Genomic DNA, 115,067 nt, shown 5'->3' on the forward strand with positions numbered 1-115,067 from the left:
CTCGCTGTGGTGCTCGACGGCGCCGATGCCGCCGCCGAACGGGATGCGGATGACCATGGGCAGCTTGACGGCGCCCTCGGTGCGGTTGTGCACCTTGGAGACCTGGCTGACGATCTGGTCGAACGCCGGGTACACGAACCCGTCGAACTGGATCTCGACGATCGGGCGGTACCCGCGCATCGCGAGGCCGACGGCCGAACCGACGATGCCGGATTCGGCCAGCGGCGGGTCGATGACGCGCTCGCCGAACTCCTTCTTCAACCCGTCGGTCAGGCGGAAGACGCCGCCGAGCTCGCCGACGTCCTCACCGATGACGACGACCTTGTCGTCGGCCGCCATCGCGTCGTGCATCGCCGCGTTGAGCGCCTTGGCAAGGGAGAGCTTCGGGGCCTTCTTGGGTTTCGCGGCCTTCTCGGCGCCGGGGGCCGTGCTCGTGGTAGCGCCGCTCATGCTGCATCGTCCTCGAAGGAGGCGAGGTAGGCCGCGAACTCGTCGCGCTGAGCGGTGAGCTGGTCGTCCATGACCGTGTAGGCGTGGTCGAACATCGCCGTCATCTCCGGGTCGGGCATCTCGAGGCACGAGCGGCGCCACTCGGCGGCGAGCTCCTTCGCCTCGGCGTCGACGTCGTCGAAGAACGCCGCGTCGGCGTGGTTCTCGAGCTCGAGCAGCGAACGCAGGCGCGCGATCGGATCCTTTGCCTTCCACGCCTCGACGTGCGCCGAGTCGCGGTAGCGCGACGGGTCGTCGGACGTCGTGTGCGCGCCCATGCGGTAGGTGAACGCCTCGACGAGCGTCGGGCCGAGCCCGCTGCGCGCGTTGTCGAGGCTGCGACGGGTGACGGCGTACGTCGCGAGGACGTCGTTGCCGTCGGTGCGCACGCCGGGGAAGCCGAAGCCGTCAGCGCGCTTGTAGGGCGGGATGATGAACTGACGCGTGTTCGGCTCGCTGATCGCCCAGCCGTTGTTCTGGATGAAGAAGACCATCGGCGAGTGGTTGACGGCCGCGTAGACCATCGCCTCGTTGAAGTCGCCCTGGCTCGTGCCGCCGTCGCCGGTGAATGCCATGACGGCCGCGTCGACGTTCACGTCCCCCGTGCCGACGACACCGTCGAGGCGCAGGCCCATGGCATAGCCGACGGCGTTGAGCATCTGGTTGCCGATGACGATCGTCGAGGTGTTGAAGTTGTGCTTGCGCGGGTCGTGGCCGCCGTGCGTGACGCCGCGGTAGAGCGCGAAGACCTGGCTCGGCTGGATGCCGCGGCAGAACGCGACGCCGTGCTCGCGGTAGCCGGGGAAGCCGTAGTCCTGCTCGCGCAGCGCGTGGCCGGCGGCGACCTGGGCGGCCTCCTGGCCGAGCAGCTGCGGCCACAGGCCGAGCTCGCCCTGGCGCTGCAGGCTGTAGCCCTCGATGTCGAATCGGCGCACCAGCACCATGTCGCGGTACATCGCGCGCACCTCTTCGGCCGTGATGGCCTTGAGCGCTTCCATGTAGGGCTCATTGACGCTCGTCATCGGCGAGCGGGTGCCGTTGGGTGCGATGAGCTGCACCATGTCGGGGCCGCCGTCGGTGATGTCCGGCTTGCCGTCGAGGGCATGACCGGCCACGTGCGTCACCCCATCGAGGTGCGCTGCGTGATTGGTGCGCGAAGCGTCGGGAATCGTCATCGTTTCCTCCTTGCGCGACGTCGCCCTGAGTGCGGGGCGCGAGGCGTTCGGGGGTGACGTCACGGAGTGCGGGACGCCACCACAGGGCTTGTGACGCAGGTCACGCCACCTAGGAGACGCTACCTGGCTACCGACGAGTAATTCGCATCCGAACGACGGTTTCTTCGGCCAGGTTCACAGTCGTATCGAGGCGCGAAACCCCCGTCTCACGATGTGATCGGCATCACTCGAATCTAGCCCGAAGAGACGACTCACCCCGCGTAGAAGCGCGTCACGACGTCGATGAGACGGTCGTTGGCCTCGACCTCGGCGATCGTGCAGCGCACGCCGTCACCGTCGAACGGGCGCACGACGAGACCGTTCTCGTCCGCGAAGGCGGCGAACTCGAGTGCCCGCTCGCCGAGCGGCAGCCACACGAAGTTGGCCTGCGTGTCGGGGATGTCGACGCCCGCCTCGCCCAGGGCGTCGACGACGCGTCGGCGCTCAGCGACGAGGGCGACGACGCGCTCCTGCAGTTCGTCGAACGCTGCGATGCTGGCGATGGCGGCCTTCTGCGCCATGTCACTCACGCCGAACGGGGTGGCCGCCTTGCGCAGCGCCGTCGTGATGCGCGGGCGCGCCAACGCGTAACCGACGCGCAGCCCCGCGAGGCCGTAGGCCTTCGAGAAGGTCCGCAGGACGACGACGTTGGGAAACTCGCGGTAGATGGCGAGCGCGTCCGGCGCATCGTCCGCGACGACGAACTCGAGGTAGGCCTCGTCGAGCACGACGAGCAGATCCTCCGGCAGCGACCGCAGGAACGCGCGCAACTCGTCAGCACGCACGCTCGGGCCCGTCGGATTGTTGGGTGTGCAGACGATGAGCAGCCGCGTGCGATCGGTGACGGCAGCCGCCATCGCATCGAGGTCGTGCCGCGCGTCGGCGTCGAGCGGCACCTGCACCGAGCGCGCCCCCGCGAGCGCGACGACGATCGGGTACGCCTCGAACGAGCGCCACGCGTAGACGACCTCGTCGCCCGGCTCGCACGTGATCTGGATGAGGGAGGCGAGGACGCCCACCGAGCCCGTGCCGAAGCTCACCTCGTCGGCGCTCACACCCACCCGCTGCGCCAGGGCGTGCGTCAACTCCGACGACGCCATGTCCGGGTAACGGTTCATCGTCGACGCGGCCTCGCGCACGATGTCGAGCACGGACGGCAGCGGCGGGTACGGGTTCTCGTTGCTGGAGATCTTGAACACGCTCGTGACGCCGCGCTCCGAATCCTCCGCGGCCGTGGCCGCCGGCCTGCCCGGCTTGTAACCCGGCACGGAATCGAGGGTGGTGCGCAGACGGACGGGGGTCTCCAGCGATTCGCTCATGCTCCCAGCCTAGGCCGCGCGAGGTTTCCAGATGTTCTTCATCGTTCCCCCAGCAAGGGCACCTTTAATGACGCCGAGAATCAGATCAGGGGAGGCCACCTTGTCCATCACCAGCCCGACGCTGCTCACCCTCGTGGTGATCGGTGCCGTCATCGTGCCACTGGCGCTCGTCCTGGTGCGCCAGCGCACGAAGGCGACGTGGCAGCGCGCCGTCGGCAGTTGGGTGGCGGTCGTCGTCGCCCAGGTGCTCGCCGTCGCCTCCCTCGGGCTGTACGTCAACCGTCAGTACGGTTTCTACTCGAGCTGGGACGACGCGCTCGGCAAGACGGACAACGGCGCGGCCGCCATCGCCGCCGGTGGTGTCGACGCCAGCTCCGCCGGCAGCGGCAGCTTCGAGTCGTTCCCCATCACCACGCCGGGCGGTGGCACCGCGCAGAGCGTCGCGTGGTTGCCGCCGGGCTACCACGACAAGGCGAACGCCAACAAGCGTTACCCCGTCCTCGTCGTGCTGCCTGGCTACGCCAACACGGTCGGCTCCACCGTCGAGAACCTCAACTTCGGTCAGACGGCGAGCGCTCTGGTCGAGAAGGGGACGACCGCCCCGTTCGTCGCCGTGTTCGCGCCCTACCAGACGGTGCAGGGACGCGACACCGAGTGCACCAACATCACGCACGGCCCCCAGGAACTGACGTTCCTGACGCGGACGGTGCCCAACGCCATCCGTTCGCACCTGCGAGTCGCCAAGGAGTCGAAGCAGTGGTCGGCGCTGGGCTGGAGCACCGGCGGGTACTGCGCGGCAAAGGCGCTCTACACCCGTTCCGGTTCACCATGGGGCTCGGCAGTCTCGATGGGTGGGTACTTCGAATCGATGACGGACGGAACGACGGGCGACCTCTACCGCTCGAAGAGTGAGCGCGACCTCAACTCCCCGTCCCACCTCTACCGCCTCTACCAGATGCCCACGACGCGCATGCTCGTCGTCGCGAGCCGTGAGGACAAGGCGACCTGGACCACCTCGAAGCGCATGGCCGACCTGGCCAAGGCCGATCCGCACGTGTCGGCGATGTGGATCGCGCACGGCGGGCACAACTACAACACGTACGTCCCCCACCTGGGCGAGATGATCCAGTGGGCGTTCACCCAACCGCAGACCTGAGGCCGGCCGTCAGCGAGCGCGCCGCTCAGATCGAGGAAACATTCAGCCCTACGGGGCAGAGTGGGTTCATGCGCACACTCGTCAAGGTCGCCATCAACGCGGCCGCCATCTGGGTGGCCGCCGCCCTGCTCGAGGGCATGACGCTCGCGGACGGGTTCACGACGAACTCGACGAAGCTGGTCACGGCACTCGTCGTCGGCGCACTCTTCGGCGTCGTCAACGCGCTCGCGCGGCCCCTCGCGAAGCTGCTCGGGCTGCCGTTCCTCATCCTGACGCTCGGGTTGTTCATCTTCGTCATCAACGCGGCGATGCTCATGCTGACGTCGTGGCTGGCGGGTCAGCTCGGCTTCGCGTTCCACATCGACCGCTTCTGGCCGACCGCTGTCGTCGGCGCCGCCATCGTGTCGGTCGTGTCATGGGTCCTCGGGCTCATCATCGACCCGGACGACGAGCGCAGCGACTACCGCGTCTGAGGCTCAGGCCCAGCCCGGCTCGTCACCGTTCTCGAGGTAGACACCGCTCTCGCCGTTCTCGATCGCCGTGACGGCGCGCCGGATCACCTTGGCGGTGTAGGCCGCGACGCGGTCGTCGAGTTCGTCGAGGCCGACGAAGTGGATGCCGGCGATCTCCTTGCGCTGCAGCGCGAATTCGCCTGCCGGACGGTCGAGTTCGACGTCGAACAGGTAGAGCATCGCGTCGTCCCAGCCGCGCCACGGCGGCAGCCACGACACGACACGCAGACCTGTGATCGTCGCCGTCGCGCCGAGTTCCTCCGCGATCTCCCGCACGAGGGCGTGCGCCGGTGACTCGTGCGGGTCGACGACACCGCCGGGCAGATCCCAGAACTTCTTGTACGACAACTGACACAGCATGACCCGACCCTCGGCGTCACGCACGAGCCCCTGTGTGATGGTGCGCGTGCGCGGCAGCTTGCGGTTGAGGTAGACCGCCGCCTTCGAGACAGTGTTCTCGTCGGGCAGGCCCTCGGCGTCGACCTCGGCGCGCGTCGCACGACGCAACTCGTCGGCCCCTGCAGGTGTGCCGCTCTGCGCGGCGTCGTCGACCGGCGAGCTCGTCGCGGGGGCTGACTTCTCATCGCCTGAGTTCTCGAGGGCGCGGTTCTCGGGAGCCTGGTTCTCAGGGGCCCGGCTGTCGTGGGCGGGCTTGTCGGGATCGGTCATCGCTCGTCATCCCTCCGGTCGCAGGTGGGCGATCTCGTCGAGGAAGTCGTCGACTTCCTTCGGGTCGTAGCCGCGCCGCAAGCCCGACGACGCGAAACGCGCCTGCGCCGGGTCGGGCAGCTCGACGCCGCGGCGCATCGCGACGACGACGGAGTCGAGGTAGTCGTCGACGTCGCTCTCGTCGTAGCTCGTCGCCGTGCGCCGCAGCAACGTGAAGTGCTTGTCGCGCACGCGATCCATCTGCTGCGAACTCCAGCGCGGCGCGCCGTCACGCACCCCCGCGAAGGCCGCCAGTTCGGCTTCCTGAGCGCGACGTGCCACGTCCTGCGGATCCTCGATCGGCGTGGTGCGTCGCCACACCGACAGCACGGTGCGCAGACCGTCGACCTGCCCGAGGTTCAGCCCGCCGCGCGCGGTGCGCCGCATTACCATCGCATCGAGGTCGGGCAGCGGCTTGCCGGCTCTCATCGCGATGACGGCGCGACGGCGCAGGCGCTCGACGTCCTCACGTTCGTACCCGATGGTGCTCGGCGCGAAACGCGCTCCTTCGACGCAGGCGATCTGCTCGGAACTCCACGACATGCCCCCACCTTTTCACGTCCTCGCAAACCCCGCCCGCCGACGATCCGTGCTTCGCTGAGCCAAGAGCGTGAGTCGCACCCTAAGCGCGATCGGCGCAGGCGACGCGGCTGCTGAGGGGGAGGCCATTTGCCGACGAGCGAGTACGTCACGACCCACGCAGGTTCCGGTGTCATCAACGCCGTCCTGGCCGGAATGCTGGGGCTGCTCGCCGTGACGGTGTTCGTCGTCGGCGCCCTCATCGGCGCCACCGGCCTGCTCGTGCGCCGGGCCTGCAGAGCGGATCCCGAGCAGAACGAGGCGAGTGCGCCCGGCTCGGCACCGGGCGGCACCCGAACCGTCACAGCGTGAGGACGAGCTTGCCCGTCGCGCGGCGCTCCTCCATCTCGGCGATGGCCTCGCCGGCACGCTCGAGGGGGCGCACCTCGCCGAGTACGGGTGAGAGTTGACCGGAGGCGACGAGCGGCTCGATCGCCTTCCACTGCGCGGGGACGGTCTCGGGGCGCGGCATCCAGAACGCGCCCCACCCGACGCCGACGACATCGACGTTGTTGAGCAGTAGCCGGTTGACCTTCACCTCGGGAATCGCGCCGCCGGTGAACCCGATGACGAGCAAGCGGCCTTCGACTGCGAGGCTGCGCAGCGAGTCGGTGAAGCGGTCGCCGCCGACCGGGTCGACGACGATGTCGACGCCGCGGCCGTCCGTCAGCTCCATGACGGCGTCCTTGAACCCGTCGGGCGCGATGACGTCGTCCGCGCCGGCCTGGGTGGCGATCGCGCGCTTGTCGTCGCTCGAGGCAACGGCGATCACGCGCGCACCACGCGCCTTGGCGTGCTGGATCGCGGCGATGCCGATGCCGCCGGCCGCACCATGCACGAGCACCGTCTCCCCCTCGGCCAGGCGCCCACGTCGGTCGAGGGCGAACTGCACGGTGAGGTAGTTCATGGGCAGCGCCGCACCCGTCTCGAAGCTGACGTCGTCCGGCAGGTGGAAGACGAACGGCGCTGCGACGCACACCTGCTCGGCCATCCCCCCGAAGCCGGGGAAGGCGACGACACGGTCGCCCACGCTGAACCCCGACCCCTCGGGCGCCTGGGCGACGACGCCCGCCACCTCGGCCCCGAGCGTGAACGGCGGCTCGGGCTTCATCTGGTACAGCCCACGGGTCAGCAACGCGTCGGGGTAACACAACCCGGCGGCGCGCACGTCGATGAGCACCTCGTGCGGCTTCGGCGTGGGGGCGTCGACGTCGTTGATACGGACGGCACCGGGCCCGTCGAGGGTGACGACCTGAACTGCGCGCATGGCTACTCCTTGGTGGGGGTCTGGGAGGTGTGATCGTGAGGGGTGACAGGCTTGGGCACGTCAGGCCCGCAGTCGTGGCGGGGCGCGCCGTCGTCCTGGGGGGAGAAGTGCGACGGCGTGATCGCCACGCCGCTCAACGCGTCGAGCGCCGCCAGCGCATGACGGACGGTGGCGCCGGCGTCGAACTGCTCGCGCACGGCGGGGCGTGTGCCCTGGACGGCAAGATCCTCGACGTACGCGAGCCAGGCGTGGACGACGGCGGGGTGCGGCGTCGTCGAATCGGGTTCTGTGGCAAGCGAATCGAGGACGATGCCGGTGAGGCGCTCCCGCAGCGTGACAGCGACCTCGGCTCCCCCGACGTCGGCGAGGCTGCCCTCGACGAGGGCGCGATAGAGCTCGTGTCGGCGTTCGATCTGAGCGACGAACGCCTCGACCATGGCGGCGAGCGCCGCGCGGCCCGTCACGTCGTCGGGCGGGGTGACGTTGCGCAGGATGCGGCGACCCGCGGCTGCGACGACAGCCTCGTAGTACGCGGTCTTCGACGGGAAATAATGGAAGAGCAACCCGCGCGAGATGCCGGCCTCCTCGGCGACGGCGTCGAGCGCGACGTCCTGGATGGGTCGCTCGGTGAGCATCTTCAGCCCGATGCCGAGCAGCTGACGGCGGCGCTCGTCCTGTGTCAGGCGCTGACGGGGTCTGGAATCTTTCTCGCTCACCCTATTGAGCATTGCTCAACAAAGGGGTTACGGTCAAGACATGGACCTCACCGTTTCGCCCCGCGCGGCCGAGATCGCCGCAGACGTCGACACCTTCGTGCGCGAGAGGATCGAGCCCGCCGAGGCCGAGATCACGCGCGACTACGCCTCGATGCGCGCTCGCGGCGAGAACTCGTTCGTCGTGCACCCGAAGATCGACGAGCTCAAGGCGCAGGCGCGCGAAGCGGGGCTGTGGAACCTGTTCCTGCCCGCCGGCGAGCACGGCGACGAGTGGGCCGCACGCTTCGGCACGCGTGGCGGCAAGGGTTTCTCCAACGTCGATTATGCCGCCATCGCGGAGAAGACGGGCCGCACGGCGCTCGCGCCGCTCATCTTCAACTGCAACGCCCCCGACACCGGCAACATGGAGGTGTTGCTCAAGTACGGCACGCGCGAGCAGCAGGAGGAGTGGCTCGTGCCGCTGCTCGAGGGAAAGATTCGTTCGGCGTTCCTCATGACGGAGCCCGCGGTCGCGAGTTCGGACGCGACGAACATGGCGGCGCGCGCCGAGGTCGACGGCGACGAGATCGTCATCAACGGCCGCAAGTGGTGGAGTTCCGGTGCAGCGCACCCCGACTGCAAGGTATTCGTCTTCATGGGTCTGACCGACCCGGACGCACCGCGTCACGCCCAGCACTCGATGGTTCTCGTGCCGGCCGACGCGCCCGGTGTGACGATCGAGCGTGCGCTGCCCGTCATGGGTCAGCTCGACGAGCCGCTCGGGCACTGCGAGGTGTCGCTCGAGAACGTCCGCGTGCCGGCGTCCAACGTGCTGTCGGGGCCGGGTCAGGCGTTCGCCATCGCGCAGGGACGCCTCGGCCCGGGCCGCATCCATCACTGCATGCGCCTCATCGGGCTCGCCGAGATGGCGCTCGAGCGCGCCTGCCGTCGTGGCACCGAGCGCGTCGCGTTCGGCAAGCCCCTCGTGCAGCTCGGCGGCAACCGCGAACGCATCGCGAAGGCCCGCATCGACATCGACATGGCGCGTCTGCTCGTGCAGAACGCGGCAGCGAAGCTGGACGCCTACGGCACCGAAGGCGCGCGCGTCGACGTCAGCGCCATCAAGGCCGTCGTGCCGCAGATCGCCTGCGACGTCATCGACTTCGCCATCCAGATGCACGGCGGCGGCGGCATGAGCGACGACTTCCCCCTGACGTCCGCTTATGCGACGGCGCGTTCGCTGCGTCTCGCCGACGGCCCCGACGAGGTGCACCTCGGCATGGTCGCGCGCGCCGAGCTCAAGCCCTACCTGGCCGCCGCGAAGGGTGAGGCCAAGTGAGCCCGGCCCCGGACACTCCTGGCGCTCCCGCGGCCCCCACGGCGGCGCCCGTCGACGACGTCGCGACGAACGCCTCCGACGTGCGCGGCGAGGATGCGTTCGACGTCGAACGCGTCGCCGCATGGCTGCGTGAGCACGCGCACCCCGACGCAGACACGAGCGGACTCGACGCGGCGCCGGAGGTCAAGCAGTTCACCGGCGGCGCGAGCAATCTGACGTATCTGCTGCGTTACCCGACCCGTGACCTCATCCTGCGTCGTCCGCCGGCGGGCACGAAGGCGAAGGGCGCGCACGACATGCGCCGTGAGCACGACATCCAACGCGCGCTGGCGCCCGTGTTCCCCGCCGTCGCGCCGATGATCGCGTTCTGCGACGACGCCGGCGTCATCGGCAGCGACTTCTACGTCATGGAGCGCCTCGACGGCATCATCCTGCGCAAGAACATTCCCGCTGAGCTGGGTCTCGGCGAGGCCGAGGTGCGGGCACTGTGCACCGCCGCGATCGACCAGCTCGTCGCGTTGCACTCGATCGACGTCGCCGGCACCGAGCTTGAGCGCTTCGGCAAGGGGGAGGGGTACGTCAAGCGGCAGGTCGACGGATGGTCGGCGCGCTACCGCAAGGCACGTACGCACGGTGTGCGTCACGGCACCGGATCGTTCGAGAAGGTGATGGCCTGGCTCGACGAGCACCAGCCACACGACGTCGGAAACTGCCTGATTCACAACGATTTCCGCTTCGACAACCTCGTCCTCGCGCACGACGACCCGACGCGCGTCATCGGTGTCCTCGACTGGGAGATGGCGACGCTCGGCGACCCGCTCATGGATCTCGGCGGCGCCCTCGCCTACTGGGTGCAGGCCGACGATGACCGCATCATGCGCGGCTCACGCCGTCAGCCCACGCACGCGCCCGGCATGCTCACGCGCGACGAGGTGTGGCAGTACTACGCGCACGCGTCAGGGCGTGCGATCAGCCCCAAGGATCAGCTGTTCTACGAGATCTTCGGCCTGTTCCGACTCGCCGTCATCGCCCAGCAGATCTACTACCGGTATGCGAACGGTCAGACGAGCAACCCCGCGTTCAAGCAGTTTCGCGGCTTGGTGATCTACCTCGAATGGCGCTGCCGGCGCCTCATGCGACGCGCGGGACGGCTGTCGTGAGCGTCATCCACCTCGTGCGGCACGGGCAGGCCGGGCCGTCGCGCGCGGCATACGACCAGCTGTCGGAGCTCGGCGAACGTCAGGCACGCCTCGCCGGCGAGGGGTTGGCGGCGCGCGGCGTGACGCCCGACGTCCTCGTCACGGGCACGATGCGGCGTCAGCAACTCACCGGGTCGCGGCTGTGGGAAGCCGCCGGGTGGGAGTCGGACGTCAGCACGGATGCGGGGTGGAACGAGTACGACCACGACGCGATCATCGAGGCGTACAAGCCCGCGTACCGCAACCACGCCGTCATGCGCGCCGACCTCGCGCGTCACCGTCACCCGCGCAAGGCGTTTCAGGAGATGTTCGTCGCGGCCGCATCGCGTTGGGCGAGTGGCGACTTCGACGACGACTATCCCGAGACGTTCTCGCAGTTCCGCGACCGCGTCGCGCTCGCGCTCGGGCGCGTGACCTCGCGCCTCGAGTCGGGGCGCAGCGCCGTCGTCGTCAGCTCCGGCGGGCCGATCGCGTGGGTCGCCGCGGGGCTGCTGACGGCGCCGTCACCGGCATCGACGCTGCCCGCGGCGTTGCCTGACGGTGCGGTGACGGTGTGGCGGCGCCTCAACGAGGTGACCGTCAACACGGGCGTGACGACGGTGCTTGCCGGGTCGGCGCTCACCGCAGTGAGCCTCAACGACCACGCTCATCTCGGCGGGGATCGTTCGCTCATCACGTATCGGTGAGCCCTCGCCGCGGGGCGCTGGGGATGTCGGCTACGGCCGCGGCGCCCTTGATGCCCGAGATGCCCTGGGCCGGCGCACAGCCGCGTCTCATCGTTCTCGGCGGGTGGGGCGCCTAGGCTGAGGTCATGCGCGTACTCGTTGCCGGTGGTGCCGGCTACATCGGATCCCACACCGTCCTTGCCCTGATCGAGGCGGGGCACGAACCCGTCATCGCCGACAACTTCTCGAACTCGAGCCCGGCCGTGCTGCCGCGCCTGGAGAAGATCGCCGGCCGCTCGATCGACTTGCACGAGATCGACCTGACGGACGCTGCCGCGACGAGTGCCCTCGTCGCCTCGGTGAAGCCGGACGCCGTCATCCACTTCGCGGGGTACAAGGCCGTCGGTGAGAGCGTGGAGAAGCCGCTCATGTACTACACGAACAACCTCGACTCGACGTTCTCGCTGCTGTCGGCGATGACGGCGCACGGCGTCGAGAAGTTCGTGTTCTCGTCGTCGGCGACGGTGTACGGGCCCGACGCGCCGCTGCCGTACAGCGAGACGTACGAGCCGCTGCGCGCCACGAACCCGTACGGCTGGACGAAGGCGATGATCGAGCAGATCGTCACCGACGTCGCCGCTGCGTCGCCCGGTTTCAAGGCCGCGCTGCTGCGTTATTTCAACCCGATCGGCGCGCACTCGTCGGGGCTGATCGGTGAGGATCCGAGCGGCATCCCGAACAACCTCATGCCGTACATCGCGCAGGTCGCCGTCGGGCGCCGCGAGAAGCTCGGGGTCTTCGGCGACGACTACGACACGAAGGACGGCACCGGCGAGCGCGACTACATCCACGTCGTCGATCTCGCGGCAGGGCACGTCGCGGCGCTGGATCATCTTGACGCCATGGACGATTCGGCGCGCGCGTTCAACCTCGGCACGGGTGAGGGCACGAGCGTGTTCGAGTTGCTGCACGCGTTCGAGCGGGCGTGCGGCCGCGAACTGCCCTACGAGGTCGGGCCGCGACGTGCGGGCGACCTGCCGACGACGTTCGCCGACCCCACGCGCGCTCGCGAAGAACTCGGTTGGAAGGCCCAGAAGACCATCGACGACATGTGCACCGACACGTGGCGCTGGCAGTCGGCCAACCCGAACGGCTTCGGGGGCTGAGCCGACGCCGTTCGGAAACCGCATGGCACGGTCTCTCGAGTCCGTGCCCCGCATGTTCAGGCTTCGGCGAGGCGCCGAACCACGCCCCGTCCTATGCCCCCGGCCCCGGCCCCGGCCCCGGCCCCGGCCCCGATGATGGAAGCAGACGTGCGACCCACGACGAGGAGACTGGCATGACCGAGCCGACGCGCGAGTCGCGACGCGAGAACCCGAGCTGGGCGGAGTGGGTGAGCGAGGATCCGACGCGTTCGCAGTGGTACGTCGACCGCATCCGCGCCATGGCGGCGCGCGGCGACGACCTCGGTGGCGAGGCGCGGCTCGTCAACGCGCTCGTCACGCCCGGCTCACGCATCCTCGACGCGGGTTGCGGGCCGGGACGTGTGGCCGCCGCGTTGAGTGCCCTCGGGCATGACGTCGTCGGCGTCGACCTCGACCCCGTCCTCATCGCCGCCGCACGCGAGGACCACCCGTCGCTGCGTTTCGAGGTGGTCGATCTCGCACGGCTGTCCCTCGACGATCTCGACGTCACGCCGTTGGACGCGATCGTCTGTGCGGGCAACGTCATGCCGTTCATGCCGGACGACGCACGCCGCGACGGCCTGGCCGCGATGCGTCAGTGCGTGCGTGACGGCGGGCGCCTCGCCGTCGGCTTCGGCGCGGGCCGCGGCTACACGTTCGAGCAGTTCTTCGACGACGCCGACGCCGCCTGCTGGCGCCTCGACGCGCGCTTCTCGACGTGGGAGATGCACTCCCCCGCGCATGACGACGGCTTCGTCGTCGCGGTCTTCACCGCTGTCGCGCCGAGGTGAGGTTACGCGCCTCGTGATGCCCCACCCATGCGTGGGATCGCTCGAGTGAGGAAGGGCGACGTCGGGGATGCCCCACTCGTGCGTCGTGCCGCATCATGGGGCGGGCACCTGCCAAGGAAGGGGCGGCATGGGCGAGGCACCGATCGAGCTGCGCGCGACGTATCTGTCGACGGAGGAGGCGGACCACCTCATGTCGCACCTCGTCGGCGCGACACCCTGGCGGACGTCGTCGCTCACCATGTACGGCCGCACGATCGCGATGCCACGCCTCATCGCCTGGTACGCCGACGCGCCGTACACCTTCTCCGGCTCGACACAGCCGCCGAACGCGTGGACGCCCAAGCTCGCCGCGCTGCGGGAGCGTCTGGCCGCCGACACCGGAGCGCCCTACAACTCGGTGCTGCTCAACCTCTACCGCGACGGCCGGGACTCCATCTCCTGGCACAGCGATGACGAAGCCGAGTTGGGCCATGCGCCCACCATCGCAAGTGTCTCGCTCGGCGCCACGCGCGACTTCGTCATGCGCCGCAAGGACGATCACACCGTGAAGGAGACGCTCGCACTCACGCACGGGAGCCTCGTCGTCATGCGCGAGGACTCGCAGAGCGCCTGGCAGCACGCCGTTCCGAAACGCACGCGAGTGACCGAACCCCGCATCAACCTGACGTTCCGTTGGTTCGAGCCCCGCCCGGAACATCCCTGACGCTCCTGCAGGATCGAGCGAATGTGGAGGTAAATCGCCGATGGGGCAGGTCCGGGAGGGCCCCGAGCGTCACATCTTCTCGGGCGTCTCGATGCCCAGCAGCGACAATCCGTCGACGAGGACGCCCAGCGTCAGTTCGCACAACGCCAGACGCGACGCACGGACGTCGTCGTCATCAGCCTTGAGCACCGGGCACTTCTCGTAGAACGCCGTGAACGTCGTCGCCAGTTCGAACAGGTAACCGGCGAGGCGATGCGGCTCCAACGACTCGCCGACGGCAGCCACGACGGCGCCGTAGTCGAGCAGTTTCAACGCGAGGGCGCGTTCGGCGTCCTCGCCCAGCGTGATCTCCGCCGCCGGCGAGTACCCCGCCTCGGCGGCACGCGCGAGGATCGAGCGAATGCGCGTCGCCGCGTACTGGAGGTAGGGGCCGGTGTTGCCCGTCAACGCCAGCATGCGGTCGAAGTCGAAGATGTACTCCGAGTCGTGCGAGACCGACAGGTCGGCGTACTTCACCGCGCCGATGCCGACCTGACGCGCGACGACGGCGCGCTCCTCGTCGCTCATCTCCGCCTTCGACTCGCTGACGACGCCCGCGGCGCGATCGACGGCCTCGCCGAGCAGGTCCATGAGCAGCACCGAGTCACCCGAGCGCGTCTTGAACATCTTGCCGTCCTTGCCGAGCACCGACCCGATCTGCACGTGGATCGGCGTCGACTCGGGGCGGATGTAACCGGCCTTGTCGGCGGCGGCCCACGTCATGCGGAAGTGCAAGTTCTGCGGCGCGCCGACGACGTACACCATCCGATCGCCCTGGAGGTCGAACGAGCGGTGACGCACCGTCGCGAGGTCGGTCGTCGCGTAGCCGTACCCGCCGTCGGACTTGCGGATGATGAGCGGCACCGGCGCATCATCGCGCCCGGTGAACTCGTCCTGGAAGATGCACAGCGCCCCGTCGGAGACGACGGCGATGCCACGCGACTCGAGGTCGTCGCAGATGCCCGCGAGCTCGTCGTTGTACGTCGACTCACCGGCGAGGTCGGCGTCGGTCAACGTCACGCCGAGCAACCCGTAGACCTTGTTGAAGTACGCCTTCGAGCGCTCCATCAGCTTGTTCCAGTGCGCGAGCGTCTCGGGGTCACCGCCCTGCAGCAACGTCACGCGCTTGCGGGCCCGCGTGTTGAAGTCACCCTTCGAACCGGCGGGCTCGGCCTTCTCGGCCGTGTCGAACTTGGTGCGCGCCGCCTGGTAGAACGCGTTCGGGTCGCTCTCGAGCAGCGCCGCCTCCGGTGAATCCTCGCCCACCTCGAGAAGGTGCTCGATGAGCATCCCGAAGGGCGTACCCCAGTCGCCGACGTGGTTCTGCCGGATGACGGTGTGCCCGAGCCGCTCGAGCACACGCGCCAGCGAATCCCCGACGACGGTGGGGCGCAGGTGCCCGACGTGCATCTCCTTCGCGACGTTCGGCGAGGAGTAGTCGATCGGGATGATCTCGGTCTTCGCTGCCGGCGCGACGCCGAGCGAGCCGTCCGCGAGGATCGTCGACGCCTGCGCCGCGACCCAATCCGTCGACAGCGTGATGTTGAGGAAGCCGGGCCCGGCGATCTCGACGTCGTCGACGAGTGCCATGACCTCGTCGTCCGCGCGCAGCGCCTCGACGATCGCAGACGCCACCTCGCGCGGGTTCTTGCCGACCTTCTTCGCGAGCGCCATCGCCGCGTTGACCTGCACGTCGGCGCTCGTCTGCTTCTTGTTCGCAGGACGGATGACGGGGTCGGCGTCGCGCCACTCGTCACCGAGGGCCGAGGCGATCGCGTTGCTCAGATGACCGGTCAGTGCGGAGATGGCGTCCATGACGTCAAGATTAGTGGCGCGCGCAAATTCCTTTCCGCACGCCGGCAGCGCGCGGCCCGAACGACGCACACGATCATGCCGGGGCACCCACCGCTCGACTCCCTCGGCGACGAAGGGCACGATGGCGGCGCCCGACACGTCTGAACGGTGAAGGCCACCTGCAACACTGGGGGCACAACCAACTTCTCTGGGAGGAAAACCATGACGAAGCTCCGCACGTCCGCCCTCGCCCTCGTCCTCGCGGCCGGCACGGCAGCCGGTGTCACCGGCTGCTCGAGCAAGGAGGCTCCGAAGGCCAAGGACGCCTGGAACAAGGCCCAGGACACCGCCGGCGCCTACAAGAGCCTCGAGCTCAAGGGCGAAGGCACCTCGGACGGCAAGCCGGCCACGATGACGGCCAAGGGCGACGTCAACGGCGGCAAGCTCGAGATGAGCGGCAAGATCGGCGACGGCACGATGGACCTCATCACGGTTGACTCCAAGAACTACATGAAGGCCAACAAGGCCTTCTTCACGCAGACGAGTTCGGGTTCGCCCGCGGCATCCAACACGGACAAGATCGCCGACAAGTGGCTCGAGATGCCGGCGGACGGTTCGTCCAACACCGGGTTCAAGGAACTCATCGACAACATCAAGAACGACTCCTCGGAGCCGAACAAGAAGCTGCTCTCCGACAAGGCCACCGTGTCGGAGGACAATGTCGACGGCAAGGATGCCTGGAAGATCCAGAGTGAGGACAAGAAGGTCACCGCGTGGGTGTCGCAGGAGGATCGCCGCGACATCCTCAAGACCGAGGGCTTCGACAGCGCCTCCGTCGCCTCCACGTCGGGCTCGTCGGCGAAGTCCGATGAGTCGATGAAGACGGTGACGTTCCTGTCGCACGACAAGGATTACGGCATCAAGGCACCGAGCGGTGCCACGTCCATCACGGACGCGATGGGCAGCTGAGCTGTCCCCCGCCTCCCCGACAGGACGACCGCGTTGCCCGCGTCCCGCACGCTCAGCACCATCGCCGTGACGGCGGTGGTGCTGAGCGGCTGCACGATGGGGCATGACGCGGGGCAGCCCGCGTCGGGTCCGGTGAAGGGCCCGTCGGGGAGCTCGACGGCACCAGGCACCGCATCGATGAGCGCCTCGGCCCCTGCGGAACAGCCGAGCGCGAAGGATGTCTGGTCGCGCACCCAACAGTCGGTGTGCGGTTACACCTCCCTGTCGTTGACAGGAACGGACAGCGCGGACGGCTCCGGCCCCAGGGCCACCTTCCTCGGCGAGCTGGACGGCGAGCCGTCGGAGATGTCCTACGAGGGTGACGAGGTGGGCCACGTGACGATGCGTCGCATCTCCCATGACGTCTACCTCAAGGGCGATCGCACGTACTGGGATTCCGTCGACAAGGACGACCCGTCCCTCCAGGGCTCGAGCCCACCGGCGAACCGGTGGATCAAGGTGCCCGAAAGCGCCTTCGGCCAGAAGGACCTGTCCGACCTCAGCGCCAAGTCGTACATCGAGGCCATGGGCGACACCACCGACGCCAAGTGGGGTCACCTCGGCGACGGCACCCTGACGCCCGAGACGCTCGACGGCAGGCCGGCGTACAAGATCGTCAGCGCTGACGGAGACACTCGCGCCTGGGTGACCACCGACGACACGCACGACCTCCTCAAGGTCGTCGACGAGGCCGCGGGCACGGACGACCTGGGCACGGCGACGTTCTCACGCTGGAACGAGAAGATCGCGGTGCCGCGCCCCGTCGGCGCTCTCGACGGTGGGGAGATGGCGCCGGACCCGTCACCGTCCGGCGAGGCCACGACCTGACGCGTGGCCGGCCGCCGGTTCGGGCGCCGCGTGAGGCACGACACGCCTACGTCAGGACCATGGTCCCCACGGATTGCGGAACTCACCCCGTAGCGTGGTTGTGAAAGTCTTCACATTCGTCTCGTCGAGGGGTCACTCATGGATGCCTTGGAGCTGGCGAGATGGCAGTTCGCCATCACGACGGTCTACCACTTCCTGTTCGTGCCGATCACGATCGGCTTGTCTGCCGTCGTCGCCGGTTACCACACCGCATGGTTGCGCACGGGTAACACGCAGCATCTGAGGGTCGCGAAGTTCCTCGGCAAGCTGTTCACGATCAACTTCGCGCTCGGTCTCGTCACCGGCATCGTGCAGGAGTTCCAGTTCGGCATGAACTGGAGCGACTACTCGCGTTTCGTCGGCGACATCTTCGGCGCGCCGCTCGCGATCGAGGCGCTGCTCGCGTTCTTCCTCGAGTCGACGTTCCTCGGTCTGTGGATCTTCGGCTGGGGCCGACTGCCGAAGAAGCTGCACGCCGCGACGATCTGGATCGTCCACATCGGCACGGTGCTGTCGGCGTACTTCATCCTCGCCGCGAACTCGTTCATGCAGAACCCCGTCGGTTACAAGTACAACCCGACGACGCACCGCGCGGAGCTCACCGACTTCGTCGCCGTCCTGACGAACAAGGTCCAGCTCGTCACGTTCCCGCACGTCATCGCGAGCTCGTACATGGTCGGTGGCGCCGTCGTCATGGGCGTCATGCTGTGGAATCTGCGCAAGCGCACTCTTGCTGCCGAAGCAATCAAGGGTGAAACTCTCGAAGGCCGTTCCGACGGTTCGACGGGCGCGACGAAGTTGGCGTCGACCTCCGACGACCTCACGATGTACCGCAAGGGCTCGCGCGTCGGCGCGATCGTCCTGCTCGTCTCGAGCCTGTTCGTCGTCATCACCGGCGACCTGCAGGGCAAGGTCATGACCGAGGTGCAGCCGATGAAGATGGCTGCCGCCGAGGCGTTGTACGAGACGCAGGAGAAGGACGCGCCGTTCTCGATCTTCACCGTCGGTACGCGTGACGGCAAGCAGGAGAAGTTCGCGGTCACCGTGCCCAACCTGCTGTCGTTCCTCGCGACGGGTGACTTCCACGGCAAGGTCGAGGGCATCAACAACCTCGAGGAATCCCAGAGGGCCAAGTACAGCGGCAACGAGCTGACGGCGGCGGACACGTACGCGCCTAACATCATGTGGTCGTACTGGAGCTTCCGCTGGATGATGGGTTGGGGCGCGATCTCCATGCTCATCGCCTGCTGGGTGCTGTGGCTGACCCGCAAGGGCCGCAACGCGACGAACCGCTGGATGGGACCGGCCGCCCTCGTCGGCGCGCTGTCGCCGGTCGCGGCGATGAGCATCGGCTGGATCTTCACCGAGATCGGCCGTCAGCCGTGGATCGTCAACGGCCTCATGACGACGAAGCAGGGCGTCAGTCCGAGCGTCACCTCGGGTGAGGTGCTGACGTCGATGATCGTCTTCACACTGCTGTACGGCGCACTCGCCGTCGTCGAGGTGAAGCTGTTCATGGACTACATGAAGAAGGGCGCCGAGCCCGTCGCCTCCGACGGTGAGGATCTGCCCGGTGGTCACGACGATGGCCACGGCTCCGCCGGTTCCGACGATGACGAACTCGCGTTCGCGTACTGATAGGCGAGGTTGAACGATGGAACTCACCACTTTCTGGTTCATCATCATCGGCGTGCTCTGGACGGGTTACTTCGTCCTCGAGGGCTTCGACTTCGGTGTTGGCATGCTGCTTCCCGTGCTCGGCAAGGGCAAGGCGGAGGCGACGGGCGTCACCGACCCGGTCACCGACCACATCGGCGAGAACGAGCGACGCCGCCGCGTCATGCTCAATACGATCGGCCCGGTCTGGGACGGCAACGAGGTGTGGGTGCTCACTGCTGGTGGCGCGACCTTCGCCGCGTTCCCGAACTGGTACGCGACGCTGTTCTCGGGCGCCTACCTGCCGCTGCTGCTCATCCTCGTCGCGCTCATCGTGCGCAACATGGGCTTCGAGTACCGCCACAAGCGTGACTCCGACGGCTGGCGCCGCGGCTGGGACGCCGCCATCGTGTTCGGTTCGTTCCTGCCGGCGATCCTCTGGGGCGTCGCGCTGACGAACATCGTCCACGGCCTGCCGATCAACCAGGACATGGAGTACACGGGCAACCTGCTCACCATGCTCAACCCGGTGTCGCTTCTCGGCGGCGTCACGACGATGCTCGTGTTCATGACGCACGGCTGCTTCTTCGTCGCGCTCAAGACCGACGGCGCCATCCGTCACGACGCTCGCGCGCTCGGCACGAAGATCGGCCTCGCGGCCGCCGTCGCCGCCGTCGTCCTGCTGCTGTGGCTGGGCATCGAAGGCGGGTCGGTGTGGTCGTGGATCACGACCGTCGCACTCGCCGTCATCTTCCTCACCGGGCTGTTCTTCAACATGCGCGGCAAGGAGGGCCTGGCGTTCCTGTGCACGTTCGTCGCGATCGCCCTGTTCGTGCTGACGTACTTCCTCATGCTGTTCCCGAACGTCATGCCGAGCTCGACGAACCCGGCGTGGTCGCTGACGACGACGAACGCGGCGAGCTCGCACCACACGCTCGTCATCATGACGTGGGTCGCGCTGATCTTCACCCCGATCGTCCTCATCTACCAGAGCTGGACGTACTGGGTGTTCCGCAAGCGCATCACGACGCGTCACATCCCCAAGGCGGTCGACCCGAGCCGCCCCGACCCGATCAAGGTCCACTGACGACTCACGTCAGGCCCACGATCGCCCCATGACTTCGCTGTGAGCGAAGGTGCAACAGCAAGCGCCACCACCCCGAGCGGGATGGTGGCGCTTGCTGCGTCGTCCGCCATGGACCGACGAGTGCATGGGATCAACAAGAACGAAGCGAAAGAGCTCGTGCCGTCGTTCTCGCGACGCTCCCGGTATCATCCTGACCCCGTGACCACGACACCCACCGCGCCTGCGGCCGCTGAGCGCCGCGCCCGCGGTTTCTGGCTTCTCGCTGCGGCGTTTCCCATCCTCATGGCCTACTCGACCGTGCCGACGCCGATCTATCCGCTCTACCAACGCCACGATCACTTCCCCACCGTGATGATCACCGCCATCTTCGCGGCCTACGGGCTGGGCGTCATGGCAAGCCTCTACCTCGCGGGCCACCTGAGTGACCAGTTCGGGCGACGCCGCATGATCGCGATCGCCACTGCCGTCTCTCTGGTGAGCGCGGCGATCTTCATCGGTTCGCCGTCCGTGCCGGCGCTGTTGGTCGCCCGGCTGCTGTGTGGTGTGGGGATCGGCATACTGACTCCGGCAGCAACAGCGATGCTCGGTGAATTGCGGCGCGTTCATCGCCCGCACGAGCCGAGCAGTTTCGCCTCGACGGTGGCCTCGAGCGTGAACACTGGCGGGCTGGCCCTCGGCCCCCTCGTCGGTGGAGTCCTCGTGCAGTGGGCCCCGGCCCCCTTGAGGACGCCCTACGTGGTCTTCTTCGTCCTGCTCGCCGGGGTGGGCCTCGCGCTCACGTTGGTTCCCGAGACCAACCCGGCAACACCGGCGAACGAGCGCCCGAGGTATCGACCGCAGCGCGCCGTCGTCCGACCAGGTCATGAAGCCCGTTTTCGCTCAGCGCAGGTCGTGGCCGGCGCGGCCTTCGCTGCACTGGGCATCCTGACGTCGATGACGGGGACGTTCCTGGCGCACGTCGCACATCGCTCGTCTCCGCTCGTGTGCGGCGTGGTCGTCTTCCTCGCCATGGGGGCATCTGCACTGGCCCAGGTCGCCCTTCCGATCCCCAACCCGCGAACGAAGATCGCGTGCGGCGTCCTGTTCGCCGTCGCCGGCCTCGGGTGCGTCGCGGCGTCCGCACTCACCCACCCCTTCGTCCTGTACGCAGGCGGCGCGGTCATGGCGGGGGCTGGGATCGGCCTGCTCTTCCAAAGTGCTGTCGCCGTCGGTTCCGCGGTCAGCGAGGCCGGACACACCGGGGGAAGCGTGGCTGGTGTCTTCCTGGCCGCCTACATCGGCATCACGATCCCCGTCGTGCTGGCGGGGTTGCTCACGACACGCCTGTCCATCAGCGCGAGCCTGGCTCTCTTCTGCGCGCTCACCTCGCTGGTCGTCCTCGTCGCGAGCATCCCCATGATGCGCGGGGCAGCGGACTGAGCCCGTTCATCTCGCACGACGAGGCGCCACGCCACGTGAGAGCCGAGCCCAATCGGCCCTTCGCCGGCCGCCCGTGAACACCGAAGGCGCCTGGACCCCATGGGGATCCAGGCGCCTTCGGCATGTTCGCGCTTGGCGCAGCCAGGCTCAGCTCAGGCGCTCGAGCAGCTTCTTGGCGAGCGCCTCGGACGATGCCGGGTTCTGACCCGTCAGCAGGTCACCGTCGACGACGGTGAACGGCTGCCAGGCGGGGCCGGTCGAGACGTCGGCGCCGAGTTCGCGCAGCCGGTCCTCCAGCAACCACTTGGCCTTGTCAGCCTTGCCGGCGGCCTTCTCCTCCTCATTGGAGAAGCCGGTGATCTTGCGTCCGGCGACGACGGGCTCGCCCGCCGACGTCCGCGCCGGGAGCAGCGCTGCCGGGCCGTGGCACACGATGGCGACAGGCTTGCTGGCCTCGAGTGCGTCCGCGATGAGCTTGCCGGAGGTGGCGTCCTGCGCAAGGTCTTCCATCGGGCCGTGCCCACCCGGGTAGAACACCGCGTCATAGTCGCCGAGGACGACGTCCTCGAGCTTCATGGGGTGCTGCAGGCCGTCGATCGCGTCGAGGTCAGGACGCACGTCAGCGCCGCCGTTCGCGTCGGGGGCGAGGCTGACCTCATCGGCCACCGGCGTCACACCGCCGGGCGTGGCGAACGTGACCGAGTGACCTGCCCCGGTGATCAGACGGTAGGGGGTGAGAAGTTCTTCCGCCCAGTAACCCGTCGGGACGCTCGAGCCGTCGGCCAGGGTCCAGGAGCGGGCGCCGGTGACGACGAAGAGAACGTTGGACATGTCAATCTCCTTGGTGATTCAGTGAGCGGCGTTCGCATCGGGGCGAGTCGTCACTCGTGGTAGGTGAGGCCCTCCTCGATCGGCCAGCCGAGCTGCTGCCACATCGGCAGCTTGTTCCACTCCTTGACGAATTCGACGAGCTTGTCGTCTTCGACGCGGAACAGGGCGCATGTGTACTCGTGCGCGAGGTCGAGGTTGGCCTTCTCGGTCTACGTGAGCTGCGTGGTGTCCGACATTGGGGTCTCCTTCGCTTGGGTGCGAAACGGTGAGATCAGCGACGCGAGCCGCGTCGGGGGAAGCCGGCCGCCGACAGCGCCGCAGCGATGAGGGCGGGCTGGCCGAACAGGCGGACGAGGCGCTTGGTGTCGGTGTCGAGGCCGAAGGCGTCGTGGCGCTCCGCGTACTGGCTGATGTTGCCGGGGAAGATCGCGGCGTAGAAGGCGGCGAGCGCCACCCCCACCGCAGCGCGACGCTGCGGCAGGGTGAGCATCGCCGCACCGAACGCGACCTCGACGACACCGGAGGCGAGGACGACGACGTCCTTGTCCATCGGGAACCAGTCCGGCACCTGCGCCTGGAAGTCCTTGCGGGCGAACGTCAGGTGCGAGACACCGGCGAACGACATGAAGGCTCCGAGGCCGAGACGGGCCACCTCCTGCCCACGGGTCGCAGGCGGGGCCGGCTCGGCGAGTGACCGGACGGACTCGATCAGTCGGGTGAAACGAGTCATGGTTATTTCCTCCTCGCGTCGCGGGTCACGACGCATCGATCACTTGGCGACGCGGACGAGCTTCGTGTTGGCGAATTCGCCGAAGCCCCAGCGTCCGAGCTCACGCCCGTAACCGGAGCGGCGCACACCACCGAATGGCAGGCCGGCCTTCGTCGTGCCGTGCTCGTTGACATAGGCCATGCCGACCTCGAGGCGTCGGGCGATCTGCTCCGCCTTGTCGGTGTCCTTGCCCCAGACGGAGCCGGACAGGCCGAAGGAGGAGTCGTTGGCGAGCTCGACGGCTTCGTCGATCGAGTCGTAGGAGTAGACGACGGCGACGGGGCCGAAGATCTCCTCCTTGAAGGCGTCCATCTCACGCGTGACACCGGTGAGCACGGCGGGGGCCATCCAGGCGCCGTCCTGCTCGAGCGCCGTGCCACCCGTGCGCAGGGTCGCACCCTGCTCGACGGCGCGCTCGACCTGGGCGATCGCGTCGTCGCGAGCCTCGACCGACGAAAGCGGGCCCATGTCCGTGCCCTCGTCGTCCGGGTTGCCGACCTTCATGCCCTCGACGGTGGCGACAACGCCGTTGACGAAGTCGTCGAACATCGTCGACGGAACGAAGATGCGCTTCGGGGAGTTGCAGGCTTGCCCGGCGTTGCTCATGCGCGCGGTGGCGACGGCCTTCGCCGTCTCGGCGACGTCGACGTCGTCGAGGACGATGAGCGCGTCCGAGCCACCGAGTTCGAGGACGCTCTTCTTGAGGTTCTGCGACGCGGTCTCGGCGACGGCCTTGCCGGCGCCCTCGCTACCGGTCAGCGAGACGCCGCGCACGCGCGGGTCCTCGATGATCGACGTGATCTGCTCGTTGCTGACGAACAGGTTGATGTAGGCATCCCGCGGCACACCCGCGGCGTGGAGGATCTCCTCGATCAGTTCGGCCGTGCGCGCGCAGATCGAGGCGTGCTTGAGCAGGATCGTGTTGCCGAGCATGAGGTTCGGCGCGACGAACCGCGCGACCTGGTAGTGCGGGAAGTTCCAGGGCATGACGCCCATGAGAACACCGATCGGGTCGGTGACGACGAGCGACTTCGCGTCGTCGCCGATGTTCAGCTGCTCCTCGACGAGCAGCTCCTCACCGTGCTCGGAGTACCAGCGGAAGATCGACGACGCGAGCGCGACCTCACCCTGCGCCTGCGCGAGCGGCTTGCCCATCTCGGCGCCGATGACGCGGGCGAGCTCGTCGGCGCGCTCGTCGTAGATGTCGGCGACCTTGGCGAGGACGGAGGCGCGCTCGGACGCGTCCGTCGTGCGCCACGTGCCGAACGCGGCGTCGGCGCGCTCGATGGCGCGGGTGACGTCAGCATCCGTCGCGGAGTTGTACTCCTTCTCGACGACGCCGGTGGCGGGGTTCTCGGTGCGGTAGGCCATGAGGTCTCTCCTTCAGATCGATGAGCTCTCTCATCGATCACAACACCACCGGCCCCCAGAAGCATTCCTGCACGCAGTTTTTCACCTCGAGGGGTGAAGAAACGCGCCCGCGTGTGCGGCCCTGCCAGCCCGGCGCCGGGGTGCAGCGCAGGCGCCCTCGGGGCGCAGGTGGATCAAGCGTCCGCGAGCGCCCGACGGTGGTTCGTGCGGTGACGTCCGAGCCAGTTCATCGCGGGCGTGACGGTGGAGCCGTGCACGACGACGCTGACGATGATGGCGAGGGCGATCGTCGACCACAGCCAGTCGCTGCCCGCGAAGTCGGCGTGCCCCGTCGCGTACGCGATGTAGAAGATCGAGCCGATGCCGCGCACGCCGTAGAACGACGTGATCCAGCGCTCCCCCGTCGTCAGGCCGACGGCCTTCGCCGTGTCGTCGCGCCGCCCGAGCAGCGACAGCCACGCCCCGCCGGGCCTGATGACGAGGATGAGGGCCGCGACGATGACGGCACTGCGCCAATCAGCGTGCGCGAGAACACCGTTCGTCGCCGCCGCGCCGAGCAGCAGGAGCATGACGAGGGTGAGGATCTGCTCGAGACGTTCGATGAACGCGTGCATGTCCGCGTAGTAACGGTGGCCGCGCTCGGCCTGACGCATCGCCATCGCCGTGACGAACACGGCGAGGAACCCGTACCCGCCGGCGAGCTCCGTCAGCCCGTACGAGCACATGATCGCCGCGAGCGCGGCGAGCGGCTCACCGGCGTCGGCGAGGCGATACTTCTTCGCCGGCAGCCGGAAGAACAGCTTGCCGAGCACCCACCCGACGACGAGGCCGACGGCCACGCCGAGCGCGACCTTGCCGACGAGTTCCCAACCGAGCCACTTCCACCCCCAGTGCGACGGCGAGCCCTCGCTCGCCCACAGGATCGCGGCGTAGACGAACGGGAACGCGAGACCGTCGTTGAGACCGGCCTCCGACGTCAGCGCGAACCGCACCTCGTCCGACTCGTCGATCTCGGTGTCCTGCGTCATCTCCTGCGTGGCCTCGGTCTGCGGCCCATCGACCTGGACGTCGGAGGCAAGCACCGGGTCCGTCGGGGCGAGCGCCGCGGCGAGCAGCAACGCCGTCGGCGCGGCCAGACCGAGCGTCCAGCCGAGCAGTGAGACGCCCACGATGCCGAGCGGCATCGCGATGGCGAGCAGACGCCACGTCGGCGCCCACGCGCGCCACGACGTCAGGCTGCGAACGCGCATCGGCCGATCGAGGGCGAGACCGACACCCATGAGCGCGACGAGCACCGTCGCCTCGGAGGCATGCAGGACGAACGCCTCGTGCTCCTGCGGCGAGAACGTGAACCCCTTCGGCATCGGTGCGAGGCCGACGAGCGCCCCGACGCCGAGCAGCACCATCGGCGTCGACAAGGGGAAGCGCTCGACGGCGGTCGGGAGGAAGACCGCGAGCAGCAGCGCGAAGCCGAGCACGATCCAGACGAGGTCAATGGCCACGAGACGCCTTCGATTCAGTGGGAGCTCAGGGGGAGGGATTCGCTCGCGACAGTAGGCGATGAGCGCACCCGCCGCACGTCGGCGTCCGAGCGCGCACCCCGTCGGCCCTGCGCTGCGCGTCGTGTCCAGCCCGCGTCGCACCTGGGATCCGCGCCGATTCGAAGGCCAGCCGGACGCACCACACCCCACCGGGCGAGGGCCAGGGTGGGGTGTGGTCAGCGGTTCAGGACCGCGGTGTCACTGCTGAAGGCGACGGCGAGCGACGACGATGCCGCCGAGCGCACCCGCACCGACGAGACCCGCGACGCCGAGCGAAAGGGCGTTGGTGTCGTCACCCTTGCGGTCGGTCTCGACCTTGGGGCCCGTGCCGGGCGTGGTCGCAGACGTCGTCGACGTCGTCGTCGTCGGGACGGTCGTGTTGGTCGTCGGCGTCGTCGGAACCGGGGTGGTCGGAGCCGGCGTCGTCGGAGCCGGCGTCGTCGGAGCCGGGGTGGTCGGGACCGGCGTGGTCGGAACCGGGGTGGTCGGGACCGGCGTCGTCGGAGCCGGCGTGGTCGGAGCAGGCGTGGTCGGAGCAGGCGTGGTCGGAGCAGGCGTGGTCGGGACCGGCGTCGTCGGGGTGGGAGTCGGCTCGGTCGGCTTCGGCGTCGGCGTCGTGGGCTCCGGGGTCGGGTCCGTCGGCGTCGGGTCCGTCGGCGGGACGACGATCGACACAGTCTTCGACACGATGCGCTGGCTCGTGCAGACATCGGCGCTCAGCGTCACCTCGTAGGTACCCGGCTTCGGGAAGGTGACGACGACAGGATCGCCGCTCAGCATCACCGGGTCGAACTCGACCGAGCCGTGCTTCGTGCAGGTGGCACGCTTGATGCCACCCTTCGTGGCGCCGCCGGAGACCTCGGCACCTTCCGGGAACGACATCGTGTACACGAGCGGCACACCGTACTTGGCGTGCTTGTTGCGGCCGTACTTCATCTCGTGCTGCGTGCCGGTGACGGAGGGGACGAGGGTCGCGGTCAGGCCGTCCACGGTGTACTCGATGTGCGCGGCGGCGCTCACCTTCGGCGCGGGCGCCGGCTTGGCGATGTTGACCGTCGTCGTCTTCTCGACCGTCTGCAGGCCGCCCTCACCGCAGTAGTAGCCGGTGGCCGTGATCGTGTACGTGCCCGCCTTGCGGTAGGTGTGCGAGTAGCCCGAGGAGACCGAGTCACGGAACGGCGAGGTGGGGCCGGTCGTCTCGCAGGTGAGGCCGGGGCGACCGTCGTAGCCGTCTGGGTCGCTGTCGTCGCCGTAGTCGACGAAGAACGCCATCGCGCCGTAGCGGCTCATCGCCTTCCGGCCGTCGTTGGCGTAGTACTGGACGCCGCTGTCCTTGTAGGCGACGTCGACCGTCTTGCCCGTGGCGGTCGCATCGAGAGTGATCGTCATCGACGGTTCCTGGGCGGCGTTGGCGGCGGGCGCCACGATCGTGGCGGCGCCGAACAACGACGCGACGGCGACGGCCTTGGTGACACGAATCGCGCGGCTCATGGGTTCTCCTGAGAATCTGCTGGTCCTGGTTTCGTCCGCGCGCGCCGCCCGGGATCGATCGACGCAGGCGCAGAGTGCGCGAGCCTCCCGAACCGCAAGCCGACAGGTGCCGGCAGCCATGAGAAGCCCTCCCGCGCTCACCCTACCCAGCACGGACACGCCGCAGTGAGTTGGGTCAGAAGATTCCCCGAGGGCTCTCTCATACATCCCGTTTCGCCCGTTGCGAGGGCTGTCACCGTCGGCTGCGAGAATGAGGCCATGCGTCCGTTCGACCCCCACCTGCTGCGCGCCGCGCCCGCCACCCGCCTCCCGGTCGCCGTGCTGGCACTGCTGGGCGGCCTCGGCGGCATCGTGGCGATCGCACAGGCCGTGGCGGTGGCGCACCTCGTCGTCGCCGTCGTCGAGGGGCACGCGCTGCTGACGCCGGGCCTGTGGGTGCTGGCGCTGTTCGCAGCCCGCGGAATGCTCTCCGGCGCAACCGAACTCGCGGCAGCCCACGCGGGTGCACGCGTCTCCGGCGCACTGCGCGAGGCCGCGATGCGCCGCTGGATGACGCAGACGGCGGACGAACGCCCCGCACCGAGCGCGATGCTGACGATGGCGACGAAGGGTGCCGCCGCCGTCGAGCCGTACGTTGCGCGCTATCTGCCGGCGCTCGTCACCGCGGGCGTCGTGCCGGTGCTCGCCGTCGTCGCGATGCTGTGGGTCGACTGGCGCAGCGCGCTCATCGTCATCGTCACCCTGCCGTTGCTGCCGCTGTTCGCCGCGCTCATCGGCAAGTACACGCAGCGCGCCACGGCGGAACGCTGGGTCGAGACGACGATGCTCGCCGGTCACTTCGCCGACGTCGTTGCCGGGCTGCCGACGCTCGTCGCATACGGGCGCGGCAACCATCAGGTCGAGCAGGTGCGCAAGGTCGGCGATCGTCACCGCAGCGCGACGATGCGGACGCTCCGCATCGCGTTCCTCTCCTCGGCAGCCCTCGACCTGCTCGCGACGATCTCCGTCGCGATGGTCGCTGTCGCCGTCGGCCTGCGCCTCGCGAACGGCCACGTCTCCCTGCTGACCGGCCTCATGGCGATCCTCATCGCCCCGGAGGCCTACTGGCCGATCCGTCGCGTCGGGCAGGAGTTCCACGCGGCGGCCGACGGCGTCGAGGCCATCGACTCGCTGCTCGCCGACGAGCGTGAACGCCCCTGGCGCGCCCCCGCACCCGAGACGTCGAGCGGCCTCGCGCGCGCCATGATGAGTGGCGTCACCTACACCTACCCGGGCCAGAGCGCGCCCGCGATCACGCACACGACGGGAGTCGTCCGCGACGGCCTAACGGCCCTCACCGGCCCGAGCGGCTCCGGCAAGTCGACGCTGCTCGAGATCCTCGCCGGCGCGCGCAAGCCCGATTCGGGGCGCCTCGAGGTGCCCAGCACGCACCTCGTCAGCCAACGTGCGTTCATCGCGCCGATGTCGGTGCGTGCCAACCTCGAGCTCGGCAACGACGCGAGCGTCGACGAGATGCGCACCGCGATGGCGGCCACGGGGTTCGACGACGTCGTCCTGTCGCTGCCCGACGGGGTGCGAACATCGCTGGGCGACAACGGTTTCGGCTTGTCCGCCGGGCAACGCGCGCGTCTCGTGCTGACGCGCGCCTGGCTCTCCGGCGCGGCCATGGTGCTGCTCGACGAACCGACCGCCCACCTCGACCCGGCGAGCGCCGCCGACATCCGCTCGGCCATCGTCGCGCTGAGCAAGCGCAAGCCGGTCGTCGTCGTCACCCATGACGACGCCCTTGCCGCCGCAGCCGACCATCAGTGGCGCGTCTCCGCCCGCTCACCCCAGCGTTACGAACAGGAGGTGACGGCATGAGCAGCGTTGCCTCACAAGCCGATTCGAACAGTGCGTCACGCGAGGGCGTGACACATGCCGATGTGACGCCCGACGATGTGGCACCCGCCGACGACGCGCGAGACGGCCTCGCGCGCGCGGGCGGATCGCGCCCGGATCGGCGCCGCCCGCTGCTCGTGCCGGTGCGCGGCGTCATCATCGCGGGCCTCATCGGCGCTCTCGCGTTCGCCTGCGGCGTGGCGCTGACGGCGACGTCCGGCTGGCTCATCGTGCGCGCGAGCCAGCGCCCCATCGTCCTCACGCTGCTGACGGCGATCGTCGCGGTGCGCACGTTCGGCATCGGACGCCCCGTCTTCCGGTACGTCGAGCGGCTCGTCTCGCACAACGCGGCGCTGGCCGACCTCACCGAGCGGCGCACGGCGGCCTACCGTCAGCTGCTGCCGCTCACGCCCGCCCGGTTGGGCACTCGCCGACGCGCCGATCTGCTCTCCGGTGTCGTGCGCGATCTCGACGACGAGGTCGACATCCAGGTGCGCGTCATCGTCCCCCTCATCACGACGGTCGGTGCTGCCGCGGTGGCGCTCGTCGCGACGTTCCTCATCCATCCGCCGGCCGGGTTCGTCATGCTCGGGTTCATCGTCGTCGCGGCGCTCGTCGGGTGGCTGGATCTCGCCCTCGAGCGGCACGGGCAGGCGGCGTCCCTCAAGGCGCGCGGCCAGGTCGATCGCGTCGCGCACCTCGTGAGCTCCGGCGCCACCGAACTCGCGGCGATCGGCGCGACGGACGCTCCGATGGCGTGGCTCGCGCACGCGCAGAAGAACGTCGAGAAGGCCGCGACGGCGCAGGCACGCGGCCGCGCCGCAGGTGTTGCGCTCACGCTCCTCGCGACGGGCGCCGCCACCCTGCTCATGGCGTGGACGCTCGACGGCGAGGTCAGGTCGGGCGCCATCGACGGGCCGTTCGCCGCGCTGCTGCTGCTGACGCCGCTGGCGCTGGGCGACGTCGTCGGGCTCATCCCGGACGCGGTCGGTTCGTTCGCGCGCTCGGCCGCGGCCCGGGATCGTCTGCAGGCGCTGCTGACGCAGGAACCCGCCGTCGCCGCCCGCGGCACGCACGGCGTCGCCGACGGCGCGCCGACGATCGAACTCGACGACGTCACCGCGTCGTGGACGGGCGCGCGCACCGACACCGGCCCGCACACGCTGACGATCGCGCCGGGCGAGCATCTCGCCATCACCGGCCCGAACGGGTGCGGCAAGTCGACGCTGCTCGCCGTCCTCGCCCGTCACCTCGACCCCAGCGGCGGCACCTGCCGCTGGGACGGCGTCGACGTGCGTGATCTCGACGCCGACGCCGTGCGCTCGCGTATCGCGTTCGTCGACGACGACCCGCACCTGTTCGCCGGGACGCTTGGCGCCAATCTGCTCCTCGCGCAGCCGGGTGCGAGTGAGGACGAGGTGCGCGCGGCACTGCGTCGCGCCGGCCTCGGTGGGTGGCTCGACGAGCTCACCGACGGCCTCGACACCCATCTCGGCGAGTACCTCGTCGGCGCCGGTCGTGACGGCGCCGAGACGGCCGGCACGGCGACCGAGCGCTCCATCTCCGGCGGCGAACGCGCCCGCCTCGGCATCGCGCGTGCACTGCTGAGCGAACGCCCCGTCATCGCGCTCGACGAACCCGTCGCTCACCTCGACGGCCCGACCGCCGACGCCGTCATCCGCGACCTGCTCGAAGCCAGTGACGGGCGCACCGTCGTCATGGTGAGCCACCACCCAGTCGCCTTCGATGCGCTCGACCGCGTCGTCGAGTTGGAGTTCGCGCGAGCCTGATCGCCTCAGGCCGGTCGGCGTTCGGTGCGTCGATGGACCAGGACGGCGAGCATCGCTGCCCCTGGGGCAAGAACGCACCGCCGGCGCGGGGGTCGTCGGTTCGCCGAGCACCGTGGTCTCAGGGGGCGACGCGCCGATGGGCAACGCCCGGCGAGTCAGGGAACGCCCATGGGTTCCTCAGCCCGCGACACGTTGCCCACCAGGATGGACGCGCCGGGGGCGGCGCGTCAGTGGCCTCGCCCAGCCCTTGAATCAGCCCTTGAATCAGCCCCTGAAGATGCGACGCAGAATGCCCTTGCGGGACGTGTCGTCCCGCGCCGGCAACGGCTTGGGCGCCTCGATCGTCTCTGGCTGCTTCACGGCGTCGATCGGCTCGGCTGCGTCGATGGGCTCCGGACGTCCGACACTCCAGGCGTCGTCTTCATCATCACTCGACGGGGCCTGACCGCCGTTCGCGGCCCGCGTGTCGTCGGAGGCACGTTGCGGCGACGAACTGGCCGCTGCGTCACTGCCCGATCCGTCCACCTGGGGCGCGGGGACGCTGGAGGACGCGTCTGACGAGTCACCCACCGTCCGGGCCGTCTCGGCAGACTCTCCCTCTGCAGCGTGGCCTGCAGCCGCGAGGCGTTCGCGCTCGGCCGCGCGGCGGGCGAGTTCGGCGGCGACGGGCGCCGGGGCGCCCATCGCGTCGCGATCGTCGTGGGGCTCACGCACGCGAGCGACCTCCTCCTTGGCGGGTGCGACTCTGCGAAGCGCCGCAAATGCCGGCGCGGGCGCCTCGTCGTCTCCCCCGGCGGCTGCGTTACCTGTCACTGACGACTCGTCATCGGGCGCAGCAGCGTGGGCATCGGACGCGGAGGTCTCGTCACGCGACTCGAACGCCTCACCCACGTGCGCCGACGCCTCGCGACGCGAGCCGGGCACCGCATCACGCGACGTGGGGGTCTCGTCGTGGGATGCGCCGGCGTCGTCCACCTGAGCACGCGACGTGCCATCCGCCTCGGGCGACGGCAGGCGCGGCGTCATCGCGGTCGGACCGCTCGGGTGGGCGAAGGGATCGAAGTCGTTTCCGGCGTGCGGGTCGAACGCGGCGACCGGCGCCTCGTCGGCAAACGGGTCGTCCGCGGCCACGTCGGAGGGATGAGACGCGACGGCCGGGTCACGCGACACGATCGGCTCGTCCCACGGCGACGACTCGGTCGTGGCACCGGTCTGCGTCGAAGCGGGAGTAGCGTCGGACGGCGTGCGGTCGAACGCACCCCCGTCCATGCCAGCGTGATCGAGGACGGAATCCGCGGCTGCGGGGTCGGCGGCCGAGCCGACGCGGGTCTCATCGAGGTGACGCGGTTCGCTCTGGTGCTCGGCAACCACGTCGCTGCGGGGCGCCGCCGGCTCGATCGGGGGGATCTCGGAGCCGGCGGGCTCGGCGAAGACCTCGGGCGTGGCGTAGGCGCTGAACTCGGGGTGGTAGTGCCCCTCCGCCTGGCGGTCAGCGTCGGACATCGCACGGCGAACATCGCCGCGGGGCAACGGAACCCGATGATCCGTCGCAGGGTAGGAGATGATCGATTCTTCGCTGACAGGCTCGTGTACGACGGGCACCTCACCTGCGCTCTGGGCCTCTTCGCCCTGCTCATCGACGTGGTTCGCGTCCGCGGCCGACTCGGTGGACGCGTCGTCGGCAGCGCCGCCCGTCCACGACTGGCCCATCGAAGGACGGATGGTCGCCGCGCGCTGATCGCCCGGCTCGGCCGATCGCTGGACGTGTTCGATCGTCACGTCTCGCGACGCCTCGTCGCTCCTGTCGTCGCCCTCGTCGGCGGACGCGACCGCGTCGCGGCCAGAATCGTCGTCAGCGCCCTCGTCGTCGATCAGCTCGTCGCCGGTGGCGGCGAGTCCGCCACCAACAGGGTTCACCTGCGCCGACGCCTGCGACGCCTCGCGTCGGGCCTCGTCGCGCGCGTCGGCAGCTTCGTCGAGCGGCTCCCCACCGACGGGGTTGATGCCCTGCTGGACGGTCCGTTCGTCGTCGACGGCGTGCCCGTCACCCTCGACGGCGTCATCGACGACGCGGCCGCCCGCACCTGCCTCGACGACGTGCTCGTCACTGGGGCCGCGCCGCTCTGAGTCGCCCGCGACATCTTCTGCATCGACCACACGCTGGGTGCGGTGATCGTCCTGAGCGCCCGCGTCATCATGCGCACCGAGGAATCCCCTCGCCGGGTCGCCCTCAGACTCGGCGTCGCCAGTCGCGAGAGCAGGCGCCTCGTGGTCAGCGTGCTCGTCGGCGTCATCCCACGATCCGTCGGGACGCACCCGCGGCACCTGCACGCCGGGCTCGGCGAGCCTCTCGTGACGGGTCTCGTCGGTCGGCTCCTCATCCCACGCGCCGTCGGGGCGAACCTGCGGCACGCGCACCCCGGGCTCGCCGAACGAGCCCCCACGCGAGTCGTCGACCTGGTCGTAGCCACGCTCTGGGGTGGGCTCCGCGCCACCACGCTGATTGTCGGCGCCAGAACGAACGCCGTCGGTCACCGCGGCGCTCTGCCACTCGTCGTCGGCCCTGGTGTCACTCTGAACCGCGCCGCGCGGCGCGCCTGACGCGACGGCGAGCGCCGCGGCGTCACGGACACCACCGTCGTCGCGCCGGGGGTCGGCGAAATCGTCGTCGCTCAACCCACTCGCGGGCTCCCACTCATCGTCGGCGTGGAGCGTCTCGCCGCCGTGCGAACCGGAGGTCTCGGCGGCGAACAGGCGCTGAGCGACGCGGTCGAGCAGGTCGTCGACGTCGTCCATGTCGTAGCCGCCGTTGACGTCGGCGGCTCGCTCGGGAAACTCCGCCTCCACGACCTCGTGGGACGTCACGGCGTCGGTGACGCTGCCGTGGCCCTGCTCGAGCGCCGTCAGCGTCGCGATGACACGGTCGAGGAAGTCGTCCACGGCCACCTCGTCGTATCCCGGCGTGCTGGCCGCGGCGCGGCGAAACTCGGCGTCGTGCACCTCGCGAGCGGTGATCATGGCCAATCCCCTTCGTCGTGACGTGCGCCGTCGAACGGCGCTGTTCTCGACCGAGCCTAGCCACCGGCGGCGCGTTCGCCCATGCACCGCGCCGAGTCGTCCGATGACGCCGGACGCGGCCGCCGCTGCAGCCCCTTCACCGTGACGACCGATGTCCGCCCCAGGCTCCCTGCCCTGACGTCCGCCGCCACGCCCCGTCGCGCCATCGCAGCGAGCAGCACCCGCCGTGAGGCACGTCACCCCCGCCGTAGTTGCACCTAGTGCGACGAAAGTGCAACATTGCACTGCTGAAGATTTCAGTGCAACAGCCGAAGGGGGCCCGTGCACACCACAGCCTGCACCCAGCCCGCGTCTCGCACGGCGCGCGCGATGCGGCGTCTCGTCGAGATCCAGGAGGCCGCCGCAACCCTCGTCATCGAGCGGGGTTATGACGGTTTCACGATGGACGAATTGGCCGAACGCGTCGGCGTCAGCCGCCGCACCCTGTTCAATCACGTCCCGGACAAGGCCTCGGCCGTTCTCGGCCCGTTCGACGAGAACAACCCGCGCCCCGGGGCGCTCGAACTGTTCCTCGAGAAGCAGCCCCACGGCCGATTCGTCGACGATCTCGTCCACGCCATCGACACCGTCATCGCCTCCGCCGACGACCTGGACGCCACGAGCCCCGGACACCGCGCCCTCGTCAATCGGGCGATCATGTCCGACGCGAAGGTGATGCAACTCGTCGCCCACCGCTTCGAGGTCGTCGCCGCCATGCTGCGTGACGCCATCGCCCAGCGGGAGGGGTGGGAGCCGTCAGATCTGCGGGCCCGCGTCCTCGCCACGACGATGCTGAGCATGCTCAAGCTGACGCTCGAGGATTTCGCGGGCGGCCAGGACGCTCCGCCGATCGACTTCACGACCCGATTCCACGAGGTGCTCGCAGCCGCCGTCGAGGTGCACGAAGAGCACTGAGGCAGCGACGCCCGCCCTCTCAGACCCCCATCAGCCCTTGTCCGCGAGCCCGCCCGATCGGCCCACGTTCACCACCCGTCTCGCACCACCGTCTCATCACCACCGTCTCGACGCACTGCGTCGCGCATCCTTCGTCCACCCGCCACTCGCAAGGAGATCTTCGTGGCAAACATCCTCTACCGCCTCGGGCGGACGGCTTACAAGAAGTGGCCGTTCTTCCTCGTCGGCTGGCTCATCGCGATCCTCGCGGTCGGTGGTTTCGCCGCCGCCAAGAGCAAGCCGATGTCCAGCGAGTTCACCATCCCCGGCATCCCGTCGCTCAAGGCGGCCGAGATGCAGAAGGAGCTCTTCCCCGACGCCAAGGCTGCCGACAAGCAGGTCAACGGCCAGATCGTCCTGAAGGCGCCGGCGGGCCACACGCTCTCCGAGCAGCCGTACAAGGGCCAGATCGACGCGCTCGTCAAGAAGTTGCAGAGCGCACCGCAGATGCCGAAGGGCGCTGAGGCGCAGACCATCGCGAACCCCGTCGTCGCCGCGCAGATGCAGAGCAAGCAGCTCGTCGCGCAGTCGATGAAGCAGGGCATGACGAAGGAGCAGGCCGAGGCGAACGCCCAGGCCCTGTCGCCGCTGTCGAAGGACGGGCGCATCGGCACGATCTCGTGGAACTTCGATGTCGAGAACGTCATGGACATCAAGCAGGACACGCAGAAGCAGATCCGTTCGGATGCCGCGGCCGAGGCGAAGAACGGTCTGACGATCGTCGCCGGCGGTCAGGGCATGCAGGAGATGATGCAGCCCGGCGGCACCTCGGAGCTCATCGGCATCGCCGTCGCGCTCGTCGTCCTCGTCATCACGTTCGGTTCGTTCGTCGCGGCGGGCATGCCGATCCTCAACGCCGTCATCGGGCTGCTGCTGGGCACGCTCGGCATCACGGGTGCGACGTACTTCTTCGACCTGCCGGAGACGACGACGGCGCTCGCGTCGATGATCGGTCTCGCCGTCGGCATCGACTACGCGCTGTTCATCCTGTCGCGTTACCGCAGCGAGCTGCGGCACGTCGACCGGACGAAGAACGACGAGCGTGCCCACGCGATGGGTCGTGCCCTCGGGACGGCCGGCTCGGCCGTCGTGTTCGCCGGTCTCACCGTCCTCATCGCGCTGTCCGCATTCTCGGTGCTCGGCATCGGCATGCTGACGGCGATGGGTCTCGGCGCCGCGGGCACCGTCTTCGTCGCCGTCATGGTCAGCCTGACGCTGCTGCCCGCTCTCATGGGCATGCTCAAGGGCAAGGCGTTCGGTGGGCGGGTGCGCAAGGACACGACCGCCGACGACTCCGACCACGACTTCGTCAACGGTTCGGTCCGACTCGGTCGCGGCATCCGCAAGGCTCCGTGGGCCGTCGCGCTCGGCGTCGTCGCCCTTCTGGGCGTGCTCGCGGCACCCGTGAGCAACCTGCACCTCGGCCTGCCCTCCGACGCCACGGCGGAGAAGAACACCGAGGCGCGTCAGAGCGCCGACCTGCTCGCCGAGGGCTTCGGCCCGGGCAAGAACGCCCCGATGATCGCCGTACTCGACGGACGTGACATCAAGGTCTCCGGCACGGACGCCGCGGCGCAGAAGGAACTCGCCGGCAAGCAGATGCAGGCGTACGGCAAGGTCGTGCAGTGGGCGTCGAAGGAGGACGACGTCGCCAACGCGCAGATCGTCCAGATGGCGAAGAAGGGTGACGGCGCCGTCGTCATGATCACGCCGAAGACGGGCCCCGCCGACAAGAAGACCGACGACCTGCTGACGCGCCTGCGCGACGGTCAGGCCGACATCGAGAAGTCGAGCAACGTCAAGGTCGGCATCACCGGCCAGACGGCGATCGCCGCAGACGTGTCGGAGAAGCTCAACGACGCGCTCGCGCCGTACCTCGCCATCGTCGTCGGGCTCGCGTTCGTCCTGCTCGTGCTCGTGTTCCGTTCGATCGTCGTGCCGCTGCTCGCGACGCTGGGCTTCCTCGCCTCGATCCTCGCGACGCTCGGCGTGACGGTGAAGCTCGTCCAGGACGGTATGTTCGGCTGGTTCGACCCGCAGCCCATCATGAGCTTCATGCCGACGCTGCTCATCGGCATCGTGTTCGGCCTCGCGATGGACTACCAGGTCTTCCTCACCACGCGCATGCGTGAGGCGTACGCCCACGGCATGGACGCACGCGACGCCGTCATCGACGGTTTCCGCCACTCGGGCCGCGTCGTCGTCGCCGCCGCGCTCATCATGATCTCGGTGTTCGCCGCGTTCGCCTCGCAGGACAACGCGCTCATCAAGACGATCGGTGTGTCGCTCGCGACGGCCGTCTTCCTCGACGCGTTCCTCGTGCGCATGATCCTCATCCCGGCCGTCATGCTCATGCTGGGCAAGCACGCCTGGTGGATCCCGAAGTGGCTCGACAAGATCATGCCCAACGTCGACGTCGAAGGTGAAAGCCTCAGCCAGCACGGCGCGCGCCCCGGCTCGCCCGAGCACGCTGCGGAGCGCGCAGCCGCCGGCACGACCGATGGGGTCGCCGCTGCGGCTGCCGGCTCGGCCGCCTCGTCCGACGCTGCGGGGACGGAGACGACGGACGCGGCCGCCTCGGAGCACGCGGCCACGACGCCCGGTCTGCACGGCGCGACGCCGGCGAGCATCGTCGAGGAACTCTTCGCCGGTGAGAGCCACTCGACGCCGAAGCACCTCGCCCGCGACGACGAGGACCGCCCGCGTACGAGCTGAGCGTCAGACACCCGGCCGGCTGAGCGCTGACCGACGAAGCGGGCTCCGCGACCATCTGGTCTCGGAGCCCGCTTCGTCGTGTCAGGAGCTTTCGTCCGTGAGGTGCCTGGTCCGTTGGGCGCTGCATCCGTCAGGGGTTTCGCCCCTCAGCGGTTCAGACGCGCGGCAGGTCGACGCCCGTCGTCGCAGCCGCGAGGGCCCACACGGATGCTGCGAGGGTCGGGCCGTTGGCGCTGCGGTACACCGGCACCTCGGCGGCCTCTCCGGTCATGCCGGTGCGGCTCTTCGGGCCGTAGAACGCGCCGTTCCGGGCCGCCGGGTCGGTGGCGGCCATGAGTTCGGGCCCGGCGCCCTGGACGGCGTCCATGCTCGGCAGCACGTCGAGGTCCATGATGCGCATCATCATCGTCGTGCGTCCGGAACCGAGCGCGGCGGCGCCGGCGCTCTGCAGGTTGGTCTTCGTGTAGCCGGGGTGCGCGATGGTGGAAAGGAGCCTCCAGCCGCGCTCCTGCGACACGCGGGCGAGATGCAGGCCCATGAGCAGGTCGGCGAGCTTCGACTGGCCGTACGCGCGCCACGAGGAGTACTTCTTCTCCCACTCGAGGTCGGCGAAGTTGATCGACGCCGCCTGCGCGGCGATGCTCGACATCGTCGTGACACGCGGCGCGCCCCTCCAGCAGCGTCGGCAGGAGCAGGTTCGTCAGGACGAACGGGCCGAGGAAGTTGCTGCCCCACTGCAGTTCGTGGCCGTCCTTCGTCAGCATGCGCTCCGGGGGCGTCATGACGCCGGCGTTGTTGACGAGGACGTCGAGCCCCTTGCCGTCGCCGCGGATCTCGACGGCGAGGGCGTGGGCCGAAACGTCGAGGCGGCGCTTCGTCGCGTGGTGCAACCCCACCCGCTCGGGTGGGTATGCCCACGGCCGCCCGGGATGCGGGAGGCGCGGCGGGCCCGCGCGCCCTGCTCCTGACGGGGCAAGGCATTCAACACCTACTCGCCGGTTCGGGACCGGCCCCCAATTCTCGGTTAATGGTCGTTAACCTAGGCCGCATGACTATCACCGACGCACCGCTCACGCAGGCTCCCACGTCCGACGAGGACGTACTGGCGCGCGCTCGCCGCATCGTGCTCGAGGAGGGCAAGCCGCTCGGCTACGACGACCTCGTCGAGGTGCTGCGCACAGGTGACGATCGCCTCGAGGAGCTGCTGCAGCTCGCCCATGAGGTGCGCCTGAAGTACAACGGTGACGAGGTCGAGGTCGAGGGCATCGTCTCCCTCAAGACGGGCGGCTGCCCCGAGGACTGCCACTTCTGCTCGCAGTCGGGGCAGTTCACGTCGCCGGTGCGTTCGGTGTGGCTCAACATTCCGCAGCTCGTGCGCGCCGCGAAGCAGACGCGCGAGACGGGCGCGTCGGAGTTCTGCATCGTCGCCGCCGTGCGCGGGCCGGACGCGAAGCTCATGGAGCAGATGCGCGAGGGCGTCAAGGCGATCCACGACGAGGTCGACATCCAGGTCGCCGCGTCTCTCGGCATGTTGACGCAGGAGCAGGTCGACGACCTGCGCGACATGGGTGTGCACCGCTACAACCACAACCTCGAGGCCGCGAAGTCGTACTTCCCCGACGTCGTCACGACGCACACGTACGAGGAGCGCTGGGAGACGTGCACGATGGTCAAGGCCAGCGGCATGGAACTGTGCTGCGGTGGTCTCGTCGGCATGGGTGAGACGCTCGAGCAGCGCGCAGAACTCGCGTCGCAGCTCGCCGAGCTCGAGCCGCACGAGGTGCCGCTCAACTTCCTCAACCCGCGCCCCGGCACGCCGTTCGGCGACATCGAGCCGATGGAGTCGAACGACGCGCTGCGCACGATCGCCGCGTTCCGTCTCGCACTGCCGCGCACGATCCTGCGCTACGCGGGCGGCCGCGAGCTGACGCTCGGTGACCTCGGCACGCGTGACGGGCTCATGGGCGGCATCAACGCCGTCATCGTCGGCAACTACCTGACGACGCTCGGGCGCGACCCGAAGGAAGACCTGTCGTTGCTCGGCGAGCTCAACATGCCGATCAAGGCCCTCAACGCGACACTCTGACGCGCCCTGCACGAGAGATGACGACGATGAGTGACGCGACGCTGCCGGGCCGCGACCAGGGTGCGGTCGTGGGGGGCCCGGCTGTGCGTGGGCGGGGTTCGCAGGTCGCGGCGGCGGGCAACTCGGGTGATGCGCCCGCGTTCTGCACGCGGTGCGGCTTGGCGCCCGAGGCGGCCGACCACGCGACGTGCGCTCGGTGGCTCGCCTCGGAAGAGCCGCCGCGCTTCTGCGCGCAGTGCGCGCGGCGCATGAAGGTGCAGATCATCCCGACTGGATGGTCGGCCGAGTGCTCCCGTCACGGCGCGATCAGTGGCGGCGCCGGCGTCTGACCGCGCGCGGCCGGCAGACGCGACGTCGGGGGTGACCCGAGTCACATCTGAACGTATCCTGAGGGTTCAGGCATCGACAGGGGTCGAGGCCGATGTCGCGAGGGGGAACGATGCCCGAATTGACCTGTTCACACGTCAGCCGCCGGAATGCCCTCCTGGGCGGTGCGGGCGCCGCGGCCCTGGGCTGTGTCGCCACTTCGACGACGTCAGCACTGGCCGACACCACAGACCCCTCGTACCCGCGCTTCGGCGACAGCCGCTACCGCGTGCTGCACTACCAGATCGGTGACACGATCCTCACCGGCAGCTCGCCGCGGCTCTTCGGTTCGACGACGATGACGTGCGTCGCTGCGCGATCGATGACGAACCTCTTCGTCGACTTCCAGCACACACCGAACGTCGTGTCGATCAACGGCAAGGCCGTGCGATTCTCCAGGACGTCCAGCGTCGCCACGACGTACGGCGACCAGGGCGGGCATCGCCGATTCACCGTCAGCGGCTTCTCGCTGCCGGCGGGAGCGCGATTCACGCTCAAGGTCGGCTACAACGTCTCCGCCGACGCGAACCGCACCGCCTCGCTGTTGAGCGCCGGGGCGTACTTCGTCGTCGCCGGCGAGCCGATCGCCGCCACGCACTGGTTCCCGTGCAACGACCGGCTCGACGTGAAATCGACCTACGGCGTCAGCATCTCGACCCAGCGGGCCAACCGGGTCATGCTGGCGAGGCCGACCTCACAGACGTTCTACACCTCGGGCCGCACCGCGATGACGAACATTCGCTTCGCTGTCGCCGAACCCAGCGCCACCTACCAACTCGGCCTCGCCGTCGGGCCGTTCAGCGTCACCTCGGGTACGTGGTCGATCGGCGGGCGTGACGTTCCCTACGGCGTCGCGGCACAGCCGGGGCTCACGAAGTCGACCCTGCTCGATCACACCCCGCGGGCCTTGTCGTACTTCGCGGCGCGCTACGGCAGCTTCCCCTTCTCGCACGCGGGCGGGGTCTTGGTCAAAGACATTGGTGTGGGCGCTCAGGAGACCGTCGGCGGGCCGACCTACGACGCGTCCTGCAACACAGCCGCGTTCGTCGCCCACGAGAATGCGCACATGTGGTTCGGCAACAGCGTGACCGCGGCGAGTTGGGCGGACGTCGTGTTGATCCAGGAGGGCCTGGCGCAGCTCCTGGAATGGGACTATGTGCAGATGTTGCGTGCCACGTCAGGCACCTCCGCCGCGATGTGGGCTCCCCTGCTGACGCCGCCCACGACCTGGCGCGTGCCGACCCACATGAAGGTGGCGAAGCTGACGTATCAGTACGCGGGTGGCCTCATGCGGGAGCTGCGCCGTGAGATGGACGGCTCGATCGAGCAGGCGCGCGCACCGCGCTTCACGGCATTCCTGCGCACGTTGGCCACGGGCCACGCCCACTCGAGCATCACCCGCGCCCAGTTCAAGGCCGAGGCGCAGAAGGCCGCGGGCAAGGATCTCAGCGGTTTCCTTCGTCGCTACGGCATCTGATCTGCGCTACTCGGGCCGCGCGGCATCCGTCGTCCCGACGGTGGGATCCACGACGGACGAAGACGCGGCGGCTCGTCGCGCCTTCGCCCAGCACACCCATGCGCCGAGGCACACCATGACGATGGCCACGAGGTGCACGATCACGGCGGCGATGTCGCTGAACGGCGCGACCAGGATGACGAGAACGGCGAGCACCCCCACGATGAGCGCGTAACGCATCATGAAGGGCGCGGCGGCGCGGTTGGCGTCGAGCAACGCCTCAGGGGTGCGTGCAACGCCGCGCGGGCGCAGCGCGAGCCTACCGCCGAAGGGCAGCGTGCCCGACGTGATCGAGCGTGCGAGCCACGCCGTCATTGCTGCGATGGCGGCGAGGACGCAGGCGCCGATCATGGCGGTCACCGCGAGATCCGTGATCATGGCCTCACAGTAGCGAGAACGGCCGACAACCGCGGAAGGACGCGGTTGTCGGCGCTCGATCCTAGGGTGAGACGCATCACGCCGCCCGTGCTCGAGGCCGCCTTCCGGACTCGCGGGTAACCGGGCGTGGGATGAGAGGATGCGGCCATGACCACGGACGTCGACGCGCTGCTCACCCTCGACGCCGCCCACGTGTGGCACCCCTACGCGAGTGCCACGGCAGGAGTACCGCCCCACGTCGTCGAGTCTGCCTCCGGCGTGCGGCTGCGTCTCGTCGAGACCGACGGAACGCGCCGCGACGTCATCGACGCGATGAGCTCGTGGTGGTGCGCCGTGCACGGCTACGGCGTGCCGGAGCTCGATGCGGCTGCCACGGGGCAGCTACAGCGCATGTCGCACGTCATGTTCGGCGGTTTGACGCACGAACCCGCGATCCGGCTCGCCGAGCGCCTCGTCGCGATGGCGCCGCACCCACAGCCGGAACGTGCGGCGTTGAACCGAGTGTTCCTCGCCGATTCGGGCTCCGTCAGCGTCGAGGTGGCAATGAAGATGGCGCTGCAGTGCTTCGCCGCCGACAACCGGCCACGGCGTCGCATCCTCACCGTCCGCGGCGGCTACCACGGCGACACGTTGCACCCGATGAGCGTCTGCGACCCCGACGGCGGTATGCACACGCTCTGGCGCGGCACACTGCCCGAGCAGATCTTCGCGCCGCTGCCGCCCGCACCCGCGGACCCGTCTTCCGGCCTCGTCGCTGACGCGGGCGAGATGGCCGCGTGGAAGGACGAGACCGCGCGCTTGTTCGCCGAGCACGCCGACGACATCGCCGCCGTCATCCTCGAACCCCTGCTGCAGGGCGCCGGCGGCATGCGGATCCACGACCCGGAGTGCGTGCGATTCCTCGCCGAACTCGCCCGTGAGCACGGGGCGCTCGTCATCTTCGACGAGATCGCCACCGGTTTCGGACGCACCGGCACCCTCTGGGCGGCCGAACGCGTCGGCGTCACACCCGACATCATGTGCGTCGGCAAGGCGTTGACCGGTGGGTACCTGACACTCGCCGCAACGCTGTGCAGCGACGAGGTGGCCCAGCGCATCAGCGATCGCACGGGCGCTGTCATGCACGGCCCGACATTCATGGGTAACCCCCTCGCGTGCGCCGTCGCACTTGCGAGCCTCGACCTGCTCGACGCCGAACGCCTCACGCGCGCAGCACAGTTCGAGGGCGCCCTCGAGGCCGGGCTCGGGCCGCTGCGCAGCATCGCGGGTGTGAAGGACGTCCGCGTCATCGGTGCGGTCGGCGTCGTCGAGTTGGAGGGCGACGTCGACATGACGCGCGCTACTGAGGCGGCACTGGCCGAAGGCGTCTGGATCCGCCCGTTCCGTGGGCTCATCTACACGATGCCGCCGTACGTGTGCACCGACGATGATCTCGCGACGATCATGCGCGGCGTCACGGCCGCAGTGCGGGCGAGCGTCGACGCCGGCTGCCGAGCTAGCGAGGAGTCGCGATGAGCAGGCCTGACGGAATGGAGCCCGAAGCCTCGACGGACGGCACAGCCGTGCCACGCGGGGGCCTTGACGCGGGCGCCTCAGCCCCAGCGGATGCGACCGTCCGCGGCGGTCAGGTCGATCAATACGCCGTCTTCCTGCGCGACGCCGCACAGCGCCGCGAAGAGCTGGGCCTCACCCGCACGGCCGTCGACGACCAGCTCGACGACGTCCGCATCGACCTCGCCGGCAACGACTACCTCGCGCTGCGGCGACACCCTGACGTCATCGCCGCAGCCGTCGCCGCGCTCCAGGACGACGGTGCGGGCGCCGGTGCGAGCCGCCTCGTGACGGGCACGCATGCCTCGCACGTCACACTCGAACGCGAACTCGCCGCGCACCTGGGGCATGAGGCCGCACTCGTGTTCTCCACGGGCTACCACGCCAATCTCTCCCTCATGACGGCCCTCGGCACGGCTGACACGGTCATCATCAGCGACGCGCACAACCACGCGAGCCTCATCGACGGGATGCGGCTCGCGAAGGCGCGCGTCGCCGTCACTCCGCACCTCGACGTGGCCGCGGTCCGCGACGAGCTCGCCGAACGCACCGAGCCGCGCGCCGTCATCGTCGTCGAGTCGATCTTCTCGGTGCTCGGGGATGCTGCCCCGCTGCGCGAACTGCTCGACCTCGCGATCGAGCACGATGCGCTCCTGGTCGTCGACGAGGCACACGGCCTCGGAGTCATCGGCGAGCGGGGCGAAGGCCTTGTGCGGGCGCTCGGTCTGCTCGATCGCCCGGGCCGCGAGCGCATCATCACGACTGTGACGTTGTCGAAATCCCTCGCCGCCCAGGGCGGCGCGGTCCTCGGCTCGGCCGCGCTGCGCGAGCATCTCGTCAACACGGCACGCCCGTTCATCTTCGACACCGGCCTGGCTCCCGCGTCAGCCGGAGCCGCGCTGGGTGCTCTGCGCCAGCTCGTCGCGCGACCCGAACTCGCCGCACGCACCCGAGAGGTCGCAGCACGACTGGCCGACATCGTCGGCGTCGAGGCGCCTGCGGGCGCCGTCCTCAGCGTTCCCATGCCGTCACCGCGCAGTGCCGTGTCCGCCGTCGACGCTGCCCGACGAGAGGGCCTGCGCATCGGCTGCTTCCGCCCACCGAGCACACCCGACGGCATCTCGCGCCTACGCCTGACGGCCAACGCCGGTATCACTGACGACGACCTCGCAGACGTCGAACGCATCATGCACGGCGTGCTTCGCGAGACGTCGCACGAACGAGCCGGCAGCTCGGAGTCGCCGCGACCTGCTGCCGGCCCGCCCGCTTCCCCACCTCTCGAGGAGATCGCATGACCGCGCCCATCCTGCTCGTCACCGGCACCGACACCGAGGTCGGCAAGACGGTGACGACGGCCGCCATCGCCGCGGCTCTCATCGCTCAGGGCATGCACGTGGCCGTCGTCAAACCCACGCAGACGGGTCTCGCGCCGGGCGAGGCCGGCGACGTCGACGAGGTGGCGCGTCTTGTCGGTGATCTGGGTGGCGACGACGCGGCCACGGGCTCGCTCACGACGCACGAGTTCGTCCGGCTGCCCGACCCGCTCGCCCCCGATTCCGCAGCTCGGCTGGCCCAGGTGACGCTGCCGACGGTCGCCGAGCACGCTCGTCGCGTCCTCGAGATCGCCGAGAGGGACGACGTCGACACCGTCATCGTCGAAGGTGCCGGGGGGCTGCTCGTGCACCTTGACGGCGAGGGCAACACCCTGGCCGACCTTGGAATCGCGTTGCGCGACGCCGGCGCTCGCGCCGGTTTCGTCCTCGTCGTCGCCTCGCGCCTGGGCACCCTCAACGTCACGGCGCTGACCGCCGAGGCGCTCGCTCGCCGCGAGCTCGACCTCATCGGGTACGTCGTCGGCAGCTACCCGAGCGAGCCCGATCTCGCCGAGCGCACCAACATCGACGACCTGCCCACCGCGGCCGGCACCCAGCCCCTCGGCCGCATCCCGACCGGCGCGGCTAGCCTGGAGCCTGCCGAATTCCGCACGCACGCAACAGAATGGGTGCATCTGTGATGTTCCGAACCGACGGCCGTCTCGCTGACGGCCGCACGATCCGCTGGTACGACCGCACCGCGGGCCGTGAGCCGAGCCCCGACACCCGCGACCTGCCGACGACGACCCCGATGTCGCAGATCCGTCGCGATCCACTGACCGGCGAACGGATCGTGCTCGCCGCGCACCGGCAGAACCGCACGTTCATGCCGCCCGCCGACGAGTGCCCCCTGTGCCCCAGTCGCGACGGATACGCGAGCGAGGTGCCGTCCGACTCGTACGAGGTCGCCGTGTTCGACAACCGCTTCCCGGCACTGTCGGACGCGGTCGTCGACGTCCCGACCGAGGACGACCCGCTGTTCGCCTCGGCTCCCGCGCACGGCACGTGCGAGGTGGTGTGCTTCAGCGAACGACACGACGCGTCGTTCAAGGATCTCGGCCTCGAGCAGGCGCGCCTCGTCGTCGACGCGTGGGCCGACCGCACGCGCGAGCTGTCCGCGCGCGACAGCGTCGAGTACGTCTATCCGTTCGAGAACCGCGGCGTCGAGATCGGGGTGACGCTGCCACACCCGCACGGGCAGATCTACGCGTTCGGGTTCGTGCCGCCACGCGCGGCGACGGAGTTGGCGCGCGCCCGCGCCCACCATGACGCGACGGGGCGCAACCTGTTCGGCGACGTCATCGCCCGCGAACTCGCCGACGGCGCCCGCATCGTCGCCGAGAACGACACCTGGGTGGCGTTCGTGCCGTTCGCGGCGCGCTGGCCCGTCGAGGTGCACCTGTATCCGCGGACGCAGGTGGCCGACCTTGCGGCCCTCGACGACGCCCAGCGCGACGGGCTCGCGGCGCTGTACCGCGACGTCCTCACCCGCTTCGATGCCCTCTACGACGCGCCGCTGCCGTACATCTCGGCGTGGCAGCAGGCGCCGGCCAAGGCCGATCACCCGGACCGCGAGCTCGCGTGGCTGCACGTCGAGCTGTTCTCTATTCGTCGCAGCGCCGACAAGCTGAAGTACCTCGCCGGCACCGAGTCGGGGCAGGGTGCGTTCAGCAACGACGTCTCCCCCGAAGCTGTCGCACAGCGCCTGCGTGAGGTGGCAGACGCGTTCGACGGCGGCTCAGGCCGCGAAGTGGGTGAGTCGTCATGACGACGCCGACCTCGACGCAGCGTCGCCTGCTCGACGACGCGAGCTCCCTGTTCGATCGCGAGTTCGGCTCGGACGCAGGCGAACCCGACGGTGCGTGGTGGGCGCCGGGCCGCGTCAACATCATCGGTGAGCACACCGATTACAACGGTGGCTACGTCCTACCCATCGCCCTGCCGACGGGTACGGTTGCCGTCGCACGTCGGCGCGACGACGATCTCGTGCGCCTCGCCTCTGAAGGCAAGCGTGTCGAGGTGCGTCTCGGCGAGGTGTCGCGGGAGGCGGGCCTCGGATGGGCGTCCTACGCCGCCGGCGTGGGATGGGCCGCCCGTCGCGACGGCCTCGACGTGCCGGGGCTCGACATCGCGTTCGCGGCCGACGTACCGCGCGGCGCCGGGTTGTCGTCGTCGGCGTCCTTGAGTTGTGCGACGGCGTCGGCGTGGAACGACCTCGCCGGCTGGGGGCTCGACGGGTCGGGCATCGCCAGGCTCGGGCGCCTCGCCGAGAACGAGATCGCGGGAGCACCGACCGGAACGATGGATCAGCTCGCGTCTGTGCTCTGCGAACCGGGGAACGCGCTGCGACTCGACACGCTGACGAACGAGACGATGCAGGTGCCGTTCGACCTCGCCGACGCGGGCCTCGCGCTGCTCGTCGTCAACTCGCACGCGCCGCACGAGCTCGTCGACGGTGCGTACGGCGAGCGCCGCCGCGCGTGTGAGGAGGCCGCCGACGCCCTGGGCATCGCCCGCGGGCGACTGTGCGCCGAGATCGACGGACGCGACGTCGACGCCGTCGATGCGCGTCTCGCCGGGCTGCCCGACGTGCCGCGCCGCCGCGCGCGCCACGTCATCACCGACTCCGCGCGGGTCCTCGCCGTCGACGCTCTCCTGACCGGTGGCGTGACGCGGGACAAAGCGCCTGACGTCGGGGCGCTGCTCACGGCGTCACACGTCAGCATGCGCGACGATTTCGAGATCACCGTCCCGGCCGTCGACACGCTCGCCGCCGCACTCGTCGCCGGTGGCGCGTACGGCGCACGCATGACGGGCGGGGGTTTCGGCGGGTGCGTCATCGCGCTCGTCGACGTCGAAGGCGTCGATGATGCCGTCGCGGCCGCTCGACGCGCGGCGCACGACGGCGGCTTCCCCGAGCCGGAGCCCTTCGTCGCGCTTGCGAGCGCGGGGGCGCATCGGCTCGTCTGAGCGACCTGGTCGCAGTGACTCGACGATCGGCGGTCCAGGCTGATCGACGGGTGCCACAGGTGCTACCCGTCGCGCCCGTCGCGAACGCAGTTCTCCACGCTCGGCGCACACCGAACGGTGGGGGCCAGCCTCGCGGCGTCGACCGGCGGTGTGCTGCGCGATGGTGTCGAGCCCGTCGACCGAATCCTGAGGTATCTCGGGGCCGTTGTAGGCGAGGCCTGTCGGCGCCTCATGCGCGAGGCGCCGACGCACCGCGGACAAGATGCGATTCCCGGCAGGCCCGGAACCGCGCAGTTATCAGCGTCACGTGATTGGCTGGGAACGTCACCGAGCGAGGCCGGCTGGCCTCACCGCGACCGAAGGAGTCGTCATGCCAACCCGCACCACGAACTGGCCCGCCGGCACGCCCAACTGGGTCGACTGCAGCTTCGACCACATGCACCGAGCGAAGGATTTCTACGCCAAGCTGTTCGGCTGGGAGATCCGCGAGGGCGGTGACGACATGGGCGGCTACGCCGTCGGGCTCAAGCATCACCACGCTGCTGCCGGGCTGGCGCCGCGCATGCAGCCCGACGTTCCGAGCGCGTGGTCCACGTTCTTCGCGAGCGACGACGTCGACGCGACCGCTGGCGCCATCCGCGACGCCGGCGGCCGCACGCTCGTCGAGCCGATGGACGTGCCGAACACAGGACGCATGGCGTTCTTCCAGGATCCCGAGGGGGCCGCGTTCGGTGTCTGGCAGGGCGGCGAGCACCCCGGGTTCGGCATCTTCAACGAGCCCGGTTCCGTGGGCTGGAACGACCTCATGACGCGCGACCTCGAGGGCGCGAAGTCGTTCTACGGCAAGGTTTTCGGCTTCTCCTACGAGGAGATGGGCACCGACTACGTCACGATCAAGCGCGCGAGCGACGGCGAGGTCGTCGCGGGCATGCACCTCGCGACGCAGCTGCCCGACGACGTTCCCGCGAACTGGTTGACGCACTTCGTCGTCGCCGACCGCGACTCCACCGTCGCCACCGTCGAAGAGCTCGACGGCGAGGTGCTCATGAGCTTCGACACCCCGTTCGGGCCGGAGGCGACGATTCGCGGGCCCGAGGGTGAGACCTTCAACGTCATCGCTTTCTCACCCGAGGCCGAGAACGGTCGAGACGCCGAGTGACGAGCGGGTGAGGTAAGCCAGCCCTGACCCAGGAAAATCCCGGGTACTTGTCAGGTCTGCCGGTTACGGACGAGAGCCTTCTCCTAGGTGGATGCGGTTTGCTGTGGGGACACTGCTCCATCCCACGCGAAGGACCATCATGACGAGCTCCACGCCCGCGAATTCCTTAGCCGCGACGGCACCCACTCGTACGTTCGCAGCACTCGTCGGCGTCGCTCGCCGTGCTGCTGCAGGGCCTGTGGGCCGGATTGTTCATGTCGACGCCCGACACCGACCCTGAAAAGACGCCCTGGCTCGAGGTCCATTCGTGGTGCGGGAAGGCCGCCATCGGGTTCGCGCTCCTCGCCACGGTGTGGGCGTTCCTGAAGCTGCGTGAACGCACCGACCTGACCTTCGGCGCGCTGGCGTTGACGGTGCTGTTGATCCTCGAGGCCTATCTCGGGGGGCTCATCGTGGACGAGGGCAAGGACGTCATGGCCGCCGTCCACGTCCCGCTGGCGATGGCGCTCATGGGCCTGGCGGTGTGGCTCCCGCTGCGGGCCCGAAAGCGCTGACTCCACCGTGAGGACGAGCCTCGGATGCGACACGCGTCCGGGGCTCGTCGTTTGGAACAATGGGTGCATGCACAGCCTCGCCGACACCCAGCCCGCCATCGCCCTCGGAGCCCTCGACGGCCGCTACCGCGGCGCCGTCGCCCCGCTCGTCGACCACCTGTCGGAGGCCGCGCTCAACCGGATGCGCGTCCACGTCGAGGTCGAGTGGCTCATCCACCTCACCGACGCCGGCATTCTCGACGGCGTGCGCGCGCTGGACGACGGCGAGAAGGAGGCGCTGCGCGACGTCGTCGAGGAGTTCGACGGTGACGACATCGCCGAACTAGCCGAGATCGAACGCGAGACGGTGCACGACGTCAAGGCAGTCGAGTACTACCTCAAGCGCCGCCTCACGCAGATCGTGGCCGACGCTGGCCACGACGACGCCGAGCAGCTCTCGGAACTCATCCACTTCTGCTGCACGAGCGAGGACATCAACAACCTCAGCTACGCCCTCATGGTGCAGCGTGCGACGCAGCAGGTGTGGCTGCCGAAGGCGACGACGCTCGTCGAGCAGGTCGCGACGATGGCCCGCGACATGCGGGACGTGCCGCTGCTCGCGCACACGCACGGCCAGCCGGCGACGCCGACGACCATGGGCAAGGAATTCGCCGTGCTCGCGCACCGCCTCGGCCGACAGCTGCGCCGCATCGAGGCCCAGGAGTTCCTCGGCAAGCTCAACGGCGCCACCGGCACGTTCGGCGCGCACACCGCCGCCGTGCCGAGCGCCGACTGGCCGGCGCTGAGCCAGAGCTTCGTCGAGGGCCTGGGCCTCACGTGGAACCCGCTCACGACGCAGATCGAGAGCCACGACTGGCAGGCCGAGCTGTACGCCGACATGGCGCGCTTCAACCGCATCCTGCACAACCTGTGCACCGACGTGTGGACCTACATCTCGATGGGCTACTTCGCGCAGGTGCGCGGCCAGGGCACCGTCGGATCGTCGACGATGCCGCACAAGGTGAACCCGATCCGCTTCGAGAACGCGGAGGCGAACCTCGAGGTCAGCTCGGCGCTGCTCGACGTCCTCGGCTCGACCCTCGTCACGTCGCGCCTGCAGCGCGACCTCACGGATTCCTCGATGCAGCGCAACATCGGCACCGCATTCGGGCACTCGGTGCTGGCCATGGACAACGTCGCGCGGGGCCTCGGCGGTCTCGACCCCGTGCCGGCCGCCATGGCCAAGGACCTCGAAGCCAACTGGGAGGTGCTCGGCGAGCCGATCCAGACGGCGATGCGCGCGCTCGGCGCCCAGGGCGTGCCGGGGATGGAGCAGCCCTACGAGCGCCTCAAGGAACTGACGCGCGGACGCCGCATCACCGGCGACGACCTGCGCGAGTTCGTGCGCGGCCTCGGCCTGCCCGCCGACGTCGAAGCACGCTTCGTCGAGATGACGCCCGCGACGTACGTCGGCATCGCTCCGCAGCTGGTCGACTTCCTCGAGGTCTGACACCCAGCGGATCATTTCGACGCCTGACGTGCACTGGCCTGCGACGGACGCTCGTGCGCCCCTTGGCGATCTGCTGAAGCCCGCGGCTGCCTCGCTGAGAGCTGAGATCCTGCATGGTGGGGCCTCAAGCTCTCAACGCGGCTGTTGGGGGCTGAAATCCCGCAATGCGGAGTTTCAGACCTCACCAGATGCGTTGAGGGCCGAAACTCTGGACTGCAGAGTTTCGGCCCTCGACGTCAGGACGGAACGCCGCCCCTCAAATCATCAGATCGTGACGTCGCCCTTGGCGGTCGCGAACGTCACCGACAGCACCGACGGGGTGCCGTGCGGCGCGACGAACTGGAAGTCGATGTCGGGCTCCCAGTCCTCGCGGTCGACGCCGGGTTCGCCCGTCAGGCCGAGCCATTCGCGCACGCGCTCGGGCGCGCCGGCAAGCATGATGCCCTTGAGCGCGACGTCCGTGGCGCCGTCCTTCGACGGGTGCTGCGCGGGATCGTCCCAGTGGATGAAGTACGGCAGCTGCGGGTCGACGACGAGGTCGCTGACGCCGATCTGCTGCCACGTGATCTCCGCGCCGTCGGGGCGGTGACGGCGACCTTCCGTGGTGGGGCGGCCGAGCTTGGCGACGGGGCCGCTCATGTCGTCGAGTTCGACGACCCAGCCGACCCAACCGCCGCCGTTGGCGGAGCGAGCCTTGACGGCCTGACCGAACGGCATCTTGTCGACGCTCGGGTGCTCCAGCGCTTCGACGACCTCGACGAAACGCCCCTGCCTCAGCGGCAGGATCATGTTGCGCGTCCCGAAGCGCGGGTGCACGCCGCCGTCACGCACCTCGATGCCGAGCTGCTGCGAGAGGCGCTCGGCTGTGGCCTGCAGGCCGTCATTCTCGGCCGCATACATCACGTGGTCAATCCGCATGGAGACACTGTGCCACGTCACCCAACACAGCTTGTAATCAGGGTCACGTCTCGGCGACGCGGGGCCGCGTCACCGGCTGGCGCCCCGGTGCGGACGGGTGGCGGGGGGCACCTCGCTCGCGGCGCCGGGTCACCTGAGTGCGTCGGGTGGCCGCTCGTCAGCCCCGCACGCCGCGCTGTCGCATGGCTTCGTAGAGCACGATGGCGGCGCTCGTCGCGACGTTGAGCGAGTTGACCTGCCCGACCATCGGGATGCGGACGCGGGACGTCGCGGCGCCCAGCATCTCGTCGGTGAGGCCGTACTTCTCGGTGCCGACGGCGACGGCGACGGGCCCGGACAGGTCGATGTCGGTGTGCATGACGTCGGTGTCCGGTGTCGTCGCGATGAGGGGAATGTCGTTGTCGCGCAACCATTCCAGCGTCTCTGACGTGGGTGCCGCCGCGACCGGCACGCTGAAGACGGTGCCCTTCGAGCCGCGGACGACGTTGGGGTTGCCCCAGTCGGTGACAGGGTCGGCCGCGATGACACCGTCGGCGCCCACGGCGTCAGCCGTGCGCAGCATCGCGCCCAGGTTTCCGGGCTTCTCGACGCCCTCGGCGACGAGCAGCAGCGGGTTGGCGGGCAGGTCGAGCATGCGCGGATGGGCGTTGACGCTCGGCACGACGGCGAGGAACCCGTCCGGCCCCTCGCGATACGCGACGCGCTCGAAAGCCTGACGCGCGACGGTGACGATCTCCGCGCCCGCAGTGCGCGCCGCGTCGATGACGTCATGCTGCCGCGCCGCGTCGAGCATCAACTCGTCACAGACGTAGAGCGTCTGCGGGCGGACGCCGGCGTCGAGCGCCAGACCCAGTTCGTCATACCCCTCGACGAGCGTCAGGCCCTCGGTCTCGCGCGTGCGGCGCTTGCGCAGGCCGACGAGGCCCTTGAGGCGCGGGTTCGTCGCGGACGTCAGGTGAAGATCAGGCACGCCCCATCATCCCAAATCGACGCGCCTCACGCGAAGGTGGACGCCGTTCGCAGATGGGTACGGGAATCGCGAATGTGGGCGTCGATCGCAGGAGGGGGTCAGATGAGCGAGCGCAGGACGAGGGCGGCGCCGTCGTCGTCGATGGGAGCGGTGACCTCGTCGGCGGCGGCCTTCACCTCGTCGGGCGCCTGGCCCATGGCGACGCCGCGCGCGGCCCATTCGAGCATCTCGACGTCGTTGCGCTGGTCGCCGACGGCCACCGTGTTCGCTGGTTCCACGCACAGTTTGCGCCGCACCTGCTCGAGCGCGGACGCCTTCGTCACGCCCTCGGGGTTGATGTCCATCCAGGCCGTGAACCCGACGGCGTAGTTGACCTGGTGCAGGCCGACGCGTTCGGCGAGGTCGAGGAAGTCCTCGCTCGTGCCGGTCGGCGAGCGGAACGTCACGCGCGTGACGGGCTCCGTCATCAGCTCCTCCCACGGCACGACGACCTGTTCGCCGTCGAGTTCACCGTCGGGGAACGGCGCCGTCACCTTGAACACGTCACCCGATTCGACGGCGATGACGGCGTCCTCCCACTGTCCGCGCAGCATCTGCAGCGCCGGCGTCGGGTCGAACGTGACGCGTTCGATCGTCTCGAACCCGTCGGGTAGTGAGCTGTCGAGACGCAGCGTGATCGCGCCGTTAGAGCACACCGCGTAGCCGGACGAGAGGCCGAGCATGTCGATGATCGGCTTCGTCGCGATCACCGCACGCCCTGTCGACAGCACGACCTGATGCCCCGCCTCGACACAGGCGCGCACGGCGTCGCGCGTGACGTCGTGCATCGTGCCGTCGTACTGCAGCAGGGTGCCATCGATGTCGAGGCACACCATGAGCGGCGGCCACTCCTTGCCATCCGGCTGCGACGAAACCGCCGAACCGGTCGACGGGGGCGGCGCGCAGGTGTCAGAGACAGTCACGTACCCACCCTAGGCGCAACGGCCCTCCTCGCGGCGACCATCCGTCGCGGGACGTACACGGCCGGGGTCCAGCCGCGTCCGACAGGGAGTCGACGCAGCGTCACCACCGCGTCGACGAGGCCGGCCCACCCCGTCTTGGGCGAGCCGGCCTCGTCAGGTGCGTGCCGTTGAGCGTGTCAGTAGGTCTGCTGACCCCACGGCTGCTGCGGGCCCTGCCCGTTGTTCTGCACGTTCGACGTGTTGTGCGCCGACGGGTTCGTCGCGTCCGCCTTGCGCGATTGCAGAAACGCGACGACGCCGACGGCGATCGCGATGAGGCCGGAGAGCAGCGTCAACCAGACGCCGGCACCGATCGTCGCGGTGTATCCGGCGGCCGCACCATTCGAACTCACGGCGCTCGACGCGGACGGGAACTGGACGATGCCGAGGATGAGGATGACGAGTCCGATCGCCGCGGTCACGAGGCCCGCCACCTTGGCGTTGAGCTTGCCCAGCAAGGCGAGCACCCCGGCGGCGACGAGGCCGAGGGCGAGGATCGCGACGAAGATGCCCGCCGTGTTCTTCGACCCACCGAGCGCGGAGTTCGCGGTGTTGCTGTTGCCGCCGATGCCGTTGAGTGCCACCGACTCGCTGCCGGCCTTGAACGTCACCCACGCCACGAACGGCGCGATCAGCCCGAGCAGCGCGGGCACGAACGGCCCGAACTTCGCGACAGGCGAGGCGGTCGACGTTGCGTGCGACGCGCCGACGCCGGTCGCCGTCGCCGCGCCCGTCTGCCCGACGCCCGGTGCGAACGACTGACCGTACGGCGCCGACGTGTAGTGCTGCTGGTTCGACACCGCCGCACTCTGCGAGGACGGGTAACCGCCCTGCGGTGACGACGCATAGCCGCCCTGCGGGTTGTTCGACGGATAGCCGCCCTGCGGGTTGTTCGACGGGTAACCGCCTTGCGGAGACGACGGGTAGCCGCCCTGGGGCGCGGACGGGTAGCCGCCCTGGGGCGGGGACGAGGGGTAGCCGCCCTGGGGCGCGGACGGGTAGCCGCCCTGCGGGGACGACGGGTAGCCGCCCTGCGGCGTCGACGGATAACCGCTCTGCGGAGCGGCCGGGTAACCGCCCTGGCCGTACGACGGACCTGCCGGGTTCTGGCCCCCGGGGTATTGCCCGTATCCGCTCTGGCCATACCCAGGCTGGCCACCGCCCTGCGGCCCGGCATAGCCGACCCCCGGCGCGCTCGGGTATGCCTGCGACGACGCGGCGTTCTGCTGCCCACCCTGACTCGACGGGCCCCATGCTGGCTGGGCCGGCGCATCCGAGCGTGGGGCGACGCGCGTCGCGTCACTGCCGATCGCCTGCGTGTGGTCGTCTGAGGCAGCAGTGTCCTTGGACATCGAGACTCCCGCGTCCGACGACGCGGCCCCGGCGGGCGTGGAACCCCCAGGCGTCGCGCCGGCGCCGGTGCCACCCGCGACGTGGGTGGCCTGCTCGTTGTTGTCTGCGCTCCAGGTCGAGCCCTGGCCGGACTCGTCGTTGGTCGACATGCCCCTCTCCTTCATGATTCGAGGTACGAAAAAACTTGCTCCCAATGTACGTGCCGCGGCGCCATCCACGGCCCGGTCGCCGCGCGACAGTGGACGGCAGAGACGTCAGGCCCCGAGCTTGAACGCCTCGCGGTAGGACAGGCGCCCACCGGTGCGCATGATGCTGCGCTCATACAGCCGCGTCGCGAGACGGGTGATGACGTACGCCGCGACGATCGCGATGCCGATGGCGAGGATCGGCTCCCACCATGCGGCGCTGCCGTCCATGATGCGTGCCGGCATCGTCACGGTCGAGACGACCGGAACGTACGAGGCGACGACCTGGGCCGTGCCGCTGAGCGACATGCCGACGACGAGCACGAGGACGACGAGCATGACGACGGGCTGCGACGTCGACTGCACGTCCTCGCTGCGTGAGGCGAGCGCGCCGGCGACGGCGAACATGCAGGCGACGACGAAGAATCCGACGAGGAAGAACAGCAGGAACCATCCGGAGGCGCCCGCGACGGTGCCGACGAAGGCGCTCCACTTGGTCTGGCTCAACCCGATGAGTGCGACGGCGGCGAGCAACGTCACCTGAGCGATGGCGAGCAGCGCGTTGCCGATGATCTTTCCGGCGAGGATGTGGCGCAGCGGCACGGCGCTCGCGAGGATCTCGACGATGCGTGACTGCTTCTCTTCGACGACGCTCTGCGCGATCGGCATGCCGAACATGAACGCGACGAAGTAGAACAGGAACGCGAAGACGAGTGACACCACCTTCGCGAGCCCGGCGCGGTCGGCATCGGAGCTGAGCGTCGACGTCGCCACGGCGCCGCCCTTCGTCAGCGACGACAGCTCGACGCCCTTCGATGCCGCGTTCGACGCGAGCGTCAGGTGTGCGGCGCTCGTCGTCACGTTCTTCTTCAACCCGTCGTCGATGCTCTTGTCGCCGATGAGTTGCCAGCCGCCGTTGGTGCGCAGCAGTGCGGCGTCGGCGTCGCCCTTCGTGACGGCGGCGCGGGCTGCGGCATCGTCGGGGAAGGCCGTGCTCGTGTACTCGACCTTCGCGCCGCCGTCCTTCGCGCTCGTCGCAGCGACGTCGACGACCTGCTTCGCCGACGGCCCGGAGGCGCCCTTCGTGTCGACGATCGCGACCTTCTGCGTGTCGGTCTTGCCGGCGATCCACACCTGCACGGCGAACGTGCCGATCACCATGGCGAGGGTGACGCCGAGGCCGACGAGGAAGTTCTTGTCGCGCGCCTTGACGGCGATCTCGCGCAGGGCGACGATCTGCCACGCCGGACGCGAATCACGCTGAGCTGTCTGGACGTTCATCACGCCACCTCCCGGTAGATGTCGGCGAGCTGGGGCAGGACCTCGGCGTATTCGCGGATGCTCGCGCGTGCCATGACGGTGCGCAGCAACTCGTCGGACGCCCTTTCGCGGCCCTCGGCGTCGTCGGGCAGTTCGAGCAGCGCCCGCGGGCCGTCGACGTCGACGACACCGATGCCGAGACGGTCGGCGACGTCACGCACCCACCCGGCGTCGGAGTCGAGGACGAGGCGGTGACGGACGCGTCCGCTGCGGCGCAGCTGCGCGGCCGTGCCCTGCGCGGCGACGCGGCCGCCCGCGAGGAAGACGAGGCTGTCGCAGAGGCGTTCGACGAGGTCGAGCTGGTGGCTGCTGAACAGCACGGGCACGCCGCGCGAGGTGAACTCGCGCAGCAGGTCGGCCATCGCGTCGACGGCGCGCGGGTCGAGGCCGCTGAACGGCTCGTCGAGGATGAGCGCGTCCGGCTCGGCGATGACGGACGCCGCGATCTGCACGCGCTGCTGGTTGCCGAGCGACAGCGCTTCGAGCTTGTCCTTCGCTCGGTCGCCGAGGCCGAACCGTTCGAGCAGTTCGAGCCCGCGGGCACGCGCCGCAGCGGGTGCGACGCCGCGCAGCTGGGCGAGGTAGACGAGCTGGTCGATGAGGGGCTGCTTCGGGTACAGCCCCCGCTCCTCGGGCATGTATCCGATGCGCCGGCGATGTTCGCGCGTCATCGGCTCGCCGTTCCACAACGCCTCCCCGGCGCTGGGCTCGAGCACGCCCATGATCATCCGCATCGTCGTGGTCTTGCCGGCGCCGTTGCCGCCGATGAAACCCGTCATCTGCCCGTCGGCGACCTCGAACGACACGTCGTCGACGGCCGTCTTGTCACCGAACCTGCGGGTCAGGCCTCTGGCTTCCAACATGTTCCGCTCCCTCGTCATGTTCGATCGTTCCTTCAGCCTGTCGCGTTGGCCGCCGCGCCGGATCCGGCGCGCGACGGATCTTCGCGCCTCCCCCTCGCGACGGAGCTGTCAGTCGCCGACGCGCACCAGGCCCGTCTCATAGGCCGCGACGACGGCCTGCACCCGATCGCGCAGACCGAGCTTCATCAGCACGTTCGACACGTGTGTCTTGACGGTGACCTCACCGACGAACAGCGCCGCCGCGATCTCCGCGTTGGACAGCCCACGCCCGAGCAGACCCAGCACCTCCCGTTCGCGCGGGGTGAGGTCATCAAGACGGCCGCCGTCGCCCGTCCTCCTCGGGGGCAGCGAGGGCGTCGAGTGGGCCGATGAGGCAAAGGGCCAGGCCGACGTCGTCGGTCCGACGTTGCCCGGGCCGTCGTCAGCGGCCCGGGCGGCCTCGGAGCCCGCGCCGAGCGACCCGTCCTGCACGCGTCGTTCGATGACGCGGCGCGTCACCTCCGGGGCGAGCAGGGCGTGTCCGTGCCCGACGGCGCGCACGGCGTCGGCGAGGTCGTCCGCGTCGGCGTTCTTGAGCAAGAAGCCGCTGGCGCCCGCGTCGAGCGCACTGAAGAGGTAGTCGTCGCGATCGAACGTCGTGAGGATGACGACGCGCCCGAGCCCCTCGTCGACGAACCGTCGCGTGGCCTCGATGCCGTCCATGACGGGCATCTGCACGTCCATCAAGGTGACGTCGGGCCGCACCTCGCGGGCCACGTCCAGCGCCTGCGCCCCGTTCGTCGCGGTGGCGACGACGTCGATGTCGTCCTCCACGGACAGGATGAGCGAGAATCCGCTGCTCACCATCTTCTGGTCATCGACGATGACGACCTTGAGCGCGTCCATCAGGCCCACCCTCCTGTCGTTCGCTGCCTCTGTCGGCCTCTCGCTGCGGCCTCGGTCATGAGCGCCCGCCGTCGTCGCCTCGCGCGTCGGGTAGCGGCAGCCTGACGCGCACGCGGTACCCACCGGTCAGCCGGGGGCCGATCTCGGCGCTGCCGCGATGAGCCGTCACGCGTTCACGCATGCCGAGCAGTCCCATGCCGCTGCCCGAGGTGCCCTGCCGTGGGCGCCCCTCGTCGAGGATCTCGACCTCTGCGTAGCGCGCCGCACCGGCCCCTTCCTCGCCGCCGCCACTGCGCACCGTGACGGACGCGGACGTCGCCGTCGAGTGGCGCCGGATGTTGGCCAGCGCCTCCTGCACGGTGCGGTAGAGGCTGTGTTGGACGCTGCCAGGCACGTCGACGTCACCGATGAGGTCGCGCAGTTCGACGTCGAACCCGGGCGAGGTGACCTCTTCGACCAGTCGCGGCAGATCGTCCAACCCAGGTTCGGGACGACGGTGCGTCGCGTCCAGCGCAACGCCCGTCTCGCGCTCGTTCCTCGTCGCGAGCGAACCGTCCGATGACGCGGCGACCGCCAGATCAGCCGACACCACCCCGCCGCCAGGCGGCAGACGGCCCGGCCCGGACGACGCGCCGTCCCCGGTTCGCAGGGTGCCGAGCAGGCTGCGCATCTGCGTGACGGCGTCGCGCGAGGAGGTCTCGACGTTCGTCAGCGACGTGGCCGCGAGCGACAGGTCCTTAGTCATGAGCTTGCGTGCGGCCGCGGCCTGCACGCCGATCGCGGCGACGTGGTGGGCGACGACGTCGTGCAGTTCGCGGGCGATGCGCAGTCTTTCGTCGACGACGGCGCGTTCGGTGAGCTGCGCCGACTGCTCCTCGATCGTGCGTGCCTGATCCTCGGCGCGGGCTCGGGCGCGAGCTCCACGCCACGAGTTGGCGCCCGTCGCGACGGCGGTGACGAAGAACAGGACGTTCATCATGACGCTCGTGAGCACCGCTCCTGTGCCAGGGCCGAACAGCGCGTCATCGCGGGTGCCGCGGCCGTTTCCGTAGGCGTCGACGAGCGCGTCACGCCCCGACGCGACCGACAGCTGCACGGCCACCCACCCGAACATGAACACGACGACGGCGCTCGCCGCGACCATCGTCATCCGGCGATCTCGGCCCCAGGCGAGTGCGGTGAAGATGGAGAAGAAGTAGGCCGCCTGCATCGCGAGGTTGCCCATGACGACGTACTGCGCCATGCCGAAGGCGAACATGTGCGCGGCGAGCAGCAGCATGACGGCGAGGGGGAAGCGTCGCCGCCACACGAGCGGCAGCATCCCGACGAGCGTCGCCGCATAGAGCGCGGGCCGCCCCCAGGTGCCGCGCGGCAGACCCAACGCGCGCATCGCCTCGAGCTCGACGACGGCACCGAGCAGGAAGACGACGGCGATCACGGCGTCCCGTCGCTGCCATCCGGGTGGCAACGGCCGCACCCAGTCGTCGTCCAGACCGAAGAACTCCCTCACGCCTGCGAGGGTAGACGCCGCCACCGACAGCCCGCCTCCCCCGCGCGACGGAGCGTCAGTTCGTCGCGAGCGACACGACGAGATTGATGGCTGTCGCGACGACGCCGACGCCGAGCGCGTAGCTGAGCAGCGTGTGCTGCAGCACGAGGCGTCGCACCCACCGGTTCTTCAGGTTCGTGTCGCTGATCTGGTACGTCATTCCGAGGTCGAACGCGACGTACGCGAAGTCGTAGTAGTCGGGTTCGCCGCCCTCGAAGTCGATGCCGTTGCTGGCCGGCGCCGGCCCGTAGTACTGACGGGCGTAGCGCAGCATGTACATGAGGTGCACGAGAAACCAGGACGCGACGACGCTTGCCGTCCCGAGCACGGCTTCGGCGGTGCCCGTCTTGTGCTTGCCCGCGACGAGCAGCAACCCGACCCCCGCAAGGCTCGCCATCGTCGCGATGATGACGGTGGCGTCCGCTCCTGCGACGCTCGGATCCTCCTCGCGTGCGTGCTCGGTGGCCTGCGTCGGGTTCATGCCACGCACGATCAGCCACGTCCACGCACTGACGACGATCGCGCCGACCGTCCACCCCGTCATGACGTCGAACACGATCGTCCGGTCGGCGACGGCGATCGTGACGAACGCCGCGAGCACACCGACGATCACGCTGATCACCAACCGAAACCCCGTGCGGCGCGTGAGGGCACGACGGTTCGCCTTGGACGTCTCGTGGGAGGTGTCATTCATGCGCTCATTGTCACCCGACGGACGCGAACCACCGTGGCCTGCGGCAACGGACGCAACGACCGGCGCGTCGTACGGGCGTGAGCATGGAGCGACCTCAGCGGCACCGACTGCCGCATCGCGCGGCGGGAGCAGACGACGCGAGGAGACGACGCGAGCGCCGAGCATGCCGCGGGGACGGCCCCCGGCACCGACATGGCCGGGCCCGCCGGCACGAACTGGTCGGGCTCGAATCATTCGGGCCAGCACGACGACCCCCTGCCGGGCGTGCATGAGACGAGCGAGATGGGCGGCCCGATCAGCCGATCGGCCCGTCCGAAGGATCTGACGAGCCCCGAGGACTTCGCGAGGACGAAGACCATCGCGTGGTGCGCCATCGTTGCCGTCGCGTTCGCCCTCATGACGCTGCTGAGCTACCGCACCGCACGGTGACTGGAGGAGACCGACAACGGCTATGGGCGCCAAGAAGATGCGCGAACTTGTCAGCGGCTTCCTGGGCGCCACCATCATCGCCGCCATCATGGTGGCGATCGATCCGCACGGGGAGATCTTCATCGGCTGAGCGCGGGCCGGCACCCGCCAGGATGCCGGCCCGCGTCAGCCCTCGTCGGACTGCGTCGTCCGAGCTCGTCGTCAGACGACGGGCAGCACCTCGAGGCCACCCATGTACGTGCGCAGCGCCTCGGGCACACGCACCGAGCCGTCAGCCTGCTGGTGCGTCTCGAGGATGGCGACGAGCCAACGCGTCGTCGCGAGCGTGCCGTTGAGCGTGGCGACAGAGCGCGTCGCGCCGTCGGTGCGCTCACGGATGTTGAGGCGGCGCGCCTGGAACGTCGTGCAGTTCGACGTCGACGTCAGCTCGCGGTAGGTGCCCTGCGTCGGCACCCAGGCCTCGCAGTCGAACTTGCGTGCGGCGGACGTGCCGAGGTCACCCGCGGCGGTGTCGATGACGCGGTACGACAGCTCGCACTTGGCCAGCATCTCCTCTTCCCACGCGAGCATGCGAGCGTGCTCCGCTTCGGCGTCCTCGATGCGGCAGTAGGAGAACATCTCGACCTTGTTGAACTGGTGGACGCGGATGATGCCACGCGTGTCCTTGCCGTACGAACCGGCCTCGCGGCGGTAGCAGCTCGACCAACCGGCGTAGCGCACGGGAGCGTCGACGTTGATGATCTCATCCGCGTGGTAGCCGGCAAGCGCGACCTCCGAGGTGCCGACGAGGTAGAGGTTGTCCTCCTCCTGCACGCGGTAGATCTCGGCGTCGTGCGCGACATCGAAGCCGGTGCCCTGCATCGTCTCCGGGCGCACGAGGGTCGGCGTGATCATCGGGGTGAAGTCGTTCGCGATGGCCTGGTCGAGCGCCATCTGCAGCAGCGCCAGCTCGAGGCGTGCGCCGACACCCTTGAGGAAGTAGAAGCGCGAACCCGAGACCTTCGTGCCGCGCTCCATGTCGATCGCGCCGATGAGCTCACCGATCTCGAGGTGATCCTTCGGCTCGAAGTCGAACGTCGGGGCCTCACCGACCGTCTTGACGGTGACGAAGTCGTCCTCGCCACCCGCCGGCACGCCGTCGAGGACGACGTTGGGGACGGTGCGCAGCAGCGCGTCGAACTCCTTGCCCGCCTCGTCGGCAGTGGCCTCGAGCTCCTTGACGCGGGCGCTCAAGGTCGCAGCGTTCTCGCGCGCGGCGTCGGCCTCGGCCTGCAGACGCGCGACCTCCGAGTCGTCACCGCCCTTCTTGGCCTTGTTGAGCGCACCCATCGCGGCGCCGACGCTCTTCGACACGTGCTTCTGCTCGGCGCGCACCCTCTCGAACTCGCCGAGCGAACTGCGGCGCGTCGCGTCGAGCTCGAGAATGCGGTCGACGACGCCCTCGTCAGCGCCGCGAGCACGCTGGCTCGCGCGGACGGCGTCAGGGTTGTCACGAAGCAGTCGAATGTCGATCACCCCTCAAGGCTATCGCCCGCGCGAATCTGCGTCATTCCAGTTACAGTGCAAGGCGTGTCGAACACGCCCTCCCGTCCGCGCGCCGCGATCGTCGTCAACCCCACGAAGGTCGACGACCTCGGCGCCCTGCGCCGCGAATGCGTCGACGTCTCGCGCGACGCCGGATGGGCCGAGCCGCTGTGGCTGCAGACCCGCCTCGACGACCCCGGCACCGGCCAGACGCAGCAAGCACTGCGCCAGGGCTGCGACATCGTCTTCGCCGCCGGTGGCGACGGAACGGTGCGCCACGTCGGCGCGGCACTGAGCGGCACGAGCGTGCCGCTGGGGTTGATGCCACAGGGCACCGGCAACCTGCTCGCGCGCAACCTCGGCGTCTCGGTGGACGGCTCGGCGGCGCTCAACTTCGCGCGGTCGCTTGCGGGCGAGGACACCGTCATCGACGTCGGGCGGGTGCACGCAACGTTCGGGGACGGCTCGGCGACGAACGACACCTTCCTCATCATGGCCGGCTTCGGACTCGATGGCGACATCATGAACGCCACGAGCGAGACCCTCAAGAAGCGGATCGGGTGGATGGCCTACCCCATCGCCGGTGCGCGCTACGTGACCCAGCGCCCCGAGCGCATGCTCGCCTCCTTCGACGACGGCGCGCCGCACACGAAGAAGACGACGACGCTGCTCGTCGGCAACTTCGGTCAGCTGACGGCGGGGGTGCAACTCATGCCAGGCGCCAACGGCACCGACGGGCGCTTCGACACCGTCTGGCTCTCCGCCGACGGGCCCCTGCAATGGGCTGCGCTCTCGGCGCAGATCTTCGCCCGCTCGCGGCGCACCACGGGTCGCGTCGAGCGCACACGCTGCGCCCGCGTCGCGGCCAAGGCCATGGGACGCCCGCGCGCGCTCGAACTCGACGGCGACGTCCTCGGCGACGTGCGTGAGATGGAGATGTGGGTCGAGGAGAAGGCACTGCGCGTGCGCGTCGCCAACGCGCGTCACTCACGCATGTCTGACGTCCGCCGTCACCTCCCCGGCATCCTGGGCCAGACGCTGCGCCGCTGACACGCGCCCCCTGTTCGATTCCCGTCCCCATCTGCGATTTTCGTCCACATTCGTTGCCGAGCCTGGCCCAACCCGTCGCACGGACGGATCGCTTGCGACAGTGACGGGCCGCACTGCGAGAGGGCTGACGCTTGATGCGTCAGCCCCTCTCGCAGTGTTCATACCCGCGGTCTCGAACCGAGACCCCTCAGCAGCACCGCGCGCCGGGGTTGCGGTCCTGGGCGTCGGTGCGTTCACGCCAGTAGTCGCGCTTCGACATCGGCGCCTTGCCGGGGTGGGCGACGGCGTGATGGCGCAAGTAGCGCTCGTAGTGGTTGTCGCCCATCATCGAGGCGACGTACCACTTGAGCGCGCCGACGATTCCGCGCGGCTCAGGCATGGACGCGCTCACCCGCATGCACGCCCTCGGGGTCGAGGCCCGCCTCAAGCCACTGGGCTAGCACGCTCTCCTCGTCGGGCGTGACGCGCATGCCGCTCGGCGCGAAGATCTGCGACGGCACAGCGCCGTCGCGCACCTCGGGGTCGACGTGCCCGGTGCGCAGCGCCTTGAGCGCCGCGAACACACCCGCGATGACGACGACGATGACGAGCACCGCGAAGAGAACCGAGAGCGTCTCCTGGATGAGCGTGTTACGGATGACGGCGTCGATCTCCTCGGGGGTCTTGGCCGTCTTGAACTTCGTCAACCCCTTGTTCTTGGCGTCGACGAACGCGTTGTGCTGCGCCCAGTAGCCGATCTTCGCGTCGCTCGAGAAGATCTTCTGGTAGCTCGCGACCATCGTCACGAGCAGATCCCAGGCGAGCGGGATGCCCGGGATCCACGCCCACTTCGCCTTGCCGTTGCGGATGACGACGACCGTCACGACCGTCAGCGCGACGGCGGCCAGCAACTGGTTGGCGATGCCGAACAGCGGGAACAGCGTGTTGATGCCACCCAGCGGGTCGGTGACGCCCATGAGCAGGATCGAACCCCATGCGGCGACGACGACGAGCGTCGAGATCCACGCACCGACGCGCCAGGAAGTGTCACGGAAGCGGTGCAGCCCGGGCACGTTGCCGAGCGTCTCCGACAACATGAAACGTGCGACGCGCGTGCCGGCGTCGACCGTCGTCAGGATGAACAGCGCCTCGAACATGATCGCGAAGTGGTACCAGAACTGCTTCATCGAATCGCCTGGGATGACGCGGCTGAACACGTCCGACATGCCGAACGCGAACGTCGGGGCGCCACCGGTGCGCGACACGACCGAAGCCTCGCCGACGTCCTTCGCGGCCTGGGTGATCTCGGGCGCGGTGATCGGATTACCGCCCAAGCCTATCGAGTTCACCCACGTCGCGGCCTTCTCGGCCGTCCCACCCGTCACGCCGGCGGGGGCGTTGATGACGAAGTACAGGTGCTGGTCGATGATGGCCGCCGCGATGAGCGCCATGATGGCGACGAACGACTCGACGAGCATCGAGCCGTACCCGATGAGTCGCGCCTGGCTCTCCTTCTGGATGAGCTTCGGCGTCGTGCCCGACGAGATGAGCGCGTGGAAGCCGGACAACGCGCCGCACGCAATCGTGATGAACAGGAACGGGAACAGCGAACCCGCGAAGACGGGACCGTTGCCGTGCTTGCCGAACGACGTGATCGCGGGGATGTCGATCGCCGGACGCGCGATGATGATGCCGAGCGCGAGCAGGACGATCGTGCCGACCTTCATGAACGTCGACAGATAGTCACGCGGCGCGAGCAGCAGCCAGACCGGCAGGACGGCCGCGGCGAACCCGTAGACGATGAGGCACCAGGCGAGCGCCGTCGGAGACAGCGTGAACATGTCCTTGCCCCAGGCCGTCTCGGCGACCCAGCCGCCGGAGACGATCGCGAGCAGCAGGAGCACGACGCCGATGAGCGACACCTCGGTGACCGACCCCGGACGCAGGAAGCGCAGGTAGCAGCCCATGAACAGGGCGATCGGGATCGTCATCGCGATCGAGAACACACCCCACGGCGACTCGGCGAGCGCGTTGACGACGACGAGGCCGAGCACCGCGATGAGGATGACCATGATCGTCATGACGGCGAGCATCGCCGCCCAACCACCGACGGGGCCGAGCGTGTCGCGCGCCATCTGGCCGATGCTGCGGCCGCCACGGCGCGTCGAGATGGCGAGCACCATGTAGTCCTGCACGGCGCCCGCGAAGATGACGCCGAAGATGATCCACATCGTGCCCGGCAGGTAACCCATCTGCGCGGCGAGCACGGGGCCGACGAGGGGGCCGGCGCCGGCGATGGCGGCGAAGTGGTGGCCGAACAGGACGCGACGGTCCGTCGGCATGTAGTCCTGGCCGTTCTCGAACTGCTCCGCCGGCGTCGCGATGTCGTCGCGCGGCTGCACGACCTTGTACGCGATGAGACGGCTGTAGAGCATGTAGCCGATGACGTAGCTGCCGACGGCCGCGAACACGAACCAGATGGCGTTGACGTGCTCACCGCGGACGAAGGCGACCATCGTCCAGCCGATGGCGGCGACGATCGCCGCGACGGCGATCATGATCTTCTGCCGCCCGGTGATGGTGCGAGGGGGTTCGACCGCGACGGGGGGCAACCCCGGATCGCGGTCGAGGGTGTCGAGACGTGACGCCGCCACGGTGACCTCCTGGTAGTGCTGGTGGCCATGACGGCCGATGTGAGTAAGGCCACAGTAGGGGTCTACCCATGGGTACGGCGTCTCGGCTCGCGGACCGAGCAATCACATCCTGGTCACGACGTCGGCTGAGGGTTTGGGGGCCTGAGTTCGGATGGGGACTGACCTCGGCCGGGCCGCCCCGCACCGTGCCCCTTCTGCGATTCCTGTCCCCGTCGGCGATTCTCGTCCTCATCTGCGATTTTCGGTCGCATTCGCACCCGCCGCAGCCGGCGTCAGGCCGTCGGTCCCTGCGGAAACGGCGGCGAGCCGAACCAGTAGCGACGTGTCTCGCCCGGAAACGCGGGGTGGGAGCGGACGTCCTCGAACTGCCCGCCGCACTTCTCGATGACGGCACGTGACGCCGGATTCTCGGTGCTGCAGCACACCAGCACCTGTTCGACGCCGAGCGCCCGCGCCTCGTCGAGACCGAGCATCAGCGCGCCCGCGGCGACGCCCCGCCCACGAGCGCTGGGACGCACCGAGTAGCCGATGTGACCGATCGCCTCATACAGCACCTCGGTGAGGGTGTGACGCAGGGCCAGAAAGCCGACGATGTCACCCTCCCCCGCCCGCGGGCCGTCGAGCACCCAGAAATAGCTGCAGTGCACGAATCCCTCAGGCGGCGCGACGGTCGTATCGCCCTGGCGCGCACGATCGGTGAGGTAGGCGTCGAACCCGGCGCGCGACGTGTCGACGACGTCGTCGCGACGATAGCCCGTGCCGTCTTTCGGCGTCGCGCCGAACTCGTCGAATGCGTCCTTCCAGTCGTCGTAGCGAGCGGCGTCGGGCCTGATGAGCGTCAGCATCCCGTCATTCCATCACCGTGCGACGCCCCCGGCGACCGATTTTCCCGACGGCCGGCTGGACGAATGTACACACGCAAATCGCCGATGGGGACGAAAATCGCCGATGGGGACCGGATTCGCCGATGGGGACCGGATTCGCCGATGGGGACGGGATTCGCCGATGGGGACGGGATTCGCCGATGGGGACGGGATTCGCGAAGGGGGACGAAAATCGCAGAGGGGTACATGACGACGCGATGCGGGCCCCAGAGACCCGCACCGCGCCATGTCAGCTCACACCGTCAGGCAGCTGCGCCACCCGTCAGGCCATTGACGCCGACGGGCTTGTCGCCACCGACCGTCACGCGCCTCATGGCGCGCGGGCCAAGGTTGGCGTCGACGTAGTCGCGGTTCGCGTAGTGCGACGTCGCGCGGTTGTCCCAGATGCCGACGTCGCCGGGCGCCCAACGGTGGCGGATGGTGTGTTCGGGCTGCGTCAGGTGCGCGTACAGCACGTCGAGGATCGCCCGCGACTCGGCCTGCGACACGCCGACGATGTGGGAGGTGAAACCGGGGTTGACGAACAACCCGCGACGGCCCGTCTCGGGGTGCACACGCACGACGGGGTGCTCGACGACGGGCAGCTCGGTGACGACCTCGCCGCTCCACTCCTGCCCACCGTTCTTGCGCAGGTAGGCGCCCCATTCGCGGTTGCCGTCGTGGGCGGCGACGAGCTGGTCGACGAGGCCGCGGAACGGCTCCGACAGCGAGTCGTACGCCGCCTGCGCGTCGGCCCAGGAGGTGTCGCCGCCGTAGTCCGGCAGCGTCACGGCGCGCAGGACGCTGATGGCCGGCGGCTCCTTCATGAACGTGACATCCGTGTGCCACTCGTCGGAGAACGAGAACTCGGGGTCGGAGGAGTCGATCGAGTAGATCTCCTTGCGCTCGTGCGTGCCCGCGACGGGGTGGCCCGCCGTCAGCTCGCCGAGCAGGTTTCCGAGGCGCACCTGAGCGTCGTCGTCGAACGCGTCCTGACCCCGGAAGAAGAGCACCTTGTGCGCGAGCAGCGCGCGGCGCAGGTCGAACGCTATCGCGTCGTCGACCTGCGCGAGGTCGACGCCGTGGACGATTGCGCCGAACGCCGGGCCGAGGCGTTCGATGCGCAGCCCGGGCGTCGCGACGGTGCCGCCGTGGCGCGCCGCTGCGCTCGTCGGAACACCCGTCGGTGCGCCGCTCGCGGAGTCGACGTTCGTGTCGGGCGTGGTGTCGAGGAGTGTCATGGCAGACCCTTCGTTGCGCTTGCCGCCGCGTCGGTCGACGGGCGGCCGGGTCGTTACTCGGGGCACCCCGGCGCGCGTGTGCGTTCGCATGGGGGTTGCCGCCCGGCCAGCCGAGACTTCGCGCCGGGGCTCGTGACCCACACATAACGTAGCACTGGCCAAACATAAAGGTCGAGTTATGCATCAACGGCGGCCACACCGTGACATTCGTCAGGGGCCCGCCGCACCCGGGCGGCCATACTGAGAGCAGAACGCCCGTGGAGCACTCCCCCTTCCGTGAGCAGCGGTGATCGATGGTTCATGATCGCCGTGACCGTGTTCGAGATCGGAGCGTCGATCGTCACGGTCGAGTTCGTGAAGTCGCATGGTGGCAGCGATTTGAGCGCGTACATGTGGTCGCTGCTCGCGCCGGCCGTCGGCGCTCTCGTCTACTGGGCGCGCACACGCCGCGCGTCAGGGGCCCGCGCCGCGATCCTCGCGTTCAACCTGCGCTCGGCGGCCGTCGCCATCGCGAACAGTTCGTTCCAGAACGCGTTCGCGTGGACGCAGATCATGACGGTGGCGGCGATGCTCGTCGGCATCACCCCCACCGTCATGATTGCGCGTCGCCTACGTCTGGACGGGCAACGGGCAGCCGCTCAGCACCGCCAGTGAGAGCTCAGGGTGCCCAGTGCGAGCCCAGCGGGTAGCCGCCGTTGTCGCCGTTGTCGGTCGTCTTCGTGGCGAGCACCTGGTGCAGGTGCAGCCAGCCCTCCTCGAACCCGAGGCGTGAACCGGCCATGTAGATGCCCCACACCTTCGCGGTCGGCAGGCCCGCCTCGGCGACGCAGAAATCCCAGTTCGCCTCGAGGTTGCGGCACCAGTCGCGCAGCGTCAGGGCGTACGACAGGCGCAGGTTCTCGTCGTGCTGAACCTCGAAACCGGCGTCGTGGCACTCCCTGATGAGCCGCCCCGGCGAGGCGAGCTCGCCGTCGGGGAAGACATAGCGATCGGTGAACGGCTCCGGCTTGGCCGATGCCGTGTCGTCGCGACGCGTGATGCAGTGGTTGAGCAGGCGGCCACCGTCGCGCAGCTTCGAGTGCAGGAACGAGAAGTAGTTGGCGTAGTTCTTCACGCCGATGTGCTCCGTGAGGCCGATCGAGCTGACGGCGTCGAAGCCCGTCTCGGTGACGTCGCGGTAGTCGCCGTGGCGGATCTCGACGAGGCTCTCGAGGCCCGCCTCACGCACGGCGCGCTGACCCCACTCGGCCTGCTCCTTGCTCAGGGTGACGCCTATGACGTGGACGCCGCGCTCGCGAGCGGCGTGCATCGCCATGCCGCCCCAGCCGCAGCCGACGTCGAGCAGCCGTTGGCCGGGCTGCAGGTCGAGCTTGTCGGCAACGAGGGCGAACTTGCGCTCCTGCGCTTCCTCGAGGGTGTCGTCCGGCGTGTCGAACACGGCACACGTGTAGGCCATCGAGTCACCGAGCACCTTCTCGTAGAACGCGTTCGAGACGTCATAGTGGTGCTTGATCGAGTCGGCGGCGCGACCCACCGGGTTCACCTTGGCGAGGTGGCGCTTCCAGCGGGGCTCGTTCTCGACCTCGGGCAGCGGCGGGTGGACGAACGCCTTCGGCCCCAGCTGCTTGACGACGGGCGCGAGCGCCGACGCGACGCCCTTCGGCGTCAGCTGCTTCGTGCGCACGTCACGCTTGATGCGGCTGAACACCTCGTAGGGGTCACCAGGGTGGAAACCGGTGCCGGTCAGCGTGCCCGTCAGATAGGCGCGGGCGAGGCCGAGATCGCCAGGGGCGCTGAGGAGGTAGCGCAGCCCCTCCTCGCTCTCGACACGCACGGCGATGTCGCTGTCGCGCGGGCCGATGTCGGTGCCGTCGTACGCCGTGATGCGGAAGGGCAACGGCTCCTCCAACACGGCCTGGACGGCCTGGGCGACGAGGGGGGTGGCGGTCGTGGTCTGGCTCATGCGTGCGTCCTCATCTTGTCAGCGAACTCAGGAAGGCGGCCCTGCGGGTCGTACTTCGTCTTCATGCGGCGGTATTCGTCTGCGCCGTACAGCTCTTCGAACGTCTCGGCGTCGTAGTAGACGTCGGAATAGAGCGACTTGTGGCCGTGCATCGTCGGCAGCACGGCCTCGATGTCGCGGTTGACGTCGCCGTCAGCCCGCCCGGGGGTGATGGCGACGGTGCCCCAGAACCCGACGTTGACGTACGTGCGGTTCGGTTCGAGCTGGTACAGCGGCCACGCGTCGTCGCCGCGCAGGCGCAGCGGGCACACCCACACGGGCGTCATGCCGACGTGCTCGTCGAACCACGGCATGAACGTCTCGAGCTGTTCGAGGGGCACCTCGACGTCCTGCACGACGCGCTCGCGCGGCAGTTCGCCGCGCATCTCGTCGATCTTCGCGGCGAAGCCCCAGCGGTTCTCCCACCCGACGATGCGGTGGTAGAAGTCGCTGCGACGGTACTTGCGCGGCCACACGCGTCGCACCTTCGGGTTCTGTGCGAAGAACGCGTCGGAGCACCAGAACCAGTCGGTGTCCCAACGCCAGATGTAGTCGTGCGCGCTCAAGGTGTCGCGGTCGAGCTCACTGATGCTCTTGTAGAAGATGTTCTGCCCCGTGTAGTCGCTCGGGCGGCGGCGCGTCTCGGGGAAGAAGTTGGCGAGCACGAGATAGGCCTCGTCCTTGCTGACGATCATGCCGTCGAGGCCGTCGACGCGTTCGCCCTGCCACTCGCGGGTCTCGACGATGGCGTCGATCGCTCGCGTCATGGCTGCGACGCTCGCGAACCGCACGTTGCGCGTCTCGACGAGGTCACCGATCGGCTGCAGTTCGATGCGCAGACGCGTCGCGTAGCCCAGGCTGCCGTAGCTGTTGGGGAAGGCGCGGAAGAGGTCGGCGTGCTCGTTGGTCGGCGAGGCGGTGAGCAGCTCGCCGGTGCCGGTGAGGATGTCCATCTCGAGGACGGACTCGTGCGGCAGTCCGTTCTTGAACGACGTCGACTCGATGCCGAGGCCGGTGACGGCGCCGCCGAGGGTGATCGTGCGCAACTGCGGGACGACGAGCGGCATGAGGCCGTGCTCGAGCGTGGCGTCGACGAGGTTCTCGTACGTGCACATGCCCTGGACGTCGGCCGTGCGAGCGTCGGCGTCGATGCTGATGACGCCCGTGAGGCCGCTGACGTCGAGGCCTACCTTCGCTTTCTCACGCGGACGGAAGAGGTTCGAGGTCTTCTTCGCGAGGCGCACCGTGGCGCCGGCGGGGATGGCTTCGAAGGAGGCCCTCAACTGCGCGACGGCAGAGGCGTGAGCGGCCTCACCGGCCAGTTCCACACTGGGCTGTTTTTTCTTATCGAACATCTATGCTCTCCACGTCTCAGGAAGTTACGCCTGCCCCGGTTGCAGCACCAAATCAGGCCGGCTCATTCCCGAGCAGCCGCTCGACCCAGGCGTTGCGGAACATGCCGGACGGGTCATGCCGACGCGCCTCGCCGTCGAGGGCATGCAGTCCGGGGAACTGTTCGCTGAGCTGCTGCGGCGGTGCCGCGTGCAACTTGCCCCAGTGCGGACGCGGGTGGCCGAGTGCAGCTTCGAGGGCCGGCAGTTCACGGCGGACGGCGTCCGGGTCGCGGCGCCAGGTGAGGTGGATGGCGAGCATCTCGCCGGTGGCGAACGGGCTCGCACTGAGGCTGTCGCCGGCGACGGCGCGGATCTCCATCGAGTGCGCGAGGCGGGCGAAGACATCGGCGAACCGTGGCAGCGCTCGCAGGGCGTCCGCGACCGTTTCACGTGAAACGAAGTACTCGCTCTGCACCTCGTCGCCGACGCTGGGGGCGAAGTCGCTGCGGAAGTGAGTCAGCCGTTCGGCGCTCGGCCCGTGAACACCGAGCTGCTCAGTCACCGCGACGGGATCAGCGCCTGGGCTCGGGTGACGAGGGCTCGTCGCGGCGCGGGCGCCGGCGAGCTGAGCCGGAGCATCGACGCCGCGCGGACGCTTGGCGAAGAGCAACGCCCGACCGCCGTCGCTCCAGTCGGGGGCGATGCTGAACGAGTAGAGCGGGCGCGTCAGGTCGTCGAGATGGTCGACGAGGGCGTCGTATTCGAGCCCTTCGTACACCGTCGTCGCGATGTCGAACGCGGGCACGACGTCGAGGATCAACTCGACGACGGGCCCGAACAGACCGAGATGCACGGGATAGTGCTCGAACCCGGGTTCGCCGCGCGTCATCGTGTGCAGATCGCCCGCAGCGGTGACGTGGGTGAGCGAACGCACCGCAGACGCGAGGCTCGGACGCTCCCATCCGGAGCCATGCGTCGCCGTCGCGATGGCCCCGGCGACGGTGATGTGCGGCAGTGACGCAAGGTTCTCGAGCGCCCAACCACGCTGCGCGAGAACGGCGTTGACCTGCGCATACGTGGCGCCGCCGTCGATGGTGACGCAGCGTGCGTCCTCGTCGAGGTCGATGCGACGCTCGAGGTCGAGGAGGCTGAGCTGCACGCCGTCTGTGTCGGCGATGTCGTTGAAGCTGTGGCCGGTGCCGACCACCCTCAGCCGCCCACCGTCGGCCGCTGCCCGGCAGACCGCATCCTGCACCTGCGACGTCGTCCGCGGCGCGTATCGCTCGCGTGCTTCGAAGACGACGGTGCCGGCCCAGTTCGTGGCAGGGAGCGCGCTCATCCCCCGACGTTATACCCGCCCGACGGCGCTCGCCCGGGGTGCTCGAGGCCGGGGTGCTGGCTCTACCGGCGAGTGAGTCACTCGTGTCCGGGTGAGTCAGTCAGGACTGACTCACCCGGACGTTGGTGACGCAGCTGGATCTCACGTCGCATGCGCCGCCCTGCGGGGCGTGGCGCGACGGGAGTCGAACGATCAGATCGAGACGACCATCTTGCCGGTGTTGGCGCCGTTCAGCAGGTCCATGAACGCCTGCGGCGCGTTCTCCAGGCCCTCGACGACCGTCTCGTCCCACTGAACCGAGCCATCGGCGAGCCACGTCGCCATCTTCTGCTGGAACTCGGGCACGAGGTCGCGGAAGTCGCTCTGGATGAACCCGCGGATCGTGATGCGCTTGCCGATGACGAGCGCGAGGTTGCGCGGCGCGGCGGGCGGCTCCGTCGAGTTGTACTGCGCGATGGCGCCGCACATCGCGATGCGCCCGTGGGTGTTCATCGACGAGATGGCCGCCTCGAGGTGGTCGCCCCCGACGTTGTCGAAGTAGACGTCGATGCCCTCCGGCGCGGCGTTCTTGAGCAGGCCGCGGACGTCACCGTCCTTGTAGTTGAAGGCGGCGTCGAAACCGAGCTCCTCGAGACGCGCGATCTTCTGTGCGGAGCCCGCCGAACCGATGACGCGGGACGCACCCTCGAGTTTCGCGATCTGACCGACGAGCGAGCCGACGGCACCGGCCGCGCCGGAGACGAACACCGCGTCGCCGGAGTGGAATTCACCGACGCGCATGAGTCCGCCGTACGCCGTGATGCCGGGCATGCCGAGCGCGCCCAGGTAGGCGGACGGCGACACCTGCGCGCCACCGACGTTCGTCGAAACCTTGCGTGCCGCCTTCGCGGGCACGACGGCCATGTCGCGCCAGCCGAGGCCATGGAGGACGAGGTCACCCTCCGCGAAACCCTCAGCGCGGGATTCGACGACCTCGCCGACCGCGCCGCCGTCGAGGGGCTCGTCGATCTGGAACGGCGGGACATAGGACTTCACGTCGTTCATGCGGCCACGCATGTACGGGTCGACGCTCATGACGGTGTTACGCACGAGCAGTTCGCCGTCGCTGAGGGCGGGGAGTTCCCGCGTCTCGAGGCGGAAGTTGTCGGAGGTGGGCGCGCCATGGGGGCGCGATGCGAGCACGATCATCTGAGAAGTCGTCATGCCCTCACATTGCCACGGGCCACCGACAACGCTCCAACCGAGCCGGTCGAAGCCCCCTGCGTATCCACGGTCCACGACGGTCGATTCAAGGGCGAATGTGACCGAAATCGCGGATGAGGACGCCGCTTGCGAAGATGGCCGAATCGCAGATGGGGACGACAATCGCGGAGGGGCGGGCCTTCAGGGACGCAGCGCGTCAGTGGTGGTCGCGCAGTTTCAGCTGGTAGTAGACCGTCGCGCCCGTGGTGTCTAGCTGTTCGAAGCCGTGCGATTCGTACAGGCGGTGCGCGTAGGCGTTGTTGCTCTGCGTGCTGACGCGAACGTGGTGCGCACCGTTCTCACGGGCACCGTCGAGTACCGCTTCGAGCAGCGACCCGCCGACGCGGCGTCCGCGTGCGGCTCCGTCGACGAACAGGTCGGCGATCACCCAGTCGTGAGTGAGGTGGATCGAGTCGAACGCGCGGTAGACCTGCGCGAACCCGACGACGCCCACGCTGTCCCGGGCGCCGAGGACGAGCGTCTGCCCCGTCTCGATGCGCTCGGCCAGAAACGTCCGCGCGTCTGGCGTTGGCGCCTTGCCGCAGAAGCTGCGGTACTGCTCGAACAGATCGACGAAATCCTCGACGTCCCCAGGCATGGCATGTGCGATATCGATGTTCACGCCTTCATCTTGCCCAATCGCGCACGCAGCGGCCTCTGGGCACCGCAGAGCGGTTCGCCGGACTCGACGAACCGCTCTGCGGGCGTCAGGTCACAACGAGCGGGCGATGAGTTCCTTCATCACCTCGTTGGCGCCGCCGTAGATCTTCTGGATGCGCGCACCGGCGTACATCTTCGCGATGGGGTACTCGAGCATGAAGCCGTAGCCGCCGAACAGCTGCAGGACGCGGTCGATGACATTGCACTGCACGTCCGTCGTCCAGTATTTCGCTCGCGAGGCGGTGGCCGAGTCGAGCTTGCCCTCCATGTGCAGCATGATGCAGTGATCGAGCAGGGTGCGGGCGGCGAGCACGTCCGTCGAGCACTCGGCGAGCACGAAGCGCGTGTTCTGCAGGTCCATCAGCGTGCCGTCGAACAGTTCACGCGACTTCGCGTGCTCGACCCCGAGCTTCACGGCCAGCTCCGCCGATCCGACGGCGGTGCACGCGAGGCCGAGGCGCTCCTGCGGCAGCTGCTCCATGAGGTGGTAGAAACCGCGCCCCTCCTCGCCGAGCAGATTCGCGACGGGTACGCGCATGTCGGTGAAGTGCAGTTCGCGCGTGTCTTGACCGTGCTGGCCGATCTTCTGCAGCACGCGCCCGCGCTCGAAACCGTCGAGGTCGGCCGTCTCGAGCACGATGAGCGAGATGCCCTTGTGCCCGGCGGCCTTGTCACGCTCGCAGGTGCGGGCCACGAGGACGATGAGGTCGGCGTGACCGGCGTTCGTGATGAACGTCTTCGAGCCGTTGATGATGAACTCGTCGCCGTCGCGCACCGCGCGCGTCGAGACGCGCTTGAGGTCGGAGCCCGCGCCGGGTTCCGTCATGCCGATGGCGCCGACCCATTCGCCGGAGCACAGCTTCGGCAGCCACTTGCGCTTCTGCTCCTCGGTGCCGTAGGCGACGATGTAGTGCGTCACGATGATGGCGTGGACGACGAAGCCCCACGAGTCGTCACCGGCCTTCGCCTGCTCGATGGCGACGACGGCCTCGTGCGCGAACGTCGCGCCGCTGCCGCCGTACTCCTCTGGCACCGACAGGCCGAGCAGGCCCAGCTCACCCGCCTTCGTCCAGACGTCACGATCGACCTGGTGCTGTTCGCTGTAGCGGTCGATGTTCGCGAAGATCTCGCGGCTGAACGTGGCGGCGAGACGCTGGAGGTCTTCCAGTTCGTCGTCCATCCACGGCGAGCGGTACGGCAGGGGTGCGGCCGGGCCCATGGGTCTTTCCTTTCGTCGGTTCCACCAGTGTGCCCCACATCACAACAACCTTGGCGCTGCGGGCGCGTCTCATTCACTGCACGCCGCACCGGCTCCTTCACCCGAAGGGACCAACGACCCTGAATCTATGTTGACCGTCAGGTACGCTTTATCGAACGCAAGTGGTGAAATCCGACACGCGTAGTGGGTCTGACGTCCGACCGGGTGGTGGCGGACGACAGACCCGCGCGAGCCGCCACGGCGCCGCGCACGGGGGAAGCGCAACCGAGAACGAGGAGCTGCTGCATGGCCAGCCATGACGCCGGGTGGGAGGCGTTCCGCGAGGAGTTCCGCCACTGGATGGAGCTTCGGGGGATGACGAGCAGGGCCCTCGCCGCTCGCCTCAACGAACTCTCCGTCGACCAGCCGTTCGACGAGCACGTCGTCAAGCGATGGCGCCACTCCACGTCACCGCCCCTCGAAGCCGTGCGTCACATCGCCTCGCTGCTCGCGATGAGCGACGATCCGAGCGGTCAGGCTCCCTACGATCCCGCGTTCATCCTGCGTCGCATGGGCCTGCTCGCGCCCGCCGCGCCGGCCCAGGAACTTCTCGACACGAGCCTGCGCCTGCAGGAGCTTCGCCTGCGCCTCAGTGAGGTGCGCGGCCAGCTGAGCCGCCACGCCGCGCGAACCGGCGCCGGCCAGCTCGTCCAGACGGCGCTTTCGTATGGGTACGCCGCGGCCGTCTTCCCCGTCTGGGAGGGGCCGGTCGGCTATCCGATGCATGTCGCCGACCGCATCGACTTCCGCACCCCGCGCGACGACATCCCTGCCGTCGAGGAGAACGACGAGATGCTCGCCGCGCTCGTCGCCAACGCCGCCGTACCGGGCACCCGCCATCCACGATTCAGCACCCAGCCTGATGATCTGGCTGAACAATCGCACTGGGCGATCCAGCTCATCGGCCGCCCCTCGATGCGCAACGGCAAGGCCATCCACCCCGCCGCGCCGGCGATCGCCGTCACCGCCTCGACGACGAGTGCGTGGGCCGACGACGTGGGCGGCATCATCGCGTGGCTGCTCGGCTACGGCTTCGTCTCGACCCGCGAGATCGCGCGTGAGCTGACGCGCAACCCGATCGCGACGGACGCGCTGCGCAGCGAGGTGCACGATCAGTTCGTCGCGCGCCCGCCGTCGCACCACGTGTGGACGCACCACAGCGTCATGGTGCCCGAGGACAACCCGAACTCACCGTGGGCCGCAGCCGACGGAACCGGCTCGCCCGGCCTCGTGCACATCCGACTCGTCGAGGATCACCGGCTCATCGAGTGGACGTCCGAATGGCTCGGCGGGCAGCTCGGCATGAGCGCCGAGGAGGCTCTGACGCTGGCGGAGACCACCGCGTCCACCGTCGAGGCCCGCCTGCACAGCGGCGCGCTCGCCCACGTGCGACGACGCACCCTGCTCGTGCCGACACCGTTCGCCGAGACGCCGGCGCAGCGGTGGGAGAACGCCCTCGGCGCGGCGCTGGCCGCGACGCGCTTTCTCGCCGAGCTCGGCGTCGAGCGCACCGACGGCCTCGACGCCGTGCATGATCGGTTGCTGCGAGACGAACCGGACATCGCCCACTCTTTGCTGCGGTGGCTGGCCGACCACGAGTGCCCCCTGGTCAATCCGAAATTTTCGTCCTGGTCGAATAGGGCCTGACGAGGGTCGGCGAAAATTTCTGTCCACAGGTCGGACAACCGACTTAGTGGGCGGCGAAGCGAGCCGCGCCTTCCTACACTGGCCGGAAGCCACGGCATGCGCCCGCGTCGGACACGGGCACGCTCACGAGGGGACCACCGACGATGGCAGCGCACGACTCCAGCTGGGAGATCTTCCGCAGCGAACTCAAGCATTGGATGGAACTGCGCCGCTTCACGAACAAGGCGCTCGCCGAGGCGATCAACGCAGACCTGCCCTCCAGCGGTCTGAGCGCACCCGTCGACGAGCAGATCATCAAGCGCTGGCGGCACTCGACGTCACCGCCCCTGATGACGCTCAAGGTCATCGGACGCATCCTCGGCATGAGCAGCGACCCCACCGGCCGCGCGATCTACGACCCGACGCACCTGCCGCGTGTCATGGGCATCCTCGACCCCGCCCCCGAGAACCCCGAGCTCATCGAAGCGGCCTACCGGCTGCAGACGGTGCGCGCCAAGATCGCCGAGGCCCAGAGCACCCTGACGGCGATCACTGCTGACGAGGGCGCCGTCAACGTCGTGCGCACGGCCACCGCGTCGGGGCTCGGCGCCGCCGTCCTGCCCGTCTTCGAGGGCCCGCGCGGCTACCCGATGCACGTCTCCGACCGCATCGACCTACGCGCACAGGGCGCCGAGGCCACCGCGCCGCAACCGAACCAGTACCCCCTCGTCCACGACGCGCTGCACGACGCGTTCGCCGTCCGCAGCCGACGCGCACCGCGCTTCGCCGACACGAGCCTGCAGCCCAACCCCGACGCCTACGCCGCCTGGGCCGTGCAGCACGTCGGCTGCCCGCGCGCGAGCGAGGTGCATCGCCCCCATGTCGGCCTGCCCGCCATCGCCATCACGTCCGTCACGACGACGCCGTGGCCCGACGAAGTCGGCGACCTCATCGCGATGGTGCTCGGCTACGGCTTCACGACGACGCGTGAGCTCGCCCGCGAGCTCGTGTGCGACCCCTATGCGGCGGAACCGCTGCGCGCCGACATCCATGACAACTTGCTCCACGCGGCGACCCCGCTGCGTCGCGTGTGGACGCACCACGGCGCCGTCGTTCCGCCGGCGAACGACCATGCACCGTTCGGCGACGCGCAGGGCCGCGCGACGAGTCAGCTGCTGCACTTCTACGTGCGCGAGGACGATGCGTCCCTGCGTCACGCCGCTGAGCACCCGGCGGGCCGCCTCGACCCCGTCTCTCCGGAGGAGCTCGACGCCGCCGTCGCCCGCACGAGCGCGACGCGCGCGGAACTCGACGCTCGGTTCGAGCGCGTGCAGGACAACCCGCGCATCCGACGCATCGACTACGCCTTCACGCCCGAGGCCGAGGACCGCTGGGCGCTGGTGTTCGAGATGACGCTGGCGATCCTGCGCACGCTCGACGAGCTGGGCGTGCGCCTCAACCTCACCGAACTGCACGAGCGACTCGCGCGCACCGAACCGCAGGTCGCACCGCAGGTGCTGCGCTGGCTCGCCGACCACGACGCGCCGTTCGTCGAGTCGCGTCACCGCACGTGGCACTGACGGGCGACTGACGCGCGGCGCCCTGCGACGAGGAGACCCCGTTCAGGCGGCCGGCGCTCAGCGCAGCGCGTGCAGCCAGGCGCGGGCGCCCGCGAAGGCCTCGTCGCTCGTCTCGGGAGCGACGTCGACGGGACGCTTGTCGGCGCGCGCGTACGAGCCGAGATAACGCACGTCGGCGGCGACGCGCTTGAGCCCCATGAGCGCCTCCCCGACACGTTCGGACGCGATGTGCCCCTCGATGTCGAGCGAGAAGCAGTAGCTGCCCATCGCCTCGCCCGTCGGGCGCGATTCGAGGCGCGACATGCTGATGCCGCGCGTCGCGAACTGCTCGAGCAGTTCGAGCAGCCCACCGGCGCGGTCGGCGTGCTGGTACAGCACGAGCGTCGTCTTGTCGTGGCCCGTCGGCGCGGGGGTGCGGGGGCGGCCCGCGGCGTCGCGGGCCTTCGTCACGAGGACGAATCGGGTGACGGCGCCCGCGTTGTCGCCGATGTGTGTGGCAAGGGTCTCGAGGCCGAAGACGTCGGCGGCCATCGGCGCGCACACGGCCGCCTGGAAGTTCTCGGCGGCGTCATCGGCGAGGCTCTGCGCGGCGGCGGCCGTCGACAGCGTCGGCACGTAGGTCGCCTGTGGCAGGTTCGACGCCATCCAGCCGCGCACCTGCGGCCACGCGTGCGAGTGCGACCCGACGCCCGTGATCTGCTCGGCGCGCGTGCCCGGGCGGGCCGCGAGGACGAACGTGATCGGCACGAGCACCTCACCGACGAGCAGCAACTGCGAGTCCGTGGGCGCGCCGGCTCCCGCGTTGAGGGCGTCCAGCGTGGAGCTCACGCCACCTTCGACGCTGTTCTCGATCGGCACCATGACGCCGTCGACGCCACCCGAACGCACCGCGTCGAGGGCTGCCGGGACGGTCGCGAACGGGACCGAACGTTCCAGGGCAGCAGCGACGAGGCCGTCCGTCGTGGTCGGGGCGGCGGACGAGCTGGCAGTCTGGTGCGGGTGCGAACTCGCCTCACCTGGGGTCGAAGCACCCGCGGCAGGCGCGGTCGCGGCCGCCCCCTCGTCACTGGCGGGACGCACCGCTTCGGCGGCGTCACGCGTCTGCTGCTCTAGCCACCCCCGCAGCGCAGCCTGCGTGAACGTGCCGGCAGGGCCGAGGTAGCCGTAGGTCGGTTCGTCGTGCGTCATCGGGCATTCCCCTCACCGGCGCGCGCCGCGGCGACCGCCTGCTTCTCCTCGGGCGTGAGCTCGCTCGAGCTCGCGCCTGCTTCGACACTCTTGGCGTACGTGCGTGACTCGGCGCGCCCGTGGATCGACGAGATGACGAGCCCGTCACCGGCGTCATCGACGAGGGCCACCGAGAACGACAGCTGACCCGCCATGTCGCCGAACGCGTCGTAGCGGACGACGGCGACGTGCTTGAGCGCGCGTCGCGAATCGGCACGGGCTGCGGCGAGTTCGGTTCGGGCGGAGGCGATCTCGCGCGCCAGCTGCCGCGGGCCGCCGTCGTCGTCACCGATGATGGTCGCGAGGCGGACCTCGCTCGCGCGGACCTGCAGGAGCGCCCACCCGGCGAGCAGGAGAGCACACACTGCGACGGCGAGAGCGACGGCGATCACGACATCAGCCTATGCAACCGGGCGTGGTCGATCAGACCGGCACCCAGGCCGGGAATTCGACGCCAGCGAGGGCGGCCACCATGAGCGCCGCGAACAGCAGGCACACGACGCCACCGGCGGTGCGGATGGCGGAGAGGCTGAGCCGCTTGAGCAGCGCCTTTCCGGCGACGGCGCCCAGCGCCGAGACCAGGGCGAGCGCGAGGAACGCCGACAGGCCGACGAGCCAGGGGTTGCCGCCACGCGCGACGAAACCGGCGGTCGCGAGCTGGCTCAGGTCGCCCCACTCGGCGAGGAACAGGATGAGGAAGCTCGCCCCGATCGCCTTGAGCCCCTCGGCCGGCTTGGCCTTGGCACCGAACTCCTCCTCGGCCTCCGCCTCACCCTCATCGGCCTCCTTCGCGCCCTTGATCAGCACGAAACCTGCGACGAGGAACAGCAGCGCGACGATGGCGTGCACCGGCTTCTCGGGAAGCAGCGTGAGGACGCGTCCGAACAGGACGGCGACGACCGTCTGGACGGCGAACGCCGACGCGACACCGATCCACACGTACAGCGGTCGGTATTTCGTCGCGAGCACGAGCGTCGCGATGAAGGTCTTGTCAGGGAGTTCGACGAGGAACAGCGTCGTGAAGACGGTCAGGACGAGAGCGAGATCCACGGGCCACGAGCCTACCGGGTCGCAGCGAGGATCCAGGATCAGCGACTACGCTTGAGCAGTGTTCCGTCGGTGGCTCGTGACTGCTCTCGTCGCCGCCGTGACGTTCGCGGCGCTCGCCGTGGGCATCTCCGTCGCCAAGTCCGACACCTCCCCCACGCATCGCGCGCTGCCGGGCAACCTCGTCGTCGTCGGCATGCCGGGGCTGACATGGAGCGACATCAACCCCGACACGACACCGACGCTGTGGGACATGTCGCAGCACGCCGCCGTCGGCAACCAGCTCGTCCGCGTCATCAGCGACCACTCGTGCAGCGACGCGGCATGGGTGACGCTGGGCTCCGGTACACGCACCCCGCTCGGCTACAGCCCGCCGATGGCGGCAGCGTCCGGCACGAACGACTTCTGCCCGCCCCCGGTGAAAGGCGAGTACGACGCGACGCACCACACCTACCGCTACCCGCAGTGGAGCACGTGGGCCAAGGACGCGCTGAAACGCAACATCCCCTCACGCATGGGGCTCGTCACCTCGACACTGGAGAAGGACGGCCAGTGCGTCAGCGCCGTCGGAGAACGGGCAACGCTCGGTGCGGCGAACCGTCAGGGCGTCGTCTCGCACTACTGGCCGAGCATCTCCGGCGCTGACCTCGCCGCGTGCCCCGTCACGTACGTCTCGCTCGAGGGGCGCAGCGACGCGCAACTGCGTCAGGTGCTCGACGCGGCACCCATCGACACGACCGTCCTCGTCACCGGCCTCACCGACGACGAACGCCCCGAATCGCCGCGCGCGATCATGCTCGACGGGCCGACGGTCGGCTCGGGCATGCTGCGCTCGCGCCAGACGCGTCAGCGAGGGATCGTCACGACGACCGACATCTCCGCGTTCGTCCTCGAACGCACCCCCCGCGCGCCGGTGCTCGGCGAGGGGCGCCCCCTGTCGATCGAACCCGTCTCGACGCCCGCCGCACTGCGCTCGGTGCGCAACACCCAGACCCTCCTGCGCACCGAGCGCAACCTCGTCGGGCCGTTCTTCGTCTGGGTCGCGGCCCTCGGCGCGCTCGCCGTCACCATCGGGGCGTGGCTGTCGGTCCGCGCGCGCTGGTGGCCCTGGAGCGGACGTGACGTGGCCGACGGCAACGACGCGGGCGTCGGTGCGGGCCCATGTCCTGGTGTGGCGTGGTGGCCATGGCGAGGACGCGACGCGGCTGACGGCGACGCCGCGGCCCGCGCCGTCATGACGCGCCGGCTGCGGGTGGCGCGCGGCTGGTGGGCGACGACGGGTGCGCTGCTCGGTGCGGTGCCGGTGGCCACCTTCCTGGCGAACCTCTACGCCTGGTACCTCCACGACCATGCGTTGGCGTGGCTCGGCGGGTGCGTCGTCGTCATCATCGTCGTCATCGCGACGCTCGCACTGCTCGGGCCGTGGCGTCGCTGGACGCCCGGCCCTGCCGTCTTCGTCGCCTCCTGCACCGCGCTGGTGCTCGCGATGGATGCGGTGCAGGGATCGCCGCTGCAGCTCGTCAGCGTGCTCGGGCTGCAGCCGGTGTACGGCGGCCGATTCTTCGGGATGGGCAACGTCGGATACGCGCTGTTCATGACGTCATGCCTGTTCGTCGCGGCGATGCTCGCGGGGCGTTATCGCGCGATGAAACGGCCGCGGCTCGCATTGCTGACGGTGCTCGCGATCGGCGTGCCCGCCATCCTCGTCAACGGGGTGCCGCAGTGGGGCAACGAGGGTGGCGGCTCGGCAGCGTTCGTGCCCGCCATCATCTACCTGGCGATGCGTGCGCGCGGGTGGCGGATCACGCTGACGCGACTGCTGCTCGCCGCGTTGGGCGGTGCTGCGTTCGTCTTCGTCATCGGCTGGCTCGACTACCTGCGCGGCGAGAGTGCGCGCACACACCTCGGCGACATCTTCGCCGGCCTCGTCGGCGACGGGCAGGTCAACCCGATCAGGCGGGTGCTGTACGCAAACTGGCACATGCTCAACACGCATTGGTTCTACTGGTTCGTGCCGATCTGGCTCGTCGTGTGCATCGTCGTGCTCGCGTTTCCCGACGGGCCCGGGCGCTTCCTCAAGCCACTGCTCGTGCGCGTGCCCATGATGCGGCACGGCCTCATCGCCATCACGATCATGCTCGCCGCCGGATTCCTCGCCAACGACTCGGGCACCTCGATCCCGCCCGCCGGGGCGCTCGTCATCATGCCACTGCTCGTCATCGTCGCGGCGCGCCTCGGATCGCCGCGCACGAGCGAAGCCCCTCGCGTGCCTGCCGTGAAGAGTTGACGGCCGTACCCATCTGCGATTTACGTCCACATTCAACGGACGTTGCGGGCAGGCGAATGTGGACGAGAATCGCAGATGGGTACAGGCTTCCGGGGGCTTCGAGCCCTTCCCACTGCTCCCTTCACACCGTCGCCGACGTGGAGCCGACGTCGGACGCGCGCCGCGCTCGGCCCCTTCCGTCAGACGACGACGCCCCCGGCAGCGACACGCGTGAGGCCCCCGCACCTGACGATGTGGGGGCCTGACGAAGAGTGCAGGCGAGGTAAGCGCCTGGCGACGGAGTCGACGAGGCAGACGCCCCACGCTGAGCCCTGACTCACCAGGATCTGACGGTGAGAGCCGCGTTCAGTGCGACCTGATGGCGGACGTCAGCGCAGCGTGATCTGGCGCGAGACGATGCCGTTGCGGGCGCGTCGTTCGTCGGCGGTGAGCGGCTCGGTCTCGAGCGAGGCGAACGCATCGTCGAAGGCCTTGGCGAGTTCGGCCATCGGCGCGGTCTGCTGCTCGGGCAGGCGGTCGGTCGCGACCTCCCACACGGGCGTCAGCACACCGCACGCACGGAACGCGCCGAGGAGGCGGCCTTCGTCGTCGTTCTCCGGCATGCGTGCCTTGCCGGATGCGGACAGGCGGGCGAGCGCGTCGGTGGCCTTGTTCTCGTCGTGCGGCAGCACCCAGCGGATGAAGGCGCGGTCACCGATGAGGCACCAATAGGCGGAGTCGACGCCGTCGATCGGGGCGGTCGGAGCGATCGACTCGTTGGCGTCCTCCATCGAGACGGAGGCCTCTTCGCCGATCTCGTGCTCCTCGGGGATCCAGAAGTCGAACGTCTCGTGCACGGTCGGTTCGAACGTCGTGCTCGTGATGATGTCCTGCAGGCGCGGCGTCGCGGCGCTGACGCGCGGCGGTGCGGGCAGCGGCTGGCCGTTCTCGAGCTGCGTGACGGCGATGAGCTGCGCGGCGACGTCGCGGCTCGCGTCGCCGGATCCACCGCCTGTCTGCAGCGCCACCATCATGTCGCCGTCCTCGCGACGCAGGCCGGGCCACGCCATCGGCAGGATCGTCGCGATGACCGCCTCGTGCTCCTGCCCGTCGACCTCGAAGGTGACCTTTGCCGTCGCCGACGGGACGATCTCTCGCATCGCCACCCAGTCCGTCTCACCTGCGAGGCCCTCGAATGGACGCGCGACGAACGGCGCCGGCATCTGCGACGGATCGAGCGGACGCTTGTTCTCTTTGCCCTTGCGGCGTGAAGCCTTACCCATGGTCGATGAGTCTAGTGATGTCGCGTGCCCGCGGCGGCGCGATGCGTCATCTCGCTGCGGTAGTGGAACGTCGTCAGGCGCGCGGCGTCGGCTGGGGCCACACGCGTGTCGCAGCGGGCGCATCTGCCGAGCGTGCGAGGCCGATGCGCCGCAAGACACGCAGAGAAATGTTTGGGCGGGCGGCCGCGGAGGCGGCCTGCCCGAGCTTGCGAGGTCAGGCGCGCCTGCGCGACGGGCCGCACGCGTGTCGCAGCGCGTGCATCTGCCGAGCGTGCGAGGCCGATGCGCCGCAAGACGCGCAAAAAAACTTGGGCGTCGCACGTCGACGCCCGCGCTGGGCGAACGTAGTGAGCTCAGGCGCGGCGTCGGCTGGGGCCGCCCAAACTGGCCCACACCGTACGGCCGTTGCGTTCGTCGCTGACGCCCCATTCGTGGGCGAGGGAGCGGACGATGCGCAGGCCGCGGCCAGAGTTGACCCATTCACTCTTGGGTTTGGGCATGGGGATGTCGTCGCCGCCGCCGTCGGTCACTTCGATCTCGACGCGCGGGGCGCGCACCTTCCAGTGCACGCGGATGCTGCCGTCGGGCAGGGGCTTGGCGTGGCGGATGGCGTTGGTGACGAGTTCGCTGACGACGATCTCGCATTCGCCGATGACTTCGTCGCTGATCTCGCCGTCGGAGAGGTCGTCGACAATGGTGCGGCGGATGCTGGGCACGGATTCGAGCGTCCAGTCCAGGCGGACAGTGCGGACGCGGGCGTCGCTCGACATGTCGTGGCTACCTCGTGCGGTCGGACCTCGCGGGGCGGGGTGGTGTTCAGCGTTCGTTCAACCTTGCCACACATCGCAACGGGCGTGGGGTTGGGTGCGCGGCCACACGGGTGCGCCGCGGCGGATCCGAGCGAAGTGGGTGACTTCGAGCGCTCTGCCGCTCTTATCCGCCCATTTCGTTCCGATTCACGTTCTGCGGCGTCCGCCAGACGGCGCTCCGACCGGAATTCAGTGGCGGTGGGGATCGGGAGGCAGTCGACGGAGGGGCAGGCGCTGGTCGATGCTGAATGCTGCCGCCTGCAGGGCTCCGCGGGCGTGGGGCCACACGGCATCCAGGGCTCCGTGAGCGTCGGATTCGGGCCAATCCCGAGCGAAACTCTCATCATTTGGCACTGCGAACTCACACAGAAGCTCAGCGCGAACGGCGTACATGCCGTCGTCCCCGGTGGCGGTGATGTCGATACGAACCCGGGCCGCCTTCTCGAAGTGGGCCGCGTCGAAACTCGCACTCATCTTGCCCGCGAGAGGAGCCCACTCGGGTAGCTCGTCGTCAGCTTTCACAGCCGCGCTGGTGCTCAACACCGTCACCGCTCGCAGCTCTACGTCGACCCCGGCGATCAGCACGGTCAGCCACCCACGGCGAAGATCATGGTGCGGGCATCGCGTCGCGCACGAGGCACTCCCACCACCGGAGCGACATCTTCGGGCTCGATGTCGACGGTCAACGTCGGGCGGGCAGGGTTGACGACGTGTCGCACCTCTGCGCCCACGGCGATGGCATAGCGACGCAGCGATGACAGGTGGAGATCGCGGTTTCCTGCTTCGATGCGCGCGACACCGCTCTGCGAGATCCCCATGCGTTCGCCCACGTCACCTTGGGACAGGTTCTTCGCCTTGCGCAGCTCGACGAGGCGGCTCAGCCACTCCTCCTCGTGCACGAGGTTGCGCTCGGCGAGACGATCCTCGTCCGTCTCTGGCCCGAAGATGTCATCGAGAAAATCCATCACACACCCCCACGTATGCACTCAGAGTCATATGCCCCAGTATGACTCATGAACCGAAATGCGCGAGGCGCACCGCCTCAGCCTCGTCCATGTGCCCGTTCTGGGCTGCGCGCCACCCTGCTGTGTCGGGGTACTTGGCCCGGAACGTCAAAAAGGTGAGCTCATCGAGGTGCTCGGGCTCGGTGAAATACAGCCGGGCTGCCAGGTGAGAACGGTCCTCGTCGATGACGTTCTTCCACCGCATCTCGAGCACGAGTGGCCGCCGCACGGATTGTTTGACGTCGTGCGCGCATCCCCTCTGCGACGGGCCGCAGGGACAGAACTGCAATGTGCCTTCCAACGCCCGGTCGCGCTTGCGCTTGATCTGAGCGCGCAGGTCGGCGCGAACCGCCGGCGGCAGGGACGCCAGCATCTCGCGCAGGCCAGGGTCTGCTCGAGCAAAATCCGGCGTCACCCACATCGCGGCGCCGTCACGCGTCGACCGGACTCCGGGCGGCCACGCCAGCCTCATCCGGCACCTTCACTCATCATGATCCCGAGAGTGCCACTCGCCACCCGACAACGCTCAACGCTCACTCGAGTAGGGCCTCAGCGCGGTTCAGCACCTCACGAACCGAAGCGGTACGCCGCTGGCGGCCGAACGTGGCGAGCGTGGCGGCCTGGACTTCGGGGGCTGACGCCGGAGCGCCGAGCTGGTCGGTCCAGTAGCGCAGCGCGTTCGCTACTTCGCGTGGACACAGATCCTCCGGCTTTGCCCGGGGCCCGGGCCCGAATTGCGTCCACTCCGCGAGCTTGATGTCCACCGGCCAGATGAAGCCATCACTGTCGATGTCGCCCGGGAGCTGCTTGATCTGGCGCATCAGGCTCCGCCGCAGGGCAGGTGAGATGCGACGCTCGAAGGCTGCGGCAGTAAGCCGCGCCAGCCGTTCCGTCGACACCGGCCCTTCTGTCTCTACGATGATCTTCAGCGCGCCTTGCACACGTTGACGGCAAGCGTCCCGTTTCAAGTTCTCGATGTCCGAACGCTCCCCGAGGATGACGGGGTGCCACGGTTCGTATGCCAGCCGTTCGTCGCCAAGTGGGGCACCGTCCAGCACTGCGGGGATGGCGGGGATGGGGACCTCCGGCGTGACGGCCCCGTCGATGTCCTCCGCGGGCATAAGCTCGCGCCGCGCTGGCATGGGCTGCCCACCCCCGTACAGTGCGCGTCCAACGTCGTCACGAATCGCAGCGAGACGGCGCGCCCCTTCAACGTCTCCCAGCGCATCGAGGAGTTGCGCAGCATGGTCACCGGCGCGCCATGCGTCGTGGGGTTCGAGAACGTCGTTGTGTCTTTCCGTGTTCCGGAGCTGTCGCAGCTGGGTGCCGAGGGACGAGACGCGTCGGGGATGTCGCGGGTCATCGTCAAATGGGTAGCCGAGTTCACCCAGTCTCTCGGTGAGCATGCGCAACTGCGCGGCGAGGTCGTTTCGCGAGTACTGGCCGCGTGGACGCCCCCGGGATTCGTCGAGGGCTCGGAGAATCTCCGTCCATTCCAGACCGTGGAGGAACTCACGAAGACGCGCGTCGATCAGCGGCTCGAGTCTTTCTTCGAGAGCGTCGAGAGCCCGGCGGACCTCGTGCCTCGTCTGCACTGGGTCACTCATCGCGCGTCCTCCGCATACTTCGGGGCCAGGGTTTCCATCTGCTGCATGACTCTCACGATGGCTTCGGGTTGCTGATCCGGCGGGTAGCCGTACTTGCGCAGCAGTCGTCGGATGGTGGTGCGTAGCTTGGCGCGCACGTCTTCACGCACCGTCCAGTCGATGCGCGTGTCGCGTCGCATGGCGGCCACCAGATCACGCGCGATCTGAGCGAGCACGTCGTCGCCCATGACGTCGACGGCGGCTTCGTTCTCGGCCACGACGTCGTAGAACGCCAACTCGTCATGTTCCAGCGGTGGTGAGAACCGCTCACCACGCCGCCCCTCGGCTGCGGCCTCCTTGGCGAGCTCGACGAGCTCGGCGATCACCTCGGCCGACGTCAGCTGCTGGTTGGTGTACTTGAACATCAGTTCGTTGACGCGTTCGGAGAACAGCTTGGAACGCACCTCGTTGCCGGCGGTCGCGGTGCGCGCGTCGGTGAGCAACTGCGCCTTGAGCGCGTCGATCGCGGCCTGTGCACGGTCGGGCTGTGCGGCCTCTTCGATCCAGGTCGGCGACAGGTCCGACAGCGTCGGCGGTTCGAGCCCGGCGGCACGGTAGATGTCGACGACACCCGTCGCCTCGGTCGACTCGACGACGAGGGCCCCAAGCTGCAGTTGGATGTCCTCCGGGATCGGTTCACCGCGCGCGACACGATCGGCGGCGTCGCGCTTCGCCATCCACTCGCGCACCTCACCGAAGAAACGCACCTGCGGGCGCACCCGCTCGACCGTCGTCTCACCGGCTGCGAGCGCCCACGCTCGCGCGAGCTTCGCGGCGGTCACCCGGAACTGCTCACCCAGGGGCCGCACGTCGGGGTCGCCCTCGTCGCGGTTGCCCGGCGTCAACGGCGAACGCAACGCATTCGTGACGGCGAGCGCCGCGTTGCGCCACGCGCGCGGCGTGTCCTCGTTCGCGAGGGCACGCCAGTCGACGCCGGCAGCGGTGACGGTCTCCTCCAGCGAGTCGACGAGGTCGAACACGATCTCCGCGGCGTCACCGGCCGTCTGCCCGACGGCTTTCTCACCGGGCGTCCCGGCCTCGCGGGTGAACTCGCCGAGCGCCTTCGTCAGGTTCTCCGCGAGCGGCGCGTACGCGACGAGCAGGCCGTCGGCCTTGCCCCGGTAGGTGCGGTTGACCCGGGCGAGGGTCTGCATGAGCAGTGCGCCCTTGAGCAGACGGTCGATGTAGATCGTGTGCAGCGCCGGCGCGTCGAAGCCGGTGAGCATCATGTCCTTGACGATGACGATCTCGAGCGGGTCGTCCGCGTTCTTCATCCGCTTCTTCACGGCGGCCGTCGCGCTGGGGCGTCGCAGGTGTTTCGTCACCTCGGCGTCGTCGCTCGGCGTGGCGTTGTAGACGACCTTGATGACGCCCTTGTCGTCGGCGTCGTCGTGCCATTCCGGGCGCAGCGCGACGATCTTCGCGTAGAGACGCGCCGCGGTGCGTCGCGTCGCGCAGACGATCATCGCCTTGCCGGGCCCGCCGATGAACGGCGTCATCAGTTCGCGCCGCCTCTCCCAGTGGCTCACGACGTCCGCGGCCAACTTCTCGAGACGTTCGTCGGAGCCGTAGATCGTGTCGAGCTTGGCGATGCTCTGCTGCAGTCGCGCTTTGTCGGCGTCGTCGAGCCCGGCGGAGACCTCCTCGGCGCGCTCGTCGATGTCTTCGTCGCCGAAGCCGTCGACGCGTTGCACCTGGATGAGGCGCTGCTCGAACGCGACCGGCACGGTCGCGCCGTCCTTGACGGCTCGCAGCAGGTCGTAGACGTCGATGTCGTCGCCGAACACGCGCCGCGTGTCGCGCTCACCTTCGGCGATAGGGGTACCGGTGAAGGCGATGAGCGTCGCGTTCGGCAACGCCATCTTGAGGTGGCGCGCGTACCCGTCGAGGGTGTCGTAGTGGCTGCGGTGCGCCTCGTCGGCCATGACGATGATGTTGCGCCGATCCGACAGCAGCGGATGGTCGGCGCCCGCTTCTCGTTCGCTCTGGGTGAGGCCGAACTTCTGCAGCGTCGTGAAGTAGATGCCGCCCGTCAGCTGTTCGCTGAGCAGGCGCCGTAGCTCGTCGCGCGAGGCCACCTGCTTCGGTTCCTCCGGCAGCAGCGCGCTCACCCGGAACCCGTCGAAGAGCTGGGTGTCGAGTTCTTGACGGTCGGTGATGACGACGACCGTCGGGTTCGCGAGGCGCTGATGGCGCATCACCTTGGCCGTGTAGAGCTCCATCTCCATCGACTTGCCGGAGCCCTGCGTGTGCCAGACGACGCCGGCGCGGCCGTCACTGTCGACGGCGTTGATGGTGGACGCGACGGCCTTCGTCACGGCGAAGTACTGGTGGGGTTTGGCGATGCGCTTGCCGAGGCCTTCTTCGGATTCGTCGAAGGCGATGAAGTCGCGCATGATCTGCCCGAACCGGTCGATGTTGAACAGGCCCGTCAGCGTGAGGTCGAGTTCGGTCGTCGCCTCACCGTCGAGGTCGGTCTCGCCGAACTCCATGAGGTGGCCTTCTTCGTCGACGTTCCACGGCGCGAAGTGGTTGTAGGGCGTCCACGGCGTACCGTACTTCGCGCTGATGCCGTCGCTCGCGACGACGAACGCGCAGAACCGGAACGCCATCGAGAATTCGCGCAGGTACGTCTGCAACTGGTTGTAGGCGCCCTCCACCGTCGCGTTCTTCGCCGCGGCCTGCTTGAGTTCGACGATGACGAGCGGCAGCCCGTTGACGTAGAGGACGACGTCGAAGCGACGCTCGCGCTCACGGCTGCGGATCGTCACCTGCTGCACCGCGAAGTACGCGTTCTTCGAGACATCGCCGTGCGCCATGAAATGGATCGTCGGGCTCTGCTCGCGACCCTCGTCGTCGACGTACGTGATGCCCGTGTAGCCGCGGACGAGGATGTCGTGCAAGCGCTTGTTCTCCGCCAGCGCGTCCTGCGACTGCGGCGCGAGCACCTCGGCCTTCGCCTGCTGCAGGTACTCCTCGGGCACCCCGGGGTTGAGGTCGCGCAGCTTCTGACTCAGCGTGCCGTGCAGCACGATGTCGGCCCACGACTCGCGCTCCTCCGAACCGGGCGCCAGCTCCTTGCCGTGCTTCGGCTGCCACTCCAGATCGGCCAGCTCGTCGAGCACGAGCTGCTCCCAATCGGCCTCACTCATGACCGGCACTCACACCACCCCTTCCACACGCTTCTCCGCATCCCTGACGGTGATCTTGCCCGACATGAGCAGCGGCAACAGCTCATCGCGGGTTTTCGCGAGGGTTTCGTTCTCGCTCACCACCTGTTGCGTGAGGGCGACGAGCGTCTGCACCGTCGTGTCTTCAGCTGAAGAAAGCTGACGAATATCCGGAATCGACACGCTGAGCAGGTGCTCTGGCTTCACCCGCTGGTGACTGCCGGTCGTCCCCGCCACAAAGGTGAGCACCTTCTCGGTGAAGGAGGGATGCGCCAAGGCACCCCAGAGCGCCCCGACCGATGTGTTGCGCGGCGTGAGAGCGACGAACTCCGGTGATGCGAGAGCCGGCATCACCCCTAGATGCGGCACCGGCCAGATACGGGGGATACGCGGGTTGAGCTTTGCGACAAGAACGGCCGGTTCCTGCAGATGATTCTTGGCACTCATGAGAGCAGCCGGCGCCACCACCTCCGGGGCCCCGGCATCGAACGCCGGGAGGCTGTAGTGCTGAACCGCCTCGTCACTCATCGTGTTCGGGTTCACCGAAGATCGGCTCTGCGTTGCCACATCCGACACCGCGCAACGGGCTGCAAGCCTCGATACGATGGTCACCGCCAGCGCCCTGGCGCTCTCTGCGACATGGCGGTTCGCGGCGATCTTGTCGTCCAGCGCCACCAACACCTCGGCGATCGCCCGTTGCAGGGGTAAGGGGGCAACAGGGATGACCAATTCCTTGAGTATTCCCAGGTTGATATGAGGTACACCTGTACGGATAGCCACCGAGTCGATGAGCTGGCGAAACTCCTTCAACTGGCACGCATACAGAACGTAACGACTATCGGCCTTTCGTGGGTCCACACGTAGTCGCATCTGACTTTGCGAAATAACGAAGGGCTGGCTTCCCTCATCTAGGCGTGCCACCTGTCCGAGCGTTCCCCGCTGAGTAAAGACCAGGTCGCCCGCAGACGCTGTGTTGCGTGCAAGATCAGACTTGAACTTTTCCTCGCTAACGTAAACGAACGGGCCGTGGAGGCGCCCGTCTTCACCCATGTTGGCCCCGCGAATGACTGGAACGCCCGAAGGGCGGTAGTCATCGCTCACCAGGTTGGAGCCGAAGGGCCCCCCCACGAAACCTTTTTCTGCCGCCAGCTCGCCAAGAGGCACATAGGTTGTCATGCCAACCTCCCCAACTGCTCGCGAACGACGGCATCCAACCGCGCCGACTCGTCGAGCGCGGCCGTGAGTTCCTTCGTGAGCCGCGCGATCTTCTCGTCGATGGGTTCGGAATCTTCTTCCGCCGCAGCGGCACCCACGTACCGCCCGGGCGTCAACGCGTACTCTGCGGCGCGGATCTCGTCGAGCGTCGCGCTCTTGCAGAAACCGGGCACGTCCTCGTACTCGCCGTCTGCCGATGCGCGGCCGCGCCAGGTGCGGAACGTGTTCGCGATGCGCGCGATGTCGTCGTCGGAGAACGTGCGCTCCACGCGGTCGACCATGTGGCCGACCTCGCGGGCATCGATGAACAGCACCTGCTTGCGGCGATCGTTCGCGCCGGCAGTACCGGCCTTCTTGTCCTTCGCGAAGAACCACACGCACACCGGAATCGCCGTGCCGCGGAAGAGGTTGCCGGGCATCGCGATCATGCACGAGACGACGTCGTCCTCGAGCATCGCCTTGCGGATGTCGCCCTCGCCGCCGCTGTTCGACGCCATCGTGCCGTTCGCCATGACGACGGCCGCCTCACCGTGCGGCGCGAGCTTGCTCAGGATGTGCTGCATCCACCCGTAGTTCGCGTTGCGTGCGGGCGGCACCCCGTACTTCCAGCGGGCGTCCTCGGTGTTGCGCGCCCATTCCTTCTGGTTGAACGGCGGGTTCGCCATCGCGTAGTCGGCGACGACACCGGGGTGGATGTCGCGCGCGAACGTGTCGCCCCAGCGCGGGCCGAGGCCCTGGGAGTCGATGCCGTGGATGGCGAGGTTCATCTTCGCCAGGCGCCACGTCTCCTCGATGCTCTCCTGGCCGTAGACGACGATCGCGTCGCGATCCTCCTTGTGCCGCTCGAGGAACTTCTCGGCCTGCACGAACATGCCGCCCGATCCGCACGCCGGGTCGTACACGCGCCCGGAGTGCGGTTCGAGGATCTCGACGAGCGTGCGCACGAGCACCGGCGGGGTGAAGAACTCGCCGCCGCGCTTGCCCTCCGCTTTCGCGAACTTCTCGAGGAAGTACTCGTACACCTCACCGAGCAGATCGCGTGCCTTCGTCGCGCCCTCGCCGGTGAAACGCACCGAGTTGAACAGGTCAATCAGTTCGCCGAGGCGTCGTTGGTCGATGTTGTCGCGCCCGAAGATCGTCGGCAGGGTGCCCTGCAGCGACTCGTTCTGCTTCATCAGCGTCGCCATCGCCTCGTCGATGAGCTTGCCGACGCTCTTGCTCTCCTGCCCGCCCGCGGCCTCCATGCCCTTGGCGTGACGTGCGATGAAGCTCCAGCGCGCGTTCGTCGGCACCCAGAACACGCCGTTGCCGACGTACTCGTCGGGGTCTTCGAGCGTGTCGCTGACGAAGTTCTCCGCCTCACCCGCGAGCTCCTCACGGATCTGCTCGCGGCGCTCCTCGAACGCATCCGAGACGTACTTGAGGAAGACGATGCCGAGCACGACATCCTTGTACTGGCTCGCGCTCATCGAGCCGCGGAGCTTGTCCGCGGCCTTCCAGAGCGTGTCGTGCAGTTCCTTCTTCGACGACGGCGCCATTGCGGCGGCCTTGGCCTTGGGTGGGGTCACGGGGTTTCTCCTTGCAGGTACGGGCTTTGAGTCTTCGGTGCCGCGTCGAGACGTGTGCGCGTCGTTTCACGGCAGATGGATGTGGCGGGATCGGGGACGCACCGACGAGGTTCGAGTCCCTGTTGCTGGTGTGGCCATCCCCTGCGGCGACAGGAGGGGACGCGCTGCTCGGCAGAGTGGGGGCACGCCTGGGGCCCACCATCGATGTCAAGGCTTAGAGTCCCTTTACATCGGTGTTGTGGCCTCGCTGGGACGAGCCACTGCAGTGGCGGTCGCGCGGATCGGACGATCAGTCTTCCAAACTGATCACACGACATTGCTCCCGGCTGCAGAAAGCGCGCCGCTCGAGTCGCGGGTTCAAGTCCCGTTACTCGCGGCGTTTCTGCCTGCGGCCATCGACGGACTGTTGCTCCGTAGGTCGAGACGCCGACCTCATAGGTGTTCCACAACCACCTGTTTACAAGGCAGGTGGACAGTTGCCCGTGCCACTGCCAATCACGGACGGTCATGCGGCGCCGCCCCTCGACGCTGCACCTTCTTGCATGTCATGCGTAGGACGCGTGGACGAGATCTCGGCGCGCAAGACGCCCTCGGCGATGCCGGTGAGCACCGTCGTCTCGTATGCGTCGAGCGCTGTGAGCTGGTCGCGCAAGGCCCGCCTACGGGCGGCCACCGTCGTCGCGACACGCTGCGCTGCGTCGGCCTGCTCGGCCGGCGTGAGATGGAGGTGCCAACCGGCGGTGTCGACGCCGCGTTGAACGTTGATGTCGAGCGCAGCCTGCGCCGAGATCAAGCGCAAACCGTCGGGCGCGCCACTTCGAGGTCGCAGGATGCGTGCCGGCGTCTGCACGACGCGTCCACCCCGCTCGTCGACGATCGCGGCCGGTCGTTCGACGGCGACGAACACAACATCCCCAGGTTCGGTGTAGCGCACCTGCGGCACGACACGCTCGACCTCGAGACGATCCACGCGCCGCGCACCGACCGCGCGCAGGCCCCGCACCTCGTCAGCACCGATGACGTCGACGAGCGCGCCTCGCGTCGCCGCGGTGATCTCGTCCGGCACGCGGTGGCCGCGACGCACGCTCGCCCACGTGATGACGACGTCAGCCCAGGTCTTGGGCGCCCGGGCGGCGACCAGCCCTGCGGAGACGAGGTCGACCTCGGACGCCAACGGCACGCCGGCGCGGCTTTCGTGACCCCATGCCTGGGCCAGCACCTCACCGCCGTCACGCGGCTCGCGCACGCCGGGCGGAATGACGAGCGACGACTCGTCGAGCAGGTTGTACGTCGCGCGATGACGCGCCCGCAAGAACGCGTGCGTTGCGCGATCACCCGAGCAGGCGGCGGCGACATCCGCAGCAAGGGCATCGCACTCACCGGGGTCTAGCGCGTGGTTCGCGTGGTCGCCGTACGTCGTGAAAGCCGGGCGCGTGTCGTCGGTGTTCGGGGCCAGTGCCCACAGTGCGAGGCGGCGGCGACCCGTCGCGCGCAGCATCCCCTTCGGCAGCGTGGCGACGTAGCGTAGCGGCAGCGTGTAGTCCGGTGCGAGGCCGGCTCGCTGCTCCTGACGATGACGTGACACCGCCCTCTGGGCCTGGCTGATGTTGAAGCACTCACGGCGGGCTTCGTCGAGGTTCGATCCCTCGCCGAGGGTGCCGACGAGAAGATCGGCGGGGGCGAGGACGAGGGCCACGTCGCGATCTGCAAGGTCATGGGAGACGGCGCGAACCTTCTCGAACAGCGTGATGGCAGCATGCGCGTCGGCGCGGTTCTCGACGATGACGTGGAGGTTGTCGCCTGCGTCGGTGCCCGTCGTCTCGATTCCGCGCGCGGCGAAGGCGCGTAGAGCCAGGCGTGACGCAGCCGAGGCCCGGGCCGGTGCCACCTCGGCGCCTTTCTCGCGCACACTCAGCCCGGCGTTGAGCGGCATGGTGCCCTGGCCGAGGGATGACGTTCCGTCGGCGGGGATGTCCGCCGCGACCTGCGTCAGCAGCGCCAGCGCGCCCTGTCCGTGAAGGACGACGTGATGGTCGGGCGTCGCCACCGCACGCAGCAGCGACGTGAACATCGCGGCGGCGTCGACCGTGAGCGAGTGCTCCGCGAAGGCTCCGCCCGGTGCGTGCTCCGCCGCGACGAGCCGCCACAGCACGCGTTCACCGCCGTAGCCGGCTTCGGCGAGGGTGTCGACGTCGGCGACGAGGGCTGCGTCATCGAGAGCCGCGAGCGTCTCGCGCGGCGGGAGCAACGCCGGCAGCTGCGCGTCCAGAATGGCGTCGAGCGCCGTCTCCGCGTCGAGGTCGGCGAGGAGTTCGCCGGTGAGGGCCTGCAGGAGCAGCAGACCCGACGCGGCGTCGAGATGCTCACGGATCGTCGCGAAACGGGACGAATGGAGCGCCGCATCGACCGCCGCGTCCGGGTTGTTGCCGCGGCCCGTGCGAGTGAGCCACTCGCCGACCGCGTCGGCGCTGAACGTGAGCGAGCGCGCGTCGACAGGGGCGGGAAACCCACCCTCGGTCGTGGGGTAGCGCGATCGCCACATCGACACGACGGCTCGTCGGACGCCCGCGAGGTCGGCCACCTGCTGCATCGTCAGGGTGTCGGGCATCAATGGCTCCTCTCGTGGGTCTCGGGCGGTTCTCCGGGGGCTGGTGGCGGCAGCTGACCGATGCGGCGGCTGCGGTCGCCCCTCGGCACTGACTCTACGGGGCTGAGCTCGCACTCATATGAAGTGCGCGATAAGTGGTCTTATCGCGTTGCTGGTTCCTTTGTTCCGCGTCGGAGACTGATGGTGGAGACACGACGCACCACCCGCACCGAACGAAGGAGAGCTGACGATGAGCCGCCGCACCCCGTCCCACATCCGCACCACCCGCCGTGCCCTGCGGCACTTCGCGAAGAAGCATCCCGACCGCAGCTGCGACAGCGGCAAGATCCGCTATCGCGATCACGCCGCCGCCGTCAGCGCCTTACACAGCGCCGCGACAGCCCGCCACTTCGCCGAATTGGCTGGCCACGACACCCGTCGTCGCGAGAGCCGCATCTACGGCTGCGCGATGTGCCAGGGGTTCCACCTGACGTCGATGCGCGAACTCGCCGCTGCCTGACGGTGCGCGCGCCATCCGTGCATCACGATTGTCGCCGCGCCCCTGGCAGCCCATTCGAACCACCGATTCCGGCACACACACAGACGCTTGCCTCTTCCTGCTGCCCACGTTGTCGGTGCCGGCAGACAGACTTACTCACACCCGGCACTCCACTCCTCGAGACAAGGAACAGTTCCGTGAACGGTGCACCCTTCAACCAGCCCGCCACCCTCGCCACTCTCCTCGTCACCGCAGCCCGCGATGACAACGACTTGCTGACCGCGAAGGTCAACGACCAAACCGTCATCCCGCTCTTCACGAGCCATGCCGCACTGTCCGCCAGCCCGCTCGTTGCCGGGTGGGCAAAAGTCGAAGGCGACTCCGCCATACGTTTCTTCATCCGAGCGGCACAGCGTGACATGGGTGTGACCATCGACGACGGGTACGTCAGCGTCCCGTTCAGCGTCGAAGAGGTTCGGCTCATCACGGACGCGTACATGACCCTGCGCGATTGACTCCCCCGACGCCCCAGACTCCGTATCTGCGCCGAATCTGCCGTCGGCGCAAGGAGAGCCCCGGGCGCCGCGACGAATCCGAGCGAAATGGGCGACTTCGAGCGCTCTGCCGCTCGTTTCCGCGCATTTCGCTCGGATCCACGTTGGCGGCGCCCGCCAGACGGCCACAGCAGAAGTGATCGGCGCCGACAGCGTCAGCCCCAGAACGCCTCTCGAGCCTTGAGCGCCTTCTTGGGCTTGTTGGTGATGATGGCGTCGACACCGTTGCGCAGGCAGCGTTGGATGTCGTCGGGGTCGTCGACCGTCCACACGTGCACCTCGTGTCCGCGTGCGTGCTGTTCGGCGACGAGGCCCGGGTTGCGGCGCAGCATGCCGACGCTCATCGCCGCGATCGAGATGCCGGGCGGCAGTTGGCCGCCGCGGATGCGCTGCGGCACGACACCCTCCATGAGCCACGCGAGCGGCACCTGCGGCGCCAGCGTCGTCATGCGGGAGACGGCGGGCAGCGAGAACGACATGACGCGGACGTTGCAACGCGACGGGTCCGGCGTGTCGAGGCCGAATTCGGCGAGCGCGCGCGCCAGTTCTTTCTCGACGCGTCCGGTGTGCTTCGACGGATGCTTCGTCTCGACGGCGAGGTCGACGCGGCGCCCGGCGTCGAGCGTCGTGCGCAGCAACTCCTTGAACGTGAGCAGATGTGAGCCGCTGCGGTCGGCGATCTCCCAGTCGTCGTCGGTATCGTCAGATTCGAGACGCGCCTTCCACGACCCCCAGTCGAGGCCCTCGAGCTTTGCAAGCTCCAGGTTCGAGATCGCGCCACGCCCGTTCGACGTCCGCTTCGCCGTGCGATCGTGCACGCAGACGAGATGGCCGTCAGCGGTCAGCCGGACGTCACACTCGAGCGCGTCGGCACCGACGCGGATGGCGCGTTCGTACGCCTCGAGCGTGTGCTCCGGTTCGTGGTGCGACGCCCCGCGATGCGCCACCACCTGCGGGCGCTCACCGGACAGCGTCGGCAGATCGAGCGGCGCGACGACTGGGCGAGCCGCGCGATAACCGGCAGCGAGCGCCTTGGTCGGGCGCGGAACGGCAAGACGAGACTTCGACGAACTCACCACTACATCTCTACCCCCCGCGCATGAATAGCGGGTTAATGAGGCGCCACTCGTCCGCACCACAGACGCTACGGTCTCGGCGCGTGGCTCTCATTCGTGAACGCACCTCGCGGGCGGGCCACCGCTCCTCGCGGTTCGTCGCAGGCGCGCAGTCCGCGGCGCGCGCCTCTCGCGTCGGCCGGCAACGGTCGGCGATCTGGCGATTCCGACGGGTGGGGGCGCGTCTCGTACGGGCCCACACGCTCGCCGCTCCCTCCCTTTCCGCGGAATGGCGGGGTTGTCGGGCGTGGAGGTTATGGTGACCGGGATCACCAGCCGCACTGGCCGCACCCGCCCGAGGAGGCGCGCATGCCCGACACGACGACCGACGATTTCACCGAGACCGCGACGCCGGACGTCCTCGTCGCCCGTCGCGGTTCACTCGCGCGCATCCTGCTGAACCGGCCCAAGGCCATCAACGCGCTCACGACCGACATGGTGAACGCCGTGAGCGCCGCGCTGGAGCACTGGGGCGACGACGACTCCGTCACCGCCATCACGATCGAGGGCGCCGGCGAGCGCGGCCTGTGCGCGGGCGGTGACGTGCGCAGCGTCCGTGAAGCGTTCGTCGACGGCGACGGCGAGCGCGCGTTCGAGTTCTTCCGCGACGAGTACCGCATGAACGCGCTCATCGCCGACTACCCGAAGCTCATCGTCAGCCATCAAGACGGCATCGTCATGGGTGGCGGCGTCGGCATCTCGGCGTTCGCCGGGCTGCGCGTCGCGACGGAGCGCACGAGGGTCGCGATGCCCGAGACGATCATCGGATTCTTCCCCGACGTGGGCGCGCTCTACCTTCTCTCGCGCGCGCCGGGCGGCACGGGCGCCTACCTCGCACTGACAGGCACGACGGTTGGTGGCGCCGACGCCTGCTACGTCGGGCTGAGTGACGTCGTCATCGAATCCGACTCGTGGGCAACGGTTCTCGAGCGTCTCGCCGAGGGTGCTGACGTTGACGGAGCCGTCGCGCGGCTCGCGTCGTTCGATGCCGCTGGCAATGCACCTCTCGGTGCGCAGCGGGCTTGGATCGACGAGGCCTTCGGCTCCGGCGAGCATCTGCGCGCGCCGTCCGAGGTGCTCGAGACGCTGCGCGCGTCCGACGTCGAGGCCGCACGTGAGGCGGCCGACCTGCTGACGCAGCGTTCACCGTTGTCTGTCGCCGCGACGGTCGAGGCGATGCGGCGCGCGGCGGGCATGGACTCGGTGCACGAGGTGCTCGCCGAGGACATGGTGCTCGCGCGCGGCCTCATCGAACACGGCGACTTCGTCGAAGGTGTGCGCGCGCAACTCGTCGACAAGGATCGTCAGCCGATGTGGTCGCAGGCCGCGTTCGACGAGGTCAGCGACGCCGACGTCGCGCGCTTGTTCGAGGGCTGACCCCTCGGCGGGACGCAGGTGCGCACTCATGGCGTCGCCGGGGACTCGTCTTCGCACTGGCGTGTACCCATCTGCGATTCTTGTCCACATTCAACGGCCATTGCGACGACGCCCGCGGTGGAGACAGTCGTGATGGTCACGAGCGCGTCGCATCCCCGGTGCTCGCGCAGGATGGCGGGCAACTCACACTTGGCGCGCCACTTCCCGCCCACTCATGAGTTACTCGCCATCTCGTGCGATTGCCACGGACCCCGACGCCACGCCCGCCTATATGGGAATGATTCTCACTTCGTCGATGTTGAACCCACCGTCGAACGAAGGAGAAGATCATGACCCGCACGACGAACCGCCCGAAGATCACCCTGCGCTCCACCGCGGGGACGGGCTACAGCTACACGACGCGCAAGAACCGCCGCACGACGTCCGACCGTCTCGTGCTGCGCAAGTACGACCCGATCGCGCGCCGCATCGTCGAGTTCGCCGAAGCCCGCTGACCTCGCAGGAGCACGCGTCAGACAGCCGAGGAGCGAAACGTCGCTCCTCGGCTGATGCGTGCGCCCCCACTCCTCGAACGGCGGACCCGGTCCTCACATGGCCGGGGCCCGCCCTAGCCCCCTCTCTTAGCTCTTTCTCAGCCACCCGGTGATGAGGTCTAACCATTCACCATCCAGGCGAGCACCCCGTGGATGCTCGCTCGCCGAGAGAGGCCATTCATGTCGTCCGTCGTCGCCACCCGCCCCCGTCGCTCGCCGACCACCGACGCCCGCCGCGCCCCCGCAGCCAAGCCCGCTGCACACCACCTCACCGCCAAGGCCGGCGCAGCCGGCGCGACGCTCGTCGCCGGCGGGCTCGGCCTCGGCGCCGTCATCACCCACGAAGGTGCTGCGGCGACGGGCGAGCTCGGCCTCGACACGGCTCTCTCGCACGACCGCCTCAGCCCGCTCGTCAGCCTCGCGCACGGCATCGACGTCGTCATCGGCCCCATCGTCGGCCCGCTGCTCGTCGCCATCGTCGCGGCGCTGCTCTTCATGCGCCACCGTCGAGCAGCCATCATCTTCGCGCTGAGCACGGCTGGCCTGTGGCTCGCGACGTCGTCGCTCAAGCTCGTCTTCACACGCGCGCGCCCGCCGGCGGATCAGGTGCACGCCCTGGTACACGAGACGGCGCGCGACAGCTTCCCGTCCGGCCACACCGCGCTCGCCGCAGCCATCGTCGCGGGGGTGTTCTTCGCGGCTCGCTCGCTCGGTCGATCCACGCGCCTCGTCCTCGCCATCGGCATCCCGTTCGCGCTCGTCGTCGCGGCGTCGCGTCTCTACCTCGGCGCTCACTTCCTCGGCGACGTCGCCGCCTCCCTCGTCTTCGTCACCGGATTCGCGCTCGTCGGCGCAGCACTCGCGCCGCTCGTCGCACGCCGGTTGGACCACTGACGACTGCGCCGACGCCCTGCGGGCCCCGGACAATGCGGGGTGCCGGCATCGACATTCCAGCGAGCATCCCACCCACGACCGGGGCCACACCGGACGACCCCCGGCCCAGGCAGCGACATACGAACAACGACCCCACCGACGCCCCGGCCGTCGACCGGCCGACACCACTGCCGCACGTCGAGGACGAATCGATGACCACCCCACTCACAGGCCCCGCATACGGTGAGGGGGTGCATTATCACCTCCCTCGCCGCGTACGGGGCTTGCGCGTGCGGGTCGTCGCGACGTTCGTCGTCGCGGCGCTCGTCGCACTCGCCATCGCGCTCGCGGCGTTCACGTTCGGGCTGAGGCAGATCCTCACCTCGAGCGCAGGCGACAGCGCGACAACGGAGGCGCAGCAGGTCGCGAGAGAACTCAGCACGACGGATGACGCCTCCGCAGCGTTGCGTGCCGCGGGCGTCCACACCCAGGTCGTGCAGGTGCTCGACGCCTCGGGCGCGCTGCTCGCGACCAATGATTCCCACGCCTCGACGCCCCTCGCCCGCCCCGCCGAGAGCACGCGTCGCACGGAGATCACCCTCGATGGCGACCGCGACCACTACGTCGTCGTGACGCTCGCCGCGCACACGCGATCCGGCGCCGAGCGCTGGGTCGTGGCGGCCGCGCCGATCGACCACGAGGACACGATCGTCGACACGACGATCGTCCTGCTCGCCCTGACGGCGGGATGCCTGCTCGTCGTCACCGGCTGGGGCATCCACCGTGTCGTCGGGCGCGCGCTCGCCCCCGTCGAACGTATCCGTCTCGACGTCGAACGCATCCGCTCCTCCCACCGTCCCGAACGTGTGACGGTGCCCGCGACGGGCGACGAGATCGAGCGGCTCGCCATCACGATGAACGCGATGCTCGACCGTCTTGACGCCGCCGACGCGAGCCAGCGCGCGTTCATCTCCGACGCCTCCCACGAGCTACGCAGCCCCCTTGCGACGATCCGCACCCTCACCGAGACCGACCCCGAACCGTCCGAATCGACGCGCGTCATCCACTCCGAGACGCTGCGGCTGCAAGGCATCGTCGAGTCGCTGCTCGCCCTCGCACGGGCCGACGATGACGCCCTCGCGCTCACCCTGCGAGACGTCGATCTCGACGACGTCGCCCACACCGAGGTGCTGCGCGCCCGCAGCGCTTCCCCGACCCGTGACGGCGAGCCGGTCGTGGTAAGCGCCGACCTCGCGCCCGTACGCGTCGTCGCTGACGGCGAGCGCCTCGCGCAGGTCGTGCGCAACCTCGTCGACAACGCGCTGCGTCACGCGACGAGTGCCGTGCGCGTCACGACGCGGGTGGAGGATGCCGGCAACCGCGAGCCGGCCACGGACAGGGACGGGGCGGGCCGAGTGAACGAGCGCTCTGACGACGACGCACGCGGAACAGCCGTTCTCACCGTCGACAATGACGGAAGCGTTCTCGACGCCGGCGATCGTGAGGCGATCTTCGGCCGCTTCGTCCGCCTCGATGACGCCCGCAGCCGCGACGCCGGCGGCAGCGGCCTCGGGCTCGCCATCGCGCGGGCCATCGTTCAGGCCCACGGCGGGACACTCGTCGCCGAAGAATCACCCGACGGATGGTGCCGCTTCACACTCCGGTTGCCGCTGGGCTGAGCCTCATACGCCCCCCGACCTGATGCGGCCCGCCGCGTCCGCCCCTCGCCTCAGCGTCACCCCTGCGGCGCCCACCGCTCGGCGAGCGTCACTCCGCCGCCTCAACCAACCTGTAGCCGTGACCCCGCACCGTCTCGAGGCTGGCGGTGCCGAACGGCGCGTCGATCTTGCGACGCAGATACCCGACGTACACCTCGACGACGTTGTCGTTGCCCTCGAAGTCGGCGCCCCACACGTTGTCGAGGATCTCAGGTTTCGACGCGGGCTCTCCGCCACGTCGCGCGAGGTAGAGCAGCAGCGCGAATTCCTTTGCCGTCAAAGAGATCTCGACGTCACCACGCATGACGACGTGGCGCGCCGGGTCGATCGTCAGCCCGCCGACGTCGAGCACCGTCGGCCGCTCCGGCGCACCGCGTCGCGCGAGCGCCCGAAGCCGCGCCACGAGCACGGGAAAGCTGAACGGCTTCGTCAGGTAATCGTCGGCGCCGAGGTCGAACGCGTCGACCTGATCGAGGTCGCCGTCCTTCGCCGTCAGCATGAGCACGGGCGCCCACACCCCGTCGCGGCGCAGCCCGGCGAGCACGTCGTAACCGTTGCGGCCGGGCAGCATGATGTCGAGGACGATGACGTCGTACGGGTTCTGCGCGCCGAGCCACTGGCCGGTGATGCCGTCACCGGCGACGTCGACGACGAATCCCTCACGCCCCAGACCGCTCGCGACAGCGTCGGCGAGGTGCTTCTCGTCCTCGACGAGCAGAACCCTCATGCCGCCTCCTCGCGCGCGTCGATCGTCATGCCCCAGGTCTACACGACACCGGTGAGCCGACGCGATGCGTCAGGACGTGACGATGCAGCACCCGGCGAGCATGAGGGGCAGCGCGACAAGCCCGATGCCGAGCACCTCGAGCGGTTCGACGGCGGCGCGACGGCGCGTCAGCCACCAGCATCCGGCGAGACCGATGGCGAGTGCGACGGGCGCGAGGAGCAGCGTCGACGAGGCGAGCGACCCCCAGGCCGACGCGGGCCATACGTCGCCGATCAGCTGCCCGACGACGGTGCCCAGCGCCAACATCGCGGCGACGGCGGCGACCCAGGCGACGGCGAGGTCGGTGAAGCGTGAGCGCGGGGCGAGGTTCATGCCTCGACGATGCGCGTCACACCCAGGCGACACCTCGTGCGCGCCTGTGGCGTGGCTGTGGGGCGAACCGTGCGTCCTCATCCCCTTTGTGTGCAAATGCATCCGGGTGCATTTGCACACAAAGGGGTCCGGGCGTCGAACGCACGCACCGTCGGGTTCGGCGCAGGTCAGCACGGCCCTCATCGTCATGACCGGGCGGCGAGCATCAAGAAGTGGCCGACGATCGCCGCGACGACGCTGACGACGCCGATTCCGGCCCGAAGCGCGCTTCTCGGCCGCGGGTTGCCGCGCCCTCCTGAGGCCTTGTGCCAGTCATCTCGCCCATTGCACTCTGCCTCTCCTCACGTCGCCGCTCGAGCATGTCCACACTGCGACGCACCAGACGACATCACCGTTCCCCGCGCGGCGCGACGGGCGTTCGGCCACGCGTTGTTAGGCTCGCAGGGTGTATGTGAGCCGCGCAGAACTCGAGAAGATCCTGGGCGCGAGCGTGCCCGAGAGCGTCGACGGCATCGACGCCGTCACCCATGATTCTCGGGCCGCGAAGCCGGGTGGCGCGTTCGTCGCGATCCCCGGATTCACCGTCGACGGTGTGACGTTCGTGCCGCAGGCTCTCGCGAACGGGGCGAGCCTTGTCGTCGCCGAGCGTGACGTCGAGGGTGCTCCGACCGTCGTCGTGCCAGACGCGCGCGTCGCGCTCGCCGCCCTCGCCACCGCGACGGCCGGGCATCCGAGCCACGACGTCACCGTCTACGGCATCACCGGCACGAACGGCAAGACGACGAGTAGCTACGTCCTGCACGGCATCCTCAGCGCCGCGTACGGCGAGGAGAAGACGGGCCTGCTGACGACCGCCGAGATCGTCGTCGGCCGTGAACGCGAGCCGGCCGTCCGCACGACCGGTGAGGCTCCGCAGGTGCAGGGCAACCTCGCGCGGATGCGTGACGCGGGCGTCGAGCACGTCGTGCTCGAGACGAGCTCGCACGGCATCCACCTCCACCGCGTCGCCGGAACCCGTTACGCCGCAGCGTTGTTCACGAACCTCACCCGCGACCACCTCGACCTGCACGGCACGATGGAGGACTACTTCCTGACGAAGCGGCGCCTCTTCGAGTGGACCGACGGGCCGAAGCTGACGAACGTCGATGACGCCTACGGAGCGCGCATCGTCGCCGAGGTGCCCGGCACGCTCGGGTTCGGCGTGAGCGAGAACGCCGACTACCGCATCACGAAGGTTCACCCCAGCGATGGCGGCACGGCGTTCACGCTGACGACGCCCGAGCGCTTCCTCGACGGACGCGACGCCCCCGGCGTCATCGAGCTGCAGATGCCGCTGCTCGGCGACTACAACGTGCACAACGTCGCGGGCGCGTCCGCGATCGCGCTCGAGATGGGCATGCCGCTCGACACCCTCGTCGGCGCCGTCGCCCACATGGCACAGGTGCCGGGCCGCTTCGAGCGCGTGCCAGCGGCCACCGCGAAGGGCTTCGAGGTCGTCGTCGACTACGCCCACACCGAGGTCGGCCTCGAACTCGTCCTCGACGTCGCGCGCGCGGTCGTGGGCCGCGACCACGCCGACGGCGGCGTCCGCAGCGAAGGCGGACGTGTCATCTGCGTCTACGGCGCAGCGGGGCGGCGCGACCCGGCGAAGCGCCCGAAGATGGGCGAGGCGGCGAGTCGTCTCGCGGACGTCAACATCATCACGAACGACGACACGTACGACGAGGATCCGCAGGCCATCGCCGACGAGGTGATGGCGGGCGCCGATCCGTCGAACACGACGATCGTCCTCGACCGCCGCGACGCCATCCGTCAGGCGCTGACACAGGCGCGCCCGGGCGACATCGTCGTCGTCGCGGGCAAGGGCCACGAGCACGTGCAGCACCTGCCCGGAGGCGACGTCGACTTCCACGACACCACCGTCGTCACCGAGCTGCTCGCCGAGCTCTGACGCCCCCCGTCCTCATCTGCGGTTCTTGTCCACCTCTACGAACGGCGTGCACGGGTGACCGAAAAGCGTAGAAGGGGGACGTAGGTCGCCGATGTGGACGGGAATCGCAGAAGGGGACGGCGGGCGCGGGCGCGGGCACCCATTGTGTCGGAGGTGACACCACCCCCGCTTGCCACACTCTTACTACAGGCGTAGTGTTCACATCAGACACCAGCACTACAGATGTAGAAGGAGCGTTTCCCATGGACAACCTCAACACCGTCTTCTGGATCCTCATGACGATCAGCGCCGTCGGCGTCGTCGCCTTCTTCGGCTTCCTCGCCACGTGGGGCGCCCAGATCGTCAAGGCCAACCGTCCCGTGCGCCTCGAACGCCACGAGAGCATCCCCAGCTACTACGGCCGCATGGTCGCCGCGCACTGACGCAGACCGCTCGTCGCCAGGTACGTCGCTCCGCGCCTCTCGTCGCCAGCCCGTCGCACCACGGCTCGTCGTCACGCAGGGACGCAGCCGCCACGGATGCACCGGCCACCCGCGCAGCCTCAGTCAGACGAGGGAGTGGACTTACCCCGACTCAGGACGGCGTCGATCGACTTGCTATAAAAGATCTTGGCCTACCTGGCCGTCAGCTTCGAAGGCCACAAGCCTTCGAGCGCCACTGCTCGCAGTGGTCGACGACGAAGCCCGCATCACCTCACCACAGGTGACGCGGGCTTCGTCACGTCCGGGGCGGCACCGGCGGCAGGTGCGAGGCCGAGGAACGTCGATCACGCCAGACGTCAGGCGGAAGTCGCCAGCCGGGCGATGGGGCATCCCGTCAGTCGATGAGCGTCTCGCGCAGCTGGGGCGTCAGCAACCGCCGTGCGCAGATCATGCGCTGTTCGACGGCCGACGTGACGGCCTGCGCAGCCAGGATCGACGTCGAGACGACGACCTGCGCCGTAGCCGCCTGCACGGCCGATCCGCCGCCGAGCATGACGCCGATGAACGCGCCGGGCAGCGTCACCATGCCGGCTGTGCGTGTCTGGTCGAGCACGGGGATGAGCGACTCGGGGAGGCGTCGCGCAATGACTTCGCTGATCGCGTCGCGGGGCAGCATGCCGATCGACAGCCCCGCTTCATACATGTTCTTCTCCTCGCGCAGCCCGTCGAACGCGCGCCGCGAGACGAGGGTGTGCACGCTCATGACGTTGCCGATGACGATGCCCGCCGTCGGGATGATCGACACACCCTTCATCGGCACGACACCGCTGACGGTGAGGATGACGAGGACAGGCACGAGCCCTGCCGCCATCGCGAGCGCCGCAGCGAGCCGAGCCCGCACGTCCGTCGCGCCCGACCGCTTCGTCGTCGTCAGCACAGCCACGATGAACATGACGGCAACCGCGAGCACCGACGCCCACAGGTAGCGCACGACGCTCGTGATGAGCAGGGCGGCGAGCGTCAGCTGCACACAGGCACGCGCAACGGCGACGAGCGACGTCCGCGTCAGCTTGACGCCCGAAGCCCGGTAGCCGACCTGGATCATCACCAGCAGACATGCAATGGCGACGACGACGTGCCAGCCGAACCCTGTTGTCATACGGCCATTCTCACCGACGCCGGCGCCGCTTCGCACACCGCACGACGCCAGGGGCCTCGCCCGTCGCGCACCGCCCGGCTGCCGGCGGGGGCACTCGCCCCAGCGTTCGGGACGTTTCGCTCCTGTCAGGCGTTCGGCGGGCATGATGTGTTTCAAGGGGAGGAGCACACCATGACGACCCAGGCGCACCACGTCGGCGCACGCGACATGACACCCGAGCAGGTCGGCATGCTCAACGGCCGCGCAGCCGCACTGCAGGCGGCGACGGCGGATCTGCTCGAACGGGGATATCTGCGTCAGACGGCGTACGGGCGCCTCGAGGCGTGGACGATCCCACCCGCCGACGTCACGCCCCTGCAGCGCGCGGTCGTCGACGCCGTCCGTTGCCGCGCGCCACGCCTCGAGAACGTCCCCGCCGTGCGTGCGGCGCTCGACGAACTGCAGCGTGACGCCGTGCGCCGTGGCCTGCTCAATCCGCCGCGCAGAGGCGGTAGGGGCGAGACCCTGAAGATGACGTTCATGACCCTGTTCGGGGTCGCCATGGCGATCATCGCCGCCACCGGAAAGTCTGTGGGTGGCGTGCTGGTCGGCTTGGGCTTCACGTGTTTCGGGGCGTACAACCTCGTGCGTGCTGTCCGCACCACACGGCAGGGGAGCCGCACGCATGCCGGGGCTGCGGCCCTGGAGCAGATGCGGTTGCGCGTGCCGAGCCCTGCGGCGGGGCTCACGCAGCCACCGATGCGCGGCGGGCTCGGCTACTTCGTCGGCCTGTACGGGACGCGGCCGCTGCTCATCGCGTTCCCGGCCACCGCGGCCCTGGGATGGGGGCTGAGCGACCACGTCGTCGACGAGGAGATGCAGCGTCACGCGAGGGCGAGTTCGGGCGCAGAGCCGTCGAGTACGAACGGGTACACGTGCTCGTCGGGTACGTCGAGCTCCGACTGGTCGTGCGACACCCATTCCGGCGGTTCCGGTGACGCCTGGTGCAGCGGCGGAAACTGCTGCGGCAGTGGAGGATCGTGCAATTCGGGTTCGTGCGGCGGCGGCTCGTCCTGCGGCGGCTCGTCGTGCGGTTCGAGTTGCGGTGGCGGCAGCAGCTGCTCGAGCTGACGCTCCGCACGGCCACCGCGTCGTCAAGGCCTGCACCATCGGCTGCCGCGTCAGCTGCATGAGAAATGCGCATCTGCCCGAGGAACATGCTGCGTATTTCTCGGGCAGATGCACATTCCTCGTGCAACGTCAGCGGGTGCGCGACAGCCTTCGCAGCTCCTCACGTCGACGCTGACTCACGCAGGGAGCTTCACGTCAGCCATCCGACGGAAGCCACACGTCACCGTGCTGGCAGTACGTGTCTCCCGTCGCGGTCGGTCGCGACGCACAGCGAGCAGACAGCACCGTCACCCGTCGCGGAGGCCAGCATGTCGGGGCGTTCGAACACGTCGCCGCAGGCCTCGCAGTCGATCTCGGCCGCCGACGGGTTGCCGTGCTCGTCGAACATCTCGTGCGCCAGCCCGTCGGTGTCGCGGCGCAGGTAGTAGCGACCCTTCGTCGCGACGGCGATGACGGGCGGCAGAACGACGGAGAGCACGACGGCGATGATCGGCGAGTACGCCTGCAACCCACTGCCGAGGCCGCCGAAGAAGGCCACGATCGACAGGCCCCCCGCGACGATGACGGAGACGAACCCGACCGGGTTTATCGCGTACAGCATGCCCCGGCGGAATTCGGGAGTCTTCGGCGAGAGCTTCAACAGATAGGTGTTGACGATGATGTCGCTCGCGACGGTCACGATCCACGCGATGGCAAGGTTTGCGTAGAAGCCCAGGATGTCGTTGAGGAAGTCGAACATGTTCGCCTCCATCATGACGAGGGCGATCGTCACGTTGAACAGCACGAACACCATGCGGCCGGGGTAGTGCTTCGTCACACGGGTGAACGAGTTCGTCCACGCGAGCGAGCCGGAGTACGCGTTCGTCACGTTGATCTTGATCTGGCTGATGACGACGAGCACGACGGCGAGCGTCATCGCGAGCCAGTGGGGCATCATCTGCTCGTACGCCGACAGGAACTGGTGCACGGGCTCGTTGGCGATCGACGCACCGCCCGCGACGTTGGCGATGAGGTAGACGGCGAGGAACAGCCCGATCATCTGCTTGAGTGCACCGAAGAAGACCCAGCCGGGGCCGGCGACGATGACGGCCGTCCACCAGCGTCGCGAGTTCTCCGGGGTCTTCGCGGGCATGAAGCGCAGGTAGTCGATCTGCTCGGCTATCTGCGCGATGAGCGAGAGGCAGACACCTGCGGCGAGCATGACGGCGCTGAAGCTGACGCCACCACCATGGGCGCCCTTGTAGTCGAGGAAGGTGTCGACCGAGCCGGGGTGCGCCTGAACGAGATAGACGAGCGGAACACCCATGAGCAGCAACCACAGCGGCGTCGTCCACACCTGCAACTTGCTCAGCGCCTTCATTCCATACACGACGAGCGGTATGACCATGAGACTGCTGACGAGGTAACCCGCCCACAGCGGCACCCCGAGCCCCAGCTTGAGCCCCTGCGCCATGATCGAGCCCTCGAGCGCGAAGAAGATGAAGGTGAAGCTCGCGAAGATGACGTTCGTCAGCACCGAGCCGTAGTAGCCGAAGCCCTTGCCGCGCGTGATGAGGTCGAGATCGAGGTTGTAGCGCGCCGCGTAGTAGGCGAGGGGCACACCCGTCACGAAGATGATGGCGGCCGCGACGAGGATGCCGAGAATCGCGTTCGTCGTGCCGTGCTGGATGCCGACGTTGGCACCGATCGAGAAGTCGGCGAGGTAGGCGATCCCACCGAGCGCCGACGTCGCGACGATGCCCGGGGCCCAGCGCCGATAACTGCGCGGCGCGAACCGCAGCGTGTAGTCCTCCAGCGTCTCGCTCCTCGCCTTCGCGGTCCCGACGGCGGACGCGGTGGCCCGCTCGTCGACCAGTGGTTCCAGTTGCGACGTCGCCATGCTGTGCGCCCCTCTGCTCTCGTCCTGCGTTTCGACAACCGAGGTGGCGGTATCGCCATTCGGTACGCAGGAATCTAGGCAGCCGAGGTTTCGACGGACGCGTGACGATGTTTCACGAGAGTTAAGCCCCCTACCCCGATGTTGCCCGCGTTTTCGGTCACCCGCGCCGCGAAAAGCGGGCAACATCGCGACTGGACGAGGCGTCGGCGGGCCGGACGCGTCGGCGACCCGCCGTCAGCACCGTAAGGGGCTGAGGTGGACGTCGTCACCCAGCCAGCGTTCGATGCGTCCAGGCGCGAAGAGGTCGAGGCGCGTGACGCCTACCGGGAGGTCATGACCCACCGGCGCCGAGCCCAGCATCGTCGAGTCCGGGCGCGTTGACTCCGGCGCGGCGGCTGCCGGCTTTGCGGCGTCTGCCCGCGTCAGTGCCCCCGGCGCCCGCTGCAGGATGGCGGCCGCGCCGAGCGTCGTCACCTGATCGACGACGCGGCGCCCGCCGCGGATGCCGGGCGCGTCGTCGTCGGCTGCGAGGCGAAACTCCTCGACGAGCGCCGGGCGCCCCGCATGAGAGATGTCCGTGCGAGCGACGAGTTCGCCGCCCGCCTCACCATGGCGGCCGAGGACGAGGGTGTCGCGCAGCATGAGCGACCCACCGTCGGCGATGTCCGCACGAGTCGTCCGGGTGGCGCGGGCGTCGGTGGCGACGACGAACGGCTCCCCGGGCCAGCGAAGCGACGCCCCCTCCGCCACGCTCAGATTCGCCGACCAGGAACACGCTCCCCCACGCCCGGCGTAGGCGACCGTCGCCGCGACCTCGACGATCTCGAGTGCGACACCGTCACCGACGACGATGTCGAGTTCGGCCTCGTCACCCGCGAGCAGCAGAGCCGTCGTCGCGACGAGGGCGACGCGCGCGGACGTCGGCGTCACCCGCAGGATGCGCGGCGCAAGCAGGCTCGAGCGGGTACGGACCCGAACGGCTGAGCCCGCGGCGCCTCGTTCGACGTGGAGCTTCATCGCTCACCACCGGCCGGCCGGGGAGCCCACGCTCGCGCCTCCTGCTCCGCGAGGACTGAAACCCGGCCAGGCGCCATGTGGTGTTTCGGCCCCCAGGCCGCGCACGGCTCGCGTCGCTCAGTGCGTGTGAGTGACGCCGTCATGCGTGTGCTCACCCTCGCTGTCGGCGTGGACATGCGGCGCCATCGGACCCGGATCCTGCGCGACGTGCCCGCCGCCTTGGTAGGCCGCGAGCACCTCGCGCACCCAGGCCGTCAATCGCTCGACGGAGGCCGCATCCGTGCGCGACAGCGCGATGACAGGGCGTCCGTCACGAGCCTCACGGCCCTGCTGCTCCATGAGTGCGGCGTCGACCCCGACATGCGGCGCAAGGTCTGTCTTGTTGACGACGAGCAGGTCGGCGCGTGCAATGCCCGGCCCGCCCTTGCGGACGACGTCACCGCCGCCGGCGACGTCGAGGACGAAGATCTGCGCGTCGGCGAGGGCCGGCGAGAACGTCGCCGTCAGGTTGTCGCCGCCCGATTCGACGAGGACGAGCTCGACGTCAGGATGGTCGGCTGCGAGATCCTCGACGGCGACGAGGTTGGCGCTGACGTCATCACGGATCGCGGTGTGCGGGCATGCCCCGGTCTCGACGGCGCGAATGCGATCGACGTCAAGAACGCCTGCGGCCCTGAGCATCTGGGCATCTTCGTCGGTGTAGATGTCGTTCGTGATGACGCCGAGCGAGATCTCCTCGCCGAGTTCGCGGCACAGCATGCCGATGAGCGAACTCTTGCCCGTACCGACCGGACCGGCCACCCCGAGCCGCATGGGGCGCGATGGATTCGATGCCGCGTCACGGCGCGAATCGACGCCGACCGTGATCTTCTGGGACGTCATCGCGCCCTGTCCGGCGGCGGGCGTATCGATGCCGGAAGTGGCGGTGGCTTCACTGCCGGGGCGCGAGGTCATGGCGATCTCAGACACGGAACAACTTCCTCTCGGTGTCGGCGTGAGCGGCATGCCACGCCTCGAGCTGGGGTGCGGAATGGACTGGGATGTCGTACGGTGCGACCAGGTCGGCGCAGGCCGCGACGAGGTCGTCGAGATGGGGCGCCGAATCGAGCGCCCAGGCCACGGCATCCACAGGGTCGAGCGGTTCGAGCTTCAACGCGGCGGCGGTGACGCTCTGGACGTCGTCATATCCGACGACGCGGGCGACGGACGCACCGTCGAGGCCCAGCTCGCCGGCGAAAGCGCCGAGGACCACGGCGCGGGCGGTGAGCGGGCGGGGCAACCCCTCGAGCCACTGTGCCGCGGGGCCGTCAGGACGCAGCCGGTGCACGAGGCGCAACATCGCCCGCCCCTGGGCGATCGACGAATCACGCACCGCCGCGACGGGGTTGCGGGCCGCCCAGGCCCACGCGACGTCCTCGGACGCGAACGCGGGCTCGGGCACGGGCACGGGCTCGGCCGTGGCGACATCCCCGCCTTGCGTGCAGGTGCACCCGGGTGCACCTGCACGCAGATGACGGACGGCGGCGGACGCGACGACGGCCGTTCCCGCCTCGACGCGTGCCACCGTCGCGAGGCGCATCGCGATGAAGGCGGGCACCTCGTGCACCGGCAATCCCCCGAGCAACGCCGGTTCGAGACCACCTGAGGCGGTGTAGCCGCCAACAGGCAGCCTCGAATCAGCGAGCAGCAGGCTCGCCATCCCCACACCGTCCGTCGCCGCGTCGGGCCTCATGACGCCACCGCCCCGCCCCTGCGTGCAGCTGCACCCGGGTGCATCTGCACGCCGGACGTCGGACGTGGGAGCTGAGCCGCAGCAGGACATGGCGATCAGAAGAGCGAATACCGCTGCGCGAGCGGCAGTTCCGTCGCCGGCTGCGGGGTGACGAGC

The 115,067-nt window shown here is 69.0% G+C and carries 104 protein-coding genes and 1 riboswitch (2 of these 105 cut by a window edge); of the genes, 46 read left to right on the forward strand and 58 right to left on the reverse strand.

Features of this window, described 5'->3' with window-relative positions; all coding sequences use genetic code 11:
- The 3 genes from DYE07_RS07140 to hisC all read right to left on the reverse strand — a co-directional run.
- A protein-coding gene (locus tag DYE07_RS07140) for an alpha-ketoacid dehydrogenase subunit beta (RefSeq protein ID WP_082740533.1) crosses the window boundary here: on the reverse strand, positions 1-450 show its 5' portion. 591 nt of this gene lie to the left of the window's left edge; only the first 450 of its 1,041 coding nucleotides appear in the window; its start codon is at positions 448-450; its stop codon lies beyond the left edge, outside the window.
- Positions 447-1,664, reverse strand: coding sequence for a thiamine pyrophosphate-dependent dehydrogenase E1 component subunit alpha (locus tag DYE07_RS07145; RefSeq protein WP_311200781.1), 1,218 nt, complete (start codon positions 1,662-1,664; stop codon positions 447-449). Before DYE07_RS07145 ends, DYE07_RS07140 begins: the two co-directional genes overlap by 4 nt.
- 251 nt (positions 1,665-1,915) lie before the next feature.
- On the reverse strand, positions 1,916-3,022 hold the full coding sequence (hisC, locus tag DYE07_RS07150) for a histidinol-phosphate transaminase (RefSeq protein WP_006946968.1): 1,107 nt from the start codon (positions 3,020-3,022) through the stop codon (positions 1,916-1,918).
- Between the two features lie 100 nt (positions 3,023-3,122).
- Between hisC and DYE07_RS07155 the strand changes: the two genes are divergently transcribed.
- The gene (locus DYE07_RS07155; RefSeq protein WP_074039689.1) at positions 3,123-4,178 is read left to right on the forward strand and encodes an alpha/beta hydrolase; all 1,056 of its coding nucleotides are present in this window, start codon (positions 3,123-3,125) and stop codon (positions 4,176-4,178) included.
- 68 nt (positions 4,179-4,246) lie between these two features.
- Complete coding sequence (locus DYE07_RS07160; RefSeq protein WP_038566662.1) at positions 4,247-4,651, forward strand: phage holin family protein; 405 nt, start codon at positions 4,247-4,249, stop codon at positions 4,649-4,651.
- Positions 4,652-4,654: 3 nt separating this feature from the next.
- On the opposite strand, the gene DYE07_RS15385 is transcribed toward DYE07_RS07160, so the two are convergent.
- The gene (locus tag DYE07_RS15385; protein ID WP_353887039.1) at positions 4,655-5,074 is read right to left on the reverse strand and encodes an NUDIX domain-containing protein; all 420 of its coding nucleotides are present in this window, start codon (positions 5,072-5,074) and stop codon (positions 4,655-4,657) included.
- A gap of 142 nt (positions 5,075-5,216) precedes the next feature.
- Between DYE07_RS15385 and DYE07_RS15390 the strand changes: the two genes are divergently transcribed.
- Positions 5,217-5,429: a pentapeptide repeat-containing protein gene (locus DYE07_RS15390; RefSeq protein ID WP_171969818.1), complete on the forward strand. Its 213-nt coding sequence runs from the start codon at positions 5,217-5,219 to the stop codon at positions 5,427-5,429.
- On the opposite strand, the gene DYE07_RS07170 is transcribed toward DYE07_RS15390, so the two are convergent.
- The gene (locus DYE07_RS07170) at positions 5,366-5,941 is read right to left on the reverse strand and encodes a DivIVA domain-containing protein (RefSeq protein ID WP_038566659.1); all 576 of its coding nucleotides are present in this window, start codon (positions 5,939-5,941) and stop codon (positions 5,366-5,368) included. The two genes, DYE07_RS15390 and DYE07_RS07170, sit on opposite strands and share 64 nt — an antisense overlap.
- A gap of 126 nt (positions 5,942-6,067) precedes the next feature.
- On the opposite strand from DYE07_RS07170, the gene DYE07_RS07175 reads away from it, so the two are divergent.
- Positions 6,068-6,289: a hypothetical protein gene (locus tag DYE07_RS07175; protein WP_038566657.1), complete on the forward strand. Its 222-nt coding sequence runs from the start codon at positions 6,068-6,070 to the stop codon at positions 6,287-6,289.
- On the opposite strand, the gene DYE07_RS07180 is transcribed toward DYE07_RS07175, so the two are convergent.
- On the reverse strand, positions 6,279-7,244 hold the full coding sequence (locus tag DYE07_RS07180; protein ID WP_038566655.1) for an NADPH:quinone oxidoreductase family protein: 966 nt from the start codon (positions 7,242-7,244) through the stop codon (positions 6,279-6,281). The genes DYE07_RS07175 and DYE07_RS07180 overlap by 11 nt on opposite strands.
- A 2-nt stretch (positions 7,245-7,246) precedes the next feature.
- Entirely contained in the window at positions 7,247-7,960 is a 714-nt protein-coding gene (locus DYE07_RS07185) for a TetR/AcrR family transcriptional regulator (RefSeq protein WP_074039683.1), read from the reverse strand.
- 40 nt (positions 7,961-8,000) lie between these two features.
- On the opposite strand from DYE07_RS07185, the gene DYE07_RS07190 reads away from it, so the two are divergent.
- The 6 genes from DYE07_RS07190 to DYE07_RS07215 all read left to right on the forward strand — a co-directional run bounded on the left by DYE07_RS07190 (position 8,001) and on the right by DYE07_RS07215 (position 13,820).
- Positions 8,001-9,278, forward strand: a complete 1,278-nt coding sequence (locus DYE07_RS07190; protein WP_115296641.1) for an acyl-CoA dehydrogenase family protein — start codon at positions 8,001-8,003, stop codon at positions 9,276-9,278.
- Positions 9,275-10,438: a phosphotransferase family protein gene (locus DYE07_RS07195; protein WP_074039680.1), complete on the forward strand. Its 1,164-nt coding sequence runs from the start codon at positions 9,275-9,277 to the stop codon at positions 10,436-10,438. Before DYE07_RS07190 ends, DYE07_RS07195 begins: the two co-directional genes overlap by 4 nt.
- On the forward strand, positions 10,435-11,163 hold the full coding sequence (locus DYE07_RS07200; protein WP_074039785.1) for a histidine phosphatase family protein: 729 nt from the start codon (positions 10,435-10,437) through the stop codon (positions 11,161-11,163). Before DYE07_RS07195 ends, DYE07_RS07200 begins: the two co-directional genes overlap by 4 nt.
- A gap of 125 nt (positions 11,164-11,288) precedes the next feature.
- Positions 11,289-12,308 (forward strand): UDP-glucose 4-epimerase GalE, encoded by a 1,020-nt coding sequence (gene galE / locus DYE07_RS07205; protein ID WP_006947110.1) that lies wholly within the window; start codon positions 11,289-11,291, stop codon positions 12,306-12,308.
- A 173-nt stretch (positions 12,309-12,481) separates the two neighbouring features.
- Complete coding sequence (locus DYE07_RS07210) at positions 12,482-13,117, forward strand: class I SAM-dependent methyltransferase (RefSeq protein ID WP_074039679.1); 636 nt, start codon at positions 12,482-12,484, stop codon at positions 13,115-13,117.
- A gap of 127 nt (positions 13,118-13,244) precedes the next feature.
- On the forward strand, positions 13,245-13,820 hold the full coding sequence (locus tag DYE07_RS07215; protein WP_074039678.1) for an alpha-ketoglutarate-dependent dioxygenase AlkB family protein: 576 nt from the start codon (positions 13,245-13,247) through the stop codon (positions 13,818-13,820).
- Positions 13,821-13,889: 69 nt separating this feature from the next.
- Here DYE07_RS07215 and argS read toward each other — a convergent pair whose 3' ends face one another.
- Complete coding sequence (gene argS, locus DYE07_RS07220) at positions 13,890-15,674, reverse strand: arginine--tRNA ligase (protein ID WP_115296642.1); 1,785 nt, start codon at positions 15,672-15,674, stop codon at positions 13,890-13,892.
- Positions 15,675-15,875: 201 nt separating this feature from the next.
- On the opposite strand from argS, the gene DYE07_RS07225 reads away from it, so the two are divergent.
- The 5 genes from DYE07_RS07225 to DYE07_RS07245 all read left to right on the forward strand — a co-directional run bounded on the left by DYE07_RS07225 (position 15,876) and on the right by DYE07_RS07245 (position 21,690).
- Positions 15,876-16,622: a hypothetical protein gene (locus DYE07_RS07225; RefSeq protein ID WP_074039676.1), complete on the forward strand. Its 747-nt coding sequence runs from the start codon at positions 15,876-15,878 to the stop codon at positions 16,620-16,622.
- Between the two features lie 177 nt (positions 16,623-16,799).
- A complete protein-coding gene (locus tag DYE07_RS07230) occupies positions 16,800-17,489 on the forward strand; it encodes a hypothetical protein (protein ID WP_144693661.1) in 690 nt (229 codons plus the stop codon).
- A gap of 138 nt (positions 17,490-17,627) precedes the next feature.
- Entirely contained in the window at positions 17,628-19,166 is a 1,539-nt protein-coding gene (locus DYE07_RS07235; protein WP_006947034.1) for a cytochrome ubiquinol oxidase subunit I, read from the forward strand.
- 16 nt (positions 19,167-19,182) lie between these two features.
- Complete coding sequence (gene cydB, locus DYE07_RS07240) at positions 19,183-20,271, forward strand: cytochrome d ubiquinol oxidase subunit II (protein WP_006947079.1); 1,089 nt, start codon at positions 19,183-19,185, stop codon at positions 20,269-20,271.
- A gap of 198 nt (positions 20,272-20,469) precedes the next feature.
- Entirely contained in the window at positions 20,470-21,690 is a 1,221-nt protein-coding gene (locus tag DYE07_RS07245) for an MFS transporter (protein WP_172462961.1), read from the forward strand.
- A gap of 147 nt (positions 21,691-21,837) precedes the next feature.
- Here DYE07_RS07245 and DYE07_RS07250 read toward each other — a convergent pair whose 3' ends face one another.
- The 5 genes from DYE07_RS07250 to DYE07_RS14925 form a co-directional block, all read right to left on the reverse strand.
- Positions 21,838-22,521: a type 1 glutamine amidotransferase domain-containing protein gene (locus tag DYE07_RS07250; protein ID WP_115296645.1), complete on the reverse strand. Its 684-nt coding sequence runs from the start codon at positions 22,519-22,521 to the stop codon at positions 21,838-21,840.
- Between the two features lie 271 nt (positions 22,522-22,792).
- On the reverse strand, positions 22,793-23,251 hold the full coding sequence (locus DYE07_RS07255) for a DoxX family protein (protein WP_006947037.1): 459 nt from the start codon (positions 23,249-23,251) through the stop codon (positions 22,793-22,795).
- A gap of 39 nt (positions 23,252-23,290) precedes the next feature.
- On the reverse strand, positions 23,291-24,661 hold the full coding sequence (locus DYE07_RS07260; protein WP_074039669.1) for an NAD-dependent succinate-semialdehyde dehydrogenase: 1,371 nt from the start codon (positions 24,659-24,661) through the stop codon (positions 23,291-23,293).
- 173 nt (positions 24,662-24,834) lie between these two features.
- The gene (locus DYE07_RS07265; RefSeq protein WP_115296646.1) at positions 24,835-26,163 is read right to left on the reverse strand and encodes a cation:proton antiporter; all 1,329 of its coding nucleotides are present in this window, start codon (positions 26,161-26,163) and stop codon (positions 24,835-24,837) included.
- A gap of 237 nt (positions 26,164-26,400) precedes the next feature.
- Positions 26,401-27,693: a hypothetical protein gene (locus DYE07_RS14925; RefSeq protein ID WP_177817232.1), complete on the reverse strand. Its 1,293-nt coding sequence runs from the start codon at positions 27,691-27,693 to the stop codon at positions 26,401-26,403.
- Between the two features lie 258 nt (positions 27,694-27,951).
- Between DYE07_RS14925 and cydD the strand changes: the two genes are divergently transcribed.
- Together cydD and cydC are read left to right on the forward strand one after the other, a co-directional pair.
- Complete coding sequence (gene cydD / locus DYE07_RS07275) at positions 27,952-29,556, forward strand: thiol reductant ABC exporter subunit CydD (protein ID WP_115296647.1); 1,605 nt, start codon at positions 27,952-27,954, stop codon at positions 29,554-29,556.
- Positions 29,553-31,364: a thiol reductant ABC exporter subunit CydC gene (cydC, locus tag DYE07_RS07280; protein ID WP_115296648.1), complete on the forward strand. Its 1,812-nt coding sequence runs from the start codon at positions 29,553-29,555 to the stop codon at positions 31,362-31,364. The genes cydD and cydC overlap by 4 nt, the downstream gene beginning before the upstream one ends.
- 264 nt (positions 31,365-31,628) lie before the next feature.
- On the opposite strand, the gene DYE07_RS07285 is transcribed toward cydC, so the two are convergent.
- Positions 31,629-34,382 (reverse strand): DivIVA domain-containing protein, encoded by a 2,754-nt coding sequence (locus DYE07_RS07285; RefSeq protein WP_115296649.1) that lies wholly within the window; start codon positions 34,380-34,382, stop codon positions 31,629-31,631.
- A 321-nt stretch (positions 34,383-34,703) separates the two neighbouring features.
- Here DYE07_RS07285 and DYE07_RS07290 point away from each other — a divergent pair, with 321 nt between their 5' ends.
- Positions 34,704-35,336 (forward strand): TetR/AcrR family transcriptional regulator, encoded by a 633-nt coding sequence (locus DYE07_RS07290; protein ID WP_147286896.1) that lies wholly within the window; start codon positions 34,704-34,706, stop codon positions 35,334-35,336.
- 162 nt (positions 35,337-35,498) lie between these two features.
- Positions 35,499-38,090 (forward strand): MMPL family transporter, encoded by a 2,592-nt coding sequence (locus tag DYE07_RS07295; RefSeq protein ID WP_115296651.1) that lies wholly within the window; start codon positions 35,499-35,501, stop codon positions 38,088-38,090.
- A gap of 154 nt (positions 38,091-38,244) precedes the next feature.
- Here DYE07_RS07295 and DYE07_RS07300 read toward each other — a convergent pair whose 3' ends face one another.
- Positions 38,245-38,739, reverse strand: a complete 495-nt coding sequence (locus DYE07_RS07300; protein WP_115296652.1) for a Rossmann-fold NAD(P)-binding domain-containing protein — start codon at positions 38,737-38,739, stop codon at positions 38,245-38,247.
- Here DYE07_RS07300 and DYE07_RS07305 point away from each other — a divergent pair.
- The 4 genes from DYE07_RS07305 (at position 38,729) to DYE07_RS07320 (ending at position 42,019) form a co-directional block, all read left to right on the forward strand.
- Positions 38,729-39,058, forward strand: coding sequence for a hypothetical protein (locus DYE07_RS07305; protein WP_144708031.1), 330 nt, complete (start codon positions 38,729-38,731; stop codon positions 39,056-39,058). The genes DYE07_RS07300 and DYE07_RS07305 overlap by 11 nt on opposite strands.
- 80 nt (positions 39,059-39,138) lie before the next feature.
- Positions 39,139-40,176, forward strand: coding sequence for a biotin synthase BioB (gene bioB / locus DYE07_RS07310; protein WP_006947112.1), 1,038 nt, complete (start codon positions 39,139-39,141; stop codon positions 40,174-40,176).
- 26 nt (positions 40,177-40,202) lie between these two features.
- On the forward strand, positions 40,203-40,505 hold the full coding sequence (bsaP, locus tag DYE07_RS07315) for a biotin synthase auxiliary protein BsaP (protein WP_131940385.1): 303 nt from the start codon (positions 40,203-40,205) through the stop codon (positions 40,503-40,505).
- 110 nt (positions 40,506-40,615) lie between these two features.
- Positions 40,616-42,019 (forward strand): M1 family aminopeptidase, encoded by a 1,404-nt coding sequence (locus DYE07_RS07320; protein WP_172462962.1) that lies wholly within the window; start codon positions 40,616-40,618, stop codon positions 42,017-42,019.
- Positions 42,020-42,025: 6 nt separating this feature from the next.
- On the opposite strand, the gene DYE07_RS07325 is transcribed toward DYE07_RS07320, so the two are convergent.
- Positions 42,026-42,436 carry a hypothetical protein gene (locus DYE07_RS07325; RefSeq protein ID WP_006946976.1) on the reverse strand — a complete coding sequence of 137 codons (411 nt, stop codon included), beginning with the start codon at positions 42,434-42,436 and terminating at the stop codon, positions 42,026-42,028.
- A gap of 147 nt (positions 42,437-42,583) precedes the next feature.
- Here DYE07_RS07325 and DYE07_RS07330 point away from each other — a divergent pair, with 147 nt between their 5' ends.
- The 8 genes from DYE07_RS07330 (at position 42,584) to purB (ending at position 51,532) form a co-directional block, all read left to right on the forward strand.
- The gene (locus tag DYE07_RS07330; protein WP_115296655.1) at positions 42,584-43,951 is read left to right on the forward strand and encodes an adenosylmethionine--8-amino-7-oxononanoate transaminase; all 1,368 of its coding nucleotides are present in this window, start codon (positions 42,584-42,586) and stop codon (positions 43,949-43,951) included.
- Entirely contained in the window at positions 43,948-45,282 is a 1,335-nt protein-coding gene (locus tag DYE07_RS07335) for an 8-amino-7-oxononanoate synthase (protein WP_237723857.1), read from the forward strand. Before DYE07_RS07330 ends, DYE07_RS07335 begins: the two co-directional genes overlap by 4 nt.
- Positions 45,279-46,001 carry a dethiobiotin synthase gene (gene bioD / locus DYE07_RS07340; protein WP_006947077.1) on the forward strand — a complete coding sequence of 241 codons (723 nt, stop codon included), beginning with the start codon at positions 45,279-45,281 and terminating at the stop codon, positions 45,999-46,001. Before DYE07_RS07335 ends, bioD begins: the two co-directional genes overlap by 4 nt.
- Positions 46,001-47,128, forward strand: coding sequence for a galactose-1-phosphate uridylyltransferase (gene galT / locus DYE07_RS07345; RefSeq protein WP_115296657.1), 1,128 nt, complete (start codon positions 46,001-46,003; stop codon positions 47,126-47,128). Before bioD ends, galT begins: the two co-directional genes overlap by 1 nt.
- Positions 47,125-48,330: a galactokinase gene (gene galK / locus DYE07_RS07350; protein ID WP_115296658.1), complete on the forward strand. Its 1,206-nt coding sequence runs from the start codon at positions 47,125-47,127 to the stop codon at positions 48,328-48,330. The genes galT and galK overlap by 4 nt, the downstream gene beginning before the upstream one ends.
- 370 nt (positions 48,331-48,700) lie before the next feature.
- Positions 48,701-49,489, forward strand: coding sequence for a VOC family protein (locus DYE07_RS07355; RefSeq protein WP_172462963.1), 789 nt, complete (start codon positions 48,701-48,703; stop codon positions 49,487-49,489).
- A gap of 221 nt (positions 49,490-49,710) precedes the next feature.
- Positions 49,711-50,043 (forward strand): COX15/CtaA family protein, encoded by a 333-nt coding sequence (locus tag DYE07_RS07360; RefSeq protein WP_115296660.1) that lies wholly within the window; start codon positions 49,711-49,713, stop codon positions 50,041-50,043.
- Positions 50,044-50,110: 67 nt separating this feature from the next.
- Entirely contained in the window at positions 50,111-51,532 is a 1,422-nt protein-coding gene (gene purB, locus DYE07_RS07365; protein ID WP_115296661.1) for an adenylosuccinate lyase, read from the forward strand.
- 264 nt (positions 51,533-51,796) lie between these two features.
- Here the strand turns inward: purB and DYE07_RS07370 are convergent, their stop codons facing one another.
- The 9 genes from DYE07_RS07370 to DYE07_RS14705 form a co-directional block, all read right to left on the reverse strand.
- Positions 51,797-52,450, reverse strand: a complete 654-nt coding sequence (locus DYE07_RS07370) for a VOC family protein (RefSeq protein WP_038566581.1) — start codon at positions 52,448-52,450, stop codon at positions 51,797-51,799.
- Between the two features lie 157 nt (positions 52,451-52,607).
- Positions 52,608-53,420 carry a TrmH family RNA methyltransferase gene (locus tag DYE07_RS07375; protein ID WP_115296662.1) on the reverse strand — a complete coding sequence of 271 codons (813 nt, stop codon included), beginning with the start codon at positions 53,418-53,420 and terminating at the stop codon, positions 52,608-52,610.
- A 98-nt stretch (positions 53,421-53,518) separates the two neighbouring features.
- A complete protein-coding gene (locus DYE07_RS07380; protein ID WP_006947074.1) occupies positions 53,519-54,382 on the reverse strand; it encodes an HAD family hydrolase in 864 nt (287 codons plus the stop codon).
- A gap of 176 nt (positions 54,383-54,558) precedes the next feature.
- Positions 54,559-55,923 (reverse strand): hypothetical protein, encoded by a 1,365-nt coding sequence (locus DYE07_RS14900; RefSeq protein WP_062256749.1) that lies wholly within the window; start codon positions 55,921-55,923, stop codon positions 54,559-54,561.
- Positions 55,924-56,028: 105 nt separating this feature from the next.
- Positions 56,029-57,240 (reverse strand): ABC transporter permease, encoded by a 1,212-nt coding sequence (locus tag DYE07_RS07390; RefSeq protein ID WP_115296663.1) that lies wholly within the window; start codon positions 57,238-57,240, stop codon positions 56,029-56,031.
- Entirely contained in the window at positions 57,240-58,142 is a 903-nt protein-coding gene (locus tag DYE07_RS07395) for an ABC transporter ATP-binding protein (RefSeq protein ID WP_038566572.1), read from the reverse strand. Before DYE07_RS07395 ends, DYE07_RS07390 begins: the two co-directional genes overlap by 1 nt.
- Before the next feature lie 108 nt (positions 58,143-58,250).
- Positions 58,251-59,027 carry a response regulator gene (locus tag DYE07_RS07400; protein WP_062256742.1) on the reverse strand — a complete coding sequence of 259 codons (777 nt, stop codon included), beginning with the start codon at positions 59,025-59,027 and terminating at the stop codon, positions 58,251-58,253.
- Positions 59,028-59,082: 55 nt separating this feature from the next.
- Positions 59,083-60,537: a sensor histidine kinase gene (locus tag DYE07_RS07405; RefSeq protein WP_237723856.1), complete on the reverse strand. Its 1,455-nt coding sequence runs from the start codon at positions 60,535-60,537 to the stop codon at positions 59,083-59,085.
- 55 nt (positions 60,538-60,592) lie between these two features.
- Positions 60,593-61,270: a DUF1345 domain-containing protein gene (locus tag DYE07_RS14705; RefSeq protein ID WP_172462964.1), complete on the reverse strand. Its 678-nt coding sequence runs from the start codon at positions 61,268-61,270 to the stop codon at positions 60,593-60,595.
- 264 nt (positions 61,271-61,534) lie between these two features.
- Between DYE07_RS14705 and DYE07_RS14710 the strand changes: the two genes are divergently transcribed.
- Complete coding sequence (locus tag DYE07_RS14710) at positions 61,535-61,699, forward strand: hypothetical protein (protein WP_172462965.1); 165 nt, start codon at positions 61,535-61,537, stop codon at positions 61,697-61,699.
- Between the two features lie 201 nt (positions 61,700-61,900).
- Here DYE07_RS14710 and serS read toward each other — a convergent pair whose 3' ends face one another.
- Complete coding sequence (gene serS, locus DYE07_RS07415) at positions 61,901-63,214, reverse strand: serine--tRNA ligase (protein WP_115296665.1); 1,314 nt, start codon at positions 63,212-63,214, stop codon at positions 61,901-61,903.
- A gap of 54 nt (positions 63,215-63,268) precedes the next feature.
- Between serS and DYE07_RS07420 the strand changes: the two genes are divergently transcribed.
- Positions 63,269-64,273 (forward strand): diacylglycerol/lipid kinase family protein, encoded by a 1,005-nt coding sequence (locus DYE07_RS07420; RefSeq protein WP_051805515.1) that lies wholly within the window; start codon positions 63,269-63,271, stop codon positions 64,271-64,273.
- A gap of 187 nt (positions 64,274-64,460) precedes the next feature.
- Here DYE07_RS07420 and DYE07_RS07425 read toward each other — a convergent pair whose 3' ends face one another.
- The 4 genes from DYE07_RS07425 to DYE07_RS07440 form a co-directional block, all read right to left on the reverse strand.
- Complete coding sequence (locus tag DYE07_RS07425; protein WP_062256729.1) at positions 64,461-64,652, reverse strand: YbdD/YjiX family protein; 192 nt, start codon at positions 64,650-64,652, stop codon at positions 64,461-64,463.
- On the reverse strand, positions 64,645-66,906 hold the full coding sequence (locus DYE07_RS07430; RefSeq protein ID WP_062256727.1) for a carbon starvation CstA family protein: 2,262 nt from the start codon (positions 66,904-66,906) through the stop codon (positions 64,645-64,647). The genes DYE07_RS07425 and DYE07_RS07430 overlap by 8 nt, the downstream gene beginning before the upstream one ends.
- A gap of 272 nt (positions 66,907-67,178) precedes the next feature.
- On the reverse strand, positions 67,179-67,751 hold the full coding sequence (locus DYE07_RS07435) for a GNAT family N-acetyltransferase (protein WP_115296666.1): 573 nt from the start codon (positions 67,749-67,751) through the stop codon (positions 67,179-67,181).
- 281 nt (positions 67,752-68,032) lie between these two features.
- Complete coding sequence (locus tag DYE07_RS07440) at positions 68,033-69,010, reverse strand: TauD/TfdA dioxygenase family protein (protein ID WP_200829267.1); 978 nt, start codon at positions 69,008-69,010, stop codon at positions 68,033-68,035.
- Between the two features lie 10 nt (positions 69,011-69,020).
- Positions 69,021-69,148, reverse strand: a riboswitch (SAM riboswitch).
- A 162-nt stretch (positions 69,149-69,310) separates the two neighbouring features.
- Between DYE07_RS07440 and DYE07_RS07445 the strand changes: the two genes are divergently transcribed.
- Positions 69,311-69,664 carry a hypothetical protein gene (locus tag DYE07_RS07445; RefSeq protein WP_115296667.1) on the forward strand — a complete coding sequence of 118 codons (354 nt, stop codon included), beginning with the start codon at positions 69,311-69,313 and terminating at the stop codon, positions 69,662-69,664.
- A 4-nt stretch (positions 69,665-69,668) separates the two neighbouring features.
- On the opposite strand, the gene DYE07_RS07450 is transcribed toward DYE07_RS07445, so the two are convergent.
- The 6 genes from DYE07_RS07450 to DYE07_RS07475 all read right to left on the reverse strand — a co-directional run bounded on the left by DYE07_RS07450 (position 69,669) and on the right by DYE07_RS07475 (position 76,806).
- Entirely contained in the window at positions 69,669-70,973 is a 1,305-nt protein-coding gene (locus tag DYE07_RS07450) for an SAM-dependent methyltransferase (RefSeq protein WP_115296668.1), read from the reverse strand.
- On the reverse strand, positions 70,970-72,367 hold the full coding sequence (locus DYE07_RS07455) for an FAD-binding oxidoreductase (protein WP_115296669.1): 1,398 nt from the start codon (positions 72,365-72,367) through the stop codon (positions 70,970-70,972). The genes DYE07_RS07450 and DYE07_RS07455 overlap by 4 nt, the downstream gene beginning before the upstream one ends.
- A 52-nt stretch (positions 72,368-72,419) precedes the next feature.
- Positions 72,420-73,685, reverse strand: a complete 1,266-nt coding sequence (locus DYE07_RS07460; RefSeq protein WP_006947139.1) for an FAD-binding protein — start codon at positions 73,683-73,685, stop codon at positions 72,420-72,422.
- A 192-nt stretch (positions 73,686-73,877) separates the two neighbouring features.
- A complete protein-coding gene (locus DYE07_RS07465) occupies positions 73,878-74,888 on the reverse strand; it encodes an NADP-dependent oxidoreductase (protein ID WP_115296670.1) in 1,011 nt (336 codons plus the stop codon).
- A 196-nt stretch (positions 74,889-75,084) separates the two neighbouring features.
- Complete coding sequence (locus tag DYE07_RS07470) at positions 75,085-75,549, reverse strand: GNAT family N-acetyltransferase (protein WP_051805511.1); 465 nt, start codon at positions 75,547-75,549, stop codon at positions 75,085-75,087.
- A 90-nt stretch (positions 75,550-75,639) separates the two neighbouring features.
- Complete coding sequence (locus DYE07_RS07475) at positions 75,640-76,806, reverse strand: acyl-CoA dehydrogenase family protein (protein WP_062257185.1); 1,167 nt, start codon at positions 76,804-76,806, stop codon at positions 75,640-75,642.
- 285 nt (positions 76,807-77,091) lie between these two features.
- Between DYE07_RS07475 and DYE07_RS14715 the strand changes: the two genes are divergently transcribed.
- Positions 77,092-78,492, forward strand: coding sequence for a hypothetical protein (locus DYE07_RS14715; protein WP_062257184.1), 1,401 nt, complete (start codon positions 77,092-77,094; stop codon positions 78,490-78,492).
- Positions 78,493-78,635: 143 nt separating this feature from the next.
- Positions 78,636-80,051 (forward strand): hypothetical protein, encoded by a 1,416-nt coding sequence (locus DYE07_RS07485; RefSeq protein WP_115296671.1) that lies wholly within the window; start codon positions 78,636-78,638, stop codon positions 80,049-80,051.
- 57 nt (positions 80,052-80,108) lie between these two features.
- On the opposite strand, the gene pheA is transcribed toward DYE07_RS07485, so the two are convergent.
- The 3 genes from pheA to DYE07_RS07500 are packed head-to-tail and all read right to left on the reverse strand — an operon-like array spanning position 80,109 to position 82,328.
- Positions 80,109-81,239: a prephenate dehydratase gene (gene pheA / locus DYE07_RS07490; protein WP_115296672.1), complete on the reverse strand. Its 1,131-nt coding sequence runs from the start codon at positions 81,237-81,239 to the stop codon at positions 80,109-80,111.
- Positions 81,236-81,670: a DUF4446 family protein gene (locus DYE07_RS07495; protein ID WP_115296673.1), complete on the reverse strand. Its 435-nt coding sequence runs from the start codon at positions 81,668-81,670 to the stop codon at positions 81,236-81,238. The genes pheA and DYE07_RS07495 overlap by 4 nt, the downstream gene beginning before the upstream one ends.
- 31 nt (positions 81,671-81,701) lie before the next feature.
- Positions 81,702-82,328, reverse strand: coding sequence for a TMEM165/GDT1 family protein (locus DYE07_RS07500; protein ID WP_115296674.1), 627 nt, complete (start codon positions 82,326-82,328; stop codon positions 81,702-81,704).
- Between the two features lie 58 nt (positions 82,329-82,386).
- On the opposite strand from DYE07_RS07500, the gene DYE07_RS07505 reads away from it, so the two are divergent.
- Positions 82,387-84,612, forward strand: coding sequence for a hypothetical protein (locus tag DYE07_RS07505; RefSeq protein WP_115296675.1), 2,226 nt, complete (start codon positions 82,387-82,389; stop codon positions 84,610-84,612).
- A 368-nt stretch (positions 84,613-84,980) separates the two neighbouring features.
- On the opposite strand, the gene DYE07_RS07510 is transcribed toward DYE07_RS07505, so the two are convergent.
- The 10 genes from DYE07_RS07510 to DYE07_RS07555 form a co-directional block, all read right to left on the reverse strand.
- Positions 84,981-85,874, reverse strand: a complete 894-nt coding sequence (locus DYE07_RS07510; RefSeq protein ID WP_074045903.1) for a DUF5926 family protein — start codon at positions 85,872-85,874, stop codon at positions 84,981-84,983.
- A gap of 353 nt (positions 85,875-86,227) precedes the next feature.
- Positions 86,228-86,644, reverse strand: a complete 417-nt coding sequence (locus DYE07_RS07515; RefSeq protein ID WP_006947063.1) for an ATP-binding protein — start codon at positions 86,642-86,644, stop codon at positions 86,228-86,230.
- 228 nt (positions 86,645-86,872) lie between these two features.
- Positions 86,873-87,268, reverse strand: a complete 396-nt coding sequence (locus tag DYE07_RS07520; RefSeq protein ID WP_115296676.1) for a hypothetical protein — start codon at positions 87,266-87,268, stop codon at positions 86,873-86,875.
- Positions 87,269-87,270: 2 nt separating this feature from the next.
- Positions 87,271-87,648, reverse strand: coding sequence for a helix-turn-helix domain-containing protein (locus DYE07_RS07525; protein ID WP_115296677.1), 378 nt, complete (start codon positions 87,646-87,648; stop codon positions 87,271-87,273).
- A 46-nt stretch (positions 87,649-87,694) separates the two neighbouring features.
- Entirely contained in the window at positions 87,695-88,108 is a 414-nt protein-coding gene (locus DYE07_RS07530) for a hypothetical protein (protein ID WP_074045900.1), read from the reverse strand.
- A gap of 112 nt (positions 88,109-88,220) precedes the next feature.
- Positions 88,221-89,294 carry a Swt1 family HEPN domain-containing protein gene (locus DYE07_RS07535; protein WP_115296678.1) on the reverse strand — a complete coding sequence of 358 codons (1,074 nt, stop codon included), beginning with the start codon at positions 89,292-89,294 and terminating at the stop codon, positions 88,221-88,223.
- Positions 89,291-92,485, reverse strand: coding sequence for a type I restriction endonuclease subunit R (locus DYE07_RS07540; RefSeq protein WP_115297110.1), 3,195 nt, complete (start codon positions 92,483-92,485; stop codon positions 89,291-89,293). Before DYE07_RS07540 ends, DYE07_RS07535 begins: the two co-directional genes overlap by 4 nt.
- A 9-nt stretch (positions 92,486-92,494) precedes the next feature.
- The gene (locus DYE07_RS07545; protein ID WP_115296679.1) at positions 92,495-93,679 is read right to left on the reverse strand and encodes a restriction endonuclease subunit S; all 1,185 of its coding nucleotides are present in this window, start codon (positions 93,677-93,679) and stop codon (positions 92,495-92,497) included.
- Entirely contained in the window at positions 93,676-95,256 is a 1,581-nt protein-coding gene (locus DYE07_RS07550) for a class I SAM-dependent DNA methyltransferase (protein ID WP_115296680.1), read from the reverse strand. The genes DYE07_RS07545 and DYE07_RS07550 overlap by 4 nt, the downstream gene beginning before the upstream one ends.
- 535 nt (positions 95,257-95,791) lie before the next feature.
- A complete protein-coding gene (locus tag DYE07_RS07555; protein WP_115296681.1) occupies positions 95,792-97,894 on the reverse strand; it encodes a hypothetical protein in 2,103 nt (700 codons plus the stop codon).
- Positions 97,895-98,123: 229 nt separating this feature from the next.
- Between DYE07_RS07555 and DYE07_RS07560 the strand changes: the two genes are divergently transcribed.
- Together DYE07_RS07560 and DYE07_RS07565 are read left to right on the forward strand one after the other, a co-directional pair.
- Entirely contained in the window at positions 98,124-98,393 is a 270-nt protein-coding gene (locus DYE07_RS07560) for a hypothetical protein (protein WP_074045895.1), read from the forward strand.
- Between the two features lie 176 nt (positions 98,394-98,569).
- On the forward strand, positions 98,570-98,887 hold the full coding sequence (locus DYE07_RS07565; RefSeq protein ID WP_074045894.1) for a hypothetical protein: 318 nt from the start codon (positions 98,570-98,572) through the stop codon (positions 98,885-98,887).
- Between the two features lie 194 nt (positions 98,888-99,081).
- Here DYE07_RS07565 and DYE07_RS07570 read toward each other — a convergent pair whose 3' ends face one another.
- A complete protein-coding gene (locus DYE07_RS07570; protein ID WP_235006066.1) occupies positions 99,082-100,002 on the reverse strand; it encodes a glycerophosphodiester phosphodiesterase in 921 nt (306 codons plus the stop codon).
- Between the two features lie 348 nt (positions 100,003-100,350).
- Here DYE07_RS07570 and DYE07_RS07575 point away from each other — a divergent pair, with 348 nt between their 5' ends.
- The 4 genes from DYE07_RS07575 to DYE07_RS07595 all read left to right on the forward strand — a co-directional run bounded on the left by DYE07_RS07575 (position 100,351) and on the right by DYE07_RS07595 (position 104,503).
- Complete coding sequence (locus DYE07_RS07575) at positions 100,351-101,418, forward strand: enoyl-CoA hydratase/isomerase family protein (RefSeq protein ID WP_115296682.1); 1,068 nt, start codon at positions 100,351-100,353, stop codon at positions 101,416-101,418.
- A gap of 329 nt (positions 101,419-101,747) precedes the next feature.
- Positions 101,748-101,912: a 50S ribosomal protein L33 gene (gene rpmG, locus DYE07_RS07580; RefSeq protein ID WP_038566531.1), complete on the forward strand. Its 165-nt coding sequence runs from the start codon at positions 101,748-101,750 to the stop codon at positions 101,910-101,912.
- Positions 101,913-102,131: 219 nt separating this feature from the next.
- The gene (locus DYE07_RS07585; protein ID WP_115296683.1) at positions 102,132-102,845 is read left to right on the forward strand and encodes a phosphatase PAP2 family protein; all 714 of its coding nucleotides are present in this window, start codon (positions 102,132-102,134) and stop codon (positions 102,843-102,845) included.
- A gap of 191 nt (positions 102,846-103,036) precedes the next feature.
- The gene (locus DYE07_RS07595) at positions 103,037-104,503 is read left to right on the forward strand and encodes a sensor histidine kinase (protein WP_147286899.1); all 1,467 of its coding nucleotides are present in this window, start codon (positions 103,037-103,039) and stop codon (positions 104,501-104,503) included.
- A gap of 88 nt (positions 104,504-104,591) precedes the next feature.
- On the opposite strand, the gene DYE07_RS07600 is transcribed toward DYE07_RS07595, so the two are convergent.
- Positions 104,592-105,269, reverse strand: a complete 678-nt coding sequence (locus tag DYE07_RS07600) for a response regulator transcription factor (protein WP_006946951.1) — start codon at positions 105,267-105,269, stop codon at positions 104,592-104,594.
- Positions 105,270-105,338: 69 nt separating this feature from the next.
- Positions 105,339-105,641: a hypothetical protein gene (locus DYE07_RS07605; RefSeq protein ID WP_006947131.1), complete on the reverse strand. Its 303-nt coding sequence runs from the start codon at positions 105,639-105,641 to the stop codon at positions 105,339-105,341.
- 445 nt (positions 105,642-106,086) lie between these two features.
- Between DYE07_RS07605 and DYE07_RS07610 the strand changes: the two genes are divergently transcribed.
- Both DYE07_RS07610 and DYE07_RS07615 read left to right on the forward strand, forming a co-directional pair.
- Complete coding sequence (locus DYE07_RS07610; RefSeq protein ID WP_006947001.1) at positions 106,087-107,592, forward strand: UDP-N-acetylmuramoyl-L-alanyl-D-glutamate--2,6-diaminopimelate ligase; 1,506 nt, start codon at positions 106,087-106,089, stop codon at positions 107,590-107,592.
- Positions 107,593-107,834: 242 nt separating this feature from the next.
- Positions 107,835-108,014, forward strand: coding sequence for a hypothetical protein (locus DYE07_RS07615; RefSeq protein WP_006947113.1), 180 nt, complete (start codon positions 107,835-107,837; stop codon positions 108,012-108,014).
- Between the two features lie 394 nt (positions 108,015-108,408).
- Here DYE07_RS07615 and DYE07_RS07620 read toward each other — a convergent pair whose 3' ends face one another.
- Positions 108,409-109,173, reverse strand: a complete 765-nt coding sequence (locus DYE07_RS07620) for an ABC transporter permease (RefSeq protein WP_062257244.1) — start codon at positions 109,171-109,173, stop codon at positions 108,409-108,411.
- 171 nt (positions 109,174-109,344) lie between these two features.
- Between DYE07_RS07620 and DYE07_RS07625 the strand changes: the two genes are divergently transcribed.
- Positions 109,345-110,283 carry a TIGR04222 domain-containing membrane protein gene (locus DYE07_RS07625; RefSeq protein WP_115296685.1) on the forward strand — a complete coding sequence of 313 codons (939 nt, stop codon included), beginning with the start codon at positions 109,345-109,347 and terminating at the stop codon, positions 110,281-110,283.
- A 220-nt stretch (positions 110,284-110,503) separates the two neighbouring features.
- On the opposite strand, the gene DYE07_RS07630 is transcribed toward DYE07_RS07625, so the two are convergent.
- From DYE07_RS07630 to DYE07_RS07650, 5 genes are all read right to left on the reverse strand, one after another.
- Positions 110,504-112,162, reverse strand: a complete 1,659-nt coding sequence (locus tag DYE07_RS07630; protein WP_172462966.1) for a purine-cytosine permease family protein — start codon at positions 112,160-112,162, stop codon at positions 110,504-110,506.
- A gap of 234 nt (positions 112,163-112,396) precedes the next feature.
- Positions 112,397-113,179 carry an urease accessory protein UreD gene (locus DYE07_RS07635; protein ID WP_074045887.1) on the reverse strand — a complete coding sequence of 261 codons (783 nt, stop codon included), beginning with the start codon at positions 113,177-113,179 and terminating at the stop codon, positions 112,397-112,399.
- Positions 113,180-113,296: 117 nt separating this feature from the next.
- The gene (gene ureG / locus DYE07_RS07640) at positions 113,297-114,061 is read right to left on the reverse strand and encodes an urease accessory protein UreG (RefSeq protein ID WP_082740464.1); all 765 of its coding nucleotides are present in this window, start codon (positions 114,059-114,061) and stop codon (positions 113,297-113,299) included.
- A gap of 79 nt (positions 114,062-114,140) precedes the next feature.
- Positions 114,141-114,911: an urease accessory protein UreF gene (locus tag DYE07_RS07645; protein WP_172462967.1), complete on the reverse strand. Its 771-nt coding sequence runs from the start codon at positions 114,909-114,911 to the stop codon at positions 114,141-114,143.
- 95 nt (positions 114,912-115,006) lie between these two features.
- Positions 115,007-115,067 carry the 3' end of an urease subunit alpha gene (locus DYE07_RS07650; RefSeq protein ID WP_370447740.1) on the reverse strand. The gene runs 1,673 nt beyond the window's last position, so 61 of the gene's 1,734 nt are visible here — the last part of the coding sequence; its start codon lies beyond the right edge, outside the window; the stop codon is at positions 115,007-115,009.

The sequence above is a fragment of the Dermacoccus nishinomiyaensis genome (assembly GCF_900447535.1).
Classification (GTDB): Bacteria; Actinomycetota; Actinomycetes; order Actinomycetales; family Dermatophilaceae; genus Dermacoccus; species Dermacoccus nishinomiyaensis.

Excerpts from the sequence above, each read along its gene's own strand:
- cydB (WP_006947079.1), top strand. The coding sequence starts at position 19,183 with ATGGAACTCACCACTTTCTGGTTCATCATCATCGGCGTGCTCTGGACG.
- DYE07_RS07560 (WP_074045895.1), top strand. The coding sequence starts at position 98,124 with ATGAGCCGCCGCACCCCGTCCCACATCCGCACCACCCGCCGTGCCCTG.
- DYE07_RS07395 (WP_038566572.1), bottom strand. The coding sequence starts at position 58,142 with ATGTTGGAAGCCAGAGGCCTGACCCGCAGGTTCGGTGACAAGACGGCC.
- DYE07_RS07300 (WP_115296652.1), bottom strand. The coding sequence starts at position 38,739 with ATGTCGAGCATCGCCGCGCAGGCGGCGTCGATCAACTTCGCCGACCTC.
- rpmG (WP_038566531.1), top strand. The coding sequence starts at position 101,748 with ATGACCCGCACGACGAACCGCCCGAAGATCACCCTGCGCTCCACCGCG.
- DYE07_RS07180 (WP_038566655.1), bottom strand. The coding sequence starts at position 7,244 with ATGCGCGCAGTTCAGGTCGTCACCCTCGACGGGCCCGGTGCCGTCCGT.
- DYE07_RS07555 (WP_115296681.1), bottom strand. The coding sequence starts at position 97,894 with ATGCCCGACACCCTGACGATGCAGCAGGTGGCCGACCTCGCGGGCGTC.
- DYE07_RS07540 (WP_115297110.1), bottom strand. The coding sequence starts at position 92,485 with ATGAGTGAGGCCGATTGGGAGCAGCTCGTGCTCGACGAGCTGGCCGAT.
- cydC (WP_115296648.1), top strand. The coding sequence starts at position 29,553 with ATGAGCAGCGTTGCCTCACAAGCCGATTCGAACAGTGCGTCACGCGAG.
- DYE07_RS07645 (WP_172462967.1), bottom strand. The coding sequence starts at position 114,911 with ATGAGGCCCGACGCGGCGACGGACGGTGTGGGGATGGCGAGCCTGCTG.
- DYE07_RS14705 (WP_172462964.1), bottom strand. The coding sequence starts at position 61,270 with ATGAATGACACCTCCCACGAGACGTCCAAGGCGAACCGTCGTGCCCTC.
- DYE07_RS07355 (WP_172462963.1), top strand. The coding sequence starts at position 48,701 with ATGCCAACCCGCACCACGAACTGGCCCGCCGGCACGCCCAACTGGGTC.
- DYE07_RS07335 (WP_237723857.1), top strand. The coding sequence starts at position 43,948 with ATGAGCAGGCCTGACGGAATGGAGCCCGAAGCCTCGACGGACGGCACA.
- DYE07_RS07250 (WP_115296645.1), bottom strand. The coding sequence starts at position 22,521 with ATGTCCAACGTTCTCTTCGTCGTCACCGGCGCCCGCTCCTGGACCCTG.
- DYE07_RS07325 (WP_006946976.1), bottom strand. The coding sequence starts at position 42,436 with ATGATCACGGATCTCGCGGTGACCGCCATGATCGGCGCCTGCGTCCTC.
- DYE07_RS07370 (WP_038566581.1), bottom strand. The coding sequence starts at position 52,450 with ATGCGGATTGACCACGTGATGTATGCGGCCGAGAATGACGGCCTGCAG.
- DYE07_RS07320 (WP_172462962.1), top strand. The coding sequence starts at position 40,616 with ATGCCCGAATTGACCTGTTCACACGTCAGCCGCCGGAATGCCCTCCTG.
- DYE07_RS07595 (WP_147286899.1), top strand. The coding sequence starts at position 103,037 with ATGACCACCCCACTCACAGGCCCCGCATACGGTGAGGGGGTGCATTAT.
- galK (WP_115296658.1), top strand. The coding sequence starts at position 47,125 with ATGACGACGCCGACCTCGACGCAGCGTCGCCTGCTCGACGACGCGAGC.
- DYE07_RS07475 (WP_062257185.1), bottom strand. The coding sequence starts at position 76,806 with ATGGGCCCGGCCGCACCCCTGCCGTACCGCTCGCCGTGGATGGACGAC.
- DYE07_RS14715 (WP_062257184.1), top strand. The coding sequence starts at position 77,092 with ATGGCCAGCCATGACGCCGGGTGGGAGGCGTTCCGCGAGGAGTTCCGC.
- ureG (WP_082740464.1), bottom strand. The coding sequence starts at position 114,061 with ATGACGTCCCAGAAGATCACGGTCGGCGTCGATTCGCGCCGTGACGCG.
- DYE07_RS14900 (WP_062256749.1), bottom strand. The coding sequence starts at position 55,923 with ATGTCGACCAACGACGAGTCCGGCCAGGGCTCGACCTGGAGCGCAGAC.
- DYE07_RS07515 (WP_006947063.1), bottom strand. The coding sequence starts at position 86,644 with ATGTCGAGCGACGCCCGCGTCCGCACTGTCCGCCTGGACTGGACGCTC.
- DYE07_RS07255 (WP_006947037.1), bottom strand. The coding sequence starts at position 23,251 with ATGACTCGTTTCACCCGACTGATCGAGTCCGTCCGGTCACTCGCCGAG.
- galE (WP_006947110.1), top strand. The coding sequence starts at position 11,289 with ATGCGCGTACTCGTTGCCGGTGGTGCCGGCTACATCGGATCCCACACC.
- DYE07_RS07445 (WP_115296667.1), top strand. The coding sequence starts at position 69,311 with ATGATCGCCGTGACCGTGTTCGAGATCGGAGCGTCGATCGTCACGGTC.
- DYE07_RS07425 (WP_062256729.1), bottom strand. The coding sequence starts at position 64,652 with ATGCCTGAGCCGCGCGGAATCGTCGGCGCGCTCAAGTGGTACGTCGCC.
- DYE07_RS07530 (WP_074045900.1), bottom strand. The coding sequence starts at position 88,108 with ATGTGGGTGACGCCGGATTTTGCTCGAGCAGACCCTGGCCTGCGCGAG.
- purB (WP_115296661.1), top strand. The coding sequence starts at position 50,111 with ATGCACAGCCTCGCCGACACCCAGCCCGCCATCGCCCTCGGAGCCCTC.
- DYE07_RS07585 (WP_115296683.1), top strand. The coding sequence starts at position 102,132 with ATGTCGTCCGTCGTCGCCACCCGCCCCCGTCGCTCGCCGACCACCGAC.
- DYE07_RS07600 (WP_006946951.1), bottom strand. The coding sequence starts at position 105,269 with ATGAGGGTTCTGCTCGTCGAGGACGAGAAGCACCTCGCCGACGCTGTC.
- galT (WP_115296657.1), top strand. The coding sequence starts at position 46,001 with ATGTTCCGAACCGACGGCCGTCTCGCTGACGGCCGCACGATCCGCTGG.
- DYE07_RS07575 (WP_115296682.1), top strand. The coding sequence starts at position 100,351 with ATGCCCGACACGACGACCGACGATTTCACCGAGACCGCGACGCCGGAC.
- DYE07_RS07145 (WP_311200781.1), bottom strand. The coding sequence starts at position 1,664 with ATGACGATTCCCGACGCTTCGCGCACCAATCACGCAGCGCACCTCGAT.
- DYE07_RS07435 (WP_115296666.1), bottom strand. The coding sequence starts at position 67,751 with ATGCTGACGCTCATCAGGCCCGACGCCGCTCGCTACGACGACTGGAAG.
- DYE07_RS07450 (WP_115296668.1), bottom strand. The coding sequence starts at position 70,973 with ATGAGCCAGACCACGACCGCCACCCCCCTCGTCGCCCAGGCCGTCCAG.
- DYE07_RS07160 (WP_038566662.1), top strand. The coding sequence starts at position 4,247 with ATGCGCACACTCGTCAAGGTCGCCATCAACGCGGCCGCCATCTGGGTG.
- DYE07_RS07230 (WP_144693661.1), top strand. The coding sequence starts at position 16,800 with ATGAGCGCCTCGGCCCCTGCGGAACAGCCGAGCGCGAAGGATGTCTGG.
- pheA (WP_115296672.1), bottom strand. The coding sequence starts at position 81,239 with ATGACGCACGACGAACCGACCTACGGCTACCTCGGCCCTGCCGGCACG.
- DYE07_RS07170 (WP_038566659.1), bottom strand. The coding sequence starts at position 5,941 with ATGTCGTGGAGTTCCGAGCAGATCGCCTGCGTCGAAGGAGCGCGTTTC.
- DYE07_RS07190 (WP_115296641.1), top strand. The coding sequence starts at position 8,001 with ATGGACCTCACCGTTTCGCCCCGCGCGGCCGAGATCGCCGCAGACGTC.
- DYE07_RS07615 (WP_006947113.1), top strand. The coding sequence starts at position 107,835 with ATGGACAACCTCAACACCGTCTTCTGGATCCTCATGACGATCAGCGCC.
- DYE07_RS07510 (WP_074045903.1), bottom strand. The coding sequence starts at position 85,874 with ATGGGTAAGGCTTCACGCCGCAAGGGCAAAGAGAACAAGCGTCCGCTC.
- DYE07_RS07260 (WP_074039669.1), bottom strand. The coding sequence starts at position 24,661 with ATGGCCTACCGCACCGAGAACCCCGCCACCGGCGTCGTCGAGAAGGAG.
- bioD (WP_006947077.1), top strand. The coding sequence starts at position 45,279 with ATGACCGCGCCCATCCTGCTCGTCACCGGCACCGACACCGAGGTCGGC.
- DYE07_RS14925 (WP_177817232.1), bottom strand. The coding sequence starts at position 27,693 with ATGAGCCGCGCGATTCGTGTCACCAAGGCCGTCGCCGTCGCGTCGTTG.
- DYE07_RS07550 (WP_115296680.1), bottom strand. The coding sequence starts at position 95,256 with ATGGCGCCGTCGTCGAAGAAGGAACTGCACGACACGCTCTGGAAGGCC.
- DYE07_RS07545 (WP_115296679.1), bottom strand. The coding sequence starts at position 93,679 with ATGACAACCTATGTGCCTCTTGGCGAGCTGGCGGCAGAAAAAGGTTTC.
- bsaP (WP_131940385.1), top strand. The coding sequence starts at position 40,203 with ATGAGTGACGCGACGCTGCCGGGCCGCGACCAGGGTGCGGTCGTGGGG.
- DYE07_RS07630 (WP_172462966.1), bottom strand. The coding sequence starts at position 112,162 with ATGGCGACGTCGCAACTGGAACCACTGGTCGACGAGCGGGCCACCGCG.
- DYE07_RS07440 (WP_200829267.1), bottom strand. The coding sequence starts at position 69,010 with ATGACACTCCTCGACACCACGCCCGACACGAACGTCGACTCCGCGAGC.
- DYE07_RS07460 (WP_006947139.1), bottom strand. The coding sequence starts at position 73,685 with ATGAGCGCGCTCCCTGCCACGAACTGGGCCGGCACCGTCGTCTTCGAA.
- DYE07_RS07400 (WP_062256742.1), bottom strand. The coding sequence starts at position 59,027 with ATGGACGCGCTCAAGGTCGTCATCGTCGATGACCAGAAGATGGTGAGC.
- DYE07_RS07215 (WP_074039678.1), top strand. The coding sequence starts at position 13,245 with ATGGGCGAGGCACCGATCGAGCTGCGCGCGACGTATCTGTCGACGGAG.
- DYE07_RS07285 (WP_115296649.1), bottom strand. The coding sequence starts at position 34,382 with ATGATCACCGCTCGCGAGGTGCACGACGCCGAGTTTCGCCGCGCCGCG.
- DYE07_RS07605 (WP_006947131.1), bottom strand. The coding sequence starts at position 105,641 with ATGAACCTCGCCCCGCGCTCACGCTTCACCGACCTCGCCGTCGCCTGG.
- DYE07_RS07390 (WP_115296663.1), bottom strand. The coding sequence starts at position 57,240 with ATGAACGTCCAGACAGCTCAGCGTGATTCGCGTCCGGCGTGGCAGATC.
- DYE07_RS07210 (WP_074039679.1), top strand. The coding sequence starts at position 12,482 with ATGACCGAGCCGACGCGCGAGTCGCGACGCGAGAACCCGAGCTGGGCG.
- DYE07_RS07225 (WP_074039676.1), top strand. The coding sequence starts at position 15,876 with ATGACGAAGCTCCGCACGTCCGCCCTCGCCCTCGTCCTCGCGGCCGGC.
- cydD (WP_115296647.1), top strand. The coding sequence starts at position 27,952 with ATGCGTCCGTTCGACCCCCACCTGCTGCGCGCCGCGCCCGCCACCCGC.
- DYE07_RS07305 (WP_144708031.1), top strand. The coding sequence starts at position 38,729 with ATGCTCGACATCGTCGTGACACGCGGCGCGCCCCTCCAGCAGCGTCGG.
- DYE07_RS07485 (WP_115296671.1), top strand. The coding sequence starts at position 78,636 with ATGGCAGCGCACGACTCCAGCTGGGAGATCTTCCGCAGCGAACTCAAG.
- DYE07_RS07465 (WP_115296670.1), bottom strand. The coding sequence starts at position 74,888 with ATGACGACTTCTCAGATGATCGTGCTCGCATCGCGCCCCCATGGCGCG.
- DYE07_RS07455 (WP_115296669.1), bottom strand. The coding sequence starts at position 72,367 with ATGTTCGATAAGAAAAAACAGCCCAGTGTGGAACTGGCCGGTGAGGCC.
- DYE07_RS07330 (WP_115296655.1), top strand. The coding sequence starts at position 42,584 with ATGACCACGGACGTCGACGCGCTGCTCACCCTCGACGCCGCCCACGTG.
- hisC (WP_006946968.1), bottom strand. The coding sequence starts at position 3,022 with ATGAGCGAATCGCTGGAGACCCCCGTCCGTCTGCGCACCACCCTCGAT.
- DYE07_RS07525 (WP_115296677.1), bottom strand. The coding sequence starts at position 87,648 with ATGGATTTTCTCGATGACATCTTCGGGCCAGAGACGGACGAGGATCGT.
- DYE07_RS07625 (WP_115296685.1), top strand. The coding sequence starts at position 109,345 with ATGACGACCCAGGCGCACCACGTCGGCGCACGCGACATGACACCCGAG.
- DYE07_RS07635 (WP_074045887.1), bottom strand. The coding sequence starts at position 113,179 with ATGAAGCTCCACGTCGAACGAGGCGCCGCGGGCTCAGCCGTTCGGGTC.
- DYE07_RS07620 (WP_062257244.1), bottom strand. The coding sequence starts at position 109,173 with ATGACAACAGGGTTCGGCTGGCACGTCGTCGTCGCCATTGCATGTCTG.
- bioB (WP_006947112.1), top strand. The coding sequence starts at position 39,139 with ATGACTATCACCGACGCACCGCTCACGCAGGCTCCCACGTCCGACGAG.
- DYE07_RS07535 (WP_115296678.1), bottom strand. The coding sequence starts at position 89,294 with ATGAGTGACCCAGTGCAGACGAGGCACGAGGTCCGCCGGGCTCTCGAC.
- argS (WP_115296642.1), bottom strand. The coding sequence starts at position 15,674 with ATGGACGCCATCTCCGCACTGACCGGTCATCTGAGCAACGCGATCGCC.
- DYE07_RS07235 (WP_006947034.1), top strand. The coding sequence starts at position 17,628 with ATGGATGCCTTGGAGCTGGCGAGATGGCAGTTCGCCATCACGACGGTC.